The 115343-nt window shown below is 37.9% G+C and carries 99 protein-coding genes and 3 tRNA genes (2 of these 102 cut by a window edge); 66 read left to right on the top strand and 36 right to left on the bottom strand.

Annotated features, from left to right (window positions below; all coding sequences use genetic code 11):
* The 4 genes from CHU_RS13685 to CHU_RS13670 all read left to right on the top strand — a co-directional run.
* Nucleotides 1-1302 carry the 3' portion of an MGH1-like glycoside hydrolase domain-containing protein gene (locus CHU_RS13685; protein WP_011586171.1) on the top strand. Its footprint begins 1344 nt before the window's first position, so the window shows 1302 of its 2646 coding nt (coding positions 1345-2646); the start codon falls outside the window, past its left edge; its stop codon occupies nucleotides 1300-1302.
* A gap of 138 nt (nucleotides 1303-1440) precedes the next feature.
* Nucleotides 1441-2076: a hypothetical protein gene (locus CHU_RS13680; RefSeq protein WP_072355972.1), complete on the top strand. Its 636-nt coding sequence runs from the start codon at nucleotides 1441-1443 to the stop codon at nucleotides 2074-2076.
* Nucleotides 2073-2480, top strand: coding sequence for a hypothetical protein (locus CHU_RS13675; RefSeq protein WP_011586169.1), 408 nt, complete (start codon nucleotides 2073-2075; stop codon nucleotides 2478-2480). Before CHU_RS13680 ends, CHU_RS13675 begins: the two co-directional genes overlap by 4 nt.
* Nucleotides 2481-2490: 10 nt before the next feature.
* Entirely contained in the window at nucleotides 2491-3123 is a 633-nt protein-coding gene (locus CHU_RS13670; protein WP_011586168.1) for an HD domain-containing protein, read from the top strand.
* Nucleotides 3124-3273: 150 nt separating this feature from the next.
* Here CHU_RS13670 and CHU_RS13665 read toward each other — a convergent pair whose 3' ends face one another.
* The 4 genes from CHU_RS13665 to CHU_RS13650 are packed head-to-tail and all read right to left on the bottom strand — an operon-like array spanning nucleotide 3274 to nucleotide 9369.
* Nucleotides 3274-6426 (bottom strand): efflux RND transporter permease subunit, encoded by a 3153-nt coding sequence (locus tag CHU_RS13665; RefSeq protein WP_011586167.1) that lies wholly within the window; start codon nucleotides 6424-6426, stop codon nucleotides 3274-3276.
* 12 nt (nucleotides 6427-6438) lie between these two features.
* Nucleotides 6439-7500: an efflux RND transporter periplasmic adaptor subunit gene (locus CHU_RS13660; RefSeq protein ID WP_011586166.1), complete on the bottom strand. Its 1062-nt coding sequence runs from the start codon at nucleotides 7498-7500 to the stop codon at nucleotides 6439-6441.
* Between the two features lie 21 nt (nucleotides 7501-7521).
* Nucleotides 7522-8847, bottom strand: a complete 1326-nt coding sequence (locus CHU_RS13655; protein ID WP_011586165.1) for a TolC family protein — start codon at nucleotides 8845-8847, stop codon at nucleotides 7522-7524.
* Between the two features lie 51 nt (nucleotides 8848-8898).
* Nucleotides 8899-9369 carry a GbsR/MarR family transcriptional regulator gene (locus CHU_RS13650; protein WP_011586164.1) on the bottom strand — a complete coding sequence of 157 codons (471 nt, stop codon included), beginning with the start codon at nucleotides 9367-9369 and terminating at the stop codon, nucleotides 8899-8901.
* 310 nt (nucleotides 9370-9679) lie between these two features.
* Between CHU_RS13650 and CHU_RS13645 the strand changes: the two genes are divergently transcribed.
* On the top strand, nucleotides 9680-10516 hold the full coding sequence (locus tag CHU_RS13645) for an alpha/beta fold hydrolase (protein ID WP_011586163.1): 837 nt from the start codon (nucleotides 9680-9682) through the stop codon (nucleotides 10514-10516).
* On the opposite strand, the gene CHU_RS13640 is transcribed toward CHU_RS13645, so the two are convergent.
* Nucleotides 10496-11236 (bottom strand): SH3 domain-containing protein, encoded by a 741-nt coding sequence (locus tag CHU_RS13640; RefSeq protein WP_041932400.1) that lies wholly within the window; start codon nucleotides 11234-11236, stop codon nucleotides 10496-10498. The genes CHU_RS13645 and CHU_RS13640 overlap by 21 nt on opposite strands.
* Before the next feature lie 57 nt (nucleotides 11237-11293).
* On the opposite strand from CHU_RS13640, the gene CHU_RS13635 reads away from it, so the two are divergent.
* The 6 genes from CHU_RS13635 to CHU_RS18960 all read left to right on the top strand — a co-directional run bounded on the left by CHU_RS13635 (nucleotide 11294) and on the right by CHU_RS18960 (nucleotide 15259).
* Nucleotides 11294-11366 (top strand) — tRNA-Lys (locus tag CHU_RS13635).
* 178 nt (nucleotides 11367-11544) lie between these two features.
* Complete coding sequence (locus tag CHU_RS13630) at nucleotides 11545-11868, top strand: hypothetical protein (protein WP_011586161.1); 324 nt, start codon at nucleotides 11545-11547, stop codon at nucleotides 11866-11868.
* 385 nt (nucleotides 11869-12253) lie between these two features.
* A tRNA-Lys gene (locus CHU_RS13625) sits at nucleotides 12254-12326 on the top strand.
* 180 nt (nucleotides 12327-12506) lie between these two features.
* On the top strand, nucleotides 12507-13544 hold the full coding sequence (locus tag CHU_RS13620) for a family 16 glycosylhydrolase (protein ID WP_011586160.1): 1038 nt from the start codon (nucleotides 12507-12509) through the stop codon (nucleotides 13542-13544).
* 52 nt (nucleotides 13545-13596) lie between these two features.
* A tRNA-Leu gene (locus CHU_RS13615) sits at nucleotides 13597-13680 on the top strand.
* Between the two features lie 70 nt (nucleotides 13681-13750).
* Nucleotides 13751-15259 carry an NFACT RNA binding domain-containing protein gene (locus CHU_RS18960; RefSeq protein ID WP_143144012.1) on the top strand — a complete coding sequence of 503 codons (1509 nt, stop codon included), beginning with the start codon at nucleotides 13751-13753 and terminating at the stop codon, nucleotides 15257-15259.
* Between the two features lie 36 nt (nucleotides 15260-15295).
* Here CHU_RS18960 and CHU_RS13605 read toward each other — a convergent pair whose 3' ends face one another.
* The 6 genes from CHU_RS13605 to CHU_RS13580 form a co-directional block, all read right to left on the bottom strand.
* Nucleotides 15296-17386 (bottom strand): sensor histidine kinase, encoded by a 2091-nt coding sequence (locus CHU_RS13605; protein ID WP_011586158.1) that lies wholly within the window; start codon nucleotides 17384-17386, stop codon nucleotides 15296-15298.
* A 174-nt stretch (nucleotides 17387-17560) separates the two neighbouring features.
* Nucleotides 17561-19711 (bottom strand): sensor histidine kinase, encoded by a 2151-nt coding sequence (locus tag CHU_RS13600; protein WP_011586157.1) that lies wholly within the window; start codon nucleotides 19709-19711, stop codon nucleotides 17561-17563.
* Between the two features lie 80 nt (nucleotides 19712-19791).
* The gene (locus CHU_RS13595; RefSeq protein ID WP_011586156.1) at nucleotides 19792-21915 is read right to left on the bottom strand and encodes a sensor histidine kinase; all 2124 of its coding nucleotides are present in this window, start codon (nucleotides 21913-21915) and stop codon (nucleotides 19792-19794) included.
* Between the two features lie 188 nt (nucleotides 21916-22103).
* On the bottom strand, nucleotides 22104-24146 hold the full coding sequence (locus CHU_RS13590) for a sensor histidine kinase (RefSeq protein WP_238379286.1): 2043 nt from the start codon (nucleotides 24144-24146) through the stop codon (nucleotides 22104-22106).
* A gap of 144 nt (nucleotides 24147-24290) precedes the next feature.
* Complete coding sequence (locus CHU_RS13585) at nucleotides 24291-24989, bottom strand: GNAT family N-acetyltransferase (protein WP_041932398.1); 699 nt, start codon at nucleotides 24987-24989, stop codon at nucleotides 24291-24293.
* A 9-nt stretch (nucleotides 24990-24998) separates the two neighbouring features.
* Complete coding sequence (locus tag CHU_RS13580; RefSeq protein WP_011586153.1) at nucleotides 24999-27311, bottom strand: Rv1355c family protein; 2313 nt, start codon at nucleotides 27309-27311, stop codon at nucleotides 24999-25001.
* A 262-nt stretch (nucleotides 27312-27573) separates the two neighbouring features.
* On the opposite strand from CHU_RS13580, the gene CHU_RS13575 reads away from it, so the two are divergent.
* The 4 genes from CHU_RS13575 (at nucleotide 27574) to CHU_RS13560 (ending at nucleotide 30860) form a co-directional block, all read left to right on the top strand.
* On the top strand, nucleotides 27574-28038 hold the full coding sequence (locus CHU_RS13575) for a response regulator (RefSeq protein WP_011586152.1): 465 nt from the start codon (nucleotides 27574-27576) through the stop codon (nucleotides 28036-28038).
* Between the two features lie 245 nt (nucleotides 28039-28283).
* On the top strand, nucleotides 28284-29717 hold the full coding sequence (locus tag CHU_RS13570) for a transglycosylase SLT domain-containing protein (RefSeq protein WP_011586151.1): 1434 nt from the start codon (nucleotides 28284-28286) through the stop codon (nucleotides 29715-29717).
* Nucleotides 29718-29980: 263 nt separating this feature from the next.
* Complete coding sequence (locus CHU_RS13565) at nucleotides 29981-30304, top strand: hypothetical protein (protein ID WP_011586150.1); 324 nt, start codon at nucleotides 29981-29983, stop codon at nucleotides 30302-30304.
* 232 nt (nucleotides 30305-30536) lie between these two features.
* Entirely contained in the window at nucleotides 30537-30860 is a 324-nt protein-coding gene (locus tag CHU_RS13560) for a hypothetical protein (protein ID WP_011586149.1), read from the top strand.
* 101 nt (nucleotides 30861-30961) lie between these two features.
* On the opposite strand, the gene CHU_RS13555 is transcribed toward CHU_RS13560, so the two are convergent.
* The 6 genes from CHU_RS13555 to CHU_RS13530 form a co-directional block, all read right to left on the bottom strand.
* The gene (locus tag CHU_RS13555; RefSeq protein WP_143144013.1) at nucleotides 30962-31783 is read right to left on the bottom strand and encodes a hypothetical protein; all 822 of its coding nucleotides are present in this window, start codon (nucleotides 31781-31783) and stop codon (nucleotides 30962-30964) included.
* Nucleotides 31784-31906: 123 nt separating this feature from the next.
* The gene (gene rlmH / locus CHU_RS13550) at nucleotides 31907-32374 is read right to left on the bottom strand and encodes a 23S rRNA (pseudouridine(1915)-N(3))-methyltransferase RlmH (protein ID WP_011586147.1); all 468 of its coding nucleotides are present in this window, start codon (nucleotides 32372-32374) and stop codon (nucleotides 31907-31909) included.
* Between the two features lie 113 nt (nucleotides 32375-32487).
* Entirely contained in the window at nucleotides 32488-33252 is a 765-nt protein-coding gene (locus tag CHU_RS13545; RefSeq protein ID WP_011586146.1) for an MBL fold metallo-hydrolase, read from the bottom strand.
* Between the two features lies 1 nt (nucleotide 33253).
* A complete protein-coding gene (locus CHU_RS13540; RefSeq protein ID WP_011586145.1) occupies nucleotides 33254-33517 on the bottom strand; it encodes a hypothetical protein in 264 nt (87 codons plus the stop codon).
* Nucleotides 33518-33525: 8 nt separating this feature from the next.
* Nucleotides 33526-33900, bottom strand: a complete 375-nt coding sequence (locus CHU_RS13535) for a response regulator (RefSeq protein WP_011586144.1) — start codon at nucleotides 33898-33900, stop codon at nucleotides 33526-33528.
* The gene (locus tag CHU_RS13530; RefSeq protein WP_011586143.1) at nucleotides 33897-37565 is read right to left on the bottom strand and encodes a PAS domain S-box protein; all 3669 of its coding nucleotides are present in this window, start codon (nucleotides 37563-37565) and stop codon (nucleotides 33897-33899) included. Before CHU_RS13530 ends, CHU_RS13535 begins: the two co-directional genes overlap by 4 nt.
* A gap of 121 nt (nucleotides 37566-37686) precedes the next feature.
* Here CHU_RS13530 and CHU_RS13525 point away from each other — a divergent pair, with 121 nt between their 5' ends.
* The 6 genes from CHU_RS13525 to CHU_RS13500 all read left to right on the top strand — a co-directional run bounded on the left by CHU_RS13525 (nucleotide 37687) and on the right by CHU_RS13500 (nucleotide 48642).
* The gene (locus tag CHU_RS13525) at nucleotides 37687-38676 is read left to right on the top strand and encodes a hypothetical protein (protein ID WP_041932396.1); all 990 of its coding nucleotides are present in this window, start codon (nucleotides 37687-37689) and stop codon (nucleotides 38674-38676) included.
* A gap of 2 nt (nucleotides 38677-38678) precedes the next feature.
* Nucleotides 38679-39581, top strand: coding sequence for a hypothetical protein (locus CHU_RS13520; RefSeq protein WP_238379285.1), 903 nt, complete (start codon nucleotides 38679-38681; stop codon nucleotides 39579-39581).
* Nucleotides 39581-40714 carry a glycosyltransferase gene (locus tag CHU_RS13515; RefSeq protein ID WP_238379284.1) on the top strand — a complete coding sequence of 378 codons (1134 nt, stop codon included), beginning with the start codon at nucleotides 39581-39583 and terminating at the stop codon, nucleotides 40712-40714. Before CHU_RS13520 ends, CHU_RS13515 begins: the two co-directional genes overlap by 1 nt.
* A 525-nt stretch (nucleotides 40715-41239) precedes the next feature.
* Nucleotides 41240-43150 (top strand): gliding motility-associated C-terminal domain-containing protein, encoded by a 1911-nt coding sequence (locus CHU_RS13510; protein WP_238379283.1) that lies wholly within the window; start codon nucleotides 41240-41242, stop codon nucleotides 43148-43150.
* Nucleotides 43151-43473: 323 nt separating this feature from the next.
* Nucleotides 43474-46629, top strand: a complete 3156-nt coding sequence (locus tag CHU_RS18955) for a T9SS type A sorting domain-containing protein (RefSeq protein ID WP_011586138.1) — start codon at nucleotides 43474-43476, stop codon at nucleotides 46627-46629.
* A gap of 564 nt (nucleotides 46630-47193) precedes the next feature.
* Nucleotides 47194-48642, top strand: coding sequence for a gliding motility-associated C-terminal domain-containing protein (locus CHU_RS13500; RefSeq protein ID WP_238379282.1), 1449 nt, complete (start codon nucleotides 47194-47196; stop codon nucleotides 48640-48642).
* Nucleotides 48643-48680: 38 nt separating this feature from the next.
* Here CHU_RS13500 and CHU_RS13495 read toward each other — a convergent pair whose 3' ends face one another.
* Nucleotides 48681-49922, bottom strand: a complete 1242-nt coding sequence (locus tag CHU_RS13495) for a polysaccharide biosynthesis C-terminal domain-containing protein (RefSeq protein ID WP_011586136.1) — start codon at nucleotides 49920-49922, stop codon at nucleotides 48681-48683.
* Complete coding sequence (wecB, locus tag CHU_RS13490) at nucleotides 49922-51010, bottom strand: non-hydrolyzing UDP-N-acetylglucosamine 2-epimerase (protein WP_041932760.1); 1089 nt, start codon at nucleotides 51008-51010, stop codon at nucleotides 49922-49924. The genes CHU_RS13495 and wecB overlap by 1 nt, the downstream gene beginning before the upstream one ends.
* 79 nt (nucleotides 51011-51089) lie before the next feature.
* Here wecB and miaA point away from each other — a divergent pair, with 79 nt between their 5' ends.
* Nucleotides 51090-52004, top strand: coding sequence for a tRNA (adenosine(37)-N6)-dimethylallyltransferase MiaA (gene miaA, locus CHU_RS13485; RefSeq protein WP_011586134.1), 915 nt, complete (start codon nucleotides 51090-51092; stop codon nucleotides 52002-52004).
* A gap of 207 nt (nucleotides 52005-52211) precedes the next feature.
* On the opposite strand, the gene pfkA is transcribed toward miaA, so the two are convergent.
* Entirely contained in the window at nucleotides 52212-53198 is a 987-nt protein-coding gene (gene pfkA / locus CHU_RS13480; RefSeq protein ID WP_011586132.1) for a 6-phosphofructokinase, read from the bottom strand.
* 213 nt (nucleotides 53199-53411) lie between these two features.
* Between pfkA and CHU_RS13475 the strand changes: the two genes are divergently transcribed.
* Both CHU_RS13475 and CHU_RS13470 read left to right on the top strand, forming a co-directional pair.
* Nucleotides 53412-54179 (top strand): glycosyltransferase family 2 protein, encoded by a 768-nt coding sequence (locus tag CHU_RS13475; protein WP_011586131.1) that lies wholly within the window; start codon nucleotides 53412-53414, stop codon nucleotides 54177-54179.
* Nucleotides 54180-54271: 92 nt separating this feature from the next.
* Nucleotides 54272-56677, top strand: coding sequence for a YfhO family protein (locus tag CHU_RS13470; protein WP_011586130.1), 2406 nt, complete (start codon nucleotides 54272-54274; stop codon nucleotides 56675-56677).
* A gap of 203 nt (nucleotides 56678-56880) precedes the next feature.
* On the opposite strand, the gene CHU_RS13465 is transcribed toward CHU_RS13470, so the two are convergent.
* Nucleotides 56881-58407 carry an oligosaccharide flippase family protein gene (locus CHU_RS13465; RefSeq protein WP_011586128.1) on the bottom strand — a complete coding sequence of 509 codons (1527 nt, stop codon included), beginning with the start codon at nucleotides 58405-58407 and terminating at the stop codon, nucleotides 56881-56883.
* Nucleotides 58408-58518: 111 nt separating this feature from the next.
* On the opposite strand from CHU_RS13465, the gene CHU_RS13460 reads away from it, so the two are divergent.
* The 12 genes from CHU_RS13460 (at nucleotide 58519) to CHU_RS19880 (ending at nucleotide 69498) form a co-directional block, all read left to right on the top strand.
* Nucleotides 58519-59340, top strand: coding sequence for a hypothetical protein (locus CHU_RS13460; protein ID WP_011586127.1), 822 nt, complete (start codon nucleotides 58519-58521; stop codon nucleotides 59338-59340).
* 42 nt (nucleotides 59341-59382) lie between these two features.
* Nucleotides 59383-60399, top strand: coding sequence for a UDP-N-acetylglucosamine 4,6-dehydratase (inverting) (gene pseB / locus CHU_RS13455; protein WP_011586126.1), 1017 nt, complete (start codon nucleotides 59383-59385; stop codon nucleotides 60397-60399).
* A 15-nt stretch (nucleotides 60400-60414) separates the two neighbouring features.
* Entirely contained in the window at nucleotides 60415-61572 is a 1158-nt protein-coding gene (gene pseC, locus CHU_RS13450; RefSeq protein WP_041932759.1) for a UDP-4-amino-4,6-dideoxy-N-acetyl-beta-L-altrosamine transaminase, read from the top strand.
* A gap of 7 nt (nucleotides 61573-61579) precedes the next feature.
* Nucleotides 61580-63172: a hypothetical protein gene (locus CHU_RS13445; protein WP_011586124.1), complete on the top strand. Its 1593-nt coding sequence runs from the start codon at nucleotides 61580-61582 to the stop codon at nucleotides 63170-63172.
* A gap of 21 nt (nucleotides 63173-63193) precedes the next feature.
* Complete coding sequence (locus CHU_RS13440; RefSeq protein WP_011586123.1) at nucleotides 63194-63862, top strand: TylF/MycF/NovP-related O-methyltransferase; 669 nt, start codon at nucleotides 63194-63196, stop codon at nucleotides 63860-63862.
* Between the two features lie 10 nt (nucleotides 63863-63872).
* A complete protein-coding gene (locus tag CHU_RS13435; protein ID WP_011586122.1) occupies nucleotides 63873-64517 on the top strand; it encodes a pseudaminic acid biosynthesis-associated methylase in 645 nt (214 codons plus the stop codon).
* Nucleotides 64518-64527: 10 nt separating this feature from the next.
* Nucleotides 64528-65217, top strand: a complete 690-nt coding sequence (pseF, locus tag CHU_RS13430; protein ID WP_011586121.1) for a pseudaminic acid cytidylyltransferase — start codon at nucleotides 64528-64530, stop codon at nucleotides 65215-65217.
* Between the two features lie 123 nt (nucleotides 65218-65340).
* Nucleotides 65341-66357, top strand: a complete 1017-nt coding sequence (gene pseG / locus CHU_RS13425; RefSeq protein ID WP_041932758.1) for a UDP-2,4-diacetamido-2,4,6-trideoxy-beta-L-altropyranose hydrolase — start codon at nucleotides 65341-65343, stop codon at nucleotides 66355-66357.
* Complete coding sequence (locus CHU_RS13420) at nucleotides 66354-66827, top strand: GNAT family N-acetyltransferase (protein WP_011586119.1); 474 nt, start codon at nucleotides 66354-66356, stop codon at nucleotides 66825-66827. Before pseG ends, CHU_RS13420 begins: the two co-directional genes overlap by 4 nt.
* A complete protein-coding gene (gene pseI / locus CHU_RS13415) occupies nucleotides 66820-67866 on the top strand; it encodes a pseudaminic acid synthase (RefSeq protein ID WP_011586118.1) in 1047 nt (348 codons plus the stop codon). Before CHU_RS13420 ends, pseI begins: the two co-directional genes overlap by 8 nt.
* Before the next feature lie 49 nt (nucleotides 67867-67915).
* A complete protein-coding gene (locus CHU_RS13410) occupies nucleotides 67916-68818 on the top strand; it encodes a hypothetical protein (protein ID WP_011586117.1) in 903 nt (300 codons plus the stop codon).
* The gene (locus tag CHU_RS19880; protein ID WP_072355975.1) at nucleotides 68815-69498 is read left to right on the top strand and encodes a CatB-related O-acetyltransferase; all 684 of its coding nucleotides are present in this window, start codon (nucleotides 68815-68817) and stop codon (nucleotides 69496-69498) included. Before CHU_RS13410 ends, CHU_RS19880 begins: the two co-directional genes overlap by 4 nt.
* A 283-nt stretch (nucleotides 69499-69781) precedes the next feature.
* Here CHU_RS19880 and CHU_RS18950 read toward each other — a convergent pair whose 3' ends face one another.
* Nucleotides 69782-71476, bottom strand: a complete 1695-nt coding sequence (locus CHU_RS18950) for a LamG-like jellyroll fold domain-containing protein (protein WP_011586115.1) — start codon at nucleotides 71474-71476, stop codon at nucleotides 69782-69784.
* 281 nt (nucleotides 71477-71757) lie between these two features.
* Between CHU_RS18950 and ffh the strand changes: the two genes are divergently transcribed.
* Entirely contained in the window at nucleotides 71758-73089 is a 1332-nt protein-coding gene (gene ffh, locus CHU_RS13395; RefSeq protein ID WP_011586114.1) for a signal recognition particle protein, read from the top strand.
* Between the two features lie 188 nt (nucleotides 73090-73277).
* Here ffh and CHU_RS13390 read toward each other — a convergent pair whose 3' ends face one another.
* The 4 genes from CHU_RS13390 to CHU_RS13375 all read right to left on the bottom strand — a co-directional run bounded on the left by CHU_RS13390 (nucleotide 73278) and on the right by CHU_RS13375 (nucleotide 75895).
* Nucleotides 73278-73868 (bottom strand): DUF4291 domain-containing protein, encoded by a 591-nt coding sequence (locus CHU_RS13390; protein WP_011586113.1) that lies wholly within the window; start codon nucleotides 73866-73868, stop codon nucleotides 73278-73280.
* Between the two features lie 187 nt (nucleotides 73869-74055).
* On the bottom strand, nucleotides 74056-74847 hold the full coding sequence (locus CHU_RS13385) for a glycerophosphodiester phosphodiesterase (protein ID WP_011586112.1): 792 nt from the start codon (nucleotides 74845-74847) through the stop codon (nucleotides 74056-74058).
* Entirely contained in the window at nucleotides 74844-75377 is a 534-nt protein-coding gene (locus tag CHU_RS13380) for a hypothetical protein (protein ID WP_011586111.1), read from the bottom strand. Before CHU_RS13380 ends, CHU_RS13385 begins: the two co-directional genes overlap by 4 nt.
* A 245-nt stretch (nucleotides 75378-75622) precedes the next feature.
* Nucleotides 75623-75895: an HU family DNA-binding protein gene (locus CHU_RS13375; RefSeq protein WP_011586110.1), complete on the bottom strand. Its 273-nt coding sequence runs from the start codon at nucleotides 75893-75895 to the stop codon at nucleotides 75623-75625.
* 643 nt (nucleotides 75896-76538) lie between these two features.
* Between CHU_RS13375 and mraZ the strand changes: the two genes are divergently transcribed.
* Genes mraZ through ftsZ form a run of 15 tightly spaced genes read left to right on the top strand, consistent with a single transcriptional unit; the run spans nucleotide 76539 to nucleotide 92620 of the window.
* Nucleotides 76539-76994: a division/cell wall cluster transcriptional repressor MraZ gene (gene mraZ, locus CHU_RS13370; protein WP_011586109.1), complete on the top strand. Its 456-nt coding sequence runs from the start codon at nucleotides 76539-76541 to the stop codon at nucleotides 76992-76994.
* 7 nt (nucleotides 76995-77001) lie between these two features.
* Nucleotides 77002-77898, top strand: a complete 897-nt coding sequence (rsmH, locus tag CHU_RS13365) for a 16S rRNA (cytosine(1402)-N(4))-methyltransferase RsmH (RefSeq protein WP_011586108.1) — start codon at nucleotides 77002-77004, stop codon at nucleotides 77896-77898.
* A gap of 4 nt (nucleotides 77899-77902) precedes the next feature.
* Nucleotides 77903-78304 carry an FtsL-like putative cell division protein gene (locus tag CHU_RS13360; RefSeq protein WP_011586107.1) on the top strand — a complete coding sequence of 134 codons (402 nt, stop codon included), beginning with the start codon at nucleotides 77903-77905 and terminating at the stop codon, nucleotides 78302-78304.
* Complete coding sequence (locus CHU_RS13355) at nucleotides 78294-80399, top strand: penicillin-binding protein (RefSeq protein WP_011586106.1); 2106 nt, start codon at nucleotides 78294-78296, stop codon at nucleotides 80397-80399. Before CHU_RS13360 ends, CHU_RS13355 begins: the two co-directional genes overlap by 11 nt.
* 1 nt (nucleotide 80400) lies before the next feature.
* Complete coding sequence (locus CHU_RS13350) at nucleotides 80401-81861, top strand: UDP-N-acetylmuramoyl-L-alanyl-D-glutamate--2,6-diaminopimelate ligase (protein ID WP_011586105.1); 1461 nt, start codon at nucleotides 80401-80403, stop codon at nucleotides 81859-81861.
* Between the two features lie 4 nt (nucleotides 81862-81865).
* Nucleotides 81866-82240, top strand: coding sequence for a hypothetical protein (locus tag CHU_RS13345; protein WP_011586104.1), 375 nt, complete (start codon nucleotides 81866-81868; stop codon nucleotides 82238-82240).
* A gap of 3 nt (nucleotides 82241-82243) precedes the next feature.
* A complete protein-coding gene (locus tag CHU_RS13340) occupies nucleotides 82244-82615 on the top strand; it encodes a four helix bundle protein (protein ID WP_011586103.1) in 372 nt (123 codons plus the stop codon).
* Entirely contained in the window at nucleotides 82615-83826 is a 1212-nt protein-coding gene (gene mraY / locus CHU_RS13335; RefSeq protein WP_011586102.1) for a phospho-N-acetylmuramoyl-pentapeptide-transferase, read from the top strand. Before CHU_RS13340 ends, mraY begins: the two co-directional genes overlap by 1 nt.
* Nucleotides 83827-83829: 3 nt before the next feature.
* Nucleotides 83830-85182 carry a UDP-N-acetylmuramoyl-L-alanine--D-glutamate ligase gene (gene murD, locus CHU_RS13330; protein WP_011586101.1) on the top strand — a complete coding sequence of 451 codons (1353 nt, stop codon included), beginning with the start codon at nucleotides 83830-83832 and terminating at the stop codon, nucleotides 85180-85182.
* 4 nt (nucleotides 85183-85186) lie between these two features.
* Complete coding sequence (locus CHU_RS13325; protein ID WP_011586100.1) at nucleotides 85187-86344, top strand: FtsW/RodA/SpoVE family cell cycle protein; 1158 nt, start codon at nucleotides 85187-85189, stop codon at nucleotides 86342-86344.
* On the top strand, nucleotides 86337-87446 hold the full coding sequence (gene murG / locus CHU_RS13320; protein ID WP_011586099.1) for an undecaprenyldiphospho-muramoylpentapeptide beta-N-acetylglucosaminyltransferase: 1110 nt from the start codon (nucleotides 86337-86339) through the stop codon (nucleotides 87444-87446). The genes CHU_RS13325 and murG overlap by 8 nt, the downstream gene beginning before the upstream one ends.
* Entirely contained in the window at nucleotides 87443-88843 is a 1401-nt protein-coding gene (gene murC / locus CHU_RS13315; protein ID WP_011586098.1) for a UDP-N-acetylmuramate--L-alanine ligase, read from the top strand. Before murG ends, murC begins: the two co-directional genes overlap by 4 nt.
* Nucleotides 88824-89621, top strand: coding sequence for a cell division protein FtsQ/DivIB (locus CHU_RS13310; protein ID WP_041932394.1), 798 nt, complete (start codon nucleotides 88824-88826; stop codon nucleotides 89619-89621). The genes murC and CHU_RS13310 overlap by 20 nt, the downstream gene beginning before the upstream one ends.
* Before the next feature lie 11 nt (nucleotides 89622-89632).
* Nucleotides 89633-91006 carry a cell division protein FtsA gene (gene ftsA / locus CHU_RS13305; protein WP_041932393.1) on the top strand — a complete coding sequence of 458 codons (1374 nt, stop codon included), beginning with the start codon at nucleotides 89633-89635 and terminating at the stop codon, nucleotides 91004-91006.
* Nucleotides 91007-91036: 30 nt separating this feature from the next.
* Nucleotides 91037-92620 carry a cell division protein FtsZ gene (gene ftsZ / locus CHU_RS13300; RefSeq protein ID WP_011586095.1) on the top strand — a complete coding sequence of 528 codons (1584 nt, stop codon included), beginning with the start codon at nucleotides 91037-91039 and terminating at the stop codon, nucleotides 92618-92620.
* Nucleotides 92621-92675: 55 nt separating this feature from the next.
* On the opposite strand, the gene CHU_RS13295 is transcribed toward ftsZ, so the two are convergent.
* Complete coding sequence (locus CHU_RS13295) at nucleotides 92676-93203, bottom strand: hypothetical protein (RefSeq protein ID WP_011586094.1); 528 nt, start codon at nucleotides 93201-93203, stop codon at nucleotides 92676-92678.
* 3 nt (nucleotides 93204-93206) lie between these two features.
* A complete protein-coding gene (locus tag CHU_RS13290; RefSeq protein ID WP_011586093.1) occupies nucleotides 93207-93731 on the bottom strand; it encodes an NADPH-dependent FMN reductase in 525 nt (174 codons plus the stop codon).
* 99 nt (nucleotides 93732-93830) lie between these two features.
* Between CHU_RS13290 and CHU_RS13285 the strand changes: the two genes are divergently transcribed.
* From CHU_RS13285 to CHU_RS13265, 5 genes are all read left to right on the top strand, one after another.
* Nucleotides 93831-94508 (top strand): response regulator transcription factor, encoded by a 678-nt coding sequence (locus CHU_RS13285; protein ID WP_011586092.1) that lies wholly within the window; start codon nucleotides 93831-93833, stop codon nucleotides 94506-94508.
* Complete coding sequence (locus CHU_RS13280; RefSeq protein WP_011586091.1) at nucleotides 94505-95773, top strand: sensor histidine kinase; 1269 nt, start codon at nucleotides 94505-94507, stop codon at nucleotides 95771-95773. Before CHU_RS13285 ends, CHU_RS13280 begins: the two co-directional genes overlap by 4 nt.
* 146 nt (nucleotides 95774-95919) lie before the next feature.
* Entirely contained in the window at nucleotides 95920-96903 is a 984-nt protein-coding gene (locus CHU_RS13275; protein WP_011586090.1) for a sodium-dependent bicarbonate transport family permease, read from the top strand.
* Nucleotides 96904-97100: 197 nt separating this feature from the next.
* A complete protein-coding gene (locus tag CHU_RS13270) occupies nucleotides 97101-98531 on the top strand; it encodes a hypothetical protein (RefSeq protein ID WP_011586089.1) in 1431 nt (476 codons plus the stop codon).
* A 129-nt stretch (nucleotides 98532-98660) separates the two neighbouring features.
* Nucleotides 98661-99089 carry a hypothetical protein gene (locus tag CHU_RS13265; protein ID WP_011586088.1) on the top strand — a complete coding sequence of 143 codons (429 nt, stop codon included), beginning with the start codon at nucleotides 98661-98663 and terminating at the stop codon, nucleotides 99087-99089.
* Nucleotides 99090-99165: 76 nt separating this feature from the next.
* On the opposite strand, the gene rsgA is transcribed toward CHU_RS13265, so the two are convergent.
* Together rsgA and CHU_RS13255 are read right to left on the bottom strand one after the other, a co-directional pair.
* Entirely contained in the window at nucleotides 99166-100089 is a 924-nt protein-coding gene (gene rsgA, locus CHU_RS13260; RefSeq protein ID WP_011586087.1) for a ribosome small subunit-dependent GTPase A, read from the bottom strand.
* On the bottom strand, nucleotides 100086-101369 hold the full coding sequence (locus CHU_RS13255; RefSeq protein WP_011586086.1) for a 3-deoxy-D-manno-octulosonic acid transferase: 1284 nt from the start codon (nucleotides 101367-101369) through the stop codon (nucleotides 100086-100088). The genes rsgA and CHU_RS13255 overlap by 4 nt, the downstream gene beginning before the upstream one ends.
* Before the next feature lie 86 nt (nucleotides 101370-101455).
* On the opposite strand from CHU_RS13255, the gene CHU_RS13250 reads away from it, so the two are divergent.
* Nucleotides 101456-102733, top strand: a complete 1278-nt coding sequence (locus CHU_RS13250) for an MFS transporter (protein ID WP_011586085.1) — start codon at nucleotides 101456-101458, stop codon at nucleotides 102731-102733.
* A gap of 95 nt (nucleotides 102734-102828) precedes the next feature.
* Here the strand turns inward: CHU_RS13250 and CHU_RS13245 are convergent, their stop codons facing one another.
* Together CHU_RS13245 and CHU_RS13240 are read right to left on the bottom strand one after the other, a co-directional pair.
* Nucleotides 102829-103458, bottom strand: a complete 630-nt coding sequence (locus CHU_RS13245) for a peroxiredoxin (RefSeq protein ID WP_011586084.1) — start codon at nucleotides 103456-103458, stop codon at nucleotides 102829-102831.
* 34 nt (nucleotides 103459-103492) lie between these two features.
* Complete coding sequence (locus CHU_RS13240; RefSeq protein ID WP_011586083.1) at nucleotides 103493-103960, bottom strand: Fur family transcriptional regulator; 468 nt, start codon at nucleotides 103958-103960, stop codon at nucleotides 103493-103495.
* 433 nt (nucleotides 103961-104393) lie between these two features.
* On the opposite strand from CHU_RS13240, the gene CHU_RS13235 reads away from it, so the two are divergent.
* Together CHU_RS13235 and CHU_RS13230 are read left to right on the top strand one after the other, a co-directional pair.
* A complete protein-coding gene (locus CHU_RS13235; RefSeq protein ID WP_011586081.1) occupies nucleotides 104394-104876 on the top strand; it encodes a low molecular weight protein-tyrosine-phosphatase in 483 nt (160 codons plus the stop codon).
* Nucleotides 104877-104902: 26 nt separating this feature from the next.
* Nucleotides 104903-105766 (top strand): fructosamine kinase family protein, encoded by an 864-nt coding sequence (locus CHU_RS13230; protein ID WP_041932392.1) that lies wholly within the window; start codon nucleotides 104903-104905, stop codon nucleotides 105764-105766.
* On the opposite strand, the gene CHU_RS13225 is transcribed toward CHU_RS13230, so the two are convergent.
* The 4 genes from CHU_RS13225 to yihA all read right to left on the bottom strand — a co-directional run bounded on the left by CHU_RS13225 (nucleotide 105749) and on the right by yihA (nucleotide 107727).
* The gene (locus CHU_RS13225; RefSeq protein ID WP_011586079.1) at nucleotides 105749-106057 is read right to left on the bottom strand and encodes a hypothetical protein; all 309 of its coding nucleotides are present in this window, start codon (nucleotides 106055-106057) and stop codon (nucleotides 105749-105751) included. The two genes, CHU_RS13230 and CHU_RS13225, sit on opposite strands and share 18 nt — an antisense overlap.
* Nucleotides 106050-106658: a DUF5606 family protein gene (locus CHU_RS13220; RefSeq protein WP_011586078.1), complete on the bottom strand. Its 609-nt coding sequence runs from the start codon at nucleotides 106656-106658 to the stop codon at nucleotides 106050-106052. Before CHU_RS13220 ends, CHU_RS13225 begins: the two co-directional genes overlap by 8 nt.
* Nucleotides 106659-106697: 39 nt before the next feature.
* A complete protein-coding gene (locus CHU_RS13215) occupies nucleotides 106698-107066 on the bottom strand; it encodes an energy transducer TonB (protein ID WP_011586077.1) in 369 nt (122 codons plus the stop codon).
* Nucleotides 107067-107127: 61 nt separating this feature from the next.
* Nucleotides 107128-107727: a ribosome biogenesis GTP-binding protein YihA/YsxC gene (gene yihA / locus CHU_RS13210; RefSeq protein WP_011586076.1), complete on the bottom strand. Its 600-nt coding sequence runs from the start codon at nucleotides 107725-107727 to the stop codon at nucleotides 107128-107130.
* A 196-nt stretch (nucleotides 107728-107923) separates the two neighbouring features.
* Here yihA and CHU_RS13205 point away from each other — a divergent pair, with 196 nt between their 5' ends.
* The 6 genes from CHU_RS13205 to CHU_RS13180 form a co-directional block, all read left to right on the top strand.
* The gene (locus tag CHU_RS13205) at nucleotides 107924-109945 is read left to right on the top strand and encodes an OmpA family protein (protein WP_011586075.1); all 2022 of its coding nucleotides are present in this window, start codon (nucleotides 107924-107926) and stop codon (nucleotides 109943-109945) included.
* Between the two features lie 12 nt (nucleotides 109946-109957).
* Complete coding sequence (locus CHU_RS13200) at nucleotides 109958-111904, top strand: OmpA family protein (RefSeq protein ID WP_011586074.1); 1947 nt, start codon at nucleotides 109958-109960, stop codon at nucleotides 111902-111904.
* A 335-nt stretch (nucleotides 111905-112239) separates the two neighbouring features.
* Nucleotides 112240-112446, top strand: coding sequence for a hypothetical protein (locus CHU_RS18945; protein ID WP_143144015.1), 207 nt, complete (start codon nucleotides 112240-112242; stop codon nucleotides 112444-112446).
* Nucleotides 112447-112911: 465 nt separating this feature from the next.
* On the top strand, nucleotides 112912-113643 hold the full coding sequence (gene ubiE, locus CHU_RS13190) for a bifunctional demethylmenaquinone methyltransferase/2-methoxy-6-polyprenyl-1,4-benzoquinol methylase UbiE (protein WP_011586071.1): 732 nt from the start codon (nucleotides 112912-112914) through the stop codon (nucleotides 113641-113643).
* A gap of 24 nt (nucleotides 113644-113667) precedes the next feature.
* Nucleotides 113668-114345, top strand: a complete 678-nt coding sequence (locus CHU_RS13185) for a type IX secretion system protein SprT (protein WP_011586070.1) — start codon at nucleotides 113668-113670, stop codon at nucleotides 114343-114345.
* A gap of 104 nt (nucleotides 114346-114449) precedes the next feature.
* On the top strand, nucleotides 114450-115343 hold the 5' portion of the coding sequence (locus CHU_RS13180) for a T9SS type A sorting domain-containing protein (protein ID WP_011586069.1). Its footprint extends 99 nt past the window's final position; only the first 894 of its 993 coding nucleotides appear in the window; the start codon lies at nucleotides 114450-114452; the stop codon falls past the right edge of the window.

Below are 115343 nucleotides of genomic sequence, written 5' to 3'. Positions count from 1 at the left end.
ACCATTCTGCTGCGTGAATACTACATGCACCCCAATGGCCAGATTCCGGCGTATGAGTGGAACTTCGGTGATGTAAACCCTCCCGTGCATGCCTGGGCAACCTGGCGTGTATATGAGCTTGATAAAGAACGCAACAATGGCGTAGGAGATACGGCGTTCCTGGAACGTATCCTGCACAAGCTTACCATGAACTTTACCTGGTGGGTAAATCAGAAAGATAAAGACGGGAAAAATATATTTGAAGGTGGTTTCTTAGGCCTTGATAACATCGGGGTGTTCGACCGCAGTCAGCCATTACCGATCGGCGGCAGAACCGAGCAATCAGACGGTACAAGCTGGATGGCCATGTACTCTCTGAACATGCTGCGTATCTCTACCGAACTGGCGTTGACAAATCCGGTATATCAGGATCTGGCTTCAAAATATTTTGAGCACTTCCTGTACATTGCCGGTGCCATGAATAATATTGGTGATTCCGGCGTTGGCTTGTGGGATGAAGAAGATCAGTTCTACTTTGATATCATTCACTTGCCAAACGGTAAAAGCCAGCACTTAAAAGTAAAATCCATTGTTGGTATCATTCCGTTGTTTGCGGTAGAAGTATTAACAAAATCAAACGTTGAAAAACTTCCGGATTTTAAACGCAGACTGGAATGGATCCTGGCCAACCGTCCGGATCTGGCTTCGCAGGTTTCGCGCTGGACAGACGATGGCGATCACAATACAAAATTACTTTCCTTGTTGCGCGGCCACCGTATGACCATGGTGTTAAAGCGTATGCTGAACGAAACAGAATTCCTGTCTGATTATGGTATCCGCGCACTTTCTAAAGAGCATGAAGCGAAACCATATGAATTCAATTACCACGGTAAGGTATTTTCAGTTGTTTATAAACCGGCAGAGTCTGATTCGGCTATGTTCGGTGGTAACTCAAACTGGAGAGGGCCGATCTGGTTCCCGATCAATTATATGATCGTTGAAAGTTTAATGAAATTCCATTCATACTATGGCGATGCATTTGTAATTGAATATCCAACGGGTAGCGGCAATATGCTTACGTTGAAAGATATTGCAGCGGAATTATCTGATCGGTTGATCAATATTTTCAGACTGGATAAAAAAGGTAAACGCCCTGTAAACGGTGAGATCGATAAATTCAGTACCGATCCTAACTTTAAAGATCTCATTACCTTCTATGAGTTCTTCCACGGAGATAATGGCAGAGGCTGCGGTGCATCACACCAGACAGGATGGACGGGACTTGTAGCAACACTCATTCATGAATTCAAAAGAGAAGAATAGGTGAGCGTTTAATGCCTGTAGGTAAAGTATTTTAACTATTAAAAAATATAGCCCGCGGTTTTAACCGCGGGCTATATTTTTTAATAGTTACGGCTTAAAATTCTATATCTTTAATGTTTAATGTAACCAATGTATAACATGGAAAATCAATTTTTTAAAAGTGAAGGGATAAATAAAGGACAATTAAAACTGATCATAGGATTAATAAGTGTAAGGCTTTTAATCGGGCTGTATACAAGCTTCGGAATTTCGGATGATCTGTATGGATATCATATACTAAACATCTTTTTTAAAGTATGCGATATCGTTTGTGTGGCATACTTATACAAGTTTGTAGGCATTGATCTGGGGCAAAAAATATTTTTATTTTTAATTGTTTTAATAGCACTTGTAAATGTATATCTGTTATTTGCTTCAATATATATGCTTTTCCTGAGTATGGTGAATGGTGTGCCGGTGTATTCCATTTATACTAATCAATTTTATACGAACATTCCTTTAATCATATTATTTCCCTTAGAGATAATTATTGGTATACAGTTAATTTCAAATACGGCAGGAGGAGATCTGCAGCCGGCAATAAAATTTGTGGGCGTTTCATATATCGTTGAATTGGTTGGCATGTGTGCCATGCTGGCTCTGCAGTCTCTGTTTATGGAGCTATTTGTTTTTTATTCCTTTTTTTATTTTGTACTGTTTTCTTTATCTAATGTGGCTATGCTCTATATGTATGTAACAGCATTGAAAGACAATAGCCATAAAGAAGTAATATGAAAAGTTTATCAGATAATATAGGTTTGTTGAATAAGGATGGCGAAAAAATACAGCACATGCGTTTCAGTATGTTATTCTCCATAAACAGAAACCGCTATTTCGCTTTTATAAAAAACTATATTCAGTTTTATAATGAATATAGAACAATGTTGCTGACACACGCAAGCATTCCTGCAGAAGAATTGCCGGAGCTGGTGTATAAAAATTATTCTTTATCTGTACGGTATCAGGTATTGCTTATTCTGTTGTTCCCGGTTACGTTTTTTGTTTTCATCCTACACTGGAACTACATACAGGAACTGAAACGTGCTTTGAATCGTGGATTAGAAACCATAAACGGAGCGGTAAAAAAGCCTGTCAGTAAAAATACAAACCGTACACCGCCGAAGGTTAAACGGAAATAATCAAACGTATATGCAGTCAATGCTTAAACAAACATTCACAACACTGTTACACACCTATACAACGGATACAGGTTTGATTGATACATTGTGGAATGAAATTGAAAAGGCGTATTCAGCTTCTAAAAGAAAATATCATACACGTAGCCACCTGGAACATGTGCTTGCCCAATTAATATTGGTGAAAGATAACATTCAGGATTGGAACACACTTTTATTTACCTTGTTTTATCACGATGTAGTGTATAAAGCAAGCAGATCGGATAACGAAGAACAAAGCGCAGCAATTGCGGAAAAAAGAATGAAACAGCTTGCTGTTTCAGATGAAAAAATACAAAAATGTAAAAATCAGATTCTGGCAACGAAAAGTCATATTGAACAGACAGATGCGGATACAAATTATTTTACGGATGCAGATCTTTCTATTTTAGGCCAGGAGTGGGATATATACGCTGAATATTGTAAACAGGTAAGAAAAGAATATGCGCTGTATCCGGACTTTCTGTATATACCCGGCAGAAAAAAAGTATTAACACATTTTCTGAATATGGAACGGATTTTTAAGACAGATTATTTTTTTAAGGCATTCGAAGAAAAAGCACAAAATAATTTAACGGCAGAACTGCAGTTGCTGGAAACCAGGTAATACCATTGTACCTTAGAACATGCGATTCGTTCCAGCTGTAAAACAGGAAGAGTCCCGCATTGCTGCGGGACTCTTTTACTGTTATTAAACTAAACTACAACCATTATTGACAAGTATGGGAAACCTATGTCAATGTTTTTATAACACATTTTAATAATCAATCGTTTCTTTCGCCAATAATTCTTTTCTGCTTTTTTTGAAAAAACGCTTTCTGAAGAATTTTTCTACCCGTTCAATTGCTGTATCAATAATCATATACATAGTCGGTACCAGGAACAGGGTCAATATTAATGAACTGGTAAGGCCGCCGATAATTACCCAGGCCATACCATTTTTAACTTCGGCACCTGAGCTGGTAGCTAGCGCAATCGGAAGCATACCCGTAATCATAGCTATCGTAGTCATCAGGATCGGTCTCAAACGTTCTTTACCTGCTTCTACCAAGGCATCAAAGCGAGACATACCTTCTGCTTTTAAGTGATTGGTAAAATCGACGATCAGAATCCCGTTTTTAGCAACCAAACCAAGAAGCATGATCAACCCGACGATCGCAAAGATAGACATTGTCTCCATGCTTAATGCTAACGCTAAAAAGGCACCAATCATTGCCACAGGTATAGAAAATAATACCACAAATGGATAAACAATGCTTTCATACAAGGCAACCATGATCAGATAAACGAGGATAATACCCATTAACATAGCCATTCCAAGACTTCCAAAGGCATCTTTCTGGTTTTTTGCATCACCCTGATAATCGATCAGAATACCTTCCGGAAGTTTCTGTTTTTCAAGGGCCGCCTGAATATCGGCAACAATTGTTCCCGAAGGGCGGCCAACAGCTGCAGATGTTACTTTAATAGAGTTCATACGGTTGGTCCGCTCTAATACAGACTGGCCAAGTATTTCAGAAACTTCTGCTACATCACCCAAACGGATTGAAGCGCCCTGACTGTTTCGGATGATCAGATTTTTTACACTTTCAATGTCGCGTTTATCGTCTTTGTCAAGCGAAACATTGATGCTGTATTCTTCACCTTTGTCTTTGAATTTTGTCTGGTCATTTCCCCTGAAGGCAAGCTGTATAGCATTACCCACTTCAGGTATACTCATGCCAATATTCGATAATTTATCTCTGTTTAATTTAATGTCAATTTCAGTCTTTAAACTTTTTGTGCTGAAATCCACATAATCGGTACCCGGTGTTGCTACAACAATTTCTTTGAGCATTCGTGCAGCCTTCCATAAGCTATCCATATCGGTACCTTTCACAGCAATCTGAATCGGAGACTGGCTGTTACCGGTAATACTTACCGGCAATACAGTAACTTTAATACCTGGTATTTCTCCGATCTTATTGCGCATTTCAACACCAAACTTATCGGCCGATAACGCACGTTCAGACTTATCTACAAGGGTTACCGTGATCTCTGCAAGATTTGAATTGGAAGATCCGCCGCCCATGGCACCCGATTGGGTACCTACATTGGTAAATACCTTCGTTACCTCCGGTTGGGACAATAAGATTTCTTCAATCTGTTTTACTTTTAAATTTGTTTGGTATAAAGGTGTTTCAGGGGCGAGTTCAACTTTGATCGCAAATTCTCCGCGGTCACCGGCACTGATAAATGCAGCGCCAATGAAACCGCCGGCCAGAAGACCTCCTACACCAACAAACAACAAAAATATGCTGATAAGTACCCATCTTTTATGGCCGCGTTTAAGTACCCACGATAATCCTCTGCCGTAAGCTTCTTTCAGGCTTGTTAAGAACTCTTCAAACTTAATATTGATCAGCCCCCATAGAGAATCTTTGCTTAATACTTCCAGCTTTGCCCATCTTGACGCAAGGAGCGGAGTAAGGGTAAAGGATACAAATAAACTCATCAATGTAGAGAATACTACTACCAAAGAGAATTCACGAAGAATATTCCCGATGATACCGGTACTTAACGACAGCGGTAAGAATACCACAACGTCTACCAGTGTAATCGCAATAGCTGTAAAACCAATTTCACTTCTGCCATCTAAAGATGCCTGAACTTTATTTTTACCCATTTCAAGGTGACGAAAAATGTTTTCCAATACCACAATACTATCATCCACAAGAATACCAACAACAAGGGAAAGGCCCATCAATGTCATTAGGTTCAGCGAGAATCCAAACACATACATTAGGATGAATGTCGGGATCATTGCAGATGGAATGGCAACAAGAACAAATAATGAACTGCGGAAGCTGTGCAGGAACAATAACATTACACTACCTACAATAAGTACAGCCAGGAACAAATCGTGGATTACGGCATCAGCAGAAGCAAGCGTATAAACAGATTGATCGGATGCAATCTGATAATTAAATCCCTGTGCAGCATATAACACTTTTAATTCTTCCAGACGTTTCTTCGCATTCTGGCTTACATTTACTGTATTCGCATCGGATTGTTTAATGATCTCAATACCGATACCGCTTTGTCCGTTGATACGGTTAATTGTTGTTGATTCAGCAAGCCCGTCAGTTACTGTTGCAACGTCTTTAACCAATACACGGCTTCCGTCTTTATTTTCAGTAATAACAAGATTTCTTAATTCGTCTACCGTAGTAACTTTTGCATTCATACGGATAGATAAACGGTCGTCTGTAGTTTCTACACTACCTGCAGGGTATGAAGAGTTACTGTTGGCAATGATCTGGTTCACCAATGCAGAAGAAATTCCGTATGCCTGAAGCTTATCATTATCAAGCGTAATCTTGATTTCACGTTCATTTCCACCAATGATACTTACTGTACCAACCCCTTCAACATTCAGCATCAAAGGCTTTACTTTCTGATCAATCAGATCATAGAGCTGTCCTTGCGTCATATTTGCCGTAGCACTGATTTTCAATACCGGAATTTCGTCGAGGTTAACACGTCTGATTACCGGATCATCTACATCATCCGGCAGGGTTGCTTTAATTTCATTGATTTTTCTTTCTGCATCCCGTTGTGCATTAATAGTGCTTGTACCGGGCTTCAGCTGAAGTACGATCATTGATACACCTTCCATAGATGTAGAAGTGATCACATCAATACCTTCAATAGATGCAACGGCATCTTCTACCGGTTTGGTGATCGAACTCTGGATCTCGTCTGAAGAAGCACCTCTGTATATCGTCTGAACTGTAATTACATTTACCTCAAACTTAGGCAATAAATTATAATTTAAACTTTTGTAACTGATCCATCCGAAGAGGATCAACGTAAAGAAAATTACTGTAATCAGTAATGGTCTTTTTATGGATATTTCTGTAATAGACATAGCTACTTAATTTTATTTGTTGCCAACAATGCTTATGATACTTCCATTGGTCAGGTTAATCTGGCCATTGATTACAACTTGCTCTCCGGTTTTTAAACCACTCACAACCTCAACGTATTCGCCTACTTCACGGCCGGTAATAATTTTGCGCGAAGCAACTTTATTGCCATTCACAACATATACATATGGATTTTTAAGGCCTTCTGCCAATGCAATTTTAGGTATCTGTATAACTGAAGCAGTACTCTCCGAACGGAATTTTACCAGCACATACGTTCCGGCTTTTAAAATATTTTTACCATTATTATCAATTAATACTTCTACCAGGTAGTTATGTGCAGCATCTCCTTTCGGACTGATGAACGAAATTTTCCCTTTAAATTCCTGTCCCGGGTAAACATCTGTTGAAACAGATACGTTTTGTCCGTTTTGTAAACGGTACGCATCTTTTTCATTTACATATACAACCGCTTTTAATTTCTGAATATTAACAACTGTAGCGATCACTGTACCTACGTTTGTAAATTCACCCACGTTCAGGCTTTTGTTTGAGATAATGCCGCTGAAAGGTGCAATTATGTTTCCATCAGCAATCTGCTTTCTGATCTGGTCTGCTTCAATGCGCTTGTTATCGTAAGCATATTTTGCATCAATCACATTTGTTTCTGTTGCCGCTTTTCCTTCGTACAGTTCTTTTGTACGCTCATAGTCTCTTTTTAATTTTGCTTCAGATAATTCAACCGCTTCCAGATTCAATTGTTTCAGCTGCGAATCAATGGTACCAATTACCTGCCCTTTGCTTACACGTGATCCGTTTTCAATTGATAGACGTGTTATTTTACCGGCTACGGTAACAGCAATCTTTGACTCTTCAATCGGGTCAAGAGATGCGGGTAATTGAAACGAACTGTTCAATGGTTTTTCTTCTACAGCAATAACGGAAACCGAAACAGGAATTTTTGAGCGGTCAACAACCTGCTTGCTTTCGTTGAGTGTTTTTTTGTTGCTGATCAATCTTAATGTAATGATTGCAACAAGTGCTAAAATGCCGCCTATAATCAGAATTTTTTTCATATAGATAAATGCTTAGAAAGGTTATAGTTTAGTTGCAAATGGTATAAGTGTACCTTTTGCTTTTTCGTTATTAAGAGTAGAGGATAATAAATTTAAAGTAGAAGTAATGTAATTGTTCTGTGCTTCTTTTAAAGAATATTCTGCGTTTAATAAATCCGTTAGTGTAGCACTGCCTTTCTGATATTCAAGGTTTGTAATATCAAATACTTCCTGAGCTAATTCTAAATTTTCTTTGTTGTTTGCAACATCGTTATATGATTTTTTTAACTGCGTATTTGCATTCATATACTGAAGCTGCATGGTATTGTTATTAATAATAAAATTCTGTTTTGCGTTATCAAGCGTTAATTTACTTTGCTTTAACTGGCTGTCTCTTCTGAAACCGCTGAATATAGGTACATTCAGACGTAAACCTATAGTAGAGTAATCAAACCATCGGTCAAAGGCCGTATTGAATTCTGCGCCATATGCCTGTGCACCATAGCGCGCATAACCGGACAAGGTAGGTAAGAAGGCCGATTGTTTTCGCTTCACATCAATTTCCTGTAAGTGAATTTTTTCTGCATTTATTTTATATGCATATAGTTGTGTTACATCAAACTGGCTCGCATCCGAATCCGGAATCAGTTTTGCATAATCCAGCGAATCGTTGATGGATAAAGATTCCTGAAGTGTCATGCCCATGGCATCTTTCAGCTTGTTTAAGGCTAATTCTTTATTTGTTTCGGCAAGCGTTTTTTCTGCAGTTATGTTTTTGTAGGTTACAAGAATACGGTTGTATTCAACCTGTGTGGCAACACCCTTTTCGAACTGTAATTTTTTAATCGCTAACAGGTCTTTATATTTATTTTCATTAATTGTGAGGATACGGATACGTTCTGAATAAATAACCGTTTCGATGTATGCCGCTGAAGTATTGTAGATCAGTGTTTCCTGATTTTGTTTTAATGAAAGTGCTGAGATCTCTTTGTTCGGACCGTTCGCTTTGATGCCGTATAACAGCGACTGATCATATAATACCTGATCAAGCTGTATGACCGGTGTTGTTAAAAAAGGCTGCCCGAATTGCAGTCTTGTTTCTGTTGGGCTGAATGCGCCTGCAGGAATGATGGTTGTTTGTCGTTTAATATTGTAATCAAACGTTGCCGTACCGGCTACCTGAGGTAAATAGCCTGCTAATGCTTCTCTGCCTTGCTGGTTCGCAATCTCTACATTGTTCAGATAAACTTTATTGCTTAAATGATTCTGTAGGCTGAACGCAATACATTCTTTGAGGGTGAGTTTTTGCTGTGCATATACTTGTGTTGTAAACAACAAGAATCCAATGCACAAGGAGTAAATTCTCATAAAGATTTTTTTAGTTTAGGTTGTAGTCGGATTGAGTAAGAAAATATTGTATTACTTTTTAGATGTTTTCCAACGTTCAATTAATAAAGGAATTTCTTTGTGAAAGAAACTCATAAAATCATGAAGCTCGTTTAAACTTGCATTGAATTCAGGAGTTGAATCCGGACGCTGTTCAATAATTTCTTTCATAAGTGAATGCATGGTAATAATGCCTTCAAGTTTTTCTTTCATGTGTGATTTCCAGTTCACAATCGTTGCCCTGAAATATCTTTTGCGTTCACCCGGGTTTGTAAAATATTCAATGCGTTTTGTGGTAAGCAGCAGATTGATGGCTGTACTGGCAGCACTCTTGCTGATGTTCAATGCATCTCTTATTTCATCAAAAGTCAGTTCATTTCTGTCAGCAATCAGCATCAGAGCCATAACCCGCGCACCTGCCGGATGATGGCCTTCGTGTTCATAGAACACACCTAGTTTTTCTATGAGGACACGTTGTTTTTCAGTTACGATTTCAGTTGGCATAAGTATGTTGAAAATTGTATGCTATTAATACTGTAAAGTTATGAAAATATTAGTTAGTTCTTAATTTACAGAACTAACTAATATTTTCAATGTTGTATATTTATATTTAATTATTTGTATATCAATAATTTAAATTATTAAAGATGTATGAAAATTTAATAAATGTTACTATTTTATGTCAATAATAAAAATATTAAAAACTTAAAATTTGTACTATTTGAATATTTTATTAGTTTAAAGTAATGGTTTAAGTAAAACTATAAGTATCAAAATCGGTTTTATTATAGTAATTTGGTTAACCTGTTAACCGATGGAATCTGAAGTAATGCCTGAAAAAATGGAAGTCATACATGTTGATGGTATTTCTGTGTCGTACACCTATTACAAAGGTGGTGCATCATTTCTGTTTTTATTTCACGGGTTTGGCCAAACAGCAGACATTTATACAGCATTCATACCTCAAGTGCGCAGCCAGTATTCGGTCATTGCGTTCGAGTTGTTTACTTCACTTAAAAATAATAAAACATACGAACCTGTCATTTCAATACCGCAGTGGAATGCACTCATTGAACAGCTGCGTGAAAAGTATTCCATTGAAAAATTTTCAATCCTTAGTTTCAGTATGGGTACCCGGTTTGCGGTAAGTATGCTGGAACTGCAAGCCTTACGGATACAGCGTATGGTACTGATTGCACCGGATGGTTTTGGTAATACAGTATGGTTCAGGATTGCAACGGCAACATATCTGTCCCGAAAAATTTTTAAAGCCGTTATGAAGCATCCGGAAACAATAAAACGGATTGCAAAAGGAATGCATAAAGCAGGTCTGCTGAATCAGATTACATACAGGTTTATTGAGCGCAACCTGGAAAATAAATTCCTTACAGAAAAAATTTATCAGACCTGGGTATATGTACGGAAGTTACGTATGCCGCCGGAGGCCTTTATTTCCCTGATCAACAGGCATGGTATTAAATTGCTGTTTGTGCTGGGTAAGCAGGATCAGCTTGTGGCAGCCGGTAAGATACGCAGTATTGCCATGCAAACACACGCACAACTCATGGAGCTGGAGCTGGCACACCATAAACTGACACAAACAATAGATGGAGGAGAAGTGAAACGTTTTTTAATTTCCGATGGGAAGTAAATACACATCGCGTACAAAGCGATATTGATTTTTCCAATCGATTTCGTACCAGATACCTTCCTGCCGGATCACACGTACCCGGTGGCCCGCATCAATATTTTCTACAACAGCAGAACCCGATGACGGACCTTCCATTATAATGCAATCACTTTTAATAATACCCATGGAAGGTGTGATATCGTAATTATTCAAATAGAATACACCACCCAGAATACATACGAAAATAAAGGGGCGCATGCCCAGGCCAATGCCTTTTTTATAACGTAAAAATAAATACACAATGAATGGAATACCAATCGCACTCAGGGAGAAGATGATGTAATAATAGTATTCCTTATAAATTGAAATCAGGTATTCCAGATCTGTATAGCTATAACCGCTTAAATGGTATTTGTCACCAAGGTCCTCCATTTTTTGAATTACGCGGCTATCGGGGTAATACGAATACATGGTATTGAGATAATATAAGGTCATTACATAATGATCGGCAGATTCTTCAATCATAGCCATTCTGGAGAGCATCTGTTGGGAAAATGCGTGATCTTCTTCAAAGGCTTTTTTGTAATAGATAATCGCTGCCTGATAATCTTTCTTTTCAAACAGCGAATCTCCTATGGTTATATTGTTGTTTTTTAATGAATTAGCTTGAATGTTGAAAACTAAGGTTAAAAAAAGCGCGGCAATAATAAATATTTTAGGACTTAGGCTTTGCATTTTCATGAATCTCTCGTACTTTTGCACTCGCAATTACGGAAAAATATTCGGTAAAAGCACAACGATTCTGTAGCTCAGCCGGTAGAGCATAACACTTTTAATGTTAGGGTCCTGGGTTCGAATCCCAGCGGGATCACAGAAAAAAGGCTTCATTCAATTGAATGAAGCCTTTTTCTTTTTATATCCATAAGTAAAGGCGCAAGACTTTTTAAACCGGATAATCTGTTTGAAGGTTTTTAGTATTAAAGCTTTTAGTTATATTAAACCGGGCTTTTAACTTAACAGTTTACGGCTGATAATAACATACATGTTTTATGCAAATAGCCGCAATAGAAATTGTTGCCGATATCATTGTAATCATCACGGTTATAGACTTTCTTTTTGATATGATTGTAGGAGAGAATATTGTCTCGGTCATACGTAAAATGATACGTCCAACGGATAATGTTTATGAGGCTATGAAAGCACAGAAACGGGTAACGTATTTTAGTATTCTTTTTAAAGTATTATCCTTATGTGTACTTGTGTTTTCAACGGTATTTCTGAATTTATCCTGGACCGAATTAACACTATATGTGCTGGCTACCAGCATCTTCATTGCCAATATTACCGTGTTGGTTAATAGAGCATTAAACTAATTGCGGCTTATTTTTTTAGTAGAAGTATTTTTCCGGAGCGCAATAAAAAACGTGCTGTTTCATATCTATTGATTGGCTAATCGGGATAAACACGTTGAAAAGCATTTATGACTTCGATATTGGTCATAAAAAATTATTTTGATAACAGAGTCTATGAACTTCATAGTGTTATTTTATACAAACTCTTTAAGTAATAATAGTAGCTGTTAAGGTATATCTAAAAGTTTTCACATTGCTAATCGTCTATATTTCAAGATATATCGCGTAATTCTTAAATATGTGTATATGTTATTAGTTTCTTATGTGGCTTAGGTTTTGGTTATTTATTAAAAAGTGCTACTTTTGCATTCTCAATTATTGAAAAACAGCTCAAAAATTGAGAAATGATTCTGTAGCTCAGCCGGTAGAGCATAACACTTTTAATGTTAGGGTCCTGGGTTCGAATCCCAGCGGGATCACAGTAAAACAAAAGCCTCAGATTTATCTGAGGCTTTTTGCGTTTTTAAAGCTATTTAAATAGAATGTATGAATGTGAGTGTGCCGCATGCAAATAAACGTTGGATTCTTACTTGCATGCAACCTTTTTCGCTTGTTTGTGTTATGTTACATACAAACCGTTCAGTAAATCAGTTTAGGCTATGTTTAAGCGACTCATTCTTTCTTTACTTATTCTTAGTTCCATACACGTATATGCGCAGGAGAAGCCTTACCTGGGGGCTGAAATCCGTACGATAGAAACGTTTTTGTACGGTAAGTTTGAAGTACGCATGAAACCTGCTGAAGCAAGCGGTATCATCTATTCATTTTTTACCTTTTACGATGAAGCAGATTTTGCTACCAGCTGGAATGAAATTGATATAGAAGTGTTAGGACGCTATTCAAACGAAGTGCAGTTCAATGCCATTACCGGCAATCACCTGATGTCTGAAAAGCGCTACGTGCTGCCATTCAACCCGCACGAAAATTTTCACGATTATGCTTTTACCTGGACACCGCAATACATTGCCTGGTCGGTAGATGGGGCAGAGGTATACCGCTTAACGGGTAATGCAGCTGTTAAAATGAATCACCCGCAAAAATTAATGATGAACATCTGGCCAAGCAGTGCCGTTGGCTGGGCAGGCAAAATAGATGTAACTAAATTTCCGCTGGAAGCCGGATATGATTATGTTAAATATTATACCTATCAGCCCGCATCAAAAGATACGTTTAAATTAAAGTGGACAGATAATTTTGATAAACTGGATTATGGTCGCTGGCAATTGGCAACACATACGTTTGATACAAATGAATGTGTATTCACTCCGGATAACGCTGTAGTAGAAGAGGGGATTTTAAAACTCAAACTTACAAAGCCGGTAGATGAAGAGATCGTACCGCTGCCTACGCAATTTATTGAGTCGGCAACGTGTATACCGAACAGGTCAAAAAAATATGCGATGTACATTCCTGTGAAAGTTAAATTTTACGCACCCATGAGCCGTGTGTATTACAACCCCGAATTCTTTACAGTAAGTGAAGGTGTTGTGAAGCATGTGTATTTTGATGTAGATCGGACGTATGTAATTTTATATGTGGATGGATTGGATATCCGTAAAATCAAAACACAAAAAGTTTTTTATAAACCTGCTAGTTCCGATGCAGAAAAGTTTATACAGGATGTTATAATTAAATAGGTCCTGTACAAAACATCAGACAAAATTTTATATCTTTGAAATCAATTCCATCGCCCATATGGTGAAATTGGTAGACATGCCATCTTGAGGGGGTGGTGCCTTAAGTGGTGTGGGGGTTCGAATCCCCCTGTGGGCACTTAGTAATTCATATCGTGCAAAGCAGTTTTTTTATTTTACATGCACTTGCAGAGCAATTTCAAAAAGATTTGCACCAAGCTAAACTTACGGAAGCATTTGCACCGCAGGCAGACGAAATCTGTTTGGTATTTCAGAAAACAGATGCGACACCTTTTTACATAAAGGTTTTATTGAAAGATATGTTTCAATGTGTATTCGCTCCGGAAGAAATTTCTAAACCAAAACAAAACGTACACCCATACTTTACCGATATTTATGGATTATCTGTAATTGCAGTATATGCCGGCAGAAACGATCGTAGCGTTGTGATTGAGTTTATGGATGGCTCCTGCATTGTATTTAAAATGTATGCAACCCGCTCAAACGTTTTACTGCTTTCAAAAAATAATGTAACAGAAATCGTAAGGAAAGTACATACACGCGATTGGGATTTTTCATTAGATACAATAGATAAAGACATTCAATTTTATCCGGAGCAATCGGTAGAAGAAATGTTAAAGCCGATGTATTTACCGGCAATGGTTAATGAGTATCTGAAAGAACAGGTTGCTGGTTTAGCAGGCGCTGAATGTGCCAAGAAAATGCAGGGTTTATACAATCGCTTTGCTACAGCGGAAGAATATTATATTCAGTTGAAGGATCAGCAGGTTAGCTTTTGTCTGTGGCCAACGGAGTATACAATTTTCTCCTCTACAGATTTGTATGAAACGCTATCTAAATTTGTTCAGTTTTATTTCCGGTATAATTTATTTCAGGAAAGAAAAATAAAGTTAAAAAGCTTACTGCAGAAGAAAGCAGAAGGCGCAGAAAAATACATTAAAAAAACATCCGAACAATTGCTGCTGTTGTACGACCTGATACCGCCCAATGAAATTGCCGATGTGATCATGGCAAATCTGCACGATTGGAAAGAAGGTGTTAAAGAACGTGAGCTGTTTGATTTTTATCGGAATAAAACAATTGTTGTACAGTTAAAAGAAAAACTCTCGCCACAGAAAATGGCAGAGCAGCTATATAAAAAATCAAAAAACAGACACAAGCAGTTTAAGCAATTAGAAGTTATTGTTGAAGAGCGTAAATTGAAACAGGAAGGTTATAAAGCAGATTTAGCCAGCCTGGATTCAATCTCTGATTACAAGCAGCTGCAGGCGCTTGAATTAAAATATCAGAAAGAAGAAAAAGCGGTAGATGAAATTTTTCCGTTTAAACGATATCAAGTAAATGGTTTTGAAATTTGGGTTGGAAGAAATGCGTCAAACAATGAACTGCTGACATTAAAGTATGCACATAAAGATGATTTATGGCTGCATGCACGAAATGTACCCGGTTCACACGTAGTCATTAAGTATCAATCGGGAAAATCTTTTCCGCAGGATGTTATTGAAAAGGCTGCTGCTTTGGCGGCGTACTATTCAACCTTAAAAAACGATAGCTTGTGTCCGGTTTCATACACACAAAAAAAATTCGTACGCAAGTTTAAAGGAGGAGCAATCGGTTCCATGAAAATGGAACGCGAAGATGTAATAATGGTCGTTCCGCAGGATATGAAGGAAGCAGAAGGGCTAAAGAGGAAATAGGGTAATTGCTTATAAAAGCATACTTAATTACATGTGCTAGCTTGTGTAATTAACAGGCAGGGTAATGATAACCTCTGTTCCTTTACCATATTCTGTGTTCAATTCAATTGTACCATTGTGATCGCTTATAATGGAAAGGCTTACAGACATTCCTAATCCCGAACTGTTTCCTATGTCTTTGGTAGTAAAGAACGGCTCAAAGATTTTTGCCTTTACTTCATCAGTCATTCCTATACCATTATCCTTAAAGCTGATGAATATTTTTTTTGTGTCGGAATAGGTGCTTATAAGCAGCATGCCTTTATCTGCGCGATCTTTTTTTGCTTTAATGGCATATAAGGCATTGTTGATGATATTTATAAATACCTCATTCAGCTTAGCCGGAAAGCATTCTATTTGCGGAAGGGGGCTAAAATTTTTTGTAAGATTTATGGTTTCTGCAATTTCAGCATGCAGCTCTGTTAAGACAGAATTGATGTTCTCTGTAACACATATTCTTTTCAGGTCTGTATCATTTAATGGCGAAAATACCCGAAGTCCTTTTACAACAGCTGCTGTGCGTGTAGCACCATCTTCAATGCCGCTAAGCAGCTGCTCAATTTCTTCTTTGATGGATGAATAATCAAGCGTACTGTGTGAAGTATTTAATGGAATGATTTTACCTTGCGGATTATCAGAAGGTGCATGCATTTCATATTTAGTTAATAAATCAAAAATATCATCTGTTTCTCTTTTTAAAGGAATCGCATTCGATGCATCCGGTGAAATTTCTTTTTCTGTATGCATAAGCCATGTCTCTGCTTTTTCTAATTCAGAAAGTGCTTTATATAATGCATTATTGGCTTGCTCAATTTCTTTTGTACGTTCTGCTACTTTCTTTTCCAGTATGGTATTCTGGTTCGTAATAATCATTTCATTTTGTTGTAATGCATTCAAGGCAAGTGCTTGCGAGGTTTCTTTTTCCTTTTTGAGTATGTTTATCCGATCTGCTAATGCTAAGGAAAGCAGTGTTACTTCCAAAGCAGAACCGATCTGCATGGAATGGGCAGTAAAAAAATTATATGGAACTAAACCAAAATCTTTTCCAATAAAAATACAAGACCCAAGTAAGAGTACAAGCCAGGCCGATAGAAAAAATATCGCCGGCCGGTAGCCCATGTGTATAATCTTTATTGCTGTAACAATAATACATACACTTAGGCCAAATGTTAAAAGCTGTAAAGCTGTAAATGCAAGTATTTTTTTGTCCGCAAAATATAGAATAAGAATGCCGCTGAAAATGATTTCAAATAATGAAAACAATTTATGCAGGTTGGGTGCATGTTGTTTTGTTTTTAAAAAAATTTTTACAAATTCGATGCCGAATATAGTAGCTAATGTAGCAAATAATATAAGCGATAGATCATTAAATTCAGGGGCAGTAGGCCAGATGTATTTGAATCCGTACCCTGGTATTGTTATCTGGCTAAGGCCGATGCAAAAAATATAAAATACGTAAGCCAGATAACTTGAATCCAGAACAGTAAAATAAATAAATAAATTATAAAAAAACATTACAAAAATTATTCCTATAAAAATACCTATAAGAAGTTCCTGCTGAAGTTCTCCTTTCTCAATTACAGATTCGGTTGCAATATCAACATCAAAAATAATTGGTTCATTGCTTTTAAATTTTAACACATACGTAATGGTATCACCCATGCCGGCATTCATGTCGAATGCATAAAAGGGATAGTAATATTTTCTTGAGAAAAAAACATTTTTTTCCGAATACGTTACTTCTGAAAGTGTTTTTCCATCTGCTCTATAAAGAGTTACTTCATTTAAAAGTGGCTGATTAAACTTTAAAATTAATTTTTCAGGTGAGATATTTACGAAATTAAATGTAGCCCAATAAACATGATTGCTTAAACCCAGGTTTGGCATGGCTGAAGAATAAATACGTTTAGGAGTGCCTGATAAAATCTGATGTATTGTATATGTTTGATTTGTGTCTGCATATATGGCAGCTTGATTGCCAATATTTATTTTACCAGCGGCAGACGTATATGTTATGATAGGGAATGCTCCTAAACATTTTGAAATTATTCCTGATAATAGCAATAGAAATACACACAGACATTTCATAAAATTAAGACTTTTTCAATGTAAGTAACGTTTGTATTTGCATCACGGCAACGTAGTTTTTTAAAACTATATTAATATAGCGAAGGATCTGCATAAAAACGGTTGAATAGGTTCGATGAAATCTTTCAAAAGTTCCTTTTTAAATATATATTAAATACTGATCCATCCATACGGTTAGTATAATCCTATGGATGGATCAGCAGTGTTATTTACATAGTTGATAGGCAGCGTAATAATACATTCTGTGCCTTCCCCACATACTGTATTCAATTCAATCGTGCCATTATGAGCGCTTATGATGGACAAGGCAGTAGATAAGCCCAATCCCTTGCCCATAGCTTTAGTGGTGAAGAAAGGTTCAAATATTTTTTCTTTTACCTCATCCGTCATCCCTATACCATTATCTTTAATATTGATGGATACGTTATCGTTATTTGAAAACGTACGGATGAATAATAGACCTTTGTCTCCCGCACCCTTTTTTTCTTCAATAGCCTGTATGGCATTCGTTAAAATATGTATCAATGCCAGCTGCAGCTTTTCAGAAGAACATTCTATTTCGGGCATAGCCGAAAAATTTTTAACAAGTTCAATAGAATTGAAAATATCAGAATCCAAACGTGTTAACGCTGAGTTAATACTTTCTGAAACCTGTATTCTTTTCAGATCAGTATGATCTAATTGGTAGGATATCCGCAGCCCTTTTGTAACAGGAACTTTTGTAACAGACCTGTTTTCAATGTTATTAAACAACAGCTCCATTTCTGCTTTGATCGATGCATTATCGTTTTTGTTCTGGCTGGTATCAATTTTAATACTGTCTTTTTTAATAGTATCTGCTGGAGTATCCATGCTGTATTTATTCAGCAAGTCATGAATATCATCAAGATCTTTTTTTAAAGGATTAGCAACAGATGGAATGAAATGGATGGTTTTATTAGTTTCATCTGTTGGATATGGATTCATTGAAGATATTTTTTCTGTGTTGAGAAGGTGTGTTTGTGCTTTTTTTAGTTCAGCAAGTGCTTTGTATAATTCGTTATTTGTATTCTCTATTTCTTTTGTACGTTCACCAACTTTTCTTTCCAGTACAATATTCTGGTTAATAAGGATCATTTTGTTTTGCATCAATGCGTTCACTGCCTGTGCTTGCGACAATTCTTTTTCTTTTTTTAGAATGTTTATTTTATCGGCGAGGGCAAAGGAAAGGAGAATCACTTCAACAGCAGAACCAATCTGCATAGCATGGATAGTAAAAAAATTATATGGAATAATATCAAAATCTTTTGCTATAAAAATACATGCTGAAAGTAAAAGTATCAGCCAGGCTGTCAGAAAGAATATAGCTGGCCTGTAGCCAATGTATATGATCTTTATTGCTGTAACTATTATGCATATACACAGAACAAATGTAATAAGCTGTATAATCGTGAATGCAAGTAATTTGTTACCCGTAAAATATATAAGAAGAGTACAGATGAAAATGATTTCAAATAATGAAAATAATTTATGTACACGAGGTACGTGTTGTTTTGTTCTTAAAAATTGTTTTAAAAATTCAATAGCAAATACCGCCGCAAAAACAGAAAATAGGGTAACAGATAAATCATTAAAGGCTGGAAAATTTGGCCAGATATACTTAAAACCATATCCTGGTAATGTTATATGAGTTAGCCCGATGCAAATAATATAACAAACATAAGCGAGATAGCTTGAATCCAGAACAGTAAAATAAATAAATAAATTATAAAAAAGCATAACAAAGATTATTCCTATAAAAATGCCCGTTATGAGTTCTTGCTGAAGTTCTTCTTTAGCGATTACAGATTGATTGGCAATGTCAACATCAAAAATAATGGGTTCATTACTTTTGAATCGTAATACATAGGTAATGGTATCGCCCATGTTGGCGTTCATGTCAAATGCATACGAGGGGTAATAATATTTTCTTGATAGGAAAGGCTCGCTTTCCGAATAGGTTATTTCTGAAAGTGATTTGCCGTCTGTTCTGTAAAGAGTTATTTCATTTAAGAGCGGCTGGTTAAATTTTAAGATTAAATTTTCAGAAGATGTATTTACCAGATCAAAGGTTGCCCAATAAACATAACTACTTAAACCCAGGTTTGGCATAGCTTCCGGATACACATATTCAGGAGTATCTGATAAGATCTGATGTATGGTATATGTCTGATTGGTATCTATACGTATTGAAGCCTTATTGCCAATGTTTAATTTTTCAGCGGCATTTGTATAGGTTACAATAGGAGAGGCTCCTGCAACGCTTATAATTGCTGCTGATAACAATACTATAAATAAATATTTCATTCAGATTAAGCTGTTTGATCACGTGGGGCAAATCGTGAAAATTTAATAAATATGAATTCTTTTAGCTATGTCAGAACGGTTTATTTCGTATAATTAATAGGGAGGGTAAGAATAACCTCTGTTCCCTTGCCATATGTTGTATTTAATTCAATTGTTCCATTATGATCGCTTATAATGGAAAGACTAACCGACATGCCCAATCCAACACCGTTTCCTATATCTTTGGTGGTAAAGAAGGGCTCAAAGATTTTTGATTTTATTTCTTTTGTCATGCCGATGCCATTGTCTTTAATGCTGATGTATATTTTTTTTGTATCGGAGTATGTGCTTATAATTATTAATCCTTTATTTTCCGGGTCTTTTTTTGCTTTAATTGCCTGTATGGCATTATGGAGGATATTCATAAATACCTCATTCAACTTAGCCGGGAAACATTCTATTTCAGGTATGGCCGTAAAGTTTTTTGCGAGTTCAATGGTTCCGGAAATTTCAGTATGTAAATCTGTTAAGATGGAATCAATACTTTCTGTAACAGATATTCTTTTCAGATCCGTATCATTTAAGGGGGAAAATACGCGAAGCCCTTTTACAACAGCAGCTGTACGTGTAGCTCCATCTTCAATACCACTAAGCAGCTGCTCAATTTCTTCTTGGATAGATGAATAGTCGATCGTGTTTCGTGGTGTATTTAATGGAATGATTTTACTTTCCTTATCACAAGGTACGTTCATGTCATATTTCGTTAGCAAATCAAAAATATCATCCGGCGCTTTTTTTAACGGAATATTTGATGTGTTAGTATTGTCTGAAGATAAGCCATCCAGTGAAATCAGTTTTCCTGTCTTTGCAAGACGTGTATCTGCTTTTTCTAATTCTGCAAGCGCTTTATACAACGCGCTGTTGGCTTCTTCAATTTCTTTCGTACGTTCACCTACCTTTTTTTCGAGTATGATATTCTGGTTGGTAATAATCATTTCATTTTGCTGCAGGGCATGCAAGGCAAGTGCCTGCGATGCTTCTTTTTCCTTTTTTAGGATATTGATCCGATCTGCTAATGCCAAAGATAGGAGTGCTACTTCTAAAGCCGAACCGGCAGGCATTGTATAATTTGTAAAAGAATTGAAGGGGAAAAATCCGAAATTTCTTAATACAAAAATTAATACACCAATCATAAAAACCGTCCATCCTAATAAAAAAAAACGTGCTGGTTTATATCCCTGAAAAGACATTTTGATTGATACATACATGCAAAATATGGAAATGATAATTCCATTAATATCAATAATGTTATAACTTAAATGTTGATGTTCGGAAAGGGCTGCGATTATTGAGCATATGTACAACAATACAATTATATAAATACAGAATACAAGCTTTGGCGCATATGTTTTCAGTTTTAAAAAACTATTGATAAAAATAGCAATACATGAACTTCCTATGGCTGCAGCAATGTACAATGCATGACTTGCAAGCCAAAGGTTCTCTGGCCATAATAGTCTTTTTGCATATCCCAGAAGTGTTACTTGAGTTAAGCCAATGAAAAGTATATAAACAATATAATATAAATAGCTGATATCTTTAACCATTATAAAGATGAATGCATTGTATAAAAACATTACGAGAATTATTCCTATATAAATCCCCACCATAATATCCATCAAACTGTTTGATTCTGCAATAATCTCTTTTTCTCCCAGATATAATGGAATTAATATTTGCTCGGCCGAGTTGATTTTCATATAAAATGTTTTCGTTTCATTTTGATCAATTGAAACGTCATAAATGAAATTTTGATTTTTATATTTCCTACTTGAAAAAGTTTTTAGATCACCCGCTTTAATAATGGAATATATTCCTTTGGAATTCAAATAATACAGGTCTGCAACATCCAACAAGGGATAAGATAATTGTAAAAGTAAATTCTTGGATGGTGTGTTGTTGCAAATAGAAAATCTAATCCAAAAAGTGGATTTGCTGACACCTAAATTAGGTACTTCAAATTTTGAACGTGTGAAATTATTTTTCAGGATAACGTCCTCAAAAGATAGTGCTGAACTTGTATCCTCAAAAATGTAGATGGATGTCTTTATATCTTTAAGGGTACCGGTGTCTGTAAAATATATGATTGAATCAGCTTTTGAGGCGAATAAAAAGGTGCTTTGTAAAAAAAAGAATAATATTAAAATACGTTTAATATGTATCATTGTAGCAGTTTGGTATGCCCTTTGTTTAGATTAAATTAGCATATCTATGACATCAAATCTAATTTATTTTAGGCATATTTTATATTTATATCAAAAAATATGCGTTACAGCAAAAAAACTCATTGGTTAGGTATTTTTATTGTAACGCATATGCTGTAAAACGAAAATATTCCAGCTATTGGGACACCTTAATTTTTATAAGTAATAGGTAGAACAATTATAAACTCTGTTCCTACGCCAGCTTCTGTATTCAATTCGATAGAACCATTGTGATCACGTATAATAGAGAAGGTGATTGACATACCTAAGCCTGTACCTTTGCCAACGGCTTTGGTAGTAAAAAATGGTTCAAAGATTTTTGCTTTTACGGCATCTGTCATTCCGATACCGTTGTCTTTAATGCTTATATATACATTAAGATTATCTGCAGAGGTGCTTATTGTTAATTGGCCTTTTTCCTGAGAATCTTTTTTAGCCTTTATGGCATAAATAGCATTATTAAAAATGTTCATGAAAACCTGGTTCAGTTTTCCCGGGAAACATTCTATTTCAGGAATGTTTCCGAAGTTTTTGACTAATTCTATTGAACCTGAAATTTCAGGATTTAAAAGGGTTAATGTAGAATTGAGACCTTCTGTTATATTGGTGCGTTTCAAATCTGTTTCATCCAGTCTGGAGAATACCCGAAGCCCTTTTACAATATCCGCTGTACGGCCGGCACCATCTTCAATCCCTTTGAGTAAATATCCGATCTCTTCTTTCAGGTAATTGTAATCTATTTCATTTCGGAAGGTATTGATTTCAGAAATTTTAGATTCTATATTTTGTACCTCAATCGTTTCATATTTATTTACCAGCTCATAAATATCTTCAATATCTCTTTTTAGTGGTTTAACATTTGAAACCACAAAATTGATTGGATTGTTTATTTCATGCGCAATACCGGCTGTAAGTTGCCCAAGGGATGCCATCTTTTCTGAGTTCACCAATTGAGACTGCGCTTGCTTCAGCTCCAATAAGGCACTTGATAAATCATTATTGGTTTTCTGCAATTGTTTGGTTCGTTTTTTAACATTGCGTTCTAAAACAATATTCTGATTGGTTATGATCAATTCATTTTCCTTTAACGCGCGCAGGGCTTGCGCTTGAGATTCTTCTTTTTCTTTTTTCAGAATATTAATCCTGTCTGCTAATGCTAATGAAAGTAACACTACTTCTATTGCGCTTCCCGCAGGCATTGCATACACGGTAAAATTATTATAAGGAAGAACTCCAAGATCTTTTAGTATGAACAGACATACGCCTATTAAAAAAGTAAACCACGCAATGGAGAAAAAAATAGCTGGTCTATAACCCTTTCTGGCAATAATAAATCCGACAAATAATGTATACAAAGACACCAACATGGCATTGATATGAATTACCTGTTGGCTTTGATTATAATTTCCTGTTACAGCAAGTATGATACATATTATATATATAAAATTTATAATGTAAAATCCTTTATATAAAATTTTTGAATGTTCTTTAACTTGTAAAAAGACTTTTGCAAATTCAGCAATAGCTATTCCTACAAAGGAAGGTAACAGATACATTGTATGTATTGCTAACCACGAGCTGTTGGGCCACAGATATTTGAACGTATATCCATGCAGGAACGTCTGCGTAAGTCCTACGCACATAATATAAATTACATAAAATAAATAACTTTTATCCTGAACAGTAAAATAAAGAAACAAGTTATATAAAAACATTACAATAATTATCCCGAAATAAATTCCAAAAATGGCATCCTTAGTTGAGATGCTTTCAAAAATTTTTTGTGGTGTTCCGATTGTGATCGGGAGCATAATTTGCTCGCCACTTTTTATTTTAAGATAATAGGTTTGAGTCTGGTTGTTTTTTATAGTGATGTCATATATGTAATTGGGGTCATTGTATCTCCGTTCCGAAAAATCTTTATATTCGCCCATCTTTTCTATTCGCATCTTCCCATCTTCAAATGAATAAAATTCAATTTCATCGATAATCGGAAAATCAACTTTTAATAAAAGTTTAGGAACATCGGTTGTATTCTTGATTGTGATTTTCAACCATTGAGCGGAAGATGTAACGCCAAGATTTGGAACTTTTTGATTTACGGCAATAAAATCCTTGCGGGAAACAATATCATTAATCGTCAATAAATTTGTTTCATCCTGAAAATACATAATACCCTTGTCGATTTTCATAATACTGGAAGGATCTGTATATAAAAATATATTCTCAGCATTAATTAAAAACGGCAAAAAAAGAAAGGCTAATACATTAATAAGCGTTTTTTTATTCATAGTGCAATGAAAATATCTAAAAGGGTCAATCACAATATTGCTTTTTTAACTTTGTTTTACAAGAAGATTGTAGTTCACATCAAATTCATCTTTAGGCCCATCTTCTGTTTTTCTTTGATTTGGATTATTTTTCATATCCATAATTTTGATTCTATCGGCATTTGTAGCATTGGGCAATGTTCGTAGATCATTAATGATAAGAGCCACCGCCACCATGTCAGATTTAGGATAATAGAAAGCGCCGTGATCACCCAAAGAAGGAATAATTTCAAACCCCTGATCTTTAAATATATTTTGATACGTTCTTTCTGCACATATTACGAATAAAGTAGATAAGTTTAACTGAATCGCCAGTGCAATGGCAGCCCTTGTCAACATGGTACTGATACCCATACCGGCAACTTCTCTTGCATTCCATAAACCGCATAATTCTCCTGAACCTTTTTTTCCATGTTCTTCCACTAATTTGTAAATATGAGGATCCATTTTTCCTATAGCATCTTCTATTGGCAAAGGCTGAGTACCCCCTACAATGTGTATTCTTGCCCCGCCTACTATTTTACCCGATTCAACAGATTCCGCAATAATAACATATGCATTAGGATTAAAAAACCACTCCGTATTGGCTGAAGTAATTTCAGTGATACCAAATATTTGCAACACTTCTCTATGACCATTCATAAATTGCTCACATAAATGAATATCTTCTATCGCACGAAAAGCTCTTATCCGAATGCTATACACAATACTTATTTATTTCGTCCAGGTAAGAACTGATTCAACCGGTTTTCTCAGGGATCTAACCTGGAGTTCTGATGAAAGTGATATTTTGAAAAGGAATATTTCTCCCATATTTTCTTTTATCGGAAATATAGTAAGGAATTTTTTTCTTAATTCTTTCAGCTCATCAGACATTTTCGCTGGTATGTTTTCGCCATTTCCATGTATTAATCTTGTGAATAAAAAAAGAGGTGCTAACATTGGCTGTATGGATAAATTCCGTTTTGTAGCTTCCAGCCATATTCTTTGCACACACTGTCCACCCAATAAGTAATTCACGTTGTTGTATGTTGGCATTGTTAAGAAAGCAATGGCAGCCGCAGAATCTACAGCTTTTCTGGTCATCTTTTCAAAAGCTTTTCCACCTTCCCATATTGTGAGATATTTAATGACATCCGGGTCTGAGGCCATTTTGAAGCCGGCTACTTCCGAAGGTGTTAAATCAAAAGCTGCAATATCTAAACCATCCCGTGTTTTTTCACAGTCTTCTTTTGTCCACCGTATTTCTTTAGTAAAAAAATCGTGATGCCCTTCAGGATGCATAAACCTTAATCTGTCGCATGCGGCGATTACATTTTTAATTGCCTCCAAATCGGCATCCGATTCAATAATATGCAACACTGCTCCAGGTATTGATTGAGCAATATTTTTTAATGAATCAATATCTGACTTGTCTACAGAGATTCTTTTGCCATTATTTCTGTTTGTACATCTCTTTTCAATATAATTTACTAAATAATCAGTAGGTTGTTTTTGAGCAGGTAATATTTCTGAAAATGAGAAAACAGCAACGAGTAAGGGTTTTTCAGGAAGTGGGAAAATATTTTTAGTGACATTCAAACCTAAGTGATGAGCTTTCAGGATAAGATTTTCAATGCAGGCTCCCATCGTTACATTACTTCCTACTTCGTCATAATCACCAAATGAAATCGTGATACTTTTATCATGAAACAGCAAAAGAGAACCTTCTTTGTAAAACCACTTCCATGGTTGGTTATTTCCAACGGAAGGAGCAAGATTAGCTGCGTTTATTAATTCAAACAGCGTTCCTTCGCTTAATAAGAAGTTGGCACTTCTTATTTCTATACTTAATTCTTTATACGTATTTTCCATGTCCTCTCCGGTAATTTCAGGAAAGGATGGAAAGGATCGTTCAGTTGTTGGATTGATCTTTATTTTATTGCCGACTAATTCTTCCATGTCAACAATATATCTACCCGAGTCGTGAAACTGATCTAATATGATTCTCCTGCAAATATCAGCACCGATACCACCGCCAAAAACCACTGAAGAAGCCAACTGAGGCCAGGTCGTAATTGTTTGTTCGATCTCTACCATAGAAGCCTTCATTCTTTTCGATATGGTATCAGTCCCTAACATAGGAAGTATGTATGGAATTTTTTCCTCATTCGTTTTTAAATATTTTAATTTCTTGTGATCAAGATGGTCTATTAATCCATGTAAAATCGTGCGATCAGGTTCCAGATCAAAACGTTCTATATCAATAGTACCTCTGTCACTGGATTCCATGAACACAGGGATCTTCAACTCTTTCGCTTTATACCGGCACAATATCTTTATATCCAAACCATCGCACTCGTCAATAACAAGATCTAACTTACCGTTCTTAAGAAAAAAATCATCTATATTATCCTCGGTAATACCATCTGAGAAAAGTGTAACATTCAAAAAGGGATCTATTTCCAGAATTTCTCTGGCAACACAAACTGTCTTTTTTAAATTTAAATTTGATAAACCACTTCTTATTCTATTCAGATTGCTTAATTCGAGAACATCAAAGTCTGCTATTCTTAATTCACCAAAACTTCTTTCTAAGGCTAAGGTTAAAGAAATAGATTGTCCTACAGATAATCCAATGACGCCAATTTTTTGTTTCGAGAGTTTGTCACGCTCTTCTGGTGTAATCTTGTATTGATTTCTGTTTGTTCTGACTTCTATAAATTCATGTTCATCCAAAATATGAACTAACCGATTGGACCATGGATAATAGACCCAAACCCCGTATTCTTCCATTGGAAGACCATTAAGGTGATTGTCAATCAAATAATCGTAATCAGCGTCGTTAAGTTTTCTGGTCGGATGTAATAATTTGATAAGTTCTTTTAATTGCCCCTGTATTTCGTTAAAGATGAATATCCTGTCATTGTCACTTAAAAGCTTTTCAAGCGCTAACCTGTCTTTTTCAAAAGCAAGTCTAAAAAAAATAGGCTTATAAGCTGTAAATGCCTCTTCAGATTTATTTATATCAGTTAAACGTTTATTCATAACATTATAAAATTATCAGGTGTTGATCAATTAAAGCTGTATCAAAATAATTTGTGCATTTTTGTGAATTGAATATTAAAAAAAATATCTTTGTAAATACGGCAAAGTATGCTATAATAAATTTATTATTATAGCAATATTCTATTCAAATGCTTTTTTTATATTTATTACATAATACTCATTAAACCCTGAAAATGTTACGTTTTTTGAAAATATAGCCTTAGATTGTATCAATTAATACCTTTTATGAATCAATAAAATTATGGAAGAGCCAAAAATTAAAGTACTTTATATTGATGATGAGGTCAATAACCTGTCAGCATTTAAAGCCAATTTCAGAAAGCTTTATGACATATATACTGCTGAGTCTGCGAGCGAAGGACGTAAAATACTTGAAAGCGTAGATGTTGAAATTATTATTACAGATCAACGTATGCCTGAAATGACCGGTGTAGAATTTTTAGAATCTATTATCAAAGAATTCCCGAATCCGATCAGAATATTGCTTACCGGATATACCGATATGCAGGCATTGATTGACGCTGTAAACAAAGGCCAGATCTATAGATACATCAATAAACCCTGGAATGAAGAAGAATTAAAGATGTTTATCAATCAGGCACACGAATTGTATACGTTAAGAAAAGAAAACGAAGACTTAACAAAAGAACTTCTTAAAGTAAACAATCAGCTTGAATTTATGATCAGACAAAAATTATTGTCGTAAAATAATTCAATTTTAAGTGTCAGGATTTTTTTAATTAAATTAAAGCCTGTTAAGATCTTTTATTCAATCAGCTATAATGCTTTTTAGCATTAAAAATATTTTATATAATCAACAGCATCAGCAAAAAAATGCTGCTTAGCTGGAAATACAGCATTTTTTATCCGTTGGAATTAGAAGACAGAATAAATAGGAAACAAAAATCAATCTAAACCAGATTGATTTTTGTTCTTTGCGTATATTCAGTTATGAAACAGGTTGTTATTTTTATTCCACTTCTGATATTTTTTTATTGTTGCCAATCAGCAAAAAAAGAATTCCCCAATGAGGCAGTAAATGATCTATTACTAGATTCTTCAGGTATTTTAATATATAAAACAGAGCCGCACATAGATGATCCGGTGGTATTGAATCCACTTAAAACAAAGAAACTAAAACTGTTGATCGTAAATAATGCCAATACGTTTTTTGTTTATAAAGGAGAAGCTTTTGGTTTAGAATATGAACTGCTGAAGTTATTTTTAAAAGAGAAAAAAATCGATTGTGAAATTATATTAGTTAATAATGTAGTTTACATCCGCGATAGTCTGCATTTTTATGGCGGGCATATGGCCGCTTCAACATTTATCATTCCTGATAAACCAATGCCTGCTGTATGCTACAGCAAACCCATTTACATGGCCGATCTGGTTTTAGTAAAACATAAAGACCATGTGCAAAAAATAACGAATGTAACGCTTTTAAAAGACGCGCCTTATGTTCACTATTTACGTACCAACTCAAATAAGCCATTGGATAGCTTTACCGTAACGTATACCGCTGAACTTCTTACCAAGGAATTCCTGCTTCGCCAAGTGAATAAAAAAGAAATAGAAGCAACCATTGTTGATGCAAATGAAGCGGCAATAGCAATGGCTGTTTTCCCCGATCTGGTTCTTGAGAAAATAATTGAACATAATGCTCCCGTAGGATTTATGTTTCATTCAGAAATGGACACCCTGCGAAGTGCATTTGATAGCTGGCTGGTCAAAAATAAAAACACGAGTGATTATCAATGGATACTTAAGAAGTACCGTTCGCTGCCAGCGGATATTGCAGATTTAACACAGACCCAAGGACATTCTGTTAAAGAATTACTATCTGTTATTTCATTGTATGATGATATAATAAAAAAACATGCAAAAGAAATCGGGTGGGATTGGCGTATGGTTGCATCACTCATTCATCAGGAGTCTCATTTTAAACCCAATTTAAAATCCTGGGAAGGCGCATGTGGGTTGATGCAGGTAATGCCGCGAACGGCTCTTATATATGGCCGCGTATCAGATAAAGATATTTTCAAACCGCAGGCAAATATTATTGCCGGCACAAAATACATTCGCTGGATAGAAAATAATTATTTTTTAGATAGCGCTATTACTAAATCCAACAAAGAGAAATTTATTTTAGCATCTTATAACGCAGGAGCGGGCCATGTAGAGGATGCAAGAGCCTTGTGTAAAAAATACAAACTTGATCCGAATGTGTGGGAAGACAATGTTGAGAAGATGCTGCTGGCAAAAACGCAGCCCAAATATTATAATGATAAGGTATGTAAATATGGGTACTGCAGAGGCTATGAAACAACTGATTATGTAAACACTATACTCAGATATTATAAAGACTATACCTATTATTATTGATTCGTTTCCAGTGGCATTCAGGCATACATGCACACATTTTTTTATTCTTCAGAATTGATTTCTGTACTTTTTTTGAAGTTTTCAAAAGCCAAAAAGGGATTTAAATACTTCAGATACATATTTTTTTAAAACCACTAAAATTTATTGCGTAAAATACGTAGTTAAAAATGGCGAATTTTCAGGAGCGACTTAAGGGCCTTGTAAGCGTTAAATTTGATATATCAAAAACAAACAGAATATCAATAATTTAAACACTTACAAGTATGAAAGCTACATATATATTAACTGCCCTTGTATTCTCTATTTCCAGTTTAGTATTTGCCGGAGGAAATGATCCGCAAGTAAGCGTAAACAATTACAAACACCCTATGAAAGCATCTAAAGCTCAGGCACAAATTGATGCGCAGGATGGTAAAGAAATTACACAAGTAAGTACTGAAACTGAAAATGCAGGTAACTACAAAAATAACTTTAAAAAATCTGAGGTTTCTGAAGTGAAAACAACTGCAAACAAAGAAGCTTATCCTTCTAATGCAAAGCCTCAGGCTCGTAACTACAAAAATCAATTTCAGTACCGTTCTAAATAATCAGAACAATATAAAAAATACTAAATCCTGTTGAATGTGTTGTTGTATTTAGGTTAATAAAAGCAGTCCCTTTATTAGGGACTGCTTTTTTGCTTTAAGCAAAAAAGGGGGCAGCAGTGAATATAGGGAAAATACGTAGTAAAAAATGGCGAATTTCTGGGAGTCACCTCAGCCTATCTGATGCGTTATATTTAATATATCAGAACAGTAACTAATTTAAACACGTACACGTATGAAAGCTACACAAATTATGACCGCAATCGCCTTCTCAATTTCAAGTTTAGCTTTTGCAGCAGAAAATGATCCGCAGGTAAACGTTAACAACTATAAGCATTCAATGAAGGCTGCAAAAGCGCAGGCCAAAGTTGATGCACAGAATGGTAAAGAAATTACGCAGGCAAGTATAGAAACTGAAAACGCCGGTAACTATAAAAATAACTTTAAAAAATCAGAAGTTATAGAATTGAAAACAACGGCAAATAAAGAAGTATATCCTTCAAACGCGAAGCCTGAAGCACGTAATTATAAAAATCAATTTCAAAACCGTTCAAAATAATTGAATGGACCAACGCGCTGATATTCCCGTTGAAAGTGCTGTTGTAGGTTGGGTTAAGATAAAAAAGCTCCTTTTGAAGGAGCTTTTTTTATTTTTGCAGCTTATTTGTTTTTGCCTGCGGTCAGTCCCGGATCAAGGGTAAGCGTTACAGCAGTTCCGTCAATTTTTTTAAGTTCAGCATGTTTAAACGTATCGTTCCACACAATTTCCATATTGGCAAATTGCATGTCTGCAATGCGGCCTTCGATATGAAACAGAGCAATAAATGTTTCTGATTCGCCTTTTCCAAGCACAGAAGTTTTGTCGCGTTTTTCATTTGCAAACAGTTGTCCGGATTCAATTTTGGTGCTTAATTTCTTAGGATCAACAATACCCATGCCTTCACCTGTATACGTTACTTTAAATTTAACAGCTGTTTCCTGCGTTTTTTTGCTGATGTTAACCATTTCTACGGTAAAGTCCCCGGCAGAAAATTGATTGACAGATGGCGGCAGCAGGAAATTCGGGGCATTTACCGTTGACGTAGGAATTACTTTATACAACCCGTCAATATTGAACGTAAAGTCAGCAGCGTGCATATTGCTGCCATTTCCTTTTGCATCAATGGTACGGCTTGTATTATCCAAAGGCTCTACCAGAACCGCTTTTTTATCCTGAGGCAGGTAGTTTGCACCCTCAATTGTAAATGCGCTTTCCTGGGGTTTATAAAGAATGTAATCGGTACCGGTATTGGTTAGTTTCAGTTTAAACTTTGCATACTCTATTTTAGAGACCGCATCTGAAAAATCTACTTTAACAGGCTTCAGGTCGACACTTACAGGCTTGTAGTAATTTGTATGATCAGGGTTTACTTTATTCGTTTGGCTGATGGCACAAATGTTTATTGAACAAAATGTAATTAAAGTAAATAATGTTGATTTCATGTTCTTTTCCATTAAACAATTAAACTAAAATGCTAAGCAACATAGAATACGGGAATTTGAGATAAACGTTCTGAAAATATGATTTTTGTCAATCAGTAACAACGTGTACTTGCTGGATTACAATCAATGATGGTATTTTTCACCTTTTATTATCGTACAGGCTCTGTATAACTGTTCTAATGCAAACAGGCGCACCATCTGGTGAGAGAAGGTCATTTTTGATAAGGCAATTTTACCATTCGCTCTTTTATAAACAGCATCTGAAAACCCATACGGTCCGCCGATCAGAAAAATTAAATTTCCGGCAACCGAGTTCATTTTTTTCTGTATATACTGACCAAACTCCGTAGACGTAAACTCATTTCCTTTTTCATCCAGCAGAATAAGCTGATCCGAATCCTGTAGACGGTCAAAGATCAGTTTTTCTTCTTCCTTCTTTAACACATCGCTGCTCAGTTTGGTATTTTTGGGCTCCGGAATTTCAAGGTATTCAAAAGGTAAATAGTGCGGCAAACGTTTGGTGTATTGCGCACAGCCTTCTTTTAAATATGCATCGTTGGTTTTTCCAATGGTCCAGAGTTGTAATTTCATTGAGCGATGTGTTTAAGAATAGTGCAGCTGTTTGTTACCTGTATAATGAAACGAATGTAAGGCAGGCAACATCAGCCAGAATAGCAGCATTATATAAAAGAAAGGAGGGGGGCTTATAACTGAAGCGTAAGGCCATCGTAAGCAAAATGCATGTTATGGGGGAGTTCTTTCTCAACGTCTGCCTGCTTGCCCATCCGGTGGCCCATGTGTACAAAATAGGCCTGTTCAGGGTTGATGTGTTTGATCACTTCAATGGCCTGCTCAAGCGTATAGTGAGAAACATGCGCCTCTTTTTGCAGTGCATTCAGCACAACGATTTTAGAACCTTTGATTTTTTCTATTTCTGTATCCGAAATAAAATTCGCATCGGTTATGTAGGTGAAATCCTGAATACGGAAACCAAAAACAGGCAATTTAAAATGCATCACTTCAATAGGAATAATTTTTTCCCCTTGAATTTCGAAGGGTTCATTTTTTAATTCATGAATATCAATGCGTGGGATACCCGGATATTGATATTCCGCAAAAATGTATGCAAACTCCCGTTTTAATGAATCAATAACATTATGGCGCGCATACACAGGCATGTCGCGTTTTTGCGCGTAATTAAATCCTCTCACGTCATCCAGGCCGGCAATGTGGTCTTTATGTTCGTGGGTGAAAAGGATGGCATCAAGATTTTTTATACGCTCTCTGAGCATCTGTTGTCTGAAATCCGGACCGGTATCAATAACCAGTTTTACCTTATCGGTTTCAATAAACACCGATGTACGCAGACGTTTATCGCGGTAATCAAACGATTTGCAAACTTCACATGCACAAGCAATCACAGGTATGCCTTGAGATGTTCCTGTCCCTAAAAAAGTTGCTTTTAACACGTTATTGCTGATTTATTTCCTGATACAACTTTTTGTTCTTATCAGTCATTTTATCGGTATTTAATTCAATCTGTTTTAAAATTTCAATCAGCGAATTTACCTTACCTTCCAACGGATAATATTTGTTTACGATGGCTACATGCGTTTCTTTCAGCAGGCAATAACCTGAATGAAAGTTACCTTTTTCATAGCGCAGCATATAGTCTGATTCAGAAAAGATATCTTCCAGTTTACTTAAAAACTGTGTCGTGTATTTAACTTCCATGCGTTGTATTAAGCGGTATATTCTTTTACAACTTCAACCAGACGATCAAAATCCAATGGTTTCTGTAAATAGGCATTGATCCCGGCAGATTTAAAGTCGTCGTCGGAATAGTTTTTTGCATTCCCTGTTATGGCAACAATTGGAATCGCAGCCTTAACCGGATCGGATAATTTTCTGATTTCCTGCGCACATGTCATTCCATCCATTTGAGGCATGTTAATATCCATCAAAATGATATCAAATGAACCCTTGTCAAGTTCTTTCATAACTTCTTTTCCATTTTTTACAGCCGTGATTTCATAGTTCTGGAACTGTAAAATTTTCTTCGTTAAGTTTTGAATAACTGAACTATCTTCAGCAACTAATACTTTTTTTGCGCTCATTTTGAATTCGAATTTAAAATAAAAGTGTAATGCTCTATGAAACGGTTATGCGCTTCAGAAAGTTTTTCAATATCAACAGCTAATTCCGGATAATCTCCCTTTTTCAATTTAGATTCTACCAATCTTGAAATAGATTCTAATTCAATCAATCCCAGCGTACCGGAAACGCCCTTTAATGTGTGCAATTTATTTAAAATATTATGAAAGTCCCCCATAGCAAGCGAATTTTTACAATCCACAATTTGCTCAAGTGATTCATTTTCAAACTCTTTATAAATCTGATCGATTATTTCCGCACCGGAAAGGCTTTTTAGTTTTTCAAACACTTCCAGATCCAGAATCGGGATCTCGACCGCCGTTTCATCGCTTGTTTGTGTTGCCGTATGTCCGTTTTTAGCCGCATTTGAATCGAGCCACGCTTTAACCTTTGAAATCAGACTTTCTGCCTTGATGGGTTTCGCAATATAATCGTCCATGCCATTGACCATAAACCTGTCTTTATCCTCTTTCATGGAATAAGCGGTCATGGCAATGATCGGAGGTGTATAGGCTAAATTTAATTTACGGATCTCAGCAGTTGCTTCAATACCATCCATCTGCGGCATTTGTATATCCATGAGCACCATCCGGTACGGGTTTTCCTTCACCTTTTGGATGGCTTCAAGGCCATTGCCGGCGGTGTCAATTTCACAGCCCGCTTTCCGTAAGATTTCAGAAGCAACAAACAGATTGATGGCGTTATCATCCACCAATAAAATTTTCGGATAATCCTTGAATGTTTTTTCACTGGAGAATGCATTTGGTGTTTCAACTTTCGCTTCAACCAAACGTTTGCTTTCATTGGCTTCAAAGGTGAACCAGAAAACACTGCCTTTGTTGGCCTCTGTCTGCACGCCAATCTCGCCATTCATCAGCTTACTTAATTCTTTGGAAATCGCTAAACCCAGACCGGTACCGCCGTATGACTTAGAGGAAGAGTTATCCACCTGGTTAAAATAACCGAACAATACATTCAGCTTGTCTTGCGCAATACCGATCCCGGTATCGCTGATGTTGACCCGGATTTTATTTACCAGATCTTTTTTAGACTGTAAAGAAATCTGGATGCGGACAGAACCCTGATCGGTGAATTTTATTGCGTTGGATGTAAGATTGGAAAGGATCTGCAGCAAACGGGTTTCATCTGCAAGCACAACTTTAGGCACATTTGAATCAATGCTGTATAACAGATCAATATTTTTTAACGTTGCCTGCTGATAAAATAATGCATGCAGTTTTTCAACAGTTTGCTCAATGGAAATAGGAGCGAGACGCAGCTGCATTTTGCCTGCCTCTATTTTAGAAAGATCCAGAATGTCATTTAAAATATTCAGTAATGTTTCAGATGATTTTTTTATCGTCTGCACATACTTACGCTGTTCTTCCATCAGCGGTGTTTCATTCAATAAGTCAATCATACCGATCACACCATTCATTGGCGTACGGATCTCATGACTCATGTTCGCAAGGAAGTTTTCCTTTACCTTAAGCGACTTCTCTGCAATCTCTTTGGCATGATATAATTCCTGCGATGCTTTCTTTAAAAATGTAATGTCTCTGGCTACACCATCCACACCAATTGGCTTTCCTTCGTTGTTGTAGATCAAACGGATGTTTGAAATACTTTGTATCGATTCCCCGCCTTTGATGTTTACATTCGTTTCATAATTTTTAACCCGGCCTGTTTTTAATACTTCACGGATCAGGTTCACCTGCTGTTTCGGCGTGGTAAAGAATTCACTGATGTGTTTGCCGATGATTTCTTCCTGTGTATAGCCGCTCAGTTCGCAGCCGGAAGGAGAGATCATGGTGATGTAACCGCTCAGGTCGGTACGGTAATAAATATCCTGGAACGATTCGAAGATGTTCCGGAATTTTTCTTCGCTTTCCTGAATCGTTATTTCCCATTGTTTCTTCTCCGTAATGTCGTGGGAAATACCCGATACCTCATCAATCCGGCCATCGGGAAGGAAGATCGGGTTCAGGTATGTTTCGCGCCAGAAGATTTCCCCATTCTGGTTGGTATTGCAGGCTTCAAAATGCTGCGGCTGTCCGTTGAATGCGTCTTTGTATTTTTTATCAATGGAATCATGAAATTCCGGATCAGATAACACCAATACTTCTTTGGTTACCCCTTCATCGTAAATGGTCGGGTACTTTTGATATTTTCTGAAAATAGCATTCGCGTAATTCTGATTGAACGAAGTTAAACCACGTTTGCGGTTTACCGACCAGATTAAGTGCGAGCTGCTTTCAAAGATGGCATTTAAACGTGCCGTTTTATCAATGATCTGTTCTTCATTGCGCTTACGTTCAATTACCAGGGCAATCTGTCCGGAAATGAAATCCAGCAGCTCAACGTGCCGGCGTTTGTATTTATTCCGGTCACTGTGGCTTTTAACACAGATCACGCCAATGGTTCTGTTCTCTAAGCGCAGCGGTACACCCAGCCAGATCTTCGGTGTTGGTCCCAGTAATTCAATAGCTCCCGCTTCCGAAAGTTTATTGATGTCTTCTTCATATAAGAACGTTGGTTCTTCATTGAAGAGCGAATATTCTGTTAAGCCTTTCCCTACAATACGTTTCATGCTGATCGGCTTTGGGCCGATATTCTCATCCACGTAATAGGGGAAATTTAAATAATTATGATCGCGGTCATACAGCGCAACGTGAAAGTTGTTTACAGCAATAATGGTTCGCAGTTCTTTGTGAATATTGTCCAGCAGCGAATCCAGGCGGTCGCTGTTGATGGCAAGGGTAGAGATCTTGTAATACAGGTTCTGCGCACGTTCTGCACGCATGTGTTCGGTATTGTCGTGAAAGATTCCTCTGAACGAAACCGGTTTTTCTTTCTCATACCGTACGTTCACACTGCAGATCACCTGAATGTTGCGACCGTTTTTACTGGTAAAGACCGTTTCAAATTTGTCGTCTTTTTTTCCGGCTAAGATATTATTCAGGTGTTCCATGGTAACACCTACCTGTTCTTTGGCAATAATATCCCGGAAATTCAGTTTCAGTATTTCTTCATCCGAATATTGCAGAATATCTTTCCAGGCACGGTTTACAAACTGAATTTTCCCATCCAGGTCAAACACCTGAATTAAGTCATTGGCATTTTCAAACAGATCCTGTAACTGGTCATTACTGTCTTTCAGCGCACGGATTACTTTCTTTTTATCGGTAATATCTTCGCCGATCAGTGTTGTTAAATGTACATCGTTACCAATAGGGTGATGAATAACTACATTGAATTTTATGGTGCGGTAATCACCCTCTTTAGAAAGGAACTTCCGTTTCAGCTGATCAATGAATCCCTGCTTTTTGATCAGGGTATAAATATGTTCTTCTTTGTTTTTATCTTTTCCGGGTTCTAAAAATTCTTTCCAGTTCTCGCCAAGAAGGCGTTGTTTTTCCCAGCCGATCACTTCCAGAAAAGCTTCGTTGGCATATACAATCAATCCATCCTGGTCGATGGTTATCACTAATAAATTAATTTTTTCAAAAGCTTCCTGAAGAATTTTTTCAGGGCGTTGGTTTGCATTAATGATCTGCAACTCCTTCACCTGCTGGATCAATTCATCTCTTGAAGGATCTTGAAAACTGGATTCGTGCTCTTGACTCATGTGTATTTTCCTCAGGCGCGGAAAGATGATTTGACATACAATTTGGGTGTATTGTCTAGTATGTATAAATTTACCGATAATATCTGTTTTCTACAATAGGAGCAGGTTGCTTACACACGCTATGAAAGTATATCTCTCGTTCGATTATGAATTGTATTTCGGGGCCAAAAGCGGTTCTGCAGATGCGTGCATCATTGAACCTGCTAAGCTGTTGCTGGAAATAGCGGCCAGGCATGCGGTTCACCTTAATTTTTTTATTGACAGCGGCTATCTGCTGGCACTTGAGAAATATTCAAAACGTTATCCGTCTGTAGCTTATGAAAAACAGCAGGTTTTTAAACAGATCAGGGAACTTGCAGCAGCCGGCCACGATTGCCAGCTGCACATACATCCGCATTGGGAAGATTCATATTACGACGGCAATGGCTGGAAAATGAATACCAACCGGTACAGGCTGGATCATTTTCCGGACGCGCAGATCGAGCAGATCGTGCAGTCGTATTATGACATTACAAAAGATATTGCAGGAAAAGCACCAATCGCGTACCGTGCCGGAGGCTGGTGTATGCCGCCCTGGAATAAGGTATCAGCAGTGTTTAAAAAGCTTGGCATCTGGATTGACAGCACCGTATATGAAAAAGGATATTTGCAGGAAGGACAGATTGCGTTTGATTTCAGAAAAGCGCCTGCATCCGATCAGTGGATGTTTGAAACAGATCCGGTAACAGAAGCACCATTTGGATATTTTCTTGAATTGCCGATCTCTTCGATAAGTTGTTCACCATTATTTTTCTGGAATTTATACGTTCGGGGACGATTAAATCGTTCTCTACATGCCGGAATGGGCGATGGGCTTCCCATGGCGCAGCCAGGCACAAAAAAGAAGCTGTTAACACGCTATACACAACAGGCATTAAGCTGCGATGGGTATTATGCAAGTCTGTTAACAGAGGAATTTTACAAACGCAAAGCAAAAGGAGAGGATACTATGGTTGTGATCGGTCATCCGAAAGCGCAAAGCAAATTTTCTGTACAGGCTCTGGATACATTTATTTCAACCGTAAAAGATTCCGCTGCATTTGCCCGGTATTCGGATTTACAAAAAGATTAATTTTGGTTACACATATACAACATCAACAGCTGGATTTTAAAAAGTGGGACGCGCTTATATTGCGTACTCCCGATGCGGATCCTTTTTTATTGTCTTCGTGGCTCAATGTTGCTGCGCCAGGCTGGTCGGCATTGGTGGCAAATGATTATGAAGCCGTGTTTCCAGTCTTTTCTGCAAAAAAAATGCTCTGGTCTTTTTTTGATCTGCCTAATTTCATTCAGAAGATCGGTATCTATGGCGCTGAAGGCTTTGAAAAAGAATTCGCTTCGCAGCTGCATGCATTACATACGTCCATTGATTTTATCTGCTATGTAACAGATTCCGTTTTAGGAGATACACATATTGAAAACAGGCCGCGCCGCCATCAGCTCCTGCAATTAAAGGAAGGTGTCCGTTTTCCTACAAAAGTCTGGGGGCGCAATATCCGCAAGGCAGAAGCCGCAGCATTAACAGAAATTACAGCTGTACCGGCAGACATATTTGTGCAGGCCTTGAAACACGAATTGATAGAGCGGGGCAGGCCGTATGCTGAAAAAGACTACCAGAAGCTGCTGCGCCTGGCAAAAGAATCCAGCGCCGCCGGATATGGCTTTATTGAAGGCATCAAAGATGAAACAGGTACATTCACCTGCGGACAGTTTTATCTGTACATAACCGGTAAAATTTATTTAGTGGCTTGTTTCAGCAATGAAAAAGCCAGAGAGCATAGCCTCTTACATTATTTATTATATAAAATCATTCAGCAGAAATACGAACAGGATACCACCATGCGCGTGCATTTCGGCGGTTCCAACATTCCTGTTATTGCTGATTTCAATAAAAATTTCGGAGCAACAGATGAAGAGTTTGTGTTAGTCTATAAAAACAACCTTCCCTTTTTGCTCCGGCTTGTAAAACATGCGTGATGCGTAGTACAATAGTAGTTTCAGTAACAACCGATCTGGTAACCGACCAGCGGGTATACAAAGTGTGTAACAGTCTTTATACAAACGGCTATACTATTTTATTAGTTGGAAGAAAGAAAAAAGACAGCATGGTGATGGATAAGCGCCCGTATAAAACACACCGCTTTAATTTATGGTTTGAAAAGGGCCCCTTATTTTATGCGCAGTATAACCTGTATCTGTTTTTCTATTTACTGTTCCACAAAGCAGATATTTATTTAGCGAATGATCTCGATACCTTGCTGCCAAATTACCTGGTATCGAAAATTAAAGGTGTGCCGCTGGCATATGATAACCACGAATATTTTACAGGTGTTCCTGAACTGATCAAACGGCCGAAGATACAGAAGATCTGGAAAAGCATTGAAAACTGGATTTTCCCGAAGGTTAAATACATTTACACCGATAATTTTGCCAAGCGAAGTTTATTTGTAGAAGAATTCAAGCAGCCGGTAGAAGTTGTTATGAACGTACCGATCCTGCAGGAAACACCAGTTGATGCCCGGTACAGATTAGAAGGGGTAGAAAATAAATTCATACTCATCTATCAGGGAACAGGTATCAACGTGGCACGCGGAACGGAAGAACTGACACTTGCCATGAAATATCTGGACGAACGTTTTTTACTGTTGTTTGTAGGCAGCGGCGATGTGATTGATGTATTAAAGGCACTTGTAAAAGAACATGCCTTGGAAAACAAGGTACGTTTTGTGCCTAAAGTACCGCACCATGTATTGAAACAATATACCATGCAGGCACACTTAGGTATTACTGTAGATAAACCCATCAGCGAAAATTATATTTACAGCTTTCCCAATAAAGTGTTTGATTATGTACATGCAGGTGTGCCTGTGCTTGCTTCACGTTTGCAGGAAGTAGAACGTATTATGAATCTGTACGGGATCGGTACATTTGTTGATTCCTATGAGCCGGAGCACATTGCAGCACGCATCCAATGGATCCACGATAACCCGGAACAGTACGCGGTATGGAAAGAGAATCTGGTACATGCAGCAAAAGAAATAAACTGGCAGCAGCAGGAAAAAATATTGCTGGGGATTTATCAACGCATTAAAGAGGAAAATGGACTGTAGGAATCAGAATATTTTTAGCTGTTAAGAAAAAAATGTTGAACTGAAACAGGTTTGTTTAAGCGGAATGCTGTTGAGTTTAGTACGAAGGGAGTATATATTAAGTATGCCGGGAGTATGCAGACAGTATGAAGGGAGTATGAGCACAGTATGAAGGGAGTATGCACAGAGTATGAGATCTGCATAGTAACACCCTGGAATAAGCTACGTAAAAGCTACCCGCATCTATGCAACAAGTAGCTATATAGTACAGATTAATTTTTTGATACGTTTATTCAGTCATGAAACAGGTGTTTATTGATTGCTCTTTTGTTACGTCAGCGAAAAAATGTGCCGCTAATACCTGAAGTCATAGAGTTCTTCAAGTATTGGCGCAAGTCATACTATCCAAACAGGCAAACGCGTTATAACAAAGTAGTTATTCTTTAACATCTATTTAGAAGATAATCCATTAAGAATAGGCATTCTTAATGGATTATCTATTTAACAGCTATGCGGTACAGTATCTTCTTCTATTGTTTTTTTATAATGTTAAAACTGCACGCCCAAAACCTGGTTCCTAATGCCAGTTTTGAAGCATATGCGCTATGCGGTACGGAAATAACCTGCAAAAATCTGACACCAAATGCTGATGCTCCTTGCTATTCAACATGTTGCTCAAGTGGTTTACCTGAGTCTCCGGATCATACTATTAGTGGAACAAAAAACTGGTGGGCAGTAAGCCGAGTTAATTATATTAATGGTGGTACACCTGTGTATATCAGTGGGTGTATTATCAATAACTGGATAGAAGAACAGGCAAGCACTGGTAAGCATGTAAATACCGATTGGTATAGGCCTCGTACTGGAAATGCGTATATTCTGATAAGGACGTATGGAGGCTGGGATATATCTAATCCGCAGGATACCACAAATACACGCGATTATGCCCAGGTAAGGCTTACAGTGCCTCTACAGGCAGGGTGCAGCTATGAGGCATCCTGCTATGTTTTAAATCAACACGGCTACAATGATTTTCCTTCTTCTCTTTCTCAAGGAACGCAGCAGGCAGATGGGTTTGGTTTATATTTTTCTAAAGACAGTGTTTACCGGCATTATGAATCCGGTCAATATCGGGCACTTACAGATATTATTCCCCAGGTATCCAACCCGGCAGGACACCTGCTTACAGATACTGTAAACTATAAAAAGATATCCGGTGTTTTTACGGCTAGCGGCGGAGAAGAATGGCTGGTAATCGGCAACTTCAAAGACAATGCACATACACAGGCTGTTTATAATTATTTAGATAAAGCCGTATATGCTGTTGATGATATTTCCGTACAGGAATGGAAGCCGGATCTGGTTTCGTTTACAGATACAACATTGTGTGCGGATAGCACGCTCACCATAACACTTCCGGAAGGATTAAAAGAGTATAAATGGTCTACCGGTGAAACTGCCCGTCAGATCACTATTGCTGCAGGCAATGGGCGCTATACCGTAGAAGCCAGCAATGGCTGCACCATTCTGCGTGATACCTTTTATCTGCATGCTGTACCACGTTATACCGCATTGGATCTGGGCAAGGATACCTTTTTTTGTAAGATCCCCGCGCAATATGCCTTAACATCACCGGTGCGCTTTGATTCCTATCTCTGGTCCAACGGAGCAGCAGCAGCTCACATCAGCATTACTAAAGCTGATACGTACTGGCTTGAAGGTACCTATAGCTGCGGAGTTTTAACAGACACAATTACTGTTTCTGCATTTGAAAAACCGGATACCATCCTCCTTCCGGCAGCAGATACGGTATTGTGCAGCGATGCATTTTTAGATATTGAGCTGTCTCATGCAGCTATGTATGATTCGTATCAATGGAATAACGGTTCAGCCGCTGACAGGTTACGCATTCACCATGCCGGAATGTATTCCATTCAGGCATACACACCTGAGGGCTGCGAAGTTCTTGATACCATTAACGTTTCGATGATCTACCCGCCTGCAAACATCCATATCAGTGATACATTACTTTGTTCGGGCATGCAATTGATTGTGTCCGTTCCGGAGCAGGCAGGTTATACAATCCGCTGGTATGATGGCACAGCAGCGGTACACAGTACCATTTACCAGGAAGGTGAATACTGGGTTGATATAGAGAACAGGTGTTATACGGTATCGGATACCTTTCAGGTACATGTTGTAGATTGTGCGTTAACCATCCCGAATCTGATCACGGTAAACGGAGATCATAAAAATGATTTTTTTGAAATTCAAACGGCGGTAAGCCGTACCCTTGAAATCGTTCTTTACAGCAGCTGGGGCCGTAAGGTGTATGCAAGCAACGATTATAAAAATGACTGGAATGCAGAAGGTTTAGATGCCGGATTATATTACTATCAGATAACCGATTCTGTTTTGAGAAAGAAATACACCGGCTGGATTCAGGTAATAAAATGATAAACTGATTTTTCATCAGTGATCTTTCGATAGCCTGTTTACATTTTTGGAAACAAGCGGAAACCCGGCAGCAACATCATTTCCAGCTGGGAAGAGAACATGGTACATGCAGTAAAAGAAATAAACGGGCAGAAGCAGGAAAAAATATTGAAGGAGTGTATCAAGGATTAAGGATGTGGATGGATTGAAAGTATAATTACGTTTTTAATTATAAAACAAAAGATGTAATTTTTTTATTTACTCTTAATGCATTATTTAACATAAGTTAAATAATGCTCTTGATTAAAACGCTTATGTTTACTTTTCAATCAAATTAATATATTATGAAAAAAAATCTTTTATGGTTGCTTGTTTTTTTACTTGTAACGCAAAATCTTTTTGGTCAAAGACAAATGAATTACTGGGCTTTGCCACCTTATAAAATTGATTTTACAGAATCTTCCCCTACAACAGATCTTCTACCAGCATATAACACAGCAGAGTTTTATGGATTATCAGGTTTAGCTTTTGATAATTCAGGTAATTTAATAGTAGCTGGTTATCAAGATCATTCTATTCGTAAGGTTAATCCAAGTGGAATTGTAAGTACTATTGCAGGTAATGGCACATCTGGTTTAATTGATGCAACAGGTTCTGCTGCACGTTTTAATCTTCCCGCAGCAGTGGTATTAGATGCTGCGCAAAATATTTACATAGCTGATAATGGAAATCATTGTATACGTAAAATTACTCCCGCAGGTGTCGTAATAACTTTTGCAGGAAGTGGTACTGCTGGTTCTAATGATGGAACAGGCACTGCCGCCCAGTTTAATAATCCTTACGGTATGGCTATAGATGCTTCTGGAAATTTATATGTTGCAGACAGCGGTAATAATTTAATACGAAAGATAACATCATCAGGAGTAGTTACAACAATTGCAGGTAATACAACTCCAGGTTACGTTGATGGAACGGGCACAGCTGCAAGGTTCTATTTACCAGTAAATATAACATTAGATGTTTCCGGTAATTTCTTTATAACTGACAATCGAAATCATCGTATTCGTAAAATGACTTCTGCTGGAGTAGTTAGTACGGTCGCAGGCAGTGGTTCTGCAGGTTATATGAATGGTACCGGTGTTACAGCACAATTTAACAGGCCATATGGTATTGTTGTAGATGCGTTTTCAAACTTATATGTTACGGATACAAATAATGGAGTAATACGAAAAATAACTTCATCAGGAGTTGTAAGTACTTATGCTGGTACGGGTACACCGGGATTTGCAGATGGTCCTGCTGCAAATGCACAATTTCAATGGCCCACAGGTTTGACAATAAATGCTTCAGGTGATCTGTATGAAGCAGATAACGAAACGCATCGGGTACGTAAAGTAACTCCTGCTGGTATTGTATCAACGTTTGCAGGCAATGGCAATGCAGGTTTTGCAAATACTGCAGCTTTATCTGAATATGCCGTTAGTAATGGTGCGTTTGATGAAAATGGAAATGTATTATTTACTGTTACAGATGACGAGATTAGAAATGCCGCAGGCATAAGTGTTGGGACGTTAGCTAATTATACATTACTGCCAGAAGGACATTTTTATGGAACATTAGGTAAAGAGATCTCGATTGTTCCTGTGCCGGGTTCATGCCGTGATTTTTATATCCTTTATTTAAAATATGGCTCAAGTATATGGCATCAAAGCGTGTATTTATTATCTGCAAAGGTTTCTGTTTCTATAGCTGGTGTCGTTACTATTGTAAATAATGGTACGGTCGTTGGTATGACAGGAGGGAATTTTATGAGTTTTGCTGTAAGTAAATTAAATTCTATTGATAATACACGAAATCTTTTTGCAATAGGAGATTATATCTTAAAAAAATATACTATATCATCATCCGGAATAAGTGCAGAAACTAGTATTTTAAGTGTAACTCCTAGTGCAACTAAAGTACTTGAACTTAATGATAACGGTGATAAATTAGCGTGGATAGAAGGCGGCATTTCTAGCAGTACAGCATCTATTCATATATATAATGTTCTATTAGATACCGAAATTAAAAAGAATATTTCTATACCTTATGCTTATTATTATGGTATTGAATTTTCGCCTGATGAAAATTATATTTATTTTTCTGTTTTATCATATCCAACATCTTTAGGGGGGATTTATAAAGTGCCTGCAACAGGTTTAACTGGTTCAGTTACTCCAATACAAATAACAAGCGGTAGCTATATGTACACAGAACTGGAACTTGGCAGGGATGGTTTTATTTATGCAGTAGACGGCTTACCTTCTACCTCTACTACAACAAGTAGCGGCATTCTGGGAAAAATAAATTCGTTGACAGACGCAGTTACAGCAGTAAATATTCCGGTATCGAGTGCAAAATATGTTGGCTTATTACATGGTGATTTTTATATGTTACCGGACCAGATCGATGGCGAAAATTATGATTATTTCTTTGGTACACCTCAATTGACACATTCTTTCAAAATTAATGGAACCCCTGTTAGCCCAGCAGTTGCCACAAATACATTTACCTGTGCTGCTATTGTATTGCAAAATACTGCCAGCGCGGCGACAGCCTATCAGATAACAATCAACAAAGCTGATGCAAACGGCAATGTTGTTTCCGGATATAGTTATACAACAGGATTAATTGCATCAGCTCCGCCCTCAACGATTGATTTGAAGGCATTAGATGCTGCTTATCTTGCGTCAGCTACAGGTTATTTTAAAATACAGTTTTTTACTCAGAATGCTTGTACGTCCAGCACCTATATTGGGCTTATACAGAATAGTACAATTTCTGCAGCATCGGCTAATTTTAAATTGAACGATGGCGATGGGCATGCTTTTTCACCTGATAATACATTGCCTGGCGATACATTAAGTGCCAGCGGTGGTAGTATTAGCGGTCATTATAGCACCGGATATATTGCAACCTATGAAATCAAAGTAGACAAAGTAGATTGCTCAACCGGTTCCGTTTTAACAGCGAATGTTGTGAATGTGCCAGCCACTGCAGTTACAAATGGCGATCCGTCAACGATCACAGCAGTGTCGTTTAATTTGAAAAGCACACCTAAAAATTATTTCTTTTCAAATGCAGGTTGTTTTAAAGTAACCTATACAGTAACCAATGCGTGCGGGTCATCATCACAAACAGGTTATTTTAATTCAGATCCTGCCTTATTCAGAATAGGGAATAATCTGGAAAGTACTTCCAATGCAAATAACATCTATCCGAATCCGACGAAAGGATTAACAACAGTGGTATTCTTATCAAAAGAAGAAAGAATTGTAACCTGTGCATTAAGTAATATTCAGGGAGGAAATGTACTTAGGGTAGTTGATGCTTATTCTGCCTCAACAGGGATAAATGAAATGACATTTGATACCACCAATATTCCTGCCGGTATTTATTTGTATCAATTACTTGATGGCACAAATACTATCCAAACAGGCAAACTCGTTATAACAAAGTAGTTATTCTTTAACATCTATTTAGAAGATAATCCATTAAGAATGTCTATTCTTAATGGATTATCTTTAACAGCTATGCGGTACAGTATCTTCTATTGTTTTTTTATAATGTTAAAACTGCACGCCCAAAACCTGGTTCCTAATCCAAGTTTTGAAGCGTATGAGCCTTGCGGTACAAGTTTAAATTGTGAAAATATTTCACAAGACCCAAACTCACCATGTTATACAACTTGTTGTACACATGGTTTACCTGAATTACCAGGTAAAATTATTAGTGGGACTAAAAATTGGTGGGCAGTTAGTAGAGAAAACTATCTCAGTGTTAATACGCCTCTTTATGTAAATGAATGTATCATCAATACATGGATAGAAACGCAAGCAAAGTATGGCAATCGTGTTAATACAGATTGGTACATGCCCCGGACAGGAAAAGCTTATATATTAATCAGAACTTTTGGTAGTTGGGAATTAGCCAATAGACCAGATACAGATACACGAGATTATGCCCAAGTTAGACTTACAAAACATCTAGAAAGGGATTGTCTTTATGAAGTTTCTTGTTATGTTTTGAACAGACCAATTTACGATAATTTTTTTAATTATACTTCTCAAGGCAAGCAGTGTGCAGATGGATTGGGATTGTATTTTTCTACAGACAGTGTATACCGTGCTAATACATCTGAGCATTATAAAGCGTTTACAGATATTACCCCTCAGGTATCGAATCCCTCCGGGAATATCTTAACAGATTCAATAAATTATCAGAAAGTATCGGGTGTTTTTACGGCTAGCGGCGGAGAAGAATGGCTGGTAATCGGCAATTTCAAAGACAATGCGCATACACAGGCTCTTTATAATAATCTGGGCAGGGCAGTATATGCTGTTGATGATATTTCCGTACAGGAATGGAAACCGGATCTGGTTTCGTTTACAGATACAACATTGTGTGCGGATAGCACGCTCACCATAACACTTCCGGAAGGATTAAAAGATTACAAATGGTCTACCGGTGAAACTGCCCGTCAGATCACTATTGCTGCAGGCAATGGGCGCTATACCGTAGAAGCCAGCAATGGCTGCACCATTCTGCGTGATACCTTTTATCTGCATGCTGTACCACGTTATACCGCATTGGATCTGGGCAAGGATACCTTTTTTTGTAAGATCCCCGCGCAATATGCCTTAACATCACCGGTGCGCTTTGATTCCTATCTCTGGTCCAACGGAGCAGGAGCAGCGCACATCAGCATTACCCAACCCGGTACGTACTGGCTTGAAGGTACCTATAGCTGCGGAGTTTTAACAGACACAATTACTGTTTCTGCATTTGAAAAACCGGATACCATCCTCCTTCCGGCAGCAGATACGGCATTATGCAGCAATGCATTTTTAGATATTGAGCTGTCTCATGCAGCTATGTATGATTCGTATCAATGGAATAACGGTTCAGCCGCTGATAGGTTACGCATTCACCATGCCGGAATGTATTCCATTCAGGCATACACACCTGAGGGCTGCGAAGTTCTGGATACCATTAACGTTTCGATGATCTACCCGCCTGCAAACATCCATATCAGTGATACATTACTTTGTTCGGGCATGCAATTGATTGTTGCCGTTCCGGAGCAGGCAGGTTATACAATCCGCTGGTATGATGGCACGGCAGCGGTACACAGCACCATTTACCAGGAAGGTGACTACTGGGTTGATATAGAGAACAGGTGTTATACGGTATCGGATACCTTTCAGGTACATGTTGTAGATTGTGCGTTAACCATCCCGAATCTGATCACGGTAAACGGAGATCATAAAAATGATTTTTTTGAAATTCAAACTACGGTAAGCCGTACCCTTGAAATCGTTCTTTACAGCAGCTGGGGCCGTAAGGTGTATGCAAGCAACGATTATAAAAATGACTGGAATGCAGAAGGTTTAGATGCCGGATTATATTACTATCAGATAACTGATTCTGTTTTGAGAAAGAAATATACCGGCTGGATTCAGGTAATAAAATGATAAACTGATTTTTCATCAGTGATCTTTCGAAAGCCTGTTTACACGTTTGGAAACAAGCGGAAACCCGGTAATAATAAAGCTTTCCAGCTGGTGTGTGTTTCTTTGTGGTAATAATACATCAATACAAAACTGTATACGAGATAGCTGCAGCAGCTCATGAATGCGATTCCGTACACACCCAGCATCGGAATAAACGGCACAAACAGCAGCAGGGGAACAACAAAAGAAATCAAGGTTGCTTTCGCATTGATTTTAAATAAACCCATTCCCTGAAAATAATTCCAGTAGATTTTTGCATACGATAGAATAACCGTGCCTGCAGCTAATACTAAAATAAAGCTATGCAGTCCGGTAAAGTCTTTCCCGATTACAAATTCCATCACCGCTTCCGGAACCAGCAATAAAAGAACAGTGGCGGCAAGGCTTAACCAAAAAGAAGCATACGCATATTCATTTGTAAGCTGAACGGTTTTTTCTTTATCGGGGTCGGAAGAAATGATCGGGTAGAGTGGTGTTGCCAACGCAAGGGGTATGATCCATACCGCCTCTGTTAAAATCGATGCCGCCGAATAAATTCCTAATAAAGTATTATCTTTTATGTACACATAAATCAAATAATAACTGATACGGGTATTTAAAAAGAAAAGCCAGTTGCTGTATTGCGATATGATACTCTTTTTAATGAGTTCAAACCAATGCACGGGTGCATGCGTTGATTGTACTGTATGTTTAGATACGGCCCACAAAAATAATAGCCCAACGGCAAAGCAGATAGCCAGATGAATCTGAAGACCGTTGATGTATTGCTGTATGGTAGCTTTTTGTTCCAGCATCAGCCAGATCAGTGTTAGCTGAAAGACAGATAAAAACAAATAGAAGGCATTGTAGAACGCGAATTTTTTGTGCGCCCGTAAATGCAGGCCGATCCAGTTGACCCACGCAAATAAGATGCTGTTGATGATCAGGTCAGTAACTAAACCTGCCGGATGCAGCCCCGTAACATATAAAATCAGCGGAACGAGTATTCCTGCCAGTGTTGAAAGGATAAACCCGTACGTGATAATATCTTTTTTACTGTATTGATGAATAAAATAAATATAGCCCGAACCAAAAATCACTTCACTGAATAATTGAACAATGGTAACGTTTGCAATAAACAGACTTATGGTACCTCTGCCGTCTGCCCCGAGGTATCTGGAAGACAGAATGAATATGCCAAACGTATTCAGCGCCAGAATGAAGCGCACAACAAATGTACTTATAAGTGTTTTTTTATGCATCAGATCGAATAAATAGCATGCAGCTTCTGAACAATACGTCCGGCCGTGTTACCATCCCACAGCGGAGGGATCGAAGAGGTTTTCCATTCACCGGCTTCTAATGTATTCAGGAAAGCTTTTAGTGCTGGTAAGTCCTGTGCCAGTTCATTTGAACCGGTTGTAATGGTTTCCGGGCGCTCTGTTGTGGTGCGGTACGTTACACAGGGAACGTTCATAAACGTTGTTTCTTCCTGTATGCCGCCTGAATCTGTAATAACCGCTTTGGCATGTTTCTGCATGAATAAAAATTCTAAATACCGCAGCGGTTCAATGAACTCTATGTTTTTTATTTCGTGAAAAATAGACGTGCCGCGAAGCATTTTCTCTGTGCGCGGGTGCACCGGGAAAATACAGGTTCGGTCGCCGATCGATTCCGACACGGCTCTGAGTATATCCGTTAATACATCTGCATTGTCAACATTATCCGCCCGGTGAAGCGTTAACAGGTAATAATTATTTTCTTCTAAGGAATAGGTGCGGTACACTTCCGGCCGTTGTATGAAAGGTAACGTGCGTACCAGGGAGTCAATCATAATGTTGCCGACAAAAAAAATACGATCATCCGCAATGCCTTCTTTAACCAGATTGGCACCGGCTTCACGGGATGTTGTAAAGAAATAATCTGTAATGGAATCGGTAAGAATACGGTTGATCTCTTCCGGCATGGCTCGGTCATGGGAGCGCAGGCCTGCTTCGATATGGATCAGATCCCGGTGTAATTTTTTTGTAACAATGCTGCAGGCCATGGTTGATGTTACATCGCCCACAACAATCACCGCTTTGGCGTTGCTGTCTTTCAAAAATTCTTCAAAACCGGTAATGATTTCACTCGTCTGTTTATTCTGGCTGCCGCCGCTGATCCCTAAATGATAGCTGGGGGCAGGTATAGACAGGTCTTCAAAAAATACATCGTTCATTAACGGATCGTAATGCTGCCCGGTATGTACAAGGGTGTAGTTAATTTTTTCTTCACGTAAAAGTTTATGAATCAAAGGTGCTATCTTTACAAAGTTTGGGCGTGCACCTGCTACTATTACTATATCTAACATTACTGATTGAATTATCCTATAAAAATACTGAAATCCTTTATCTTCACTAAATATAACGGAATCCATTTCTAAAAATTCCATGTCGTTTATAAATAAATACGTAATTGTTGTTGTTGGCCCAACGGCGGCAGGGAAAACAGCACTGGCTGTTTCGCTGGCAAAGCGGTTTAATACGGCCGTGCTCTCTGCAGATTCACGGCAGGTATTCAAAGAATTGAGCATTGGAACAGCTAAAGCAACCATGGAAGAGCAGGATGGCGTGCCGCATTATTTTGTGGATTCAATTTCGATTGAAGAATCCTTTAATGCCGGAATGTTTGAGCGGGAGGGCCTGCAGCTGCTGGATACCTTATTTCTTAAACACGATGTAGTGATTGTATGCGGCGGCACAGGCTTGTATGTAAAGGCACTGCTGGAAGGTATGGATGCACTGCCGCAGGCAGACCCTGAATTGCGGGAAGCATTGAACAGAGAATTTGAACAGCGCGGCCTGGAGGTCATGACAGGTGAATTGAAGGAAATAGATCCGGAAACTCATGCTGTTATTGATCTGAAAAATCCCTTGCGGGTATTCAGGGCTATTGAAGTATACCGGCAGACGGGTAAACCGCTTTCCTCTTTTAAAACGGGAGCCAAGCAGGAGCGGCCGTTTAAAACCATCAGGATCGGGCTCAATATGCCAAGGGAAGAATTGTATGCACGTATTGACCGCCGTATGGATCGGATGCTGGAGGCCGGGCTGGAAAAGGAAGCGCGGGATAATATACAATACAGAAATTATAATGCGTTACAGACGGTTGGTTATTCAGAGATCTTCGGATTCATTGATGGCCTGTATGATCGGGAAGAAATGATCCGGCTGTTAAAGCGTAACAGCAGGAGGTATGCCAAACGCCAGCTGACGTGGTTTTCCAAAGATGCCGAAGTGAAATGGTTCCATCCCGGAGAAATAACGGAGATTACAACGTTTATTGAAGCTAAGTTGCAGGAGTAGGTTTCTTATCCGCGGCGGCTGATAGCCAATAATGTATAAAATACGGATCGCCTTTATTTTCAGAAAGAATAAGGCTGAGAGCCTTTAACAGTAAAGATCGGTGTATCATTCCAATCCGGATGTACATAAAAAAAGGAAAGAGATTACTCTTTCCTTTTTTACTTAGCACCAATAATTGTCTGATAACTAGTTACCAGGTTCTGGTAACTATACTTTATAGCTTCTGCCATTTAATTTTTCTGCCAATGAAAGTAAATCTTCATTGATCGGCTTTCTCTTGGTAATTGTATCAATAAAAGGAGTATAAACTACTTTATGATCGATAATGCCAGCCATTACATTTGCTCTTCCTTCAAGTAAGCCTTCCACCGTAGCCAGACCCAGACGGCTGGCTAATACGCGATCAGCCGCTGATGGCCCGCCTCCACGTTGCACGTGTCCTAATGTGGTTACTCTGCAATCTAATTGAGGTAGCGCTTCTTTAATATCTCTTGCAATCATACTTGCACGACCTTCCTGGTGACCTTCAGCAACAATAATAATGTGAGATGCTTTAGTGTCACTTGTGCCATGTTTCAAACGGTTGATAACAACATTTTTGTCATACGGAAACTCGGGTATAATCGCCATTTCTGCTCCGCCTGAAATAGCCGAGCGTACAGCGATGTAGCCTGTATCACGGCCCATTACTTCAATAAAGAATACACGTTCGTGTGCATCTGCCGTATCACGGATCTTATCGATTGCTGCTAAACATGTGTTTACGGCAGTATCATACCCAATGGTAAAATCAGAACCATACAGATCATTATCTATTGTTCCCGGTGCGCCAACACAAGGGATTTGATATTCATTGTAAAATAATTCAGCTCCGGTAAATGTTCCGTTACCGCCAATGGCAACCAAACCGTCGATACCGAATTTCTGAATCTGATCGAACGCTTTGCGTCTTCCCTCCGGAGATCTGAATTCTTCGCTGCGCGCAGATTTTAGAATCGTTCCGCCTTTTTGAATAATGTTACTAACAGCACGATTGTCAAGTTCGATAAAATTCCCATTAATCATCCCGTCATATCCACGAACAATACCATAAACTTCAAGATTATGGTAATGACCCGCACGAACCGCCGCGCGAATACATGCATTCATTCCTGGCGCATCGCCCCCAGATGTATATACTGCTATTTTCTTCATTATTAGTAAGTTGTCAAGGCAATTTCAAATAAGGCGAGGAAACTAGAATGGTTTTGAGCCTAATAGTAGTTCCAACTTCCAATTTTACTAAAAAAATAATACAATAGAAATGAAATGTATGGTCTTTTATTCAATTTAACCTTAAATAGTATAGTTCATTTTTATTATTTGAAGTAAATTCGCCTTTATTAGTTAAAAGTATCACCAACACAAATGTCTGAGCCAGTTCCCTTTCTATCCATCATAACGGTTGTATACAATAATGTAGCTGGATTGCAATATACTTTTGAATCCATTCATAAGCAGACAGATAAAGACTTTGAGTGGATTGTTGTGGATGGAGGTTCCCGTGACGGGACAAAAGAATGGTTAGAGAAACTCAGTTTCGCGCCCTTAAAATTTGTATCTGAAAAAGACAATGGCTTGTACGATGCCATGAACAAAGGGCTTGCAATGGCCGCCGGTAAATTTGTGTGGTTCATGAATTCCGGTGATGGCATTTATGCTGAAACCACAGTAGCAACGCTGAAAAGCCAGGCAGCGGCTAACGATATTTTATATGGAGAAACCATGCTGATTGATGAACAGGCTGCTGCTATCGGAATTCGCTCTGAAAAAACCACACGTGTGCTGCCGGAAAAAATGACAACGTATTCCATGATAAAAGGTATGGTTGTTTGTCATCAGTCTTTTATACCCAAGCGAAGCATTGCACCTTTATATGATCTCAAATACCGCTTCAGCGCTGATATTGACTGGGTAATCTCTTGCTTGGAAAAAGCCGTGCAGGTGCATAACTGTAAGATGATTTTATCCAGCTACCTGGTAGGCGGGCTGTCTGTACAAAATCAAAAAACCGGCTGGAAAGAGCGCTGGAAAATCTACGTAGCGCATTATGGTTTTTTATATACTTCTTTAGCGCATGTGTATATTATACTCAGATACCTGTGGGTATTTAAAATTTTAAAAAGAAATCATTAAATAATGCTTTCGGCTGCCGTGGAAATGCAATAAGCTTACTGAATCTTTTTATATTGCATAATTGTTGAATAACATCATTTTAATTTAAAAGAATGAAATCAGTATCATTAAAATCATTGCTCCCGCACGTGCTTGTGCACGTAGTATTTATAGGGATCTTATTTATTTTTTACAGTCCGGTAACAAAAGGTAAAAAACTAGTTCAGAACGACGTTGTACAATCAGGCGCTGCTTTACAGGAAGCGAATGAATATACGAAGAGCGGAAGCGAAGAAATTCTTTGGTCAAACTCAAGTTTCAGCGGTATGCCTGTATGGCGCGGTTATGGTTCAAACTTAGTTACCTCTGTCCATAAAGCAGCACTTGCTATCTTTCCCGTTACCGTATACATGAGCTATCTGGCTTTTTTAGGATTTTATATTCTGGCGCTGGTCCTCGGAGCTAATGTAACCATTGCCATGCTGGTTTCAGCAGCATTTACATTAACCTCCTTTAACATTGTAAGTATCGAAGCGGGCCACGTGAATAAGGTATTGGCCATGGCTACGATGGCACCGGTTATTGCCGGAGTTATACTGGTATATGAAAGAAAATACTGGATCGGTATATTTGTAACGGTATTTTTTCTGGCCTTACATCTGTATTACGGCCATTACCAGATCAGTTATTATCTATTGATTACATTAGGGTTTTATGCTGCCTATAAAATCTATGAGGCTATACGTGATAAATCTTACAAGCATTTTTTAATCGGATCACTTGTATTAATAGGTGCTGCAGTTGTTTCTATCCTTCCGAATATTTCTTCTATTCTGACAAATTATGAGTATTCTAAAAGTACTACACGCGGCGGTTCAGAATTAAGCGCGGCAAAAAAAGAAGGCGGTGGTTTAGATAAAGAATATGCAATGAGCTGGAGCAACGGCATTACAGAAATTTTCACCATGTATATGCCATACTTTAACGGAGGTGCCTCGGGTGAAGAACTGGATCAGAGTTCAGCAACTTACAAAGCACTGGCTTCTAAAGTAGACAGAGCACAGGCCAAACAGTTTATCAAACAGATTCCGTTGTATTGGGGAGATCAGCCATTTACTTCCGGTCCGGTATATTTTGGCGCAATCATTATATTTTTATTTATATTCGGAATGTTTTTAATCAAAGATCCGTCTAAATGGATCTGGCTGGCTATTGCCGTTTTCTCATTCATGATGAGCTGGGGTAAAAACATCGAATGGTTCAGCGATTTATTATTCTATCACGTGCCGCTTTATAACAAGTTCCGTTCCGTAACAATGGCTGTATCCATTGCACAGCTTGTGTTTCCATTGCTGGCATGTATTGCACTGGTTAAAGTTATCCAGCCTGAATTGGAAAGAGATCAGGCACAGAAAGCATTGGTGAAAGCATTTGCGATATGCGGAGGCTTTGCCGTATTGATGCTTCTTACAGGTACCATCTGGTTTAATTTCTCATCTAAAAATGATGCAAACACGCAATTGCCGGAATGGTTGATGGAAGCGATTACCGAAGACCGTATATCTAAATTCAGAGGAGATGCACTTCGTTCGCTGTTTTTTGTAACAGCAGCAGCAGCATTGATTTGGGCAATCATCAAAGAGAAGTTTGAAATAAAATATGCGCTGGCTGCATTAACCGTTTTAGTAATTCTTGATCTGTTTGTAGTGGACAAACGTTATTTGAATGAAAGCGATTTTATAAAAGCAAAAGGATCTATTGTTGAAAAAGCAATTCCTAAAACAGAACAGGATCAGCAGATATTAACAGACAAAGGGTATTACAGAGTGTTAAATCTTACCAAGAGTCCGTTTAATGATGCAACAACATCCTTTTATCACAAGTCTATTGGCGGCTACAGTGCCATTAAATTGTCACGCTATCAGGATTTGATTGAAAACCAGATCAGCAAGAATAACATAGAAGTAATGAACATGCTGAATACACGCTATATTATTTCCGGAGCACGCCAGGAAGGCGGAGAGCCTATGGTACAGCGTAACCCCGGTGCGTATGGCAATGCCTGGTTTGTAAAAGAAACAAAAATTGTTGCAAATGCAGATGAAGAAATAAAAGCATTAGATAGTATCTCACCAAAGACAGAAGCCTTTATTGATCAGCGTTTTGCTAAAGCAGGAAAAGCATACACCTTAGATTCTTCTTCATACATTACATTAACGGAATACCACCCGAACCATTTAACCTATGAAAGCAGTGCTGCATCCGAACAATTTGCCGTATTCTCGGAAGTATACTACCAGCCGGGCTGGAATGCATATGTAGACGGAAAACCAACACCGCATGTACGTGTAAATTATATTCTGCGTGGTATGGAGCTTCCTGCAGGCAAACATAAGATCTTATTCAAATTCGAACCGGAGCATTATATCCGAAGCGAAAAAGTAGCGTACGCCGGATCTCTTTTCTGGATCGCATTATTACTGGGAACATTGGTTATGTCGTTACGCAAAACCAAGTAAGTAAACAAAAAACTTATTCTCATTAAAAAAGGGAATTGCCTGCGCAATTCCCTTTTTTAATGAGAAATTTTTCGTGGCTGAAATAGTTCGATGTATATAGAAATAATTAGAGAAGCTTGATGTTGCCTGAACAAGCAGGGTGTGACTAGCAAGTACAAGTCCTTTGCACAAAGGCTTAAGAGCTTCTGTAGAACGTATGCATTTTATTTTTTTAGGCACGTACGAACGTAATCAAGTGCACCATCCATTAAGCTATTCATTTCAGGAGACATTTTGAAAAGTCGTACGATAAAAATAAAGAGTAAGCCAAATAAAAGAGATTTAATTGGTATGATAAATAATGCATACTGCCAGCTAGAGCAGGTGAATGGAATAATTAAAGGAACAAGCAATATTCCGCAAGCCAGTATGAGTGCCGGTATCATTTCTTTTGAAAAAGGAATCATTCCCATTTTACTGTAAATGAATATGGTTTTAACAATGTTATAAACGAATAAGGTAAGTACTAAAGCGAGGGCTGCACCCATGATTGAATATAATGGAATGAATATCAAATTCATTATGATTGTAACAACACCAAGTAAGATAACGGCTATAAGATTGAAACGGAAGTATTGAGAGAATTGAATCATCTCATTGTTGATACTTGTCGACATATCAAATAGCTTGGAAACACCGATCAACAATATTACATACTTGCCGGATCTGTATACGTCTGAATTTGGTATAAAGAGAAATAGATCGTCTACATTTAACCAGATCAATCCAAAGATAAATACACCACTTAAAAATTGGATGAGCGAATTTTTTTTGTACAAAACATTAATGGCGTCCTGGTCATTCTCTTTGAATGCTTTGGCCAGTAAGGGAAGTGAGATTTGTGTTATGGCTTTTCTAGGTACTTCAATAACCGAGCCTATAAAATAGGCCAGGCTGTAAACAGCTACATTTTCCAGTCCTTCGTTTGCATTTTTTCCGCTGATGGCACCAATCATTAAGGTGTCTATTTTTTGAGCAATGATACCGCCGGCAGCTCCGGGTATAATGTAGAGCAAAAAGCTAATAATCTCTTTTGTTTTTTCGTTTTTAAAGAAGGCAGCATTTGGTGTTAAAAACAATATTTTTTGTTTCCGTATGTATAAAACCATGATTAGTAATAAGGCTCCGTAGGCCAGGCTGTAAAAGAGGATCGTGCTGTTAAAGTTTAATAGTTTTACAGCAAAGCCAATAACAATTACTGTTACGAAAATACGCAGAACAACTTCTTTCAAAAAATTAGAAAAAAAGGTTTGATAATATGCCCGGAGGTATGCTTCAAAAATATCAGCATACATCATGAAAAATGTCAGCGGAACAATAAAAATCATATATCCTGTAAACAGGGCAGATTTTTCTGTGTAAAGTGATTGCCAATACTCCTGAAAAAGAAAGAATCCGGAAAGGAAGATTAAGTATCCCAAAAGCGGATATAGGAGAATGATGAAGAGGAAGCCATTGTGTTGCATTTCATCGTTCCGGTAATAAGAGAAATACCGGTCGATAATGTTGGATGCACCCAATCGTACAAAAAGCGAAAGCAGGAAGGGGATATCTTGTAATAATCTAAGAATTCCGATCTGTTCGGGAGTGAAATATTTTGGATATAACCATAATACATTTACTGTACCGATCGCAATACCTAAATAAGTTATAATAGTACTGCGAATGCTTTGTTTTATTATTATGCCCATTTTGATTCAACTCCAGTTAAAATTAGAAATTTTAAGTTAAATTTGTATAACTTATCAAAGAATACTTGAAAATAAATAATTCTACCATTTATCATATTTTGAATAAAGACAATGAATAGCAGTTCTGATTTTGTAGAGTCATTTCATAACAATGGATTTGCAATTGTAAAAGGCGTTTTTTCAAAAAGTGAAATACAAACTTTACGTAATGAAGTAGCTTCTCAGGTTGAAATAGATAAAGCAAAAGGTCTGATCTATTCCGTTCCAAATTCATCAGCAACCTATGTAAAAGGAGATTTGCTAAGCAAAGAACTTTTGCAGCACGTTATTTTAGATGAACGTGTAATTAATATTGCTAAAAAAATTCTGCAAAACGAACCTGTATATTTTGGAGATGGTTCATATCAGATCGGAACAGGCTTAAGAGGTTATCATCGTGATAACACAGACCGGGTGTTCAATGTAGGAAATGACTGGGCTGCAGATTATTCGATTATACGAATGGGTTTGTATCTTCAGAATCATAAGAAATATAGCGGTGGACTTAAAGTGCGTATTGCTTCTAATAAAAACAAATCAGGAAAATCGGTTTTACTGGATATTGAGGAAGGAGATTTAGTTTTCTGGGATCTGCGTACGCTTCATAGCGGTAATGCAGTACGCTTGAAAATGCTTCCGAATTTCCCTGTTGATTATTTAGAAAAGAATGTTCCTGATTTTCTAAAAATAGATGAAGACAACGTACGGATGGCATTTTTCTTTTCTTTTGGGAAAAAGGATGCACATCTTGAACGCTATTTAAAAAACAGTTTATTGAAATCTGCCAACATGGTAGAGGGATTAAAACAATCTCCCATTTCATCTGCTGTTTTCGCAGATGCAGCAAACAAAGGACTGACTATAGTTAAACCAATTGCAGAGTACGGCAACTAAGCCAAATCGAATATTAAATAAAAGAGTTGAATACATACGAATATGCTTGATCTAAATAATAAATCAATACTAATAACAGGTGGTACAGGTTCATTTGGGAAAAAATTTGTTGAGACCGTATACAAGAGATTTCCAAAGGTTAAAAGGGTTGTTATTTATTCAAGAGATGAATTAAAACAATATGAAATGTCGCTTCATTATCCGCATTCCCACTATCCATCCATCCGTTTTTTTATCGGGGATGTTAGAGATGGAGAGCGTTTAAAGCAGGCATGTGAAGGGATAGATGTGATTGTACACGCAGCGGCATTAAAGCAGGTTCCGGCTGCAGAATACAATCCGATGGAATGCATTAAAACAAATGTGTTTGGTGCGGAAAATGTGATCAATGCGGCTTTAGCAAGCGGTGTACAAAAAGTGGTTGCTTTATCAACGGATAAAGCTGCAGCACCGATTAATTTATACGGTGCTACAAAATTGTGTTCCGATAAATTATTTGTAGCGGCTAATAATATGAAAGGGGCACGTAATATTCAGTTTTCAGTCGTACGTTACGGAAATGTGATTGGTTCAAGAGGTTCAGTTGTTCCGTTTTTCCTTGAAAAACGGAAAAGCGGTATGTTGCCGATCACGCATGAAGGTATGACACGTTTTAATATTTCTCTTGAAGATGGTGTTGAAATGGTTATGTATGCCCTGGAGCATGCATGGGGCGGTGAGTTATTTGTTCCGAAAATCCCTTCTTACAATATTATGGAAATGGCCAAAGCCATTGCTCCGAATGCTACGTACGAAGTAACAGGCATCAGACCGGGTGAAAAGCTGCACGAAGAAATGATTACGGAAACGGATTCATTAAGCACGGTTGAATGCGAAAAATACTATATCATATTGCCGGCAACACCTACCTGGAGTTTTGAAGATTTTAAAAAACATTTTAATGCGAAAGCAGTGGAAATGGGCTTCAAATATAATTCAGGAACCAACACAGAATGGTTATCTGTAGATCAATTGCGTGAACAGATTGTTAAGCATGTTGATGCGGATTTCAGCGCATAAGTAAAACCTGTGAAAATAGATAAAGCAATACCTTACGGAACACAAGACATTACGCAGCAGGATATTGATGCAGTAATAGCTGTACTTCACTCTAAATTTTTAACACAAGGTCCCTTGGTTAAAGAGTTTGAAGAAAAATTTGCTGCTTATGTAGGTTCAAGCTATGCAGTTGCAGTAACCAATGGCACTGCGGCCTTGCACTTATCTGCAATGGCATTAGGTGTAAACGCAGATTCAAAAGTAATAACAACGCCCATTACATTTTCAGCTTCTGCAAACTGCATCCGGTACTGCGGCGGAGAAGTTGTATTTGCAGATATTGATCCGGAAACCGCTTTACTGGATATCAATAACGTACGGGCAATACTGGAAGAACATCCGAAAGGAACATTTTCAGGTATCATACCCGTTGATTTTGCAGGTTATCCGGTAGATATGGCTGCATTCAGAGCCTTGGCCGATGAACATGGATTGTGGATCCTCGAGGATTCCTGCCATGCACCCGGCGCATATTTTACCGACAAAAATAATACGAAACATTTTTGCGGAGATGGATCATTAGCTGATCTGGCTATTTTTTCTTTTCATCCTGTAAAACATATTGCAACCGGAGAAGGTGGTATGATTACGACCAATTCAGAAGCACAGTATAAAAAATTATTGAAATACCGTTCACATGGTATGGTTTATCAGGGAAATTCTGATTTGATCGAAAACCATGGCGGCTGGTATATGGAAATGCAGGAGCTCGGGTATAATTACCGCTTGTCGGATATCAATGCAGCTCTTGGTGTCTCTCAGTTATCACGTGCACAGCTAGGCCTGCAAAGAAGGCATGAAATTGCCAAACGATATGATACTGCATTTGCAGGCACGGCGATTAAAACCATACCTGTTAAAGAAAACGTTTATCACGGACTACATTTATATATTATACAGGTTGAAAACCGTAAAGGATTATACGACTACTTAAGAGCAAATAATATTTTTGCTCAGGTGCACTATGTACCTGTACATCTGATGCCGTATTACCAAAGCCTGGGTTCTAAAAAAGGAGATATGCCTGTAGCGGAAAAATATTACGATCATTGTCTGAGTATACCTATGTACCCGACATTGACGGATGATGAGCAAGTATATGTGATTGAGAAGATACTAAACTTTTACAACTGATTTATTTATGCGGTCTTACTATAGTCATTTAGAAGCTATAAAAACTGTTGGGGAAAATATTTCCCTTTCTCAAAAACCTGTATTCAGATCTTCTGCCATTTTTCCGGTTATTCAGAACAGCGATTATTCAAGCAAGATACTGTTTATGGGGTATTGGCTTGTTAAAAGACACATCACAGAAATCGGATTGCTCTATACGCTGCGTAATGCGAAAGGAAATCTGTTGTCGCGTAAGTATTTGCTGATTGATACAGCAAAAGCATTTAATATAGAAATCGCTGAGTTTTCGGAAGTCATTAAAAAGGCAGGCAGCGAATCGGATTTTACAGGATCGCTGGAGCTTGAAATATTCTCAACAAAAGATCTGGTCTTTCCATATCCGGCATTTGTATTGGTGTACTGTAACGAACACTTCAGTACGGCTGTTCACACGGTAGGGCGCATATATAATGATATTGAAGATCTTAAGGTAAACGAAGAATATAAAGTACGGGAATCAGGTTTTGATATATATGGAGATGATTCTATTGAACCATTTATTGCATTAACAAACGGACCGATTGAAAATAAAAATCCTGTTATTGAATATAAGATAAATAATTCGCACGGGCAGGAGTATACCGGCAGCTTTTCTATACCCGCACTTGCTCCGTTAGAAACTACCTTTATTAAACTCAATGAGTACATAGATCTAAAAAAGCTGTTGCAAAAACAGCCCGGTACAATTAAATTTGCACATAACTTTGAAGGTTTTTTCCCAAGGTTTTTAGTCGGTAACATAGACACCGCATCAAAGGCAATCAGCATCACGCATTCCTATTATGATTCTTCGGAATTAAGTGACGATAAATCGTACTGGAACCGGAAGGATGAAGCGTTTAATGATAGTTCTGTTGCCATTCCCTTGTATCTGAAAGATGATTATTATACGCATCTTGCAATTTATCCCATATTCTCTCCTTCAGATTTTACCTTATCGTTTGAGTTCTTCGATCAGCAGGGAAATCCGAAAGGCAAGCTGAATCAATATAAACCAATAAGAAGTGCAGACAATAAATATGAGACCATTGATTTCGGTGCAATTGTAGAAGCAGAAAAGTTTGATCCGCATAGTATTAAATCTGTCAACATTACATGCAACTGGGAAAACAAAACAAAAATTCCTACAAGAATAAAGTTTGGGTTGAATGTCGGCATTAAAAACAGAGACGTAAAATTTCCATCTAATATTTGTTTTGCGCCTCAGCTTGGCAACCCAAATATATTACAAAAAAAGAGTACGTTCCGGTGGGCGCCATTTATAAATGTTGGAAATTCGGAAATCGTGCTTACAAATTCATCTCCGTTAAAAGCATATAATCAGGATGCACACGTTGTATTAACGTTCTACAGAGAAGCAGACAATGCTACGTTGGAAAAAAGTGCTATCATCAAGGCCAATGCCATTGAAGTAATACATGCACAAAAAGATTCAGATATAAAGGATTTCTTTGCAGGTGGTACCGGCTGGATGACTGTTCATGCAGACAATCCTTTCTTGAATGGCTGGTATTTTGATTTTCATTTAAATGGTGCAGTTGCTGCCGATCATATATTTTAAAAAAAAACATAAAAAACGATAATGATAGAATTACCTGATTTTTCTAAAAGCTTTCAATACGAAAATAATTTTTATCTGTCATCTGATGTAAACAGGATGGCAAAAGTAATGGCGCATTATGATTTATTTAAACACACCATAGATGTGCCGGGTGCTATTGTTGAATGCGGTGTGTTTAAAGGAGCGTCGCTGGTTCGTTTTGCAGCGTTCAGGCAGTTACTAACGAATCCGTTGGCGAAAAGAATTATTGGCTTTGATGCCTTTGGAGAATTTCCTCAAACAGATTTTGAAGGAGATAAAAAATGGAGAGATAAATTTGTTACAGACAGCGGGGAGCAGGGCATAGGTGTTGAACAATTATTAGACGTGCTGAAGCATAAAAAATGTGATGAGAATGTAGATCTCATCAAAGGAGATGTTGTAAAAACAATTCCCGAATATTTGAAAAAACATCCGGAACTGAAAATATCATTTCTAAATATTGATGTAGATGTATACGAGCCTACGAAGGCTGCGTTAGAATATTTCTATCCGTTGGTTAGTAAGGGAGGCGTTATTTTGCTGGATGATTATGCAAATGTTTTCCCGGGTGCGAACAAAGCCGTGGATGATTATTTTAAAGATAAAGATGCTACGATAAAACGTCTTCCGTATTGTGTTACACCGTGCTATATTATAAAAAAAGATTAAGGATTAAGATATGAAAACGAAGCAAGAGCAATTTTGGGGTGGTGAATTCGGAAAAGAATATACAGACCGTAATTCAAGAGAGTCGGCAGAGTGGGATAAATTTTACATCGAGAACTGGGGCATTTCTAAAGTTGAAATGAACGATCGGTTTTTGAATGCATTACCGAAAGATGCTTCCATACTTGAAGTAGGTTGTAATACAGGAATGCAGCTGGCAGGTTTACAGCGTTCAGGTTTTAAACATATATATGGTGTAGAACTTCAGGAATATGCTGTTGAAAAAGCAAAAGCATATACAAAGAATATAAATGTTATTCAGGGTTCAGGTTTTGACATACCTTTTAAAGATAACTTCTTTGATGTTGTTTGTACCAATGGTGTATTGATCCATATCTCTCCGGATAACCTGCCAACCATGATGCGCGAAATGGTACGCTGTTCTAAAAAATACATCTGGGGCTGGGAATATTACGCAGAAGAAACAACAACAATCAATTACAGAGGAAATACAGATTATTTATGGAAAGCCGATTATGCAGATCTTTTTATGAAATACTGTCCAAATCTTAAATTGGTGAAAAAAGAATTATTTCCTTATGTAAGCCAGGCAGAGTCAGGGAATAAAGATTGTATGTATTTATTAGAAAAAATATAACAGCAGATTAATGAATGTTGCAATTATAACGGCGCGTGGCGGAAGCAAACGTATACCTGGGAAAAATATTAAAAATTTTTTAGGGAAACCGATTATTGCATATTCAATACAAGCCGCTCTTGCATCAAAGCTTTTTGATGAAGTAATGGTTTCTACCGACGATGAAAAAATTGCAGAAATAGCACGCTCGTATGGAGCGAGTGTGCCATTTTTAAGAAGCAGTTCTTCTTCGGATGATTTTGCTACAACAGCACAAGTGCTGCAGGAAGTACTGGGTGTATATAAAACATCGGGCAAAGAATACCGGTATGCCTGCTGCATATATCCAACGGCACCGTTTGTTGATGCGCAGATCTTATCCGAGGCACATACATTATTAATGGAAAAAGGATTGGATTCTGTCTTTCCGATACAACGGTTTTCATTTCCGATACAACGCGCATTGGTATTTAAAGAAAATAAGTTAGCCTGGCTACAGCCTGAAAATGCACTCAAGCGTTCTCAGGATCTGGAAGTAACCTACCATGATACCGGTCAGTTTTACTTTTTTAATGTACCCGCATTCCTCGCTTCAGGGGCTTTACTCTCAGCTAATTCAAGCGGCATTGAAATTGATGAAATGGCCGCGCATGATATAGATACAGAAGAAGACTGGAAAGTTGCTGAATTTAAATATACACAATTGAAACGCCAGCAATAATTACGTACATACGTTTGTTCAGTCGGAGTGGTGTGCGCTTAATCGGTAACAGATAAGAGTTGTGTAGAAGAGAAATCATTTTCTCCGGAATTGCGAAGCAACGAGATGAATTTAAAAACACCCATGAATAGAAAAGCAACAATTGTTTTTAGAGCAGATGGTAATTCTGAAATCGGTCTGGGTCATGTCATGCGCTGTGTTGCTTTGTGTGAAATGCTGCAGGATGTATTTTATGTAAAATTTGCGATTCAAAATCCGTCTGCGCCTATTCTTCAGTTATTACATTCAGCAGTATCTGAAGTTATTCCGCTTCCTGAAACAAAAAATCACAGAGAAGATGCAGCACATTTTTTAACGGTACTATCCAAAGAAGATATTGTTGTATTAGATGGATATGCATTTGATGCAGCGTATCAAAAAGCTATTAAACAGCAATGCCGTTCATTGGTGTATATAGACGATTTAGTCAGCGGGCATCAATATGCAGACGTACTTATTAATCACAACGGGCTTGTACAGGCTTCAGATTATGATGCTTCAGCATATACTACTTTTTTATTGGGGACAGGATATGCATTAGTCCGCAAAGTTTTTTTTGATAAAAGAACCGCAAACAAGGATGCAGGCAATAAAATAAAAAAGACTATATTGATTAATCTGGGCGGTGCGGATCCGGATAATATTTCTTTGAAGATTGTTCACGCACTTCTTGCTGTGCAGGAAAACTATAGTATTACGCTGATACTGGGTGCTGCAAATAAAAACGGCGAAAGTTTTAAACCGTTTCAGGCTTCACCAGACGTGATCATCAAAAGAAGCTTGTCTGCAGAAGAAATGATTGATGAGATAAACAGCTGTACAGTAGCTATTGTATCCTGCTCAACAATCGCATATGAAGTGTGTATTTTAAATAAACCATTCATAGGGGTATTAACAGCTGCAAATCAAGCGTCAAATGCTGCGTTCTTTAAAAAGAATAACTTGTCACTGGACGTATTGGATAAAAACGTTGAAGAATCGGTTTTGGTAAAAAGCCTTGAATTCAATGCCGGAAAATGGGATGAAACGCTCAATCAGCAAAAACTGTTTTTTGATGGTAAAACAGCAGAACGGTTTCAACAGGCTTTCAAAAAGATATGAGCGAAGTACAAATAACCTTCAGAAAAGCACGCGAACAGGATTTGATGACCTATTTTAACTGGGCCAATGATGAAGTTACACGGAAAAATTCCTTTGGAACCAATAAAATTGATTTAAAGACACATACGGAATGGTTTTTGAAGAAAATCAGTTCTCCGGATAGCTTGCTGCTGGTGTTCGAAGATGCAGCGAAAATTCCTGTAGGGCAAGTACGTATTGAATGCGGTGAAGAAGAGGCAGTCATTGGAATTTCAATTGATAGCGCATTCAGAGGGAAGTCTTTATCCGCTTTTATGATAGATTCGGCTTGCACCGAATATTTCCGTAATTTTACAAAACCTATAGCGGCGCATATTAAAGCAACAAATACCGCTTCAGTAAAAGCCTTTGAAAAAGCAGGCTTTATATTGAAAGAAGAATATACCGTTGATCAGGAATTAAGATTTATTTTATTGAGACAACATGTTTAAAATCGGAAGTACGATTATATCAGAAAATCACAAGCCATTTGTGATTGCAGAAATGTCTGGAAATCATAATCAATCATTAGACAGGGCATTGGCAATTGTTGATGCAGCAGCAGCAGCAGGTGCGCACGCATTAAAACTGCAGACCTATACAGCAGATACTATTACGTTTAATGGAACATCGGACGAGTTTATCATTAAGGATGAAAACTCTATCTGGAAAAATCAGAATCTGCATCAATTATACCAACAGGCATATACACCCTGGGAATGGCATGCACCGATATTTGAACGTGCCAAATCACACGGTATGATTGCTTTCAGCAGTCCGTTTGATACTACTGCCGTTGATTTTTTAGAAAGTCTGGATGTACCTTGTTATAAAATTGCATCGTTTGAAAACACCGATCATATTTTACTGAAAAAAGTTGCGCAGACAAATAAGCCTGTCATCATGAGTACCGGCGTTTCTACCATTGCAGATATTCAGGAATCAGTAAAAGTGCTAAGAGATAATGGCTGTAAAGAACTGGTATTATTAAAATGTACCAGTACGTATCCGGCAACACCGGAAAGTACAAACATTTATACCATACCGCACATGAGTACTTTGTTTGATGTGCCGGTGGGTTTATCTGATCATACCATGGGCATTGGCGTTGCCATTGCTTCTGTAGCATTGGGCGCACGTATCATAGAAAAACATTTTACGTTGAGCAGAGCTGATGGCGGTGTTGATTCAAGCTTTTCACTGGAACCGGAAGAGTTGAAAAACCTGGTTGTTGAAACAGAACGCGCGTTTCTTTCTTTGGGAAAAGTAAATTATATTCTTTCCGAAAAAGAAAAGAAAAGCCTTCAGTTCAAACGTTCTTTATATGTTGTAAAAGACATTAAAAAAGGAGAAGCGTTTACAGCACTCAATGTACGTTCTATAAGACCGTGTAATGGCCTGCATACACGTTATTATGATTCGGTATTAACAAAACAAGCCAATCAGGATATTAAAGCCGGTACCCCGTTGTCTCTGGATGATTTGCGTTAATCAGGAATACATTTAATCTGAATATTATTAAGCCTCATTCATAAATAATATGATCTTCCTACTGAAAGACTTTGCAGAGAAATTACAACAATATGTGTCGGATTTTTTTTCGTTATTTTCTTCACTTATTAAAGTAGTTGTACTGTCAAGGTTTAATGTAAGCGTACCTAAACCTGAAAACTACGAGGCGATTGTTATCGGCAACGGGCCGTCCTTAAAAAAAGCGCTGGTAGAGACTCCTTCATTTTTTGAGAACAAAGATCTGATTTGCGTAAATAATTTTCCTGCCAGTGCAGAGTTTGAATCTCTCAAACCCAACATCCTGGTATGGCTCGATAATGCTTATTATCCCAAAGATTCAGCAACGTTGCGCGCAGATATAAAAGACATGATTGAAGTGCTTATCGAAAAAACGTCCTGGAAGTTTAATATTCTTGTCCCTCAGATGTCTAAACATTCAACACACATTCAGGAGATAGCAAAAAGAAATTCCAATATCAACATCCATTATTTTAATTATACCATTGTACAAGGCTTTGATTGGTTTAGTTATTTTTTTTATAAGCGTGGCATCGGAATGCCCCTCTGCCAAAACGTAGTAGTCGCTTCCATCTTTTTAGGCGTTAAGATAAACTATAAAAACATCTACCTTACCGGCGTTGAAAATTCTTTTTTTAAAGATGTATGGGTTAGCGACGAAAATGAAGTATACCTGCAGCATACACATTTTTACGATAAAAATAATGATGGCGGAAAAACAAAAGTGCATATCAGACCGGGTTCTTCTGTTAAAGCAGATCTGGCGGCTGTATTGATGATGGCTGTTAAAACGTTTGCCGGATATAAGGCAATTAAAAAATACGCCGATCACGTAGGTGTGCGTGTTTACAATGTAACCGAAGGTTCGTATGTAGATGCATTTGAACGGAAAAAAATAACCGATTTACTATGAGATTTATCAGCAGTATATTGAAAAACCCTTTTACGCTCTGGCTGTACTGGCTTGTACAAAAAACGGTTTTAGAAATAAAATACCGGGGCAGTAACCTGCAGCTTGGTTACCTGACTAATATAAAAGGCAGCACGTTCGGGGAATATAACAGATTATACGATCACGTACGGCTGTGGCATTCAACTGTAGGGTCTTATACGTACATTGCTAAAAACAGTCAGATTTCACGCAGCCATATAGGTAAGTTTTGTGCGATTGGTCCTAATGTACAGATGGGTCTGGGCACACATCCTACAAGTACATTTGTTTCCATTCATCCGGCATTTTATTCTAAGGCAAAACAGGTGGCAATTACTTTTTCCGGCACCGATTCTTTTACTGAACACATGCCTGTTTCTATTGGTAATGATGTATGGATCGGTGCAAACGTTATCATTGCAGATGGCGTAACCATTGGCGATGGTGCTATTATTGCTGCGGGTGCAGTAGTAACAAAAAATGTTACCCCGTATGAAGTTGTTGGCGGCGTACCAGCTAAAAATATTAAGTATCGGTTTACAGATTCCCAGATTGCATTTTTACTGGCATTCAAATGGTGGGAAAAGGATAAAGAATGGTTAGCGCGGAATGCGGAACACATGCTGGATATTGAAAAATTACAACAGACTTTCGATCGCTGATCTCTGAAGCAACAGGTTATATTTTTATAGCAGCAATGAGATTAATATTCAGAAGTGAATATTAATCTCATTGCTGCATAATCCAAGCATATCCGGGTATTATTTATATATGCTGGCTTTATGCAGTATTCTCAACAAAGCCGCATAGTACCTTAACATAAAAAGGAAGAGGTTTAAATTAATTAAACCTCTTCCTTTTCAGATGTAATCAACCAGTTATACGTGAGTAGCATTTAATGCCTGCTCACAAGTACTTTCAGGTTAACATTGTGTTGCTGAATTCTTATTGAACAACAAAAACACTTACATGATCCTGATCTCCGCCTGTTAATTTGAGAAGATAAGTACCTTTAGGTTTGTCAGAGATGTCGAGGTTATATGAATTGTTTACGTCAGTAACAGTTATTTCATCAACAACAACACCAAGAATACTATATACTAAAGCTTTACCATTGTAGTTATTTGTTTTAATTGTAAAGTTTCCGGCATTCGGATTAGGATATAGTACTAATCCTGTATAATTGTCAGATGCGGTGTTGCTTGTTCTTGCCTGGTACGTACAAACAACAGCCGGAGAATACCAGGTAGATTTGGTACAACCTGATGGACTGGTGAAGGTACATAGAACAGATGAATTAAGAGGTCTTACAAATGTATTGGAAGTACCCTGAACCACACCGTTAACAATCCATTGAATTGAACTCGTACCTGCATTGGTAACGGTAAGATTAACACATGTGTTAGAACCGCTTGTTCCTGAACAAGTGACATTGGGAACCGCCGGCACGTCGGTACTGAGGGTAATGGTTTTAGAAACGATTGCTGAACTGCCGCATAGATTTAATCCCTGGCATCTAAGAATAAATTGATTGTTTGTTACAGAATTAGGAATAGTAAGCGTGGTATTTGTAGAGCCGTTGACAGGAAAATTGACACCAACATTAGGTCCATTCTGAATATTCCATGTATAGTCGGCGTTAGAAACAATGGGAGAAACAGTATATCCGTTTCCGCTGGAATTAGGGCATACCGTAGAATTGCCTACAATAGTAAACACAAGTGTACTGTTTACTGTTATTGGGAAATTAGCCACTAACTGGCAACCGCCGCTTGGTACAGTATAGGTAATAACCGCAGGACCGGCGCTTATTCCGCTTACTAATCCAAATGAATTAACGGTTGCAACAGCAGTATTTGAACTGGACCAGGTTCCTCCTGAAGTAGCATTTGAAAGAAGTAATAATTGATTTACGCAAACAGTATTGTTACCCGTGATAGGAGTTGTTAATTGTCCTAATCCAGCCAGCGCTCTGATTTCGCACAATGAAAGTGCTCTTCCGTATATACTTGGTTCATCCATAGAACCAACAAATAAACTTCCTCCACTCTGATCTCTGCCGAATAGAAGCGGAAGGTTTGTTGCCGTACCAACCAAACGCGTAGAGTTATTGAAGGTTTGGGTACTTACACCATTTACATAATAAATCAATGTTCCGGTGGAATTATTAAATGTTATGGCTACGTGTGTCCATGTATTTGTAGGAACAGTTATACTTGACATATTTGCACCGATCGTCCGATCGCCGATAAATCTTAACTGACCATTTACAAGGTCCAGTATAAATCCGGAATTATTGCCTACTAATGTTCTGTCAATCAACCGGGCTGATTGACCTGGACTAGTGATATACACCCATGTTGCAAGGGTAATACCAAGACCAAATCCATTATCCAGAATGGGTTGTGAACTAACCGTTATACTATTCCCATAAGTAAAATCGTATGCATCATTTGTTGTGCCATTATGATCTGCTACCAGCGTTGCACCATTAACCGTTCCATTGAGGACGTTGCCGCTTACATCGTTCGCATTGCCAGAAAAAGGATACCTTGCAATTAAGTTTGCTGTAGGAATTTGTGCAAAAAGCATTGGATTACATGCTATAACAAATAAAAATAAATAAAATAATTTTTTCATAGTGCTGATTTTTAAGGTTTATAATAACAAATAATGTTAAAATTGCCGTGTAAATAATTATGTTTAACAAAATATTTTTATTTTTTTAACATAAGAGAATACAAAATTGGAAGGGGATGTAAACGGTTGTAACATGCCTGAGCGGTTTTTTTCTAAAAAAGTCGATTTCCGGAAAATAATCCAGATAAAGGATAATAATGACCCCGTTTCTTTGTTAGCTGAGAATAATTTAGGCTCTGCTTTAGTTTTTTTGTATTTTAGTAGCCATTTCTAATACCATTATGTTTGATAATTTAAGTCAGAAGCTCGATAAAGCATTTAAAACCCTAAAGGGCCAGGGTAGAATTACAGAAATTAACGTTGCCACAACAGCTAAGGAAATTCGCAAAGCCTTGATTGATGCCGATGTTAACTATAAAGTAGCAAAGTCTGTAACCGATGATATAAAAGAAATTGCCTTAGGCAGAGAAGTACTTATTTCAGTTTCTCCGGGACAATTACTTGTTAAAATCACCCATGAAGAGTTAACAAAGTTAATGGGTGGAGAAAAGCAGGAAATCAGCCTGAAAGGAGATCCTTCTGTTATATTAATTGCAGGTTTACAAGGTTCGGGTAAAACAACGTTTTCCGGGAAGCTTGCTGCTTACATCAAAAAGCAGAACAGAAATGTGTTGCTGGTTGCCTGTGATGTGTACAGGCCGGCTGCCATTGATCAGTTGAAGGTATTGGGTGAGCAGGTAGGTGTGGAAGTATATACAGAACCTGACAATAAGAAGCCTGTTGAAATTTCAAAGAACGCAATTGAATACGCTAAGAAAAATAATAAGAAAGTTGTAATCATAGATACGGCCGGTCGTTTAGCGATAGACGAACAGATGATGAATGAAATTGCAGAAGTGAAGAAGGCAATACAACCTTCAGAAACACTTTTTGTAGTCGATTCCATGACCGGCCAGGATGCGGTGAATACAGCAAAAGCATTCAATGACCGCATTAATTTTGACGGTGTTGTATTAACCAAATTAGATGGGGATACCCGTGGTGGTGCTGCAATTTCTATTCGTGCAGTAGTTGAGAAGCCAATCAAATTCATCAGTACTGGTGAAAAAATGGATGCACTTGATGTGTTCTATCCGGAACGTATGGCAAGCCGTATTCTGGGTATGGGTGACGTTGTATCGCTTGTAGAACGTGCGCAGCAGGTATTTGATGAAGAAGAAACAAAGAAGTTAAATCAGAAATTAAGAAAGAATCAATTCAACTTTGAAGATTTCTTAAATCAGATTCAGCAGATTAAAAAAATGGGTAGCATCAAAGACCTTGTCGGTATGATTCCGGGTATGGGTAAAATGATGAAAGATCTGCCGATTGATGATGATGCATTCAAACCGATTGAAGCAATCATTTTCTCTATGACAAAAGAAGAACGGGAGAACCCGGATCTGTTAAGCGGTAACAGAAGAAACAGAATAGCAAAAGGGTCTGGAACTTCTATTCAGCAAGTAAATAACCTGTTGAAGCAATTTGAAGACATGCGTAAAATGATGAAGAGCATGAACAAAATGCAGGGTAAAGGTATTCCGCCCAACATGAAAAATTTAATGAAACGATAAGTTTTATTCCCCGATAAAAAGAAAGCCTTCCCGTGGATCCCGCGGGAAGGCTTTCTTTTTATCGGGATTGAAATGGATATACTATTCAGGCTGTATTATGTTAAAACGTTTAGCAGGTTAATACCTTTCGAGTGTATATATATCCAGACTTCTGCGTAGAGCTGCTGATAGTTTCCAGAAAGTATTTTTTAATCTGCCCCAATAGTATGTTTCAATGTTTCAGAAACCGGATAGATATTTTCTGCCGGTAATAAACTGTTTGCTTCCTCTGTTTTTTTATCAAGCACCAGCGCATGGATCTTTTTACAAACCGGTGTGATGTCATCGATAGACACGATCCAATCGTTTACATAGTGTTCAACAGCAACTCCGCTAAGCCCTATTTGTATGCTTCTGTAAGCAAGATTTTGTAAGTGAATATCTTTTTCAGGATCCCACTGTAAGCGTACCTGTGTGTGCTCTAATTTGTTTTTCCATGCCTCCAAAGAAGAGAACATTGTACTATCAAAGTGCGACAAACAGCAATTAGCCAGCGCCCATTCAAACCCTTCGCGTTTTAGTTTAATGGCCAGTACATGCTCCTGACCTTCTTTGGCTGCCCAGCCAGACCGATACATCATCCATAAAAAAGATGGTTTGATCCAGGTCATGCGTTCGATTTTAAAAGGCGCTACGAATTTTTGATTTTTTACAGCCGGTATAGCTATTTCATTTTTATACGCTTGATAAACAGTTATAGTCTGTTGATCATATACGGCGCGTATTTGTTTTTCTAACATTATGTGATGATTTTTTTATAAAAAATGTTGCAGCAATCTCTATGAGAAAGATCCTTCACAACAAGAGTGGAAAAGGTAAAAGTTTATGCAGGCAAAGATAGAAATTATATAACAGCATTAAAATCTATTGCTCTTAAAAAAGCATGTGCAAGGTAGGGAAAGTATCAATAATACAAGCAAGCAGTTGTTATTGATACAGATTGATCAGATTTTTAAGATTATCTGTTTGAATAATATCCACACCTTTATGTATGAGATTCAGATGATCATTTTTATTAAATGTACTAAATCCAACTACACGGGCACCTATTTCGTGCATCTGTGCTACTTTTGATTCGTCTATATCGTTTATACTTGCTACCCATCCGTTAAGCTTATACTGTAAAATATTTTTTTTCGCTGTGTTAAAATCTGAATAAGAATAAATAGTAAGGTCGGTTCGTAAAGATAGCATATGTAAAAATTGCGCATTGTTTTGATACATCAGCACAGAATTATCTTCAAGATTAAATTTTGTTATAAGCGTTGAAAGGTTTCTGTTTAATGTATATAAATGCTCCGTGCTGTAGGCATTAGGCTTGATATCGAAATAAAATAATTTATCGATATGGGGTCCGCAGTTTTCTAAAAGGAAATCCAGCCGGATAATATTATACCGCCCCAGTGCAATATTATCATACGCAAGATTACTTATCTCATCCCAGGTACGTTCCTGAACGGCACCTGTACCATTGGTTTGATTGTCTAACAGTTCATCATGCAATAGTACCAATATGCCATCACGGGTCATCTGAACATCAATTTCGACACCATCTGCACCCAACAAGAATGCCTGCATCAATGATTCAAAGGAATTGATCGGATAATCGCCGTATAAGCCCATGCCGCTGTGCCCGATTTTTTGTACCTCAGGTAACGACTCTTTTTTTTTGCAGGCGAATAGTACGCCGCATAAAAGAAGTAAGTATATCTGTTTCATAGATGACCTTTTTTAAATCTATATCCAATTGAAAAACCAGCTCCGTAGCGGATTACATCCATACCATCTGCCATGCCGATATAAAAGAGACTGCATGTAATTCCATTCGGATGTGTATAGCGGTAACCGGCAGACCAGGTTAATGATAGTTGCCTGTGCCTGTCTATATCAATTTTGCGGGCATTAAAAAAAGTATAACTACTATAGATCATTCCTGCTGAAACAATAGGATGGCTGCGTGATTTTCCATACATATATCCCAGGGAAAGCGGCACAAGTATATCCGGATTAAAGTCTGTTGTGAAATCTGTCCATTTTGAAACGCCTAATCCTGCCTGGAGCATGACTGAATGCTTTTCTTTTGAAACCAGAAAATGTTCATAACGGAATGCACGTATAAATTTTACACTTGTGTACCAGCCGGCACCAAAAGCTTCGTAGTGTATAGCGCTTTTACTCATCTTCTGGGCATAGCCCGAATAAATAGATGTAATGTAAAATAGAATAAGAGTGAGTCCGGATTTAGTCACAACAAATGTATTGATTGCTTATTCGATTAATTTGTATACATACACAGATAAATAATGCAAGCAAGGGTGCATGCATTATGTCTGATAAGCATGTGGTTAATGAGGTAGACGATTAAGACGGAAGGATATTGTAAGGTTTTTAAGATTTTTTATGTATAGAAAACCTTAAAATAAATACGGATTTACATAAAAAAACCCGATCGGTTTTGATCAGGTTTTTTTATGTAAAAAAGTAAGGCGGTTAATTACTTAACTTTTTTAGTAAGTTCAGCACCAGCTTTGAATTTAACTACTTTTTTAGCTTTGATTTTAATTACTTTACCAGTTTGTGGGTTTCTACCGTTACGAGCTGCACGTGTAGCTGTTTTAAAAGAACCGAAACCAATTAATACAACTGATTCACCTTTTTTAAGCGCTTTACCAGTAGCGTTAAGAAATGCATCTAAAGCTCTTTTAGAATCTGCTTTAGTTAATTTTGATTCAGCTGCGATAGCATCGATTAATTCTGCCTTGTTCATAGTGTGTAGTTTTTGTTTGTAAAAGTTAAAATTGTTATACGAAATTATAGGAAAACCCTTACTCTGCAAGCCCTTCAGGAATATTTTATCAATTTGTTGATAACTTTATCTTAATTCACATGTTCTGTAGCCTCCGTTAATAGGGGCATAGCGGGTTAAAGTACAATTTGTGTATATCTATTTTTTTATTTATTGCATACAACAATATTTATTGATCCCTTTATTGACGGTGCTTTCATAATAGGTTGCATCTTATATACATTATTTTATTTGATGTGAATATCGTTTTATTTCTATTGCATGCCCGTTTTTATTGGCTTTGCAGGCGTTTTTAAAAAAATGAAGTAAAAGAGCCCTTATAAATACGGGGTTTTAAGGTCATGGTGCCAAAAACAGGTTTATACTTTTTTTGCTTTTTTAACTGTTTGAATAAAATTCATTAAACATGCCGGCTATGTCTGTTTATCCGGAAAAGCTCCTTTGCTGTGCATCATTTAGTTGAATTCTTGTTGGTAAAGGGTCTATTTTTCCACAAAATGGTTTAAAATCTTATAATTGTGGGTTAAAGTGGGTTGATGTGGTTGGATTTTGTTTTTTCTTTTTTAAATTTGATTAACCGATTGTATATCAAGGGTAAAAATATATGGGATTCTTTTCAGGTGAATATGACTGTACAGTAGACGCGAAGGGCCGAATGGTCCTGCCTGCTCGTATTAAGTCCAATTTGCCTGATATCGATGCCGGAAACGTTGTTTTGACACGGGGTTTTGAATCCTGTATTGTGTTGTATTCGCAGACAGAGTTCAAGAAAATCTATTCGAAAGTATCTGGTTTGAATGAGTTCAGTGAAGAATACCGGGTATTTCAACGGAACTTCTTCCGCGGGATCAATGAAGTTGAACTGGATAGCAATGGTCGCTTACTGATCCCGAAAATGCTGATGGCACATGCACAGCTTGAAAAAGATATAACAGTAGTGGGGATGGGTAACAGGGTGGAGATATGGTCGCCAGACTTATATCAGAAGTTCCTGATTCAGGATTCATCTGAATTTGCCCAGCTCGCAGAAAAATATTTAGCACCAACAAAAAAGGAATAACAGGCTTATGTATCACGTTCCGGTCTTATTAAAAGAAAGTGTAGAGGGTTTAAACATTAATCCGGAAGGAATCTACGTCGATGTAACATTTGGCGGAGGTGGTCATAGCCGTGAGATTTTAAAACACTTAAAAGGTGGTAAACTGTACGCCTTTGATCAGGATGCTGATGCCGTTGATAACGCAAAAGATCTCATTGGTCCAAACTTCACCTTGATTCCAGCCAACTTCAGGTACATTAAAAAATATTTACGTCTGAACGGAGTAGATAAAGTAGATGGTTTATTAGGTGATCTGGGTATCTCATCTCATCAGATCGATACGCCTGAACGGGGATTCTCTATCCGTTACGATGCGCCGCTGGATATGCGTATGGACCGTGCCATTGATAAGACGGCAGCCGATATCATTAATAAATATTCAGAACATGGCCTGCACAGTATTCTGGGTATGTATGGCGAAGTGAGAAATGCAAAAACACTTGCACAGGCCTTGGTAAAAGAACGCATTAACAAACCGATTAACCGTACCTCCGAATTGATTGAAGTCTTGTCAGACTACGCACCAAGAGGGAAAGAAAGTAAATATTACGCACAGGTTTTTCAGGCACTTCGAATTGAAGTAAACGAAGAACTTGAAGCATTGAAAGATTTATTGGAACAAAGTCAGCAGGTATTAAAGTCCGGCGGCAGACTTTCAATCATCAGTTATCATTCCCTGGAAGACCGCCTGGTGAAAAACTTTGTGCAGCAAGGAAAATTTCATGGTGATGCAGAGAAAGATTTATACGGTAATACCAATAAGCCTTTCAAATCAGTTGGCAAAGCAATTGATCCGGATGATGAAGAAAAAGAACGAAATAACCGCGCGCGCAGTGCCCGCTTACGAATAGCAGAACGAGAATAAATCTATGGCTAAAAATACAGTAAAAGCTACTCCACAGGTTGAAGAACCATATGCTCCGGAAACAGTCTCTTCCGGCAAAGGAGTATTTTCTATTGTAGATAAGTACATTCCCATTGGAAATGTATTCAATGAAGGCTTACCGGTACAGTATGTACCTAAGGTATTGTTTTTTGCCTTTATTATGATGCTGTATATAGCAAATGCACATTACGGCGATAAGCTTGTGCGTAAGACAAGCCGGTTACAAAATGAAGTAAACGACCTGCGGGCAGATTATACCACGTTACTTGCCGACTTAATGTTTAAGAGTAAACAATCTGAAGTGGCAAAGCAAGTTGAATCATTGGGATTAAAAGAAAGTATAGAACCACCTGTTAAAATAACTGAGAAGCAACGTGAATATTAAAAAATCCATCGTCCTTCGAATACGTCTTGCCTTTTTGGTAATACTGTTATTTTCTTTTGCAATTGGATACAAGATCGTTGTTATCCAATTTGTACAGGGAGATAGATGGGCGAAACTGCATGAAGAAAATCTGCTGGATTTTAAAGATGTAAAACCTACTCGCGGAAATATTTTTTCTGATGATGGAAGTTTACTTGCAACATCTTTGCCTTTCTACCGGGTATGCATTGATCCAAAAGTTGCAGATGACGAAATATATAGAAAAGGAATTGATCAGTTATCCAGAAATCTTGCGAATTATTTTAAAGATAAAACGGCTTCAGAATATAAACGGAAGATCAACGATGCGCGAAAAGGCAATAAGCGGTACATCATTTTAAATCATAAGCTGATCAATTATCAGGCAAAGAAGGAAATGTCTGAATGGCCGATCTTTTCTGAAGGCCGCTCTAAAGGAGGCATTGTATTTGAAAAAGTTGATAAACGGTTCCTGCCGTTTTCATTTCTTGCTCAGCGTACAGTAGGTTTTGTCAATGAAGACAATAATGGTGCAGGTTTAGAATATAGTTTTAACAAAGAACTTGCCGGTCAGAACGGAAAAGCATTGTTTCGAAAAATGTCGGGCGGTAACTGGAAACCGGTGCACGATGAAAATGAGATCATGCCTGTTGACGGTATTGATATTGTTACAACAATTGATGTAAATATTCAGGATGTCGCTGAAGCTTCACTGCGCAATCATTTAACGGCACATGACGCAGACTACGGTTGTGTAGTACTCATGGAGGTAGCAACGGGTGAAATTAAAGCCATCGCGAACCTCGGTAAAATAGGTGAAGGCGCATATGCTGAAAATTATAATTATGCCATGGGTAACCAGGGCTTAACCGAACCGGGTTCAACCTTTAAGCTTGCTTCCATGATTGCATTGTTTGAAGATACGGATATTAACCTTGCAGATACCATTGATACGGGTAACGGTGAATATGAATTCTATGATCGAATCATGCGTGATTCAAAGCCGGGCGGTTATGGTAAAATTACTTTGCAGCACGCGTTTGAAACATCATCCAATATTGCGGTTTCAAAAAAGGTGAATGAATATTTTGGAGCCAAGCCGGATAAGTTCTTAGAATATATTACAAAAATGGGCTTAACTGAGCCGGTTGTATTTCAAATGGATGGTGTAGCCAAACCATATTTTAAAACAACGGCTTCTAAAACATGGAGCGGTACAACCTTACCGTGGATGTCAATCGGATACGAATTGAGCATGTCACCTATTCATACACTTGCTTTCTACAATGCCGTGGCAAACAATGGTAAAATGGTACGCCCGATGATTGTTAAAGAAACGCGTGTGGCTGATCAGGTATTGGACAGATACGAAACAGAAGTAGTAGAAGAGAAGATCTGTTCAGATGAAACCATTCGTAAAGTGAAAATCATGCTGGAAGGTGTTGTCGAAAACGGAACAGCTGCAAATATTAAAAACTCAAATTACAAAATAGGCGGAAAGACAGGTACAGCACAGCGTTTGGTAAAACAAACCTATACAAGAACATATTACACTTCTTTTGTTGGGTATTTTCCGGCAGATCGTCCTAAGTACAGTTGTATTGTTGTGATCGACAATCCGAAAGGATATAATTTGTATGGTTCGGATGTGGCAGCACCGGTGTTTAAAGAAGTTGCAGATAAAATATTTGCGCAGGATCTGGATCTGCATGCACCTATTGCCCCAAATAATGTAACTGCATTCAGCGGCATATTTCCAGCGATCAAAGGTGGATTGTATGAAGATCTTAAATTTCTATGCAACGAATTAAAAATTCCACAGCATACAAGTACAAATGCTAATGATGATTGGGTAAAAGCCAATCTTGAAAATAAAACAGTTGTTTGGTATGACCGCAAAATTGTTGCAGGTATTGTACCGGATGTAAATGGACTGCGTTTAAAAGACGCGTTGTATATATTGGAAAATATCGGACTGCGTGTGCGGTTTGAGGGCAGCGGCAGAGTTGTTTCTCAATCCATCCAATCTGGTACCAGATATAATAAAGGTAATTACATTACTATCGTCTTGAATTAATATGCAGATAAAAGATTTAATATATAAGGTCTCTTTAATATCAGTATCCGGAAGAACGGATGTAGATGTTACTGCTATTTGTTTTGATTCGCGCAAAGTTGAGAAAGGTTCTATGTTTATTGCTGTAAGAGGCGTAAGCAGCGACGGACATTCATTTATTGCAGACGTTATTCAAAAAGGTGCTACTGCTGTTGTATGTGAAGAGCTGCCGGAAATTGAATCTACTGCTGACTGCACGATCATTCAGGTAAAGGATAGTGCGGAAGCTCTGGGTATGATCGCTTCTAATTTTTACGATTCACCTTCGTCTAAATTAAAATTGGTAGGTGTAACAGGTACAAATGGTAAAACGACTACAGTAACCTTACTATACCGCTTGTTCAGAAAGCTGGGTTATAAAACGGGATTGCTTTCAACTGTAGAAAATATTATTGAAGATAAAGTCGTGCAGGCTACACATACCACACCGGACGCTATTTCTTTAAATAAGCTGCTGGCAGATATGGTGAAGGCCGGCTGTACACATTGCTTTATGGAAGTGAGTTCGCATGCTGCTGTACAAAGACGTATTGCCGGTCTGCAATTTGCTGGTGGTTTGTTCAGTAATATCACACATGACCATTTAGATTATCACAAAACATTTGACGAATACATCAAAGCGAAAAAATTATTCTTTGATGGTTTACCGAATGATTCATTCGCGCTGATTAATTCAGACGATAAAAGAGGCCGGGTAATGATTCAGAATACACGTGCTAAAACATATACGTATTCATTACTTGCCTTAGCAGACTTTAAAGGGAAATTAATTTCTACTACCATGCAGGGTTTGGAAATGGATGTAGACGGTATACAGGCCTGGTTCAGGCTGATCGGTAATTTCAATGCATACAATTTATTAGCCGTGTATGCAACAGCCGTATTACTGGGTGAAGACAAGGAAGAAGTGTTGATGCAGCTTTCAACTATTGAAGCTGCAAATGGCAGATTCGAACAGCAGATATCTGCAACACGCATTACCGTGATTGTTGATTATGCACATACACCTGATGCATTAAAAAATGTATTGGAAACAATTACAGAATTAAAAGGAGCAAACAAAATTATAACAGTTGTTGGGTGTGGTGGTAACAGAGATGCTGCAAAGCGCCCTGTGATGGCAGACATCGCATGCCAGTTCAGCGACCATGTTGTATTAACGTCTGATAATCCACGTAACGAAGAACCTCAGGCCATTCTTACTGAAATGGAAAAAGGCGTTCGTATTGTAGACAAGAAAAAAGTTCTGTCTGTACTGGATAGAAAAGAAGCGATAAAAGTTGCCTGTACATTGGCATCAACAGGTGATATTATTTTAGTTGCCGGAAAAGGCCACGAAACATATCAGGAAATCAAAGGGGTTAAATATCCTTTTGATGATCGTTTAATAATAAAAGAGTTATTAGACACTTTAGGGAAGTAAAACTATGATGAGTTCTTTTTTAGAGATCAAACATTTTAACCAGACAACGGTAAAATATTCCGTTGAACGGTTTGTTGTGTTTTTAAATGACAATAATCGTACAGATTTATCTGAGCGTATTGACTTGTTGTATAAAGAAGTTGTGCAGGCATTGTATCATGCTGAAATAGCTAAATCGAATCACGAATTTAGATTGAATATGCTGAATGCATCCAAACAATCTAAAGGATTATTGAATCTTATACGATTCATTAAAATTTATAAAATCATACTTGTGCTGGAAGAGGATTACAAAGATTTTGAAGAACTGGTAAATCAAATAGAGCAGGCAAGAAGAAACATTCATAAAAGTGCACGTGCATTTAAATCTATAGACTAGTCAATGACTTACGAACTACTTAGTAACCGAACTTTTGAATTGTCCAATAGGATCATGGATCTCTACGGTGTTCTGTTAAAGAACAACGAAATGGAGTTGTCGGCAAGACTATTGAAATACGGATTGTCTATACGCAAGCATGCTGAAACTGCGTGGGCTTCAACTACTCATATGGATTTTACAGAAGCAATTTCTACTGCTTCTGAAATGTCTGTTCAAACCAGATATTGGCTGAAATTGATTCAGATGAAGCATCCTTTAAGTACTGAATGCGATACATGTGTTGAATTGTTGAACAATGTCATTAACATGTTGAACTATATTATTAGTCATAACGAGCAATATCATTTTCAACTTCAATATCAGTCGAACTAATGCTATATTATTTATTTGAATATTGGGAAAACAAATATGACTTGCTGGGAGCGGGTGTATTTCAATACATTTCTTTTCGTGCCGGCATGGCCGCATTTGTATCGCTTTTAATAGCGCTGGTGTTTGGCAAAAAGATCATCACCTTTATTCAGAATAAACAGATAGGCGAAAGTATCCGGGATCTGGGTCTTGCTGGCCAGATGGAGAAAAAAGGTACTCCGACAATGGGCGGATTAATGATTATTCTATGCATCATTGTTCCTACGGTATTGTTTGCCAAACTAACCAATGTGTACATCGTGTTGTTATTGATCTCCACGATATGGCTTGGTTTCATTGGCTTTATGGATGATTACATTAAAGTATTTAAAAAGAACAAAGAAGGTTTACAGGGAAAATTCAAGATTATCGGTCAGGTTTCATTGGGCCTTATTGTTGGTTTAACATTATTGTATAATTCAAGTGTTGTTATCCGTGAATATACATTGGCAGATGGAAGCAAATCAACCATTCAAAGTTCTTCCGTTTATACAGATGTTGAATCAAGTTTAACAACTATTCCATTTCTAAAAAACAATGAATTGGATTATGGATCGATTTCGTGTTTAATAACGGATAACTGCACACCAATTCTGTATGTGCTTCTTGTAATAATAGTGATTACAGCTGTTTCAAATGGTGCAAATATTACGGATGGTATTGATGGCCTGGCAGCAGGTACTTCCGCTATCATAGCATTAACATTATCAATTTTTGCCTATGTATCCGGAAATGCGATTTTCGCAAGCTATCTGAATATTATGTATATCCCCAACAGCGGCGAACTGGTTATTTTCGGAGCAGCATTGATGGGTGCATGCATCGGATTCCTTTGGTTTAATTCCTATCCGGCTCAGGTATTCATGGGCGATACCGGCAGTCTTGCCTTGGGTGGTGTAATTGCTGTAATGGCCTTGGCTGTTCGTAAAGAATTATTATTGCCTGCCTTGTGCGGTATATTCTTAATAGAAAATTTGTCTGTGATCATGCAGGTGTCCTATTTTAAATATACGAAGAAAAAATACGGAGAAGGCAGGCGGATTTTCAAAATGTCTCCTTTACATCATCATTATCAGAAGTCAGGTTTCCATGAATCCAAGATCGTTACACGTTTCTGGATTGTAGGAATTTTATTGGCGATTCTGTCATTAGCAACATTAAAATTACGATAATACATGTCTCAGAAAATAGTCATATTAGGTTCAGGAGAAAGTGGTGTAGGCGCTGCTTTGCTGTCAAAAGCAAAGGGCTACGATACGTTTGTCTCTGACTCAAGTATGATTACCGAAGCATTCATTGCTGAATTACAGCAAGCAGGCATTGCATTTGAGCAAGGTGTACATTCAGAAGAAAAAATACTGTCGGCACAGCTGATTGTTAAAAGCCCGGGTATACCTGAAAAAGCCCCGATCATGAAACTGATCCGTTCCAAAGCAATTGAAGTGATTTCAGAGATCGAATTTGCATACAGACATATTCATCCAGGTGCCAAATTTATTGCAATCACAGGAAGTAATGGTAAAACAACTACAACCTTATTAACGCATCACATACTGGCACAACTTGGTTACTCTGTTGGCTTGGGGGGGAATATCGGAACGAGTTTAGCGCGCCAGATTATTCATGAAAAGAAAGATGTATATGTATTGGAATTGAGCAGTTTTCAGCTCGATGATATGTATACGTTTAAAGCAGATGTAGCTGTGTTGTTGAACATAACGCCGGATCACCTGGACCGGTATGAATATAAATTCGAAAATTATACCGCATCAAAGTTCAGAATATTTCAAAATCTGACACCCGCAGATTATTACATAACATATTCAGAAGACAGCGTAATTGAATCGTATAAAAAAGATCATCCGGTTGATGCACGTTATGTGCCTGTTTCATTGAAACAGCTTTATAGTGCAGGTGCGTATTCAGATGAAAAAACCATTCAGATCCATGCACTTGATGATACTGTTGTTACCTGTAATACGGAAGAATTTCCGTTGCAGGGGAAACATAATTATATAAACATTATGGCTGCATTGAATGCAGCAGTATCTATCGGTGCTGATATTCATAAAAGCATTGCGTCAATAAAAAGCTTTAGAAATGCACCACACAGACTTGAGTTTGTTGGTTCTATTTATGGAGTGAAGTTTGTAAATGATTCCAAAGCTACAAATGTAGATTCTGTCTGGTATGCATTGGATAGCATGAAAACGCCGGTTGTGCTGATTGTGGGCGGTGTAGATAAAGGTAATGACTACTCGCAGATTGAAGCATTGGTAAAAGAAAAAGTTCATACGGTTGTTGCCTTAGGTAAAGATAATTCAAAAGTGCTGAGTGGGTTTGCTTCTATGGTTTCTGAAATCAAAGAAGCACATTCCATGGTTGAGGCAATTCGCATCGCGCATGATTCAGCAAAAAAAGGAGATACTGTTTTACTTTCTCCGGCATGTGCGAGTTTTGATTTGTTCAAGAATTATGAAGACCGCGGAACACAATTTAGAAATTTAGTAATTGAATTAGCAGGTTAAGAATATGACATTGAATCGTATAACAGACTGGTTGAAAGAAAATTTGAAAGGAGATCCTTTCATCTGGTCTATTATTTTGATCTTATCCCTCATCAGTTTGGCTGTGGTATACAGTGCATCCAGTTCACTGGCTTTCCAAAAGAAAGATGGGGATACGATGTATTACTTAACCAAACATGGCGGCTTGGTTGTTGTCAGTTTGATTTTAGTTTGGCTGGGACACAAAATAAATTATAAATACTATTCGCGTTTAAGCCGCCTGGCATTGATCATTTCAGTGCCCTTGCTGTTGTTTACATTTTTAATGGGAACCGAGAGTGGTGGTGCAACACGTTGGCTTATGATTCCGATCATCAATCAGTCATTTCAGCCATCAGATTTAGCAAAGCTTGCACTTATTGCAAACCTGGCAAGTATGTTAGCGAAACGCCAGGCAAACATTGAAGATTTTAAAGAATCATTTATTCCGATTGTTTTCTGGGCTGGCGCTATATGTGGTTTGATTGCATTGTCAAACCTTTCTACTGCCATGATCTTATTCTCAACCTGTTTGCTGCTTATGTTTATTGGCAGGGTACCGGTGAAATATTTATTTATGCTGGTAATTGTCGGCGCTATTTGCGGTACGATCGCATTAAAGATCGGCCAGCGTTTGGAAACAGCCATCAGCCGGATTGAACATTTCTTTGATGATAGCGGAGAAGTCCCTTATCAGGCAGAGCAGGCTTTTATTGCAATCTGGAACGGCGGCCTTTTTGGTAAAGGTCCGGGCAACAGTGATCTGAAATATTTTCTGCCGCAATCTTCTTCCGATTTTATCTATGCCATTATCATAGAAGAGTATGGTTTTATCGGCGGCATGTTTGTGCTCTTTTTATATCTCGCGCTGTTATACCGCGGTATGAAAACAGTAGTAAACAGTGAACGGGCATACGGTGGTTTATTATCTGCCGGTGTTGCATTCAGTTTAGTAGGCCAGGCAATGATCAATATGGGTGTTGCAGTTGGTCTTGGTCCGATCACCGGTCAGCCATTGCCTTTGTTAAGTATGGGAGGTACGTCGTTGTTGTTTACAGGTCTTTCCTTAGGAATTATTTTAAGTGTGAGCAGAGGGGATATTAAAGAATCAAATTCAAATCCAGCAGAAGTACAAAATGCCTGAACAAAAACCATATCGTATAATTATTAGCGGCGGAGGCACCGGAGGACATATCTATCCTGCAGTTGCTATTGCGAATGCAATCAAAGCACGGTTCCCCGATTCTGAAATATTATTTGTGGGTGCACAGGGACGTATGGAAATGCAGAAAGTGCCGGCAGCAGGGTATAACATTGAAGGCCTTTGGATAAGCGGTATTCAGCGTAAGCTTTCACTGGATAACTTAGCGTTTCCGTTAAAAGTTATTGCAAGTTATTTTAAAGCAAAAAAAATTGTTTCAACGTTCAAACCCGATATTGCCATTGGGGTAGGTGGCTATGCAAGCTGGCCATTGTTGCAGGCTGCAAATGCTTCGGGTGTAGCAACATTGATTCAGGAACAGAATTCCTATGCAGGTGTTGCCAATAAAGCGCTTTCAAAAAAAGTAAAAGCAATCTGCGTTGCGTATGAACGTATGGAACGTTTTTTCCCGGGAGACAAAATTGTCTATACGGGAAATCCGGTTCGTAAAGATATTGTTGATTATAAAAAATATTCCGAAGGCGCACATACCTTCTTTGGTCTAAAACCAGGTGTTCCAACGTTGTTTGTAATGGGCGGAAGTTTAGGTGCACGAACAATTAATTTATCGATTGAACGGAATCTTGAACAATTAAAAAATGCCGGTATTCAGGTATTGTGGCAGACAGGTAAGTTTTACTACGAAGGATTAAAGCAATACAATTCAGAAACCATTAAGGTAACGGATTTCATAGCAGATATGAACAGGGCATATGCGATGGCAGATGTGATTGTTTCAAGAGCTGGTGCATTGTCTATTTCTGAATTATCAATTGTAGGAAAACCGTGTATTCTGGTGCCGTCACCAAATGTGGCAGAAGATCATCAGACTAAAAATGCGCTGGCACTTTCTGAAAAGCAGGCGGCATGGATGGTAAAAGATATGAATGCTCCTGAAGAGCTGGTTCAAAAGGCATTAGAGTTGATGAAGAATCAGGATGCACAGCATACGTTGAGTAAAAATATCCTGACATTTGCCCGTCCGGATGCAACAGAACGTATCGTTAATAAAGTATTCGAAATAATTAATACAGATAGAAAGTGAATCTGACACATATACATAGCGTTTATTTAATAGGTATCGGCGGGATAGGTATGAGTGCATTGGCCAGATGGTTCAAGCAGAATAACTATAACGTAGGTGGCTATGATAAAACTTCTTCCGATTTAACAAAAGCATTGGAAGCAGAAGGTATGGCTGTGCATTACACGGATTCAATGGCGGAAGTTCCGGAAGCGTTTACAAAGAAAGATTCTGTATTGGTTATTTATACACCGGCTATTCCTGCCGATCACCTGGAGTTGAATTTCTTCAGAGAGAATGGTTATGCGTTGTATAAACGTTCTCAGGTGCTGGGATTCCTTACGAAAGAATTAAAAACAATTGGTATTGCCGGTACACATGGAAAGACAACAACTTCTTCTATGGCCGCGCATATCATGCATGAATCGGGCATGCCATGCAGTGCATTCCTTGGGGGCATTACACAGAATTATAATACAAATATACTGATCGGAAATCATGGCGATGGTGCAGGCTGGGTAGTTGCAGAAGCAGATGAATATGACCGTTCATTCCTTCAATTAAGCCCGGATATAGCGGTTATCAATAACATGGACCCTGATCATTTAGATATTTATTCAGATGTACAATCGTTTTACGATTCGTTCAATGAGTATTTAAAAAAACTAAAACCAGGCGGTATTGTTATCCGTCGGGTCGATGTAGACGTTCAGATTCCTTCCCATGCATCGCTTTCAGTTACCTTTGGTGAATCGGTTGAAGCAGATTACCGCATTCAGAATGTTGTTGTTGAAGATGGTGGCGTTACGTTCAGTATTGATCATGATTTCACACGCTGGAATAATATCCGTATTGAAATGCCAGGCATGCATAATGTAATGAATGCAACCGCTGCTTTCTTAGCGGCACATTTTGCTGGGGTTTCCATTGATTCGATAAAAGCAAGCTTAAGAAGTTTCGGTGGCGTTAAAAGACGCTTTGAATACATCTATAAAAATACTAAATTAGTTTATGTAGATGATTACGCACATCATCCAACAGAATTGGAAGCATTGTTGAAAGCTGTGCGTATGGTCTTTCCCGGAAAAAAAGTTGTAACCGTATTTCAACCCCATTTGTTTAGCCGGACCCGTGATTTCATGCAGGAGTTTGCGCAAAGTCTGGCATTGACAGACGAGTTGCTGCTTATGGAAATTTATCCGGCAAGAGAATTGCCCATTGAAGGTATTACGTCAGATGTGTTGCTGAACTTGATTCCATCAACAAATAAAAAGGTGGTTAGTAAGGAATCCTTATTGACAGAATTAGAAAAATTGAATTTTGATGTTGTGATTACTGCAGGTGCAGGCGATATCGACCGATTTATTCAACCAATAAAATTACTTTGTGAGCAGCGTTATGGCAAAGCAAACGGATAACAGGAAAAAATGGAGCATGAGTCAATCGCTTAAGAACAAACTGGTGTTTGGTTCTATGGGCGTAGTGCTGCTTTTTCTGATCAGCTTTGTAGAGAACGAACATGCAAACAGAACAATCAGGAAAACGCTGGTGCGGATTAATTACGAAGCCGACAACTACTTCGTTGACGAAGCCGACATTTTACGTACCCTTACGATGAATGACGCGGATCAGATTGTGGGTAAAAAATATCGGGATATTGATTTGAAAACTTTAGAATTACGCCTTGAAAGCATTAAATTTGTGGATGATGCACAAATAAGTGCCGATCACAAAGGAACCTTGATGGTTGAAATAAATCAAAGCAAGCCAATTGCCCGAATCGTTAGCCAGAATTCTCCTCATGCATACATAGGAAGTAATGCTACGGCACTATCGACTTCTGAAAAATTTACCTCCCGCGTATTAATTATTGATGGTCCTTTTGCATCCAGACTGATGAAGGAAAATTATATGCTTACCGATTCTACCGGAAGCAAATATTTTCAGCTGATTGAGTTTATTGATCAAAGCCCGTATTGGAAAAAAATGATTTCACAACTAACACTGTTGCAAAATGGTGATGTTGTGATGCAGCCGCAAATAGGCAACTACGAGATCTTCTTTGGAAAGCCTACGGATATTGAAGTGAAGTTTAAAAAAATAGATATGTTTTTCCGCGATATACTTCCGGCTAAAGGCTGGGATTCGTATCAACGGGTTAATGTATCGTTTAATAATCAAATTGTCTGTGAATAATTTTTATGCCCATGTATAAAGAAAATAATCAATCTCACCCAAATCAAAACGACAAAATTGTCGTTGGTTTAGACATTGGAACAACTAAGATTTGTGCCATCGTTGGTAGAAAGAATGAATATGGCAAACTGGAGATACTTGGTATCGGAAAGGCTGTATCTGAAGGGGTAATTCGGGGCATGGTAACGAATATTAATTTAACCGTTACGGCGATTGAAAAAGCAATCAAAGAAGCATCTGACCAGTCAGGCATTGATATCGGCGTAGTAAACGTTGGTATTGCCGGTCAGCACATAAAAAGTTCGGTACATCACCATGGTATTAACAGACCCGGCGGTGACGAAGAAATCTCTGTAGATGACGTAAATCGTTTGACAGCGGATATGTACAGGACTGTAATGCCTTTCGGAAACGAGATCATTCATGTAATGCCTCAGGTATATACGGTTGATTACGAAGAGAACATTAAAGATCCGGTTGGTATGACGGGCGTTCGCCTTGAAGCAGACTTTCATGTGATCACCGCAAATACAAACGCGATTAAAAATATAAACCGCTGCGTGCAGAAAGGTGATCTTGCTATTGACAACTTAATCCTTGAACCGATTGCTTCAAGTATGTCGGTGTTGAGTGAAGAAGAAAAAGAAGCAGGTGTATGTCTGGTAGACATTGGTGGCGGTACAACCGACATCGCTATTTTCTACGATAATATTATCCGTCACACGGCTGTTATTCCTTTCGGGGGGGATATTATTACGTCTGATATTAAGACGGGTTGTAACATCATGCACAAGCAGGCAGATGAATTGAAAATTAAATTTGGTTCTGCGTTAGCAAGTGAAGCACGTGCAAACGATATCATTACAGTAAAAGGATTACGTGACAGACCAGCGAAAGAAATTTCTGCTAAAAATTTAGCAAGCATCATTCAGTGCAGAATGGAAGAAATTCTGGAACTGGTGCACAGCGAAATTATTTGTTCAGGATACGAAGATCGCTTGGCCGGTGGTATTGTTATTACAGGTGGAGGTGCTCAGTTACAAAACTTAAAACAATTGTTTGAGTTAATGACCGGACAGCACACACGTATCGGTTATCCGAATGAACATTTAGGTAAGAGCAAAACAGAATTGGTAAAAAGCCCGATGTATGCAACGGCTGTAGGCCTTGTATTAGCAGGTTTCTGGTCCATCGACGAACGTGCAAATAAGTATTCAGATATATCTGAAAAACCAGCTGTTGAAGCGGTAGATAAAAATAAAAAAGTCCAGGAAAAGAATTACAAAGACGATACTAAATCATTGTTTGGGTTCAATCTTAAAAAAGCCAGTGATAGACTGAAAGGGTTATTGATGGATGATATTGACGATAAACAAGACTATTAATTAAATCATTTTTACTAAACTTCGTGTCCTATGTATAAGTTTGATTTGCCAAGTCATCACAAATCCATCATCAAGGTTATTGGTGTTGGAGGCGGCGGGAGTAACGCCGTAAATCATATGTATAGCCAAGGCATCAAAGATGTTGAGTTCATCGTGTGTAACACAGATGTACAGGCATTAAGTGGCAGCCCCATACCGAACAAATTGCAGATTGGCATTGGCTTGACCGATGGTTTAGGTGCAGGCGCTAACCCGGAAAGAGGGAAGAACGCAGCCATTGAAAGCAAAGAAGAAATCAGAGAGTTGCTGAGTAACAATACAAAGATGGTTTTCATTACTGCCGGAATGGGCGGTGGTACCGGAACCGGTGCAGCTCCGATTATTGCAAAACTTGCAAAGGAACTGGATATTGTTACTGTTGGTATCGTTACGGCTCCGTTTGGTTTTGAAGGCAAAAAGAAAATATTGCAGGCCGAACAGGGAATTGAAGAGCTGAGAATGTACTGCGATACCGTTCTTGTGATTCTAAACGATCGCTTGCGTGACATCTATGGCAACCTTTCCATCCGCGAAGCATTTGCTAAAGCAGATAATATCTTAACAACAGCTGCAAAAAGTATTGCAGAAATCATCACGGTTACCAGCGATGTAAACGTGGATTTTGAAGATGTTAAAACAGTAATGAAAGATTCAGGAGCTGCTGTAATGGGCTCTGGTATTGCAAGCGGAGAGGGCAGAGGAACACGTGCCGTTGAAGAAGCATTATCTTCTCCGTTATTGAACAACACAGATATCACCGGTGCTAAAAAGATCCTGTTATCTATTATGTATGGTCCGGATGCGGAACTCCGTATGGATGAATTATCTGAAATCGCTGATTACATTGAAGCACGCGCAGGCCTTGATCAGGATACAATCTGGGGTCAGGGGGTTGATCCGGAATTGGGTGACAGTATTCGTGTAACCGTTATTGCTACTGGCTTTGAGCCAAACAAAATGACGGCAAATAATAAAGCGGACAAAGAAGTAAAAAAGTTCTATGATCTGGAAACTTCTAAACAGATCACCATATTTGATGCTATTGATGAGAAAAAATCGGTTGATTCGAAAGTAGAGTTGAAAGAAGATTCGTATCCGAAAAATTCAATAGAAAATACTTCAATGGATACTGTATCTACAACAAATCACTCCAGTGATGTGGTTGAACCAACAGAAACATATTCATTTGAATTTACATCGGTTCAGAAAAATCCGGTTGAAGAAACTGTTTCAAATGATTTTACAGACGAAACAGAATTTGTATTTGAAATTAAAGATACAAAGCCGGATTCGGTTTCAGCACAAACGCCTGAAAGCCTGATGGCAGAAGAACAGCGTAAAAAGCTTATTCAGCAATCTCAGGAACGTATCAAGCGTTTAAAAAGCCTGAACAGCAATCCGAACATTCCACACGAACAGTTTAAAGATATGCTGGATAGACCTGCGTTTGAGCGTAAGAATGTAAATCTGAAAGATCATCCGCATTCATCTGATCGTAATATTTCCAGATTCAATCTGAATGATGATAATGAAATTTTAGGAAACAATAAATTCCTGCATGATAACGTAGATTAGTCGTTATCTAAATAAGTAAAAATAAAAAATAGGTACTGATTGATTTAATCAGTACCTATTTTTTTAAAGGCTTCTTAGAAGGCGTAGATCCGGATGTTACATCCTGTTCAGGCTTAACTTCGTCTTTGTATATTATGAGCGGCAAAAACTGACTGTCGCTAAAACTCAACCAGATTTTTTCTACATCAGTTCCGGTAAAGATCTTCTCAAAGCATACCAGCTGCAGATGTGTAGAACCAGGTTCTACGGTATACTTGCATGCATATTCTCCTGTAGTTGCATTCGTCAGGAAATTATAAAACAAGGTGCCATCTTTTAATAAAATATAAATTTTATAATCACTCCATACAATCGGTTCTGCATGTTCATTGTTGACAATCGCAATGCGCATAGCAGAATAGATGCTGCCGTCGTTGCGTTTACTTTGATTGACAGTATTAGGGTAAGCGCCGATGGTAAATTTAATGGTGTTTGCCTGATTGGAAAATACACCTAAGAAATATTCATTTACCTGTGCATGGCATGCCTGACTAAAAATAAAAACCAATAATATGACCGGGAAGAAGCGAAATGTTTTTTTCATGCCTTAAAAGTTTAACAGATCTTTTACCTGGAGTAAAATCAAATCACGTAAAAACGGATCATTGATTTCACCATCTATAAATGTTTTTTCAACCCGTGTGATTCTTGGTTTGGAGGCCAATACATGCATGCCCAGATAATTCAGGATGTCTGTTAAATGGCTTAGAGCAAGGCTGCCGCCCATCACCCCTGATGAAAGGCCAAGCAGCGCACCTTTTTTATTTTTGAAACTTGCCGGATAATCCAGGCCGTCAATAAATGCTTTTAATACACCCGGAAAAGAGCCGTTATACTCCGGAACAACAAATACAAATTTTTCAGAAGCTGCAATCTTGGCTTTCATAGCATTGAAAATCAAATCCTTTCCCTGGTTGTGGTACAATGCACTGAAAAGGTATGATTCAGGTAATTCATTTAAATCAATTAACGTTGCTACGATACCCTGATCTTCGAGTAGTTTAATATAATATCTGGCAATCTTCGATGAGTTTGAATTGGGCCTGTTTGTACACGCAATAACACTAATCATTATTCTTCAGCTTTTCTTTAGATTCAATCTATAATTTGTTCAAGTTAATTAAAAAAAGTAAATTTAGTTGTACACTTGGTTTTTTCAATCTGCCGGCCTATGAAACTTTTATTAATTGAAGACGAAAAGGAATTAAGACAATCCATCATCAGTTACTTATCTCACGAAGGCTATGTGTGCGAAGTTGCGCGTACCTTTGCAGAAGGGCAGGAGAAGATAAACTCCTATGAGTATGATTGTTTTATTGTAGATTTAATGATGCCGGGCGGCAGCGGACTTGATTTGATTCAGGAAATCAAGAGTAAAAATATCAAAGGCGGCATTATTATTATTTCTGCTAAAAATACCCTTGAAGACCGTATTAAAGGGCTCGATCTTGGTTCAGATGATTATCTGACCAAACCCTTCCATCTTTCAGAATTAAATGCCCGGTTAAAATCCATTGTGCGCAGAAGACAATTTGATGGAAATAAAGATATTATTTTTAACGAAATCCGTCTGATTCCGGAAAATCATGAAGTATTTGTAAACGATACACGCGTAACGCTTACCGGAAAAGAATTTGAACTGCTGTTGTTTTTTATTTCGAACAAAGGCCGTGTGTTACCTAAAGATTCTATAGCGGAGCATATCTGGGGCGATCACATGGATCAAAGCAATTCTTTTGACTTTATCTACACGCACATTAAAAACATGCGCAGAAAATTAGTTGATGCAGGCTGTAAAGATTATTTAACCACCGTATACGGCATCGGTTATAAATTTCAGACAGAATGAAATTAACAGCGAAAAGCTCAATTTATTATTTAATTTATACGTTATTTATTTTTACGATAGGTACGGTATTATTTTATTTTTTAATCCGTAATGTTCTTTTCAATGCAATTGATGAGGCCTTGCATCAGGAAAAAGATCAGGTAATTGAAAACCTGAGATATGAAAAAGAATTCAAGGAAATTCAGAACAGTGATTTTATCGAAATTATTCAGGTAGGGAAGGATAGTAAAGTATACGACCGGTTTTATACCATAAGTATATATAATTCTAAACGGAAAGAAAATATTGATTACAGAGAATTGAAAAGTGTCTACAAACACGGTGATAATTTTTATGAGATCACAATCAGGCAACCGCTTTCAGAGGCTGAATCCCTTATCAATTCTATTCTTCCGATTGAAGTGGCTTTGTTTTTCGGTTTAATTGTTGGAGTACTTTTAATTAACCGGTTTATTTCAAATAAAATCTGGCAGCCTTTTTATGATTTGGTTGAACGGTTAAAAAATTATGATCTGGTAAACATTAAAATCATTCCATATTACAAATCGAATGTGGATGAATTTGATGAATTGAGTGAGAGTGTAGAAAAAATGACTACCAGAATATATAAAGATTTTAACAGTCAGAAAGAGTTTAATGAAAATTCTTCACACGAACTGCAAACACCGTTAGCCATTATCCGCAATAAGTTAGAACTACTGATCCAATCTAAAAACCTGAAAGATGAAGACATGGTTCTGATTGAATCTGTTTTCTATACCATCAACCGGCTTACCCAGTTGAATAAGGGCTTGATCTTACTTTCTAAAATTGAAAATAATCAATACAGTGAGCTGACCAGAATTAATATCGGGCAGCTGCTTGAAACACTTTTAATAAGTTTTGAAGAATTAATAAATGAACGCAACATTATCGTTCAGCTCAATATTTTAAAAGTAATCATCATACCGGCGAATCAGATTTTAATTGAGACCTTATTTTTCAACTTAATCTCAAACGCGATTAAGCATAACATTGAAGATGCCGGTACAATAACAATTACGCTTTCAAAAGATATGTTAGAAATCTCAAATACCGGAAACGAATTGCCGGTAGAAGCAGAACGTATGTTTGAACGGTTTTTAAAAAGCTCTACTTCCGAAATGTCTGTGGGTCTTGGCTTATCTATTGTCAAAAAAATATGCGATTTATATAAATTTAAAATATCGTATACCTGTGTGAATAAAATACATACAACCCGTATTGAATTTTCACCACCTGCCTGAAGTATTGTTCAGCCTGAAGCGTAGTTTCTATCTGGAATAAATGTATTTAACGTACTTCCACGTATATTTGCAGGATAACTACATTGAAGTGCTAGCTTCAAATGAATAAAACGAACTTGATTTTACCCCTTTAACAACGTATTTGTATGGATTTTCACGCAGTAATTGACAACTTTACAAGTCCTGCGGTGTTATTCTTTTTCCTTGGTTTGATTGCTGTTGTAATCAAATCGGATCTGGAAGTGCCGCCGGCAATTGCAAAATTTTTTTCTCTTTATTTATTATTCGACATCGGCATTAAAGGTGGCGAAGAATTGTTTCACAGCGGGTTTACTTTGAAGATCGTTTACATCATACTTGCCTGTATGGTAATGGCTGTTGTTGTACCCATCTTTGCTTACAGGGTGTTGAGAATAAAACTGAATGTATATGATGCCGGCGCTATCGCTGCAACATATGGTTCGGTAAGTGCCGTAACCTTTGCAACAGCCCAGGCTTTTCTTACCGGACAGAACGAACCTTTCGGCGGTTACATGACTGCGGGTATGGCCTTGATGGAATCGCCTGCAATCGTTGTAGGTTTATTAATGATCCGGAAAAATACATCCAAAGAAAAACATTCCGTTGATGCCGCGCATGGTTCAAAGATGGGAGAAGTTTTGCGGGAAGCATTTTTTAACGGCTCAATCGTATTGCTTGTCGGTTCAATGATTATTGGATACCTGGGTGGCGAACACGGTGAAGTAGATCTTAAACCTTTTGTAGGTGGTATATTTAAAGGAATGCTTTGCTTATACTTGCTGGATATGGGTATTGTAGCCGGCAGCAGATTATCTGCGTTAAAACAATCCGGTGTATTCTTAGTAGCATTTGGTATTCTTACCCCGATCATCAATGCAACATTAGGTATTATAATTTCTTATTTGCTTGGGTTGAATCACGGAGATGCCTTATTATTTACGATACTATGTGCCAGCGCCTCATACATCGCTGTACCAGCAGCCATGAGAATGGCCGTACCCCAGGCAAATATGAGTTTGCTGCTTCCCATGTCGCTGGGGGTTACATTTACATTTAATATCGTAGTAGGTATTCCGGTCTATTATGGAATTATCACTAGCTTGATTTAATGATGCGGTACTATTTCTGATACAGTGAAAAAATATTACCGATAAACAAACGTTCAGTTCGCATTTTACCTGAACGAAGATTCCGTATATATACGGAATCTTCGTATTTATCCCTTCATATAGTATAAAACTTAAAGACAAACACTTTACCTTTGGTCTAACGTGTACTTCTAGCATGTTTTCATACAAACCCTACTATGAAAAAAATACGTATAGCAATCTTGATTCTTCTATCTGCGTTTACTGCAGTTGCACAACAGGATACTATTATACCGCCTGCTAAAAAAGAAATCAAACCTCAGGTTATAAAGCCATTGAGAATAGCATTGAATGAAGATGGCAGTCATTATGTACAATTTACCGGATTGCTTCAGGCTTGGGTCAGATACAATGAAAATAATCCGGGGAGTACAATTAACGGACAAGCTGCAAATGCTGAAAATACCTTTGACGTAGGTTTGAGACGCGTACGTTTTCAGGCTTTTGCGCAATTAACGGATCGTGCATTTTTCTACACACAGGTTGGGCAAAATAGTTTTGGATTTACTTCTGAACGGAAGTTCGGATTGTTTTTAATGGACGCAACAGGTGATTATGAATGTATTAAAAAACATTTATCTATTGGCGCCGGTTTAGGTTCATGGGTTGGGCCGCTTCGTTATTCATCGCTGGCTGTAGCTTCAATAATGGGCATGGATGGAATGATTTATCAGCAGACAACAAATGATCTGAACGATCAGTTTGTACGTCGGATGATGATATATGCCAAAGGTAAAATAGGTAAACTCGATTATCGTGTCAGTATTGCAAAACCATTTCTTGTAAATACAGCAGCAAATAAAAGCGGAACGGGCCAGGCAGGTATCGGAGAGCTGGGAAACATGCAGAATAACGTTGCAACATTTTCTACCAGAAACCCAAATCCTCAGTTGAATACCTACATGGCGTATCAATTCCTGGATCAGGAAGCAAATAAAAATCCCTACATGGCAGGAACCTATCATGGGACAAAAAAAATATTCAATATCGGCGTCGGACTGCAATACCAGAAAGATGCTATGTGGTATAAAGAAGCGAATGCTTCAGCACCAGGCGGAGCAGATACAATAACACATCAATATGTTACACTTGGTATTGACGTAATGTATGGCGCACCACTGAATAAAGAAACCAATACAGCAATCAGTTTTTATGCGGCATATTTATACAGCGATTACGGAAGAAATTATGTGCGTAATCTGGGTGTGATGAATGCAGCGGATGGCGGACAAGCATACAGCGGAAGACCCGGCACGTACACAAGCGGCGGGGGGAGTGCTTTTGCCATGAATGGTACCGGAAGCACCTTCTCTGCACAGCTTGGTTATAAGATGAAAGATAATTTGCTTGGCGAACACGGTACCCTGATGCCGTATGCAATGACACAGGTTTCAGGATTTCAGTTTTTCAACTACAAACCTATGACGGTATTTAATGTGGGTATAAACTGGCTGATGAAAGGACATAACTCTAAAATATCAGTTGATTATCAGAACAGGCCATTCTTTGCACAGGCAACGCTGGCTGATGCTCCTGAACAGACAACGCGCAAGGGAATGTTTGTATTGCAATATCAATTGATGTTTTAACGGAGAAGCGAAGCAGTAATTTTGTATCGTTTTTTTTGAATTTTTACGTACTTTATTCGTTATTTATCGTAACAAGACCTATAGCAGGTATTGGTTCGTTTGAATACGGGACATCTAAATCAGCGCATTATGGTATATAAATTCTTTAGCAAAAAAGAAGGCGAGGTAAAAAACCATTTGGTAGAATACCTTAGACTCTTAAATGCCGATAAACAGGAACGTCCGGCTGAAGTACAAAAGATCATTGATATCGCAGAAAAAAATGGTATGCGCGGAAATGAAATCCGTTCATTGATGACAGATATAAATGCGGATAAAGTTAAGACCCAACCGCAAACCAATGAAGAACGTTTTGATCAGCTGTTTTATTTATTGAACCTTATTCTGAATGATAATTTATTGGATGAAACAGAATTTGATTTTTGTAATGAGATCGGTTTATTGATCGGCTATACACCATCAAAAGTTCCCTTGATTATTAGAGAAATGTACAACGGCATTAAATATGAATTGACCGAAGAGGAGATAAGAGAAAAGGTAACAAACCTTCTGAAATAAAACCAAACCTATAAGGATTAATCAGCTAAAATTTTAATGACACAGATAAAAAAATCCTTACAGGTTTAATAACCCATTAACGATGGGTATCTTTTTCAAAGATAATGCTGCAGTAACTTTCATAACGCGTAGGCGCTATCTTAAATGCTTCTACATATTCTTTCACCCTGCAGCCCGGTTCATTCGTGTGTTTGCAGTTGTGAAAGCGGCACTGGCCCATCAAACTCCGCATCTCCGGGAAATAGTGGGAAAGCACATCGTTTTCAATTTCAAATAAACCCAATTCTTTTATTCCTGGCGTATCAATAACTTTTGAAGTTTCATTCAGGTCATACATCTCAGCAAATGTAGTTGTATGTTTCCCTTTTTGTGAATGGTCGGAAATAATATCTGTTTTTATATCCAGCTGAGGGAATATTTTATTGATCAAGGTAGATTTACCTACGCCTGAATGGCCGGAGACTACAGATATTTTGTTCTGTAATAAAGGCATTAATTCATCCAGACCGTTTTCTTTTTCCATCGATGTAAGAATACATCTATATCCCAGCGGTTCGTATACATCTTTTAAGTATAAATATTCTTCCATCAGTGCTTCATTATACAGATCAGATTTATTGAATACAATAACTGCCGGAATACGGAACGCTTCACAGGAAATTAAAAAGCGATCGATGAAACCAATCGATGTTTTTGGCTGCTTCAAGGTAACAAGTAAAATACTCTGATCAATGTTACAGGCTATCAGATGGCCGAAAGCAGTTTTGTGCGAAGATCTGCGGATGATGTAATTGGTGCGTGGCTCAATGTTAAATATCATTGCTTCAGTTGGTGTAAGCGGATCAATATTCATATCCACGAAATCGCCTACTGAAAGCGGATTGGTAACTTTCAGGTCAAGGTGTTTGAACTTACCGCGAAGGCGGGCATTATAGTATGTGCCATCTTCTGCTTTTACAAGATACCAGGAGCCGGTAGATTTATAAATAATACCTTTCATATAGAAGCCGGGGGTGAAGCTGCAGATACTGCTTGTTTGTCAGCTAGTACAGATAATGTATGCATAATATGATCTGTGGCACCGCATGCCTGAAGCATGGTGCTCTGCAATCCTTTTTTTATGGAATGTCTTAATTCTTCTGAGGTATAAATCATCTCGAAGTGTTTGGTAAATTCTTCTGTTGTTGAAATACTAAAGCCGTAACCCAATGAAATAAGCCAGTAAGCTTCAGGGAATTTTTTATGGTGTGGCCCGAAGAATACAGCAGGGCCAAACACCGCCGGCTCCAGAATATTATGCAGACCGCTTCCGAAAGCGCCGCCAACGTAGGCATAATCCGCATAGGCATAAATAGAAGACAGCATACCGATGTTGTCAATGATTAATACATCTGCAGCCGTATGCGCCTGCTCTTTCAATTTTGAAAACCGGATGGATTTTTTTTGAACCTTCGCTTCAATTTTTTTTATCTCTGCATCGTGAATTTCATGCGGGGCATAAATAATTTTCAACTCCTTTTCAAATGCATTCATAAACGGAATCAATACATCCATGTCTTTATCCCAGCCGCTGCCGATAACAAGCAAGGGAGACTGGGCTTTGAATGCTTCCACTTCCGGTATCTGTATTGTCTTTGATGCAGTCTGCTGTACACGGTCAAAGCGGGTATCACCTGAAACACTCCAGTTAGTAAAATTGATAGACGTTAATAATTCACCGGAAGCATTATCCTGCAGGAAAAAATGTGTGAACGCTTTTAATCGCTGGCGCATAAAGTGCCCGCCTTTTTTGAAGAATAAAAGATTTTCTCTGAACCTTCCGGAAATTAAAAACAAGGAGATGTTTTTGGCTTCAATAGCATCCAGTAAATTCAGCCAGAATTCATACTTAACAATAAAAACCATATCCGGCGCCAGTTCATGGATGAATGTTTGCGCAGACTTTTTTGTATCGGCCGGAAGATAGATTACAAGGTCCGCTTCGGAATAATTTTTCCGGATCTCATACCCCGATGGGGAAAAGAAACTTACGGCAATTTTATAAGCAGGATAGTTCTTTTTAAATGCTTCGATAACGGGACGCGCCTGTTCAAATTCACCTAATGAAGCACAATGAAAAAGTGCAACGGCATTTGAGGTCGTTTTTTTGAAAGCCGCAATTTTAGAAAAGGTCTCGTTTCTGCCTTTTTGAATCAGCTTCGCTTTTTTATTGCCGGATAGGGCAGCAATCCGGATAAGCCAATTATATACATGTATGGAAATGTCGTATGCAACTTTCATAAGTACTGCAAGGTACGAAATTGTAGATGTTTGATAAGCATCCAAGTCTTTTGTATTTTGCGTGGATTTTTAAGAAAAAATAGTGTATGACAACGTTAGATTTGGATAAACAACAGCAACAGGTTGGTAAAGCAATAACAACAACCGTTTTAGTAGCTGCTTTGGGGTATTTTGTAGATGTATACGACCTGGTTTTGTTTTTAATCATTGGTGTTAAAAGTATCAAAGGTATTGGGGTACAGGAGAACATCATCGATGAATTTCAATCGCTGCTTGATATTCAAATGATCGGCATGCTGTTGGGCGGTGTTTTCTGGGGGATTCTGGGAGATAAAAAAGGCCGTTTATCGGTGCTGTTTGGTTCCATTATTATGTATTCGCTGGCAAACATTGCCAATGGTTTTGTAGATGTATTTCACGACAAGGATCAGGCGTTTTTAGCTTATGGTATTTTAAGGTTCATTGCAGGCTTTGGTTTAGCCGGAGAACTTGGAGCAGGTATAACTCTGGTAAGTGAAGTAATGAGTAAGGAAAAGCGGGGATATGGTACTATGATCGTTGCTTCGGTAGGGGTAACAGGGGCAATAGTTGCGGCGCTTGTAGGGAAGTTTTTATCCTGGCAGATCGCTTATTTTATCGGCGGCGGTTTGGGGCTTTCGTTATTGATGCTTCGTATCGGTGTATTTGAATCCGGTATGTTTGAAAAATCAAAAAAAGAAAATGTGCAGCACGGCAACTTCTTCGATTTGTTTAAACACAAAAAGATTCTGCTTAAATATGTATACTGCATTCTGATCGGTTCTCCGATCTGGTTTGTAATCGGTATTTTAATTGGCCGGGCTCCGGAGTTTGCCGGCGAAATGGGCATCAGCAATAATGGCTTACTGGAAAGGGAATACAGCATTATGTTCTGCTATGCCGGTTTGGTTTTCGGAGATATTGCAAGCGGTGCGTTATCGCAAGTGTTAAAAAGCAGAAAAAAAGCATTCTATATTTTTTATCTGTTCTGTATGGGAATGATTTTGGTATATCTGAATCTGTCAGATGTAAGCACAACCATTTATTACGTAATGATTACGCTGCTGGGTTTTTCTGTAGGCTTCTGGGCCATGTTTGTAACGGTAGCATCCGAGCAGTTTGGTACAAACCTGCGTTCAACCACGGCTACTACAGTGCCTAATTTTGTGCGCGGTTCGCTGGTTGTTATTGCTATGTTGTTTGATTATTTGAGAGCTCCGGGAAAATTAGGTGACCTTACGTATGCTGCATTGGTTGTGTCTGCAATCTTATTTGCTATTTCCTTCTGGGCAATTTCACAGCTCCCTGAAACGTTTGGGAAAGACCTGGATTATGTGGAAGAGTAGTACAAAGTACAGAGTATAAAAAAGAGCAGGCACATTATGAAAAAATAAAGAGGGAAGAACTACTGTTCTTCCCTTTTTTTACTCTGTACTTAGTACTAATTCTTAGCTAAGTAATCAGAAACACCTTCAACCGTAGCTTTCATGGCTTCTTTACCTTCGCCCCAGTTTGCAGGACAAACTTCGCCGAATTTTTCAACGTGCTGTAATGCCTCAACCATACGTAATGTCTCATCAATGTTACGGCCCAATGGGAAATCATTCACCGTTTCATGACGGACAATACCTTCTTTGTCAATCAGGAATGTACCTCTGTATGCGATCGGTGCACCAACAAAGATCATTTGACCATTGTCATCAATGTCAAAGTTACCGCCCAATACACCGTAGTTAGTAGCAATTGTTTTTGCTGTATCAGCTACCAACGGATATTTAACACCTTGAATACCGCCTTTGTTTTTAGGCATTGATAACCATGCGAAGTGAGAGTTTTCCGTATCGGTTGAACAGCCAACTACAACTGTATCTTTTGCTTCAAAAGCAGCTAATTTTTCCTGAAAAGCTAAAATTTCAGTCGGGCATACAAATGTGAAATCCTTTGGGTAAAAATAAAATACGACATATTTTTTTCCTAAGTACTGATCTAATGAAAACGCTTCAACAACTTCATATCCGTTTAATACGGCTGGTGCAACAAATGATGGTGCTTTTTTTCCTACTAATGACATATTCGAATTTATTTTATAGTGAATGATTAGTTACTTAGTTGATATCAACTTCTTTATTCAGATTGATTTTCTCTGCTTTAATGTGCAGCTGAAAATCCTGAATAGAGATATTTGTTAATTGTTTTTTATTTAAATATTCCTGAATCAGATCCAGTAATTCTGAATCATGGTAATCCAGTATCTCATCTGTATTTGTCAGGTAAATATGGTGGTGATGATGCGTGTTAAAATCATACTTGCTTTTCCCCCCTTCTGAAGAAACTTTGGCAATGAGTCTGGCTTCTACAAAACTATCCAGTGTATTATAAACAGTTGCTACTGAAATCGAAGGACTGCTTGGGTGTATCAGCGTGTAGACTTCTTCAGCAGAAGGGTGAATAGGCATCTTTTGCAGCGCATCAAAAACTACGATACGCTGATGTGTTGCTTTAAGACCAAACTGGCTTAACTTACCTTTAATTTCCTCTAAAGAAAGGAGAGTATGCTTGGGTTGCTGAATCAAACTTGTTGATAATTATTATTATTTAATAATTAGTTACAAGTATAAAGAATGGTTTCTTTGATTCAAAATTATAAAAAAACAATTTCATGAAAAGTCTTTTGTTAGCGCGCTTGATGAGGTTTTAGCGGATTATTTATAATTTCAGCAAAATAATTATTACTGATTGTTTTATGTGCAATGGTAACAAGATCATGGAAATTGGGTATTGTGTATGTTTTAGCTAAAAAACTTATAAAAATTATTACGTACAACGTCAAAATCTTAACGGAAAATATACTTGAGTTTTTCATTTATGGGGTCAAACGAGTTAACAAGAGTTAATATTTTAATATTTTTAACGTTATTAATTTAAAAAGGATATACTAAATTTTGAATTGTTGAATTTTATTTCCATAAAAATAAATTAATTTGAGCTTAGAATCAATTCATAGAAATGAATAAAATTAATGTACTGTTTGTTTGCTTAGGCAATATATGCAGATCTCCAATGGCAGAGGGTATTTTCAGAAAAATTGTGGAAAAAAATAATCTGCAGGAACACTTTCAAATAGACTCTTCCGGCACCAGCCGCTACCATATTGGTGAACATCCGGATGTGCGTGCTATTCAAACATGCAAAGAAAAAAACATAGTATTGAATCATTTGGGGCAGGAATTTATTGCAGAAGATTTTATGAACCAGGATTATATTATTGCTATGGATGCAAGTAACCTGTCGAACATAAAAGCATTGATGTCGGCAACAAAAATGCGTGCAGAAATATTTCTGATGCGTGATTTCGATTTGCAGCATGCAGGAGCCAATGTACCCGATCCATATTATGGAGGCCAGGAAGGTTTTTATGAAGTTTTTGATATGCTGGAACGTTCATCCTATGAATTATTACACTATATTCGCAGTAAACATTCTATTTAGTGCCTTTCGCACGAACATGTATCCAAATGAATAAAGAAGCCATTGAGTCCTTATTAATCCACGTTATCGGTACGGATGTAATAGTCAATGAAGTACGTCCCATTGGCGGAGGCAATACCAGCAGAGCGTTTGCTGTAAAATCTTCGCAGGGAAATTTCTTTATAAAGACCAATCGCGCAGGTCTGGTAGATATGTTTGAAAAGGAAGTAAAGAACTTAGAATTGTTACGAAAAGTACTTCCTTCAAATACGCCTGAAGTTGTTGGTTACGGAACGATTGATCACGTAAGCTATTTTATTTTAAAATTAATTGAACCGGGGAGAAGAGTAGCTGATTTCTGGTCAGATTTTGGACGCACACTTTCTGAATTGCATAGAGTCACAGGCAATACCTTTGGTCTGGAATACGATAACTATATAGGTTCATTGCCTCAATCAAACAAACAGAACAGTAACTGGGTTGATTTTTTTGTTAATGAACGCATCTGGCCGCAAGCTAAAAAAGCGGAGAAGGTATTGGGAACGGAGATTGTTGGCATGATCAGCAAGCTTTCAGACCGCTTGCCGGACTTGCTTACACAGTCACGGCCAACGTTGCTGCATGGAGATCTGTGGAGCGGCAATTTCACCTTAAACCAGGCCGGAACAGTTTGTCTGGTTGATCCGGCAACCTATTATGGAAACAGGGAAATTGAAATTGCTTTCACTAAACTCTTCGGTGGTTTTGAAGATGAGTTTTATGCAGCTTACAGCGAAGTACTGCCGTTAGATAAAGGTTTTTTTGACACACGTGCAGATATTTATAATCTGTATCCGTTGCTTGTGCATGTGAATTTATTCGGAGGCTGGTATGTTGCCTCTGTGCGCGAAACGTTAAAGCGTTTCGTCTGAGTTCTGAGAATATTTTCTTCTGAAATGCATCTTTTGGATTAAGCGTTCAACCACCAGTTCGCAAAGTTTTTCTGCAACATCTGCGCTATCCGGTACGCCGGAAAAAATTTCCTTGACTCTATTTTCTGATACATCAATCCGGTACAGGCCATTCCATAAGGTGGAAGGATCTTTTTCCAATAAAAAATGAATCTGTTTTTTCAGGTTGGCCTTAAAAAGAGAAACATCCGGAGTATTTGCTTCCGGATGTTCTGGTATTTTAATATCAAATATTTCGATGGAATTATTCACCTTTTGCTTTCGCAGTTTTTTTAGCAGCTGCTTTTTTAGCTGCAGGCTTTTCAGTTGCTTCTTCTGAAACTTCTTTCACTTTTTTAGCAGCAGCCTTCTTCGCAGCAGGCGCAGGAGCTTCAGCTTTTTCTTCTTTAACAGCTTTAACTTTCTCTTCTTTCGCTTCAGCAGGTTTTGCTTCTGTTTTAGGAGCCGCTTCTTTTTTAGCAACTAACAGTTCAGGGAAATTTGCCTGTAAAATTGCATACCAGTTTGCTAATTTTTTAATGTCAGAATGGTACACTTTTTCACGGTCGTATTCCGGAAGGATTGAGCTTAAGAAATTACCTAATTCATCATTGGAAGACTTACCAGTAATTTTAGTATCTGCGCCATACTTAGCATGTATTTTATGCAATACGGATTCTAATGGAACTGAACCATCTTTATCTGTTGTGTAGATAGAGATCTCATTTAAAATAGAAACTCTTTCATTTGCGCCAGCTACAAAACGTTTTTTAGATGGATCGATCGCTTCTAAAATGACACCATTTTTAGTTGGTTTAAGTATTTTAAATAAACCACCTCTACCTGATACTGCTGCTACTTCTCTTAATTCCATTGTATTAAATATTCGAAAATGAATGTTGACTTAAATTATTTATAATTTGAAATATACGGGTATGCTGGTTTGAGATTTAAAACCCGGTGCACGGAATTTCAATAACTTTACTACACGTGCCGCTTCTTCACCGCAACCGCCGCCAATGTTTTTTACAACTGTTACATTGGTCATTGTACCGTCAGCTTCTAATACACCGCCAATGATGCATTCTCCCTGAATTCTGTTTCTTTTTGCTACGGCCGGATACAAAACATGTGAATTAATAAATTCATACATAGCTGTTTGGCCTCCTTCATAATATTGAGCTGCCGGAACAACTTTAGTAGGAGCTGTTTGTGCCTGAATTTCTTTATAAGAAATAAAAGCAACCAGGCTGATAGCTAGAACAAATAGGAACTGTTTCATACTCTATAATCGATTACGGTTTAGTTTACAATGATATGAAAAAACGTTGTAATTATTGTGTTTAATTTGCAATCTGTTTGTTGATTTCGTCTATGTAGGTTAACAGTTCTTCTGTACCTTTCCCGGATTCAGAAGAAGTTAAAAACATTTTAGGTAATTCTTCCCAATTTTCACTTAAAACTTTTGTCCAGCTTGCCAGAATCTTATTGGTTTGGGTAAGAGACTGTTTATCAATTTTAGTAAAGATTAAACTGAACGGGATACCATTGCTCGCCAGCCAGGTAATCTGCTCCAGATCAGATTTCATTGGCTCATGCCGCGAATCTACCAATAAGAATACGGTGGTAAGGTTCGTACGGTTTTTCAGATAATCATGTACCATGCGGCCCCATTTGATTCTGCTGGATTGGCTCGCTTTGGCAAATCCATACCCCGGTAAATCGGCCAGAATCCACGTTTCCTCAATGGTAAACAGGTTGATCAATTGTGTTTTACCAGGTTTGGAAGAGGTCATAGCCAGATTCTTAACTCCTGTCAACGAATTGATTAACGATGATTTACCCACATTTGAGCGCCCAATAAATGCATATTCAGGTTTCGTTATTTCAGGACATTTTTGATAATCATCATAACTACTGATGAATTTTGCATTCATTTTCATGGTATTGTTTTACTATTTGGGCATACAATTTACTAAAATTATGCCATACCTTTCATTTATTGAATTTTTATTCATTTTAAGAATTGCATCTGCTAAATAAACTTTTTTCTAAAAATTGTATTAATCAAACGTAACGTTTACATTTAAGTTTGTGTTATAGTAGAAATGTAGATTATTTCTAGAAATTTTAAATCGTATGAAGTCAGTTAACTATAGATTATTATTTTCTAAAAGTATTTTTTTAGGTATATTTTTTCTAAACATCGTTTTTGCACAGGCTCAAAATGAAAAAAAATATATAAAGGAAGGCGATGCTGCGGCTGCAAGCGGAGATAGTAAAACTGCGTTAAACCAATATTTACAGGCATATAAGTTAAATCAGACAAATGCGAGTCTGAATTATAAAATCGGTGTACAATACCTCAAATCCGAATATCCGCACAAATGCCTTTCTTACTTCGAAAGTGCTTATAAATTAGATCCTAAAGTTGATAAAGATATTTTGTTTAACCTGGGTGTTGCCTATCAGGAAAATCACCGGTTTGATGAAGCCGCAGATTATTTCACGAAATACCGCGCAACATTAGATCCTTCCAATCCTTTTTTAAAGAAAATAGACCGCAGGCTGTACGAATGCGCCAACGGGAAAGAATTTATGGAAAAGCCGGTAGATGTCAAAATCCAATCGGTTAGCAGCGTTGTTAATTCACCTTACTCTGATTTTGCTCCGGTTATTTCTGCCGATGAAAAAGTAATGATCTTTACATCCAGAAGACCAGGAAGTACAGGTGGTTCCTTTGATGAAAACGGACAGTACTATGAAGACATTTATATTTCCAAGAAAATAGCCGGACAATGGGGTGCGCCACAGAATATAGGCAGCAACATTAACACAGAATTTCACGATGCCAGTATTGCATTGTCTGCAGATGGTTCTGAACTTTTTATTTATAAGGATGACAATGCCGGAGATATTTATTATTGCAAGCAGCGTGCAGACGGTTCCTGGTCAAAACCATTACCCATCGAAGGTTCTGTAAACAGCCGTACCTACAGAGAAAATGCTGCTGCTGTTTCTCCTGATGGAAATACATTGTTTTTTGCCAGTAACCGCGAAGGGGGATATGGCAAACTCGATTTGTATATGGTTAAAATGAATGATAAAGGTTTCTGGGGAAAACCGATCAATCTTGGCCCGACAATTAATACTGAAGTGGATGATGAAAGTCCTTTTATGGATTTTGATGGTATGACGTTATACTTTTCTTCCAGAGCGCATAAGGGTATGGGAGGTCTTGATATATTTAAGACGTATTATGATTCAACCAAAGGAGATTGGACAGAGCCGATAAACATGGGATATCCGATTAACTCAGCAGATGATGATATTAACTTTGTATTGTCAGGTGATGGGGGACACGGATATTACGCGTCAGCGAAAGATGATGGGGTAGGTGAAAAAGATATTTATATGATCAGCATGCCTCCGAGAGAAGACCGGACGAAGTTGATTGAAAAAATGAAAGCCATGCATTTAGATGCACCGATCGCTGATGTAGTGCCGGCTCCAACTGTTGCCGCCGTACTTCTTCCGATAACAATCAAAGGTGTGGTAAAAGATGCTGAAACCGGTAAGCCTATGCAAACGGTTGTTCAGTTAACGGATGAAAACGGCAAATTGATTGCAGAAAAAAATGTTGGTCCGGATGGCTTATATTCATTTACAGTAAAGAATGAAGCAGCTACAAGTTATACCCTCTCAACAGAGAAAGAAGAATTTGGCTTTATCAATAAAACATTTTCTGTACCCGGAGAAAAAACAAGCAGCCAGGAGATTACGCAAAACCTGGCACTGAAAAAACTAGCTGTTGGTAATGTGTATGTATTGCGAAATATTTACTTTGATTTTGATAAGGCAACGTTAAAGTCTGCATCAAATAAAGAACTAAATAATTTATTGCAGTTACTAAAACAAAATCCGGAAATGGAAATTGAAATTTCCGGGCACACAGACAGCAAAGGTTCTGACGAATATAACAGGGTATTGTCGAGAAAGCGTGCACAGGCTGTAGTGAACTGGCTTGTTTCAAAAGGGATTTCAAAAAACCGATTGAAATTTGAAGGATATGGTGAATCAAGACCTTTGGCTTCTAATGACGATGAGCTGGAAGGACGTGAATTGAACAGAAGAACTGAATTTAAGATATTAAAAAAATAATTAAACCTGAATATGAACACGTATAAGAAGATTTTTTATTTCAGTACGATTTTGTTTTTTTATTCAGGTTTTAGTTACGCACAAAACATCAATCTGTTGCTCCGCAAAGGCAACACCTGTTACAGAAAAGGACAGTATAAAAATGCTGCTCCTTATTATGATCAGGTACTGAAAACGGACCCTGAAAATATACAGGCACTTTATAAAAGCGGTGTTTGTAATTTATTCCGCTATTCAAAAGAACAGGCATTAATCAATTTCGAAAAGGTTTTACAAAAAGATTCTTCCTACGATAAATATCTTTATTATTGGCTGGGCAGGGCAAATCAATTGAATTTCAATTTTGATCAGGCAGATTTTTTTTATACTGCTTTTCAGCAGAAAACATCAAAAAACAAAATTCAATACAAGGAAGCTGATCGATATAAATATCAACTGAAATGCGCGCGCAATTTTGTAGCCAATCCTGCAAATTACAAGATCCAGAATTTAGGTGCTGCGGTTAATTCAAGCTTTTCAGATCACAGTCCTGTTGTTTCATATACGGATACCCTATTATTCTTTACTTCCCGCAGGGTAACAAATACAGAAGCAAAAGAAGAACACGATGGTGAACCGTTCGAGGATATTTTTTATTCCTATAGAAATTCAACAGGCGAATGGAGCAAACCTGAACTGTTCCATTTGAACACAAGCGGACACGATGCTACCATTCAGCTGTTTGATAATGATACTAAAATTTTTATCTACAGTTATTTACACGATGGAGATATTTTACTGGCTCATAAAAATGCCGGAACATGGAGTACGCCTGTGCCTGTAAAGGAAATTAATTCGGCAGATTTTGAATCCGATGCTTTTATGACCGCAGATGGGAAAACACTCTACTACGCTACCAATCATTTTAAAAAGAATGGTGATCTGGATATTTGTTTCATTACGAAAAAGGACGATAACACCTGGAGCAAACCGCAGACCTTGTCTTCACTAATCAATACAGATGAAGATGAAGACGCCCCGTATATTTCTGCAGATGGTAAAACCATGTACTTCAGTTCAAGAGGACATACATCTATGGGCGGGTATGATATTTTTAAATCAGAACTGGATTCAGTAACAGGTCAGTGGCAAAAACCTGTAAACCTTGGTTATCCTGTCAATACACCCGATGAAGATTTATACTTCTGCTTGTCTGCTAAAACAAAGCGTGCATTTATGTCATCTTACAGAACCGGCGGTTTTGGAGAAAAAGATATTTACGAAATAATACCGGTTAAAAATATTCAGCTGCTTGGCTCCGTAATGAAAGGCGATACCAGCACGCCGTTTCCAAATGTTACCATGCAGTACATACCCATGGCAGGCGCCATGAAGGGAGCTCAAAAAACTCAGGTAAATACACTGGCCGATGGAACATATACAACAGAATTATTATCCGATAATGCTTATCTGGTTTACATCAGTCAAGGCAAGGATACGTTGTTGAAAGATACATTGGTTTTACCGCTCAATGAGTTTGATCATTATGTGTATAAACAACTCTACATACTGAATATCCACGACACGGCAGCGGTTAAAGATTCTGTCATTCATAAAGTAACAGATACAATTAAAACGATTGCTGCAGCAGAAATTGCCAAGACCGTTTATTTTGAAAGCAACCGTGCAGATCTTAATGCTGAAGCAAAAACAGAATTGAATCAGCTGGGGATTTATCTGGATACACATAAAGAAGCAAACGTATATATCTCAGGCCACGCAGATGCATTAGGTTCAGCGGCAATCAATAACGCACTTTCTCAGAAAAGAGCACAGGCAGCGGCTGTTTATTTAAAAGCGAAAGGTATTTCTGCCGCACGTATCAAAGTGGAATCGTTTGGCTCTGAAAAACCTGTTGAAACGAATGCTACAGTTGAGGGACGCGCTAAAAATAGACGGGTACAGATTGTAGTGAAATAACCATCCGTCAGACCGTTTTTTTGGCGGTCCGACGGATGGTTGGTAAGAATGAATGATAATATTACATCGATCGAATTGTTTTTGCTGTTCTGAGTAAGGGAAAGGATATAATTTTAAATATTAATGAATTGACTAAAGAGTAGCCGTCAAACGGGCTTTACATCAGCAGCGAGGGACAGCCGTTAGTAAAGTAATCATGAATATTTTTATAAATAAATTTTTAATGTATCGCTATGATTTTTTTACCGGGTGAATTTTATCACGTGTACAATCGTGGAAATAATAAACAACTGATTTTTCTTGAAAATGATAATTACATTTATTTTTTACAGAAAATGAAAAAGGAAATTGCCGCTATAGCAGATATCGCAGCATATTGCCTGATGCCTAATCATTATCATATTATTCTTTATGTAAGAGAAGATACCGATGAAAATAAAAGCAAGATCTTATCACGGAAATTAGGAACACTCCAAAGTTCTTATGCACAAGGTATGAATAAGAGATATGGTACAGTGGATCTTTATTTCAACAAAAAATGAAAAGCAAATTATTAAATAAAAGCATCGGGCAAGCAGTTACCTGTTTTCATTACATTCATCAGAATCCGTTAAAGCAAGATTAGTAGATCATATGCAAGATTGGGAGTATTCTTCATTTAAGGAATATTTGAGTAGAACATTTCCAGACTTGATTAATAATAAAATATCGTATGATCTGTTGGCAATACCGGAAACAAAAGAATTGTTTTTGAAAGAATCTTTGGGAGTCATTAATTTTGATGAAGGATATTGATTAGCGAACACTATCGGTCAGACCGATAGTGTTCATCTCAGTCCATCCGTCTGACCGCCCAAAAAGCGGTCGGACGGATGGACGTTAGCGATCAGACGGCTTTTTTGCCGTCCGATCGCTAACGTAAAAGCAGGAACAGTAGTAATGCTTTTTTGCCGCCATACCTCCGTCTAATATTAGAAACTACTACATTTCTTTGTACATTTGCACATATGTCAGCAACAGTTAAGCCCTATCAGGAAATGGAAAGTGGTAAACGTGAGCAGGTAGAGCTTATGTTTAACAACATTTCCCCCAAATATGATTTATTAAACCGTGTATTGAGTTTAGGTATCGATAAGATCTGGCGCAAACAAGCCTTAAACTTATTAAAACAAGACAAACCTGCACATATACTGGATGTTGCTACAGGCACGGCAGACCTGGCTATAGAGGCTGCAACACGTTTAAAACCAACATCTGTTGTAGGGATTGACATTGCAGAAGATATGCTGCAGATAGGCAGAGGTAAAATTGCTAAAAAAAATCTGGACAAAATTATCCGTCTGGAAAAAGGGGATTCAGAAAAAATCAACTTCCCGGACAATACTTTTGATGCTGTAATCGTTTCTTTTGGAGTACGCAATTTTGAACACTTAGAAATCGGTTTAGCAGAAATACACAGAGTGTTAAAACCAGCTGGAAGTATCATGGTTCTGGAGTTCTCAAAACCACAAAATGCACCGTTCAAACAGGTATATCAATTCTATTTTAAGAACATCCTTCCAACGGTGGGTAAACTTATTTCTAAAGATTCAGCCGCGTACACCTATTTACCCGATTCGGTAAATGCCTTTCCCGATGGAAAAGCATTTTGCAGCATTCTGGAAAAAACAGGTTTTACCATCAAGCATTACAAACCCTATACATTTGGTGTTTGTACAGCATATGTTGGAAAAAAATAATCAATAGCATTTGTAAACGTATTCATGAAATCGGTATCTCTTTTCATTTTATCTCTATGTATTGTGCTGAAAGTACAGGCGCAAGACCCAAGGTGGACAAACCTGCCCTTTTATGATGATAAAGCATTGCACTATGGTTTTACATTAGGTATAAACGGTTCCGGCTTTCAGAATAAAGTTTCTAAAAGTTATTTTAGTGATACGGTAACAAGTGTTTCCCCTGTCTACACACCAGGTTTTTCCTTAGGCTTTATTGTAAATATGCGCCTGCACGATCATTTCGATTTGAGACTGCTTCCTACGGTGGGTTTTTACAGCAGAAGCATTCAATATGATTTCATAAAGACTTCTGAAATACAGACCATTGAATCTACTTTTGTAGAGTTTCCCTTGCTGTTAAAATACAAATCGCAGCGAAGAAATAATTCAAGGCTTTATGTAACCGGTGGTTTTAAAGCGTCTATTGAAGCCGGCGCAAAGAAAAAACAACGGAAGTCAACAGATCTGCGGACAAATGGGTTTGATTTGTGCCTGGATATGGGAGTAGGGATGGATATTTATTGCCCGTTATTTAAGTTCTCTCCTGAAATACGCTATTCACATGGCTTATTAAATCTCTTAAATAATGACCCAAATGTCTATAGTTCAAGTTTATCACGCCTGTCTTCTAATACGATTTCATTATTTTTCAACTTTGAATAAAAAATGTGGAATATTATTGATAGAAAAGTGGATTATAGACAGAAAATTTTTATATTTGAAATAGGATTGACAACAATTAAATAAACAAATAAATTCAAACTAGTATGAAAAAAGTTTTACTTTCTTTATCAATGCTTGCAGCTGTAATGACTGCTAGCGCACAAAATCAAATTGTACTTTGGAATTCAACTACTGGTACTTCTGCTATTACTGGTGTACCGTACAATTTTGGTGTTCCTGATTCTGATCCGAACGATCCGAACGTAGCTAATCCTCCAGCTATAAACGGTGGATTGTTTGTTGATACAGTTACTGTTGGCGGTGTTCAAACAATCACAGCAACAGGTTCTCGTTCAGCACAAGTTGCTGGTGTTGGTGGATATTATGTTGGTGGTTTTGGTGGTGGTTCATACAGCGAACCAGAAGTTGGTCAGCCATGGGGAACAAACGTTACTGGTTCAGGCGGATCTTTAGCTAATTATTTCTTCAATATTAAAATTAAAAGTGCTAGCCCTGGTCCAATCATTAAAGTTCAATTAGAATCTAAAGATTCAGCTAACGTTCAGGGTTATATTATTAACCGTGCAACAGGAACTCCAGGTGGAAACTATGAAACAATCAGCATTCCATTGTCTGCTTTCAGCAACACAATTGGTGCTTATGGAGATCCAATCAACAAAGCAGGTCACTATATGACTGCAGCTTTTGCTGATTCTCTTTTCAAAATTGGATTCTCAGTAAATAACGCTGGGTTAAACAACGGTGCTGGATCAGTAACTTTCTCTATAACTGATATATGGATTAGCAAAGACAAAACTGGTATTGTTACTTCTACAACTTCTGCAGCGGCTAACATTGAATCTACAAAAGTATTCCCTAACCCGGCTACTGAAGCTTTCACAGCTGAAGTTTCTTTGAAAAACAATTCAAACGTAACAATCATCTTATCTGACATGATGGGTAAGCAAATTGCTACTAAATCTGCTGCTAACGGTTCT

The organism is Cytophaga hutchinsonii ATCC 33406 (assembly GCF_000014145.1).
GTDB lineage: Bacteria > Bacteroidota > Bacteroidia > Cytophagales > Cytophagaceae > Cytophaga > Cytophaga hutchinsonii.
The sequence above is the reverse complement of the archived record's forward strand: the minus strand, read 5'-3'. Positions and strand labels throughout refer to the sequence as shown.

What these genes read in the sequence shown, in the direction of transcription:
- CHU_RS13680 (WP_072355972.1), top strand. Translation starts at nt 1,441, where the DNA reads ATGGAAAATCAATTTTTTAAAAGTGAAGGGATAAATAAAGGACAATTA.
- CHU_RS13675 (WP_011586169.1), top strand. Translation starts at nt 2,073, where the DNA reads ATGAAAAGTTTATCAGATAATATAGGTTTGTTGAATAAGGATGGCGAA.
- CHU_RS13670 (WP_011586168.1), top strand. Translation starts at nt 2,491, where the DNA reads ATGCAGTCAATGCTTAAACAAACATTCACAACACTGTTACACACCTAT.
- CHU_RS13665 (WP_011586167.1), bottom strand. Translation starts at nt 6,426, where the DNA reads ATGTCTATTACAGAAATATCCATAAAAAGACCATTACTGATTACAGTA.
- CHU_RS13660 (WP_011586166.1), bottom strand. Translation starts at nt 7,500, where the DNA reads ATGAAAAAAATTCTGATTATAGGCGGCATTTTAGCACTTGTTGCAATC.
- CHU_RS13655 (WP_011586165.1), bottom strand. Translation starts at nt 8,847, where the DNA reads ATGAGAATTTACTCCTTGTGCATTGGATTCTTGTTGTTTACAACACAA.
- CHU_RS13650 (WP_011586164.1), bottom strand. Translation starts at nt 9,369, where the DNA reads ATGCCAACTGAAATCGTAACTGAAAAACAACGTGTCCTCATAGAAAAA.
- CHU_RS13645 (WP_011586163.1), top strand. Translation starts at nt 9,680, where the DNA reads ATGGAATCTGAAGTAATGCCTGAAAAAATGGAAGTCATACATGTTGAT.
- CHU_RS13640 (WP_041932400.1), bottom strand. Translation starts at nt 11,236, where the DNA reads ATGAAAATGCAAAGCCTAAGTCCTAAAATATTTATTATTGCCGCGCTT.
- CHU_RS13630 (WP_011586161.1), top strand. Translation starts at nt 11,545, where the DNA reads ATGCAAATAGCCGCAATAGAAATTGTTGCCGATATCATTGTAATCATC.
- CHU_RS13620 (WP_011586160.1), top strand. Translation starts at nt 12,507, where the DNA reads ATGTTTAAGCGACTCATTCTTTCTTTACTTATTCTTAGTTCCATACAC.
- CHU_RS13605 (WP_011586158.1), bottom strand. Translation starts at nt 17,386, where the DNA reads ATGAAATGTCTGTGTGTATTTCTATTGCTATTATCAGGAATAATTTCA.
- CHU_RS13600 (WP_011586157.1), bottom strand. Translation starts at nt 19,711, where the DNA reads ATGAAATATTTATTTATAGTATTGTTATCAGCAGCAATTATAAGCGTT.
- CHU_RS13595 (WP_011586156.1), bottom strand. Translation starts at nt 21,915, where the DNA reads ATGATACATATTAAACGTATTTTAATATTATTCTTTTTTTTACAAAGC.
- CHU_RS13590 (WP_238379286.1), bottom strand. Translation starts at nt 24,146, where the DNA reads ATGAAAATCGACAAGGGTATTATGTATTTTCAGGATGAAACAAATTTA.
- CHU_RS13580 (WP_011586153.1), bottom strand. Translation starts at nt 27,311, where the DNA reads ATGAATAAACGTTTAACTGATATAAATAAATCTGAAGAGGCATTTACA.
- CHU_RS13575 (WP_011586152.1), top strand. Translation starts at nt 27,574, where the DNA reads ATGGAAGAGCCAAAAATTAAAGTACTTTATATTGATGATGAGGTCAAT.
- CHU_RS13570 (WP_011586151.1), top strand. Translation starts at nt 28,284, where the DNA reads ATGAAACAGGTTGTTATTTTTATTCCACTTCTGATATTTTTTTATTGT.
- CHU_RS13565 (WP_011586150.1), top strand. Translation starts at nt 29,981, where the DNA reads ATGAAAGCTACATATATATTAACTGCCCTTGTATTCTCTATTTCCAGT.
- CHU_RS13560 (WP_011586149.1), top strand. Translation starts at nt 30,537, where the DNA reads ATGAAAGCTACACAAATTATGACCGCAATCGCCTTCTCAATTTCAAGT.
- CHU_RS13555 (WP_143144013.1), bottom strand. Translation starts at nt 31,783, where the DNA reads ATGAAATCAACATTATTTACTTTAATTACATTTTGTTCAATAAACATT.
- rlmH (WP_011586147.1), bottom strand. Translation starts at nt 32,374, where the DNA reads ATGAAATTACAACTCTGGACCATTGGAAAAACCAACGATGCATATTTA.
- CHU_RS13540 (WP_011586145.1), bottom strand. Translation starts at nt 33,517, where the DNA reads ATGGAAGTTAAATACACGACACAGTTTTTAAGTAAACTGGAAGATATC.
- CHU_RS13535 (WP_011586144.1), bottom strand. Translation starts at nt 33,900, where the DNA reads ATGAGCGCAAAAAAAGTATTAGTTGCTGAAGATAGTTCAGTTATTCAA.
- CHU_RS13530 (WP_011586143.1), bottom strand. Translation starts at nt 37,565, where the DNA reads ATGAGTCAAGAGCACGAATCCAGTTTTCAAGATCCTTCAAGAGATGAA.
- CHU_RS13525 (WP_041932396.1), top strand. Translation starts at nt 37,687, where the DNA reads ATGAAAGTATATCTCTCGTTCGATTATGAATTGTATTTCGGGGCCAAA.
- CHU_RS13515 (WP_238379284.1), top strand. Translation starts at nt 39,581, where the DNA reads ATGCGTAGTACAATAGTAGTTTCAGTAACAACCGATCTGGTAACCGAC.
- CHU_RS13510 (WP_238379283.1), top strand. Translation starts at nt 41,240, where the DNA reads ATGTTAAAACTGCACGCCCAAAACCTGGTTCCTAATGCCAGTTTTGAA.
- CHU_RS18955 (WP_011586138.1), top strand. Translation starts at nt 43,474, where the DNA reads ATGAAAAAAAATCTTTTATGGTTGCTTGTTTTTTTACTTGTAACGCAA.
- CHU_RS13495 (WP_011586136.1), bottom strand. Translation starts at nt 49,922, where the DNA reads ATGCATAAAAAAACACTTATAAGTACATTTGTTGTGCGCTTCATTCTG.
- wecB (WP_041932760.1), bottom strand. Translation starts at nt 51,010, where the DNA reads ATGTTAGATATAGTAATAGTAGCAGGTGCACGCCCAAACTTTGTAAAG.
- miaA (WP_011586134.1), top strand. Translation starts at nt 51,090, where the DNA reads ATGTCGTTTATAAATAAATACGTAATTGTTGTTGTTGGCCCAACGGCG.
- pfkA (WP_011586132.1), bottom strand. Translation starts at nt 53,198, where the DNA reads ATGAAGAAAATAGCAGTATATACATCTGGGGGCGATGCGCCAGGAATG.
- CHU_RS13475 (WP_011586131.1), top strand. Translation starts at nt 53,412, where the DNA reads ATGTCTGAGCCAGTTCCCTTTCTATCCATCATAACGGTTGTATACAAT.
- CHU_RS13470 (WP_011586130.1), top strand. Translation starts at nt 54,272, where the DNA reads ATGAAATCAGTATCATTAAAATCATTGCTCCCGCACGTGCTTGTGCAC.
- CHU_RS13465 (WP_011586128.1), bottom strand. Translation starts at nt 58,407, where the DNA reads ATGGGCATAATAATAAAACAAAGCATTCGCAGTACTATTATAACTTAT.
- CHU_RS13460 (WP_011586127.1), top strand. Translation starts at nt 58,519, where the DNA reads ATGAATAGCAGTTCTGATTTTGTAGAGTCATTTCATAACAATGGATTT.
- pseB (WP_011586126.1), top strand. Translation starts at nt 59,383, where the DNA reads ATGCTTGATCTAAATAATAAATCAATACTAATAACAGGTGGTACAGGT.
- CHU_RS13445 (WP_011586124.1), top strand. Translation starts at nt 61,580, where the DNA reads ATGCGGTCTTACTATAGTCATTTAGAAGCTATAAAAACTGTTGGGGAA.
- CHU_RS13440 (WP_011586123.1), top strand. Translation starts at nt 63,194, where the DNA reads ATGATAGAATTACCTGATTTTTCTAAAAGCTTTCAATACGAAAATAAT.
- CHU_RS13435 (WP_011586122.1), top strand. Translation starts at nt 63,873, where the DNA reads ATGAAAACGAAGCAAGAGCAATTTTGGGGTGGTGAATTCGGAAAAGAA.
- pseF (WP_011586121.1), top strand. Translation starts at nt 64,528, where the DNA reads ATGAATGTTGCAATTATAACGGCGCGTGGCGGAAGCAAACGTATACCT.
- pseG (WP_041932758.1), top strand. Translation starts at nt 65,341, where the DNA reads ATGAATAGAAAAGCAACAATTGTTTTTAGAGCAGATGGTAATTCTGAA.
- CHU_RS13420 (WP_011586119.1), top strand. Translation starts at nt 66,354, where the DNA reads ATGAGCGAAGTACAAATAACCTTCAGAAAAGCACGCGAACAGGATTTG.
- pseI (WP_011586118.1), top strand. Translation starts at nt 66,820, where the DNA reads ATGTTTAAAATCGGAAGTACGATTATATCAGAAAATCACAAGCCATTT.
- CHU_RS13410 (WP_011586117.1), top strand. Translation starts at nt 67,916, where the DNA reads ATGATCTTCCTACTGAAAGACTTTGCAGAGAAATTACAACAATATGTG.
- CHU_RS19880 (WP_072355975.1), top strand. Translation starts at nt 68,815, where the DNA reads ATGAGATTTATCAGCAGTATATTGAAAAACCCTTTTACGCTCTGGCTG.
- CHU_RS18950 (WP_011586115.1), bottom strand. Translation starts at nt 71,476, where the DNA reads ATGAAAAAATTATTTTATTTATTTTTATTTGTTATAGCATGTAATCCA.
- ffh (WP_011586114.1), top strand. Translation starts at nt 71,758, where the DNA reads ATGTTTGATAATTTAAGTCAGAAGCTCGATAAAGCATTTAAAACCCTA.
- CHU_RS13390 (WP_011586113.1), bottom strand. Translation starts at nt 73,868, where the DNA reads ATGTTAGAAAAACAAATACGCGCCGTATATGATCAACAGACTATAACT.
- CHU_RS13385 (WP_011586112.1), bottom strand. Translation starts at nt 74,847, where the DNA reads ATGAAACAGATATACTTACTTCTTTTATGCGGCGTACTATTCGCCTGC.
- CHU_RS13375 (WP_011586110.1), bottom strand. Translation starts at nt 75,895, where the DNA reads ATGAACAAGGCAGAATTAATCGATGCTATCGCAGCTGAATCAAAATTA.
- mraZ (WP_011586109.1), top strand. Translation starts at nt 76,539, where the DNA reads ATGGGATTCTTTTCAGGTGAATATGACTGTACAGTAGACGCGAAGGGC.
- rsmH (WP_011586108.1), top strand. Translation starts at nt 77,002, where the DNA reads ATGTATCACGTTCCGGTCTTATTAAAAGAAAGTGTAGAGGGTTTAAAC.
- CHU_RS13360 (WP_011586107.1), top strand. Translation starts at nt 77,903, where the DNA reads ATGGCTAAAAATACAGTAAAAGCTACTCCACAGGTTGAAGAACCATAT.
- CHU_RS13350 (WP_011586105.1), top strand. Translation starts at nt 80,401, where the DNA reads ATGCAGATAAAAGATTTAATATATAAGGTCTCTTTAATATCAGTATCC.
- CHU_RS13345 (WP_011586104.1), top strand. Translation starts at nt 81,866, where the DNA reads ATGATGAGTTCTTTTTTAGAGATCAAACATTTTAACCAGACAACGGTA.
- CHU_RS13340 (WP_011586103.1), top strand. Translation starts at nt 82,244, where the DNA reads ATGACTTACGAACTACTTAGTAACCGAACTTTTGAATTGTCCAATAGG.
- mraY (WP_011586102.1), top strand. Translation starts at nt 82,615, where the DNA reads ATGCTATATTATTTATTTGAATATTGGGAAAACAAATATGACTTGCTG.
- murD (WP_011586101.1), top strand. Translation starts at nt 83,830, where the DNA reads ATGTCTCAGAAAATAGTCATATTAGGTTCAGGAGAAAGTGGTGTAGGC.
- CHU_RS13325 (WP_011586100.1), top strand. Translation starts at nt 85,187, where the DNA reads ATGACATTGAATCGTATAACAGACTGGTTGAAAGAAAATTTGAAAGGA.
- murG (WP_011586099.1), top strand. Translation starts at nt 86,337, where the DNA reads ATGCCTGAACAAAAACCATATCGTATAATTATTAGCGGCGGAGGCACC.
- CHU_RS13310 (WP_041932394.1), top strand. Translation starts at nt 88,824, where the DNA reads ATGGCAAAGCAAACGGATAACAGGAAAAAATGGAGCATGAGTCAATCG.
- ftsA (WP_041932393.1), top strand. Translation starts at nt 89,633, where the DNA reads ATGTATAAAGAAAATAATCAATCTCACCCAAATCAAAACGACAAAATT.
- ftsZ (WP_011586095.1), top strand. Translation starts at nt 91,037, where the DNA reads ATGTATAAGTTTGATTTGCCAAGTCATCACAAATCCATCATCAAGGTT.
- CHU_RS13295 (WP_011586094.1), bottom strand. Translation starts at nt 93,203, where the DNA reads ATGAAAAAAACATTTCGCTTCTTCCCGGTCATATTATTGGTTTTTATT.
- CHU_RS13290 (WP_011586093.1), bottom strand. Translation starts at nt 93,731, where the DNA reads ATGATTAGTGTTATTGCGTGTACAAACAGGCCCAATTCAAACTCATCG.
- CHU_RS13285 (WP_011586092.1), top strand. Translation starts at nt 93,831, where the DNA reads ATGAAACTTTTATTAATTGAAGACGAAAAGGAATTAAGACAATCCATC.
- CHU_RS13280 (WP_011586091.1), top strand. Translation starts at nt 94,505, where the DNA reads ATGAAATTAACAGCGAAAAGCTCAATTTATTATTTAATTTATACGTTA.
- CHU_RS13275 (WP_011586090.1), top strand. Translation starts at nt 95,920, where the DNA reads ATGGATTTTCACGCAGTAATTGACAACTTTACAAGTCCTGCGGTGTTA.
- CHU_RS13270 (WP_011586089.1), top strand. Translation starts at nt 97,101, where the DNA reads ATGAAAAAAATACGTATAGCAATCTTGATTCTTCTATCTGCGTTTACT.
- CHU_RS13265 (WP_011586088.1), top strand. Translation starts at nt 98,661, where the DNA reads ATGGTATATAAATTCTTTAGCAAAAAAGAAGGCGAGGTAAAAAACCAT.
- rsgA (WP_011586087.1), bottom strand. Translation starts at nt 100,089, where the DNA reads ATGAAAGGTATTATTTATAAATCTACCGGCTCCTGGTATCTTGTAAAA.
- CHU_RS13255 (WP_011586086.1), bottom strand. Translation starts at nt 101,369, where the DNA reads ATGAAAGTTGCATACGACATTTCCATACATGTATATAATTGGCTTATC.
- CHU_RS13250 (WP_011586085.1), top strand. Translation starts at nt 101,456, where the DNA reads ATGACAACGTTAGATTTGGATAAACAACAGCAACAGGTTGGTAAAGCA.
- CHU_RS13245 (WP_011586084.1), bottom strand. Translation starts at nt 103,458, where the DNA reads ATGTCATTAGTAGGAAAAAAAGCACCATCATTTGTTGCACCAGCCGTA.
- CHU_RS13235 (WP_011586081.1), top strand. Translation starts at nt 104,394, where the DNA reads ATGAATAAAATTAATGTACTGTTTGTTTGCTTAGGCAATATATGCAGA.
- CHU_RS13230 (WP_041932392.1), top strand. Translation starts at nt 104,903, where the DNA reads ATGAATAAAGAAGCCATTGAGTCCTTATTAATCCACGTTATCGGTACG.
- CHU_RS13220 (WP_011586078.1), bottom strand. Translation starts at nt 106,658, where the DNA reads ATGGAATTAAGAGAAGTAGCAGCAGTATCAGGTAGAGGTGGTTTATTT.
- CHU_RS13215 (WP_011586077.1), bottom strand. Translation starts at nt 107,066, where the DNA reads ATGAAACAGTTCCTATTTGTTCTAGCTATCAGCCTGGTTGCTTTTATT.
- yihA (WP_011586076.1), bottom strand. Translation starts at nt 107,727, where the DNA reads ATGAAAATGAATGCAAAATTCATCAGTAGTTATGATGATTATCAAAAA.
- CHU_RS13205 (WP_011586075.1), top strand. Translation starts at nt 107,924, where the DNA reads ATGAAGTCAGTTAACTATAGATTATTATTTTCTAAAAGTATTTTTTTA.
- CHU_RS13200 (WP_011586074.1), top strand. Translation starts at nt 109,958, where the DNA reads ATGAACACGTATAAGAAGATTTTTTATTTCAGTACGATTTTGTTTTTT.
- CHU_RS18945 (WP_143144015.1), top strand. Translation starts at nt 112,240, where the DNA reads ATGAAAAAGGAAATTGCCGCTATAGCAGATATCGCAGCATATTGCCTG.
- ubiE (WP_011586071.1), top strand. Translation starts at nt 112,912, where the DNA reads ATGTCAGCAACAGTTAAGCCCTATCAGGAAATGGAAAGTGGTAAACGT.
- CHU_RS13185 (WP_011586070.1), top strand. Translation starts at nt 113,668, where the DNA reads ATGAAATCGGTATCTCTTTTCATTTTATCTCTATGTATTGTGCTGAAA.